Source organism: Pseudorhodoferax soli (assembly GCF_003337555.1).
Classification (GTDB): Bacteria; Pseudomonadota; Gammaproteobacteria; order Burkholderiales; family Burkholderiaceae_C; genus Pseudorhodoferax; species Pseudorhodoferax soli.
Map to the genome: position 1 here is coordinate 1 of NZ_QPJK01000009.1, position 115,343 is coordinate 115,343.

Genomic DNA, 115,343 nt, shown 5'->3' on the forward strand with positions numbered 1-115,343 from the left:
GTCATGCCTGGCGACAACGTGTCGATCACCGTCAAGCTGATCAACCCGATCGCCATGGAAGAAGGCCTGCGCTTCGCCATCCGCGAAGGCGGCAAGACCGTCGGCGCTGGCGTGGTCGCCAAGATCATCGAGTGATGTGATTCGGAGGGGTATAGCTCAATTGGCAGAGCGTCGGTCTCCAAAACCGAAGGTTGTAGGTTCGATTCCTACTGCCCCTGCCACCTGATCCAGGTGGCCCCCCGAAAAAGCCCGTCACTTGCCTGACGGGCTTTAGCGTCTGAACGACGCACGTGTTTGATTGCAGCATTAGGGCCGAAATGGCGACTTCGCAAGTTGAAACTGTCAGTACCGGCGCGGACAAGGCCAAGTTGGCCGTGTCTGCGGCGCTCGTCATTGCGGCGCTGGCTGGTTTTTATCTGCTGGGCAAGCAGGGCCAGGTGGCCCAATGGGGCGCATTGATTGTCGGGCTGGCCGCTGCCGTGGCTCTGTTCTTCAACAGCGAGCCTGGCCGCCAGCTGATCGCCTTCGGCCGCGACGCCTGGCGTGAGGTCAAGAAGGTCGTTTGGCCAACGCGCAAGGAATCCATGCAGATGACGGCGTACGTGTTCGCCTTCGTCGTCGTCATGGCCTTGTTCCTGTGGTTCACGGACAAGACCTTGGAATGGGTGCTGTACGACCTCATCTTGGGCTGGAAGCGATAAATGACTGACGCAGTGGAATCTCCCGCGACGGACGCAATGCCGGGCCCGACCAACCCGGATTTCCGGTGGTACATCGTCCATGCCTATTCGGGCATGGAGAAGGCCGTCGAGCGCAACATCGTCGAGCGCATCACGCGCGCCGGCATGCAGGCCAAGTTCGGCCGCATCCTGGTGCCGACCGAAGAGGTGGTCGAGGTCAAGAACGGCCAGCGCCGCACGACCGAGCGCCGCCTGTTCCCGGGTTATGTGTTCGTCGAGATGCTGATGGACGACGAGTCCTGGCACCTGGTCAAGCACACCAACAAGGTGACTGGCTTTGTCGGTGGCGCCAAGAACCGCCCGGCCCCGATCTCCGAAGAAGAGGTCGTCAAGATCGTCAGCCAGATGCAGGAAGGCGTGGAGAAGCCGCGCCACAAAGTCGAATTCCTGGTCGGCGAGTACGTGCGCGTCAAGGAAGGCCCCTTCACCGACTTCAATGGGTCGGTCGAGGAAGTCAACTACGACAAGAACAAGGTCCGCGTGTCGGTCACGATCTTCGGTCGCGCGACCCCTGTCGAGCTGGAATTCAGCCAGATCGAAAAGACCTGACTCAGGGTGCCGGGCGCGAGCCCGGCCTCGACGGCAACGCGCTTTCTCGACTCGGCGCGTTGGCCGCGGTTAGCAAGAGTCTTCACCCCCGGGGAGCCGAGGCGGCCTGCACAGGCTGACCGGAGCGCTTGTACCCGCAAGGAGTTCATTCATGGCGAAGAAAATCGTCGGCTTCATCAAGCTGCAAGTGCCAGCTGGTAAGGCCAACCCGTCCCCCCCGATCGGCCCGGCGCTCGGTCAGCGCGGCCTCAACATCATGGAGTTCTGCAAGGCGTTCAACGCCCAGACCCAAGGCGTCGAGCCGGGCCTGCCGCTGCCCGTGGTGATCACGGCCTTCGCGGACAAGAGCTTCACCTTCATCATCAAGACCCCGCCCGCGACGGTCCTGATCAAGAAGGCCGTCAAGCTGGACAAGGGTTCGGCCACGCCGCACACCGTCAAGGTCGGCAAGATCACGCGCGCACAGCTCGAAGAGATCGCCAAGACCAAGCTGAAGGACATGAACGCCGCGAACGTGGATGCCGCCATCCGCACGCTGGCCGGTTCCGCCCGTTCCATGGGCATCACGGTGGAGGGTCTCTAAATGACCAAGCTGACCAAGAAGCAAAAGTCGCAGCAGGGCAAGGTCGACAGCAACAAGCTGTACGCCCTGACTGACGCCCTGAGCATCGTCAAGGAAGCCGCCACCGCCAAGTTCGATGAATCCATCGACGTGGCCGTGCAGCTGGGCATCGACGCCAAGAAGTCCGATCAGGTCGTGCGTGGCGCCGTCGTGCTGCCCAACGGCACCGGCAAGACCAAGCGCGTCGCCGTGTTCGCCCAAGGCGCCAAGGCCGAGGAAGCCAAGGCCGCCGGCGCCGACATCGTCGGCATGGACGACCTGGCCGCCATGGTCAAGGCTGGCGACATGCCCTTCGACGTGGTCATCGCTGCACCCGACGCCATGCGCGTTGTCGGTACGCTGGGCCAGATCCTGGGCCCGCGCGGCCTGATGCCGAACCCGAAGGTCGGCACCGTGACGCCCGACGTCGCCACGGCCGTGAAGAACGCCAAGGCTGGCCAGGTCCAGTTCCGCGTCGACAAGGCCGGCATCATCCACGGCACCATCGGCCGCCGCTCGTTCGATTCGGACAAGCTGCAAGGCAACCTGGTGGCCCTGATCGATGCGCTGACCAAGGCCAAGCCGGCTTCGAGCAAGGGCTTGTACCTGCGCAAGGTGGCGGTCTCGTCGACCATGGGTGTGGGCGTCCGCGTGGACACCCAGTCCATCTCGGCGTAATCGCAAGAAATTTGGGCCGCCCGCGAGGGTGGCCCAAGGTGGTGGGCCGGGTGGTTGCAAGACCGCCCGGGCCATCCAAGACCGTTGGTGTCCTTCACAAGGACTTAATCGCGCAAGCAACCAACGCAGATGGCGATCCCGCTGCAGATGGATTTTTTCCTGAACAGTTGGTCGCTGCAAGAAGGCGTGTTGAAGGGCTCCGGCCCGAAGACACAAACAAAGGAGTAGACCTTGAGTCTTAATCGCAGTGAGAAAGAAGCGGTCATCACCGAAGTGACCGGGCTCGCCGCTCAAGCTCAAACGCTCGTGATGGCGGAATACCGTGGCATCACGGTCGCTGACATGACCCGCCTGCGCTCCAACGCGCGCAGCGCTGGCGTGAGCCTGTCCGTGTTGAAGAACACGCTGGCCCGCCGCGCTGTCGCTGGAAGCGCATTCGAAGTCGCGTCCGACCAGATGACCGGCCCGCTGATCTATGGCTTCTCTACCGATGCCGTGGCCGCCGCGAAAGTGGTGTCCGAGTTCGCGAAGACCAACGACAAGTTGGTGATCCGCGGCGGTGCATTCGGTGGCAAGGCCCTGGACGTCGACGGCGTCAAGCAACTGGCGAACATCCCTTCGAAGGAAGTCCTGCTGGCCCAGATCTGTGGCCTCTTGATGTCCCCGATCTCGCGCACGGCCGTTGTGCTGGGCGCGCTGGCCGCCAAGAAGGGCGAAGGCGCAGAACCCGCAGCCGAGGCTCCCGCAGCCGAAGCCGCCGCAGCCTGATCGAACGATCGCGCGGCACAACCAACTTATTTAGGAAATCAAAATGGCATTCGATAAAGACGCATTCCTGACCGCTCTCGACAGCATGACGGTCCTCGAACTCAACGACCTGGTCAAGGCCATCGAAGAGAAGTTCGGCGTGAGCGCAGCCGCCATGGCCGCTCCCGCAGCCGGTGGCGGCGGTGCTGCCGCTGCAGCCGTCGAAGAGAAGACCGAATTCAACGTCGTGCTGCTCGAAGCCGGCGCGAACAAGGTCTCCGTCATCAAGGCCGTGCGTGAAATCACGGGCCTGGGTCTGAAGGAAGCCAAGGACCTGGTCGACGGCGCTCCGAAGAACGTCAAGGAAGGCATTGCCAAGGCCGACGCCGACGCTGCCAAGAAGAAGCTGGAAGACGCTGGCGCCAAGGTCGAACTCAAGTAATTTTGGGTTTTGCCAAGGCTGGAGTGTCCGATACGGGCCTCCAGCCTTTGGTGCTTGTGGAGCGTTGCAAAGTGCCCCGCTGCAGAAGGCAGCCGAAAGCGGTCCAATCCCCTTTCGAGTGTCTTTTGACTCGACTGCAAAAGATGACTTGGTACGGGCGATGTGCAATGCATCGCCGTCCGCCATAGGTTGGTAGTGGCCAGCCGCCAAGTTCACCGCACAGGAGCATGTGCCGGTGCCTCAGTCGCAGGATTTGTATCCTCGCCCGGAGAATTCATGGCCTATACCTACACCGAACGAAAGCGCATTCGCAAGAACTTTGGCACCCGCGACAGCGTGTTGGACGTTCCCTACCTGCTGCAGATGCAAAAGGACGCGTACACCGCGTTCCTGCAGGCGGACATCGTCCCCGCGAAGCGCGCCACCGAGGGCTTGCAGGCGGCGTTCGACGCGGCCTTCCCGATCGTCTCGCACAACGGCTATGTCGAGATGAAGTACGTCGAGTACAACCTCGCCAAGCCGGCCTTCGACGTGCGCGAGTGCCAGACCCGCGGCCTGACGTTCGCCTCGGCCGTGCGCGCCAAGGTGCAACTGATCATCTACGACCGTGAGTCGTCGACGCCGCAGTCCAAGGTGGTCAAGGAGGTCAAGGAGCAAGAGGTCTACATGGGCGAAGTGCCCCTGATGACCGAGAAGGGCTCCTTCATCGTCAACGGCACGGAACGCGTGATCGTCTCCCAGCTGCACCGCTCGCCGGGCGTGTTCTTCGAGCACGACAAGGGCAAGACGCACAGCTCGGGCAAGCTGCTGTTCTCCGCACGCATCATTCCCTACCGCGGCTCCTGGCTGGACTTCGAATTCGACCCGAAGGACATCCTGTACTTCCGCGTCGACCGCCGTCGCAAGATGCCGGTCACGATCCTGCTCAAGGCCATCGGCCTGAACCCGGAATCGATCCTGGCGAACTTCTTCGTCAACGACAACTTCCGCCTGATGGACAGTGGCGCGCAGATGGAATTCGTCGCCGAGCGCCTGCGCGGTGAAGTGGCGCGCTTCGACATCACCGACAAGACCGGCAAGGTCATCGTGGCCAAGGACAAGCGCGTCACGGCCCGCCACACCCGTGACATGGAGCAGTCGGGCACCACGCACATCAGCGTGCCGGAAGACTTCCTGATCGGCCGTGTGGTCGCGCGCAACATCGTCGACGCCGACACCGGCGAGATCATCGCCAAGGCCAACGACGAGCTGACCGAAGCGCTGCTGAAGAAGCTGCGCTCGGCCGGCGTGCAGGACCTGCCCGCGATCTACACCAACGAACTCGACCAGGGCGCCTACATCAGCCAGACCCTGCGTTCGGACGAAACCGCCGACGAGTTCGCCGCGCGCGTGGCCATCTACCGCATGATGCGCCCCGGCGAGCCGCCGACCGAAGACGCGGTGCAGGCCCTGTTCCAGCGTCTGTTCTACAACCCGGACACGTACGACCTGTCGCGCGTGGGCCGCATGAAGTTCAACGCCAAGGTCGGCCGCGACGAATCCACCGGCCCGATGGTGCTGACCAACGAGGACATCCTCGCCGTGGTCAAGATCCTGGTGGACCTGCGCAACGGCCGCGGTGAAGTCGATGACATCGACCACCTCGGCAACCGCCGCGTGCGTTGCGTCGGCGAACTGGCCGAGAACCAGTACCGCGCCGGCCTCGCCCGCATCGAGAAGGCCGTCAAGGAGCGTCTGGGCCAGGCCGAGCAAGAGCCGCTGATGCCCCACGACCTGATCAACTCCAAGCCGATTTCCGCGGCGCTCAAGGAGTTCTTCGGTGCATCGCAGCTGTCGCAGTTCATGGACCAGACCAACCCGCTGTCCGAGATCACGCACAAGCGCCGCGTCTCGGCCCTGGGCCCGGGCGGTCTGACGCGCGAACGTGCCGGCTTCGAAGTGCGCGACGTGCACGTGACCCACTACGGCCGCGTCTGCCCGATCGAAACGCCGGAAGGCCCGAACATCGGCCTGATCAACTCGCTGGCCCTGTACGCCCGCCTGAACGAGTACGGCTTCATCGAGACGCCGTACCGCCGCGTGGTCGACAGCACGGTGACGATGCAGATCGACTACCTGTCCGCCATCGAGGAAGGCAAGTACGTCATCGCCCAGGCCAATGCCGAGCTGAACGCCGAAGGCCGCCTGACCGGCGAGCTGGTGTCCGCGCGCGAGAAGGGCGAATCCATCCTGGTCAGCGCCGAGCGCGTTCAGTACATGGACGTGTCGCCCGCGCAGATCGTCTCCGTGGCTGCTTCGCTCGTGCCGTTCCTCGAGCACGACGATGCGAACCGCGCGCTGATGGGCGCCAACATGCAGCGCCAGGCCGTGCCCGTGCTGCGCCCCGAGAAGCCGTTCGTCGGCACCGGCATCGAGCGCGTGTCCGCGGTCGACTCCGGCACCGTGGTCACGGCCCGCCGCGGCGGCATCGTCGACTACGTGGACGCCACCCGCATCGTGGTGCGCGTGAACGACGCCGAAGCCGTCGCCGGCGAAGTCGGTGTGGACATCTACAACCTGATCAAGTACCAGCGTTCCAACCAGAACACCAACATCCACCAGCGTCCCATCGTCAAGCGTGGCGACCTGCTGGCCAAGGGCGACGTGGTGGCCGACGGCGCCTCCACCGACCTGGGTGAACTGGCTCTGGGCCAGAACATGCTGATTGGCTTCATGCCCTGGAACGGCTACAACTTCGAAGACTCGATCCTGATCTCCGAACGCGTGGTCGCCGACGACCGCTACACCTCGATCCACATCGAGGAACTGGTGGTGATGGCCCGCGACACCAAGCTGGGTGCCGAGGAAATCACGCGCGACATCCCGAACCTGGCAGAGCAGCAGCTCAACCGCCTGGACGAGTCCGGCATCATCTACGTCGGGGCCGAAGTCATGCCTGGCGACACGCTGGTCGGCAAGGTCACGCCCAAGGGCGAGACCACGCTGACGCCGGAAGAGAAGCTGCTGCGCGCCATCTTCGGCGAGAAGGCTTCCGACGTGAAGGACACCTCGCTGCGCGTGGACCAGGGCTCGCAAGGCACGGTCATCGACGTGCAGGTGTTCACCCGCGAAGGCATCCAGCGCGACAAGCGCGCCCAGCAGATCATCGACGACGAACTCAAGCGCTTCCGCCTGGACCTGAACGACCAGCTGCGCATCGTCGAGGCCGACGCGTTCGACCGGATCGAGAAGCTGCTGAATGGCCGCGTCGCCAATGGTGGCCCGCAGCGTCTGGCCAAGGGCACGAAGATCGACAAGGCCTACATGGCCTCGGTCGAGAAGTTCCACTGGTTCGATATCCGCCCGGCCGAAGACGAAGTGGCTTCGCAACTCGAATCGATCAAGAACTCGATCGAGCAGCAGCGCCACAGCTTCGACCTGGCCTTCGAAGAGAAGCGCAAGAAGCTCACGCAGGGCGACGAGCTGCCCGCGGGCGTGCTCAAGATGGTCAAGGTCTACCTGGCCGTCAAGCGCCGCCTGCAACCTGGCGACAAGATGGCCGGCCGCCACGGCAACAAGGGTGTGGTGTCCAAGATCGTTCCGGTCGAAGACATGCCCCACATGGCCGACGGCACGCCGTGCGACATCTGCCTGAACCCGCTGGGCGTGCCTTCGCGCATGAACGTGGGCCAGGTGCTGGAAGTGCACCTGGGCTGGGCTGCCAAGGGCATCGGCCAGCGCATCGGCGACATGCTGCAGCGTGAAGCGCGTGCCAACGAGCTGCGCGGCTACCTGGAGTCGGTCTACAACAGCGCCGGCCGCAAGGAAGACCTGTCCGAGCTGGACGACACCCAGGTGCTCGAGATGGCGCAGAACCTGTCGCAGGGCGTGCCCTTTGCGACGCCGGTGTTCGACGGCGCTGCCGAAGAAGACATCCGCGCCATGCTCAAGCTGGGCTACCCGGAAGAAGTCGCCGCGGCCAAGGGCCTGACGGAGACGCGCACCCAGGCCTACCTGTTCGACGGCCGTACCGGCGAGCGCTTCGAGCGCCCGACCACGGTGGGCTACATGCACTTCTTGAAGCTGCACCACTTGGTGGACGACAAGATGCACGCGCGTTCGACCGGCCCGTACTCGCTGGTCACGCAGCAACCGCTGGGCGGCAAGGCCCAGTTCGGCGGCCAGCGTTTCGGGGAAATGGAAGTGTGGGCGCTGGAAGCCTACGGCGCCTCCTACACCCTGCAGGAAATGCTGACCGTGAAGTCCGACGACGTGGTCGGCCGTACCAAGGTGTACGAGTCCATCGTCAAGGGCGAACACGCCATCGAGGCCGGCATGCCGGAATCGTTCAATGTGCTGGTCAAGGAAATCCGTTCCCTGGGCCTGGACATCGAGCTGGAACGCAGCTAATCAGGGCAAGGCAAAGGAAACAACGCTATGAAGTCACTACTCGACCTGTTCAAGCAGTTCACGCCGGATCAGCATTTCGATGCGATCAAGATCGGCATGGCCTCGCCCGAGAAGATCCGTTCCTGGTCCTTCGGTGAGGTGAAGAAGCCCGAGACCATCAACTACCGCACGTTCAAGCCCGAGCGCGACGGCCTGTTCTGCGCCAAGATCTTCGGCCCCATCAAGGACTACGAGTGCCTGTGCGGCAAGTACAAGCGCCTGAAGCACCGCGGCGTGATCTGCGAGAAGTGCGGCGTCGAAGTCACGCAGACCAAGGTGCGCCGCGAGCGCATGGGCCACATCGACCTGGCCGCGCCCTGCGCGCACATCTGGTTCCTGAAGTCGCTGCCGTCGCGTCTGGGCCTGGTGCTCGACATGACGCTGCGCGACATCGAACGCGTGCTGTACTTCGAAGCGTACGTCGTGACCGATCCCGGCATGACCCCGCTGAAGAAGTACGCGATCATGACCGAGGACGACCATGACGCGAAGCGCAAGGAATACGGCGACGAATTCCAGGCCAAGATGGGTGCCGAGGGCATCAAGGATCTGCTCGAGAGCATCGACATCGACGATGCCATCGAGAAGCTGCGCAACGACCTGACCGGCTCGGAAGTCAAGATCAAGAAGAACGCCAAGCGCTTGAAGCTCTTGGAAGCGTTCAAGAAGTCTGGCATCAAGCCCGAGTGGATGGTGCTGGACGTGCTGCCCGTGCTGCCGCCGGATCTGCGTCCGCTGGTGCCGCTGGACGGCGGCCGCTTCGCCACGTCGGACCTGAACGACCTGTACCGCCGCGTCATCAACCGCAACAGCCGTCTGCGCCGTCTGCTGGAGCTGAAGGCCCCGGAGATCATCGCGCGCAACGAAAAGCGCATGCTGCAGGAGGCTGTGGACAGCCTGCTGGACAACGGCCGCCGTGGCAAGGCCATGACGGGCGCGAACAAGCGCGCCCTGAAGTCGCTGGCCGACATGATCAAGGGCAAGAGCGGCCGCTTCCGCCAGAACCTGCTGGGCAAGCGCGTCGACTACTCGGGCCGTTCGGTCATCGTGGTGGGCCCGACGCTCAAGCTGCACCAGTGCGGCCTGCCCAAGCTGATGGCGCTCGAGCTGTTCAAGCCCTTCATCTTCTCGCGCCTGGAAGCCATGGGCATCGCGACGACGATCAAGGCCGCCAAGAAGGAAGTCGAATCCGGCACGCCGGTGGTCTGGGACATCCTGGAAGAGGTCATCAAGGAGCACCCGGTCATGCTGAACCGGGCTCCGACGCTGCACCGCCTGGGCATCCAGGCCTTCGAGCCGATCCTGATCGAAGGCAAGGCCATCCAGCTGCACCCGCTGGTCTGCGCCGCCTTCAACGCCGACTTCGACGGTGACCAGATGGCCGTGCACGTGCCGCTGTCCGTGGAAGCGCAGATGGAAGCCCGCACGCTGATGCTGGCCTCCAACAACATCCTGTTCCCCGCCTCCGGCGAGCCGTCCATCGTGCCGTCGCAGGACGTGGTGCTGGGCCTGTACTACACGACGCGCGAGCGCATCAACGGCAAGGGCGAGGGCCTGATCTTCGCCGACACCGGTGAAGTGCGCCGTGCCTTCGACGCGGGGGAACTCGACCTGAACGCCAGGATCAACGTGCGCCTGACCGAGTACACCAAGGACAAGACCACGGGTGAGTTCGTGCCGTCGACCAGCCTCGTGGAAACCACGGGTGGCCGCGCTCTGCTGTCGGAGATCCTGCCCAAGGGGCTGCCGTTCTCCAACATGAACAAGGCGCTCAAGAAGAAGGAAATCTCCAAGCTGATCAACGTCAGCTTCCGCAAGTGCGGCCTGAAGGAGACGGTGGTCTTCGCCGACAAGCTGCTGCAGTCCGGCTTCCGCCTGGCGACCAAGGCCGGCATCTCCATCTGCATCGACGACATGCTGGTGCCCAAGGAGAAGACCGGCATCATCGCGCGCGCCCAGAAGGAAGTGAAGGAGATCGAGCAGCAGTACGTCTCCGGTCTCGTGACCGCCGGCGAGCGCTACAACAAGGTCGTGGACATCTGGGGCAAGTCGGGCGACGAAGTCTCCAAGGTGATGATGGCCCAGCTGTCCAAGCAGAAGGTCATCGACCGCCACGGCAAGGAAGTGGACCAGGAGTCCTTCAACTCCATCTACATGATGGCCGACTCGGGCGCCCGCGGTTCCGCCGCGCAGATCCGCCAGGTGGCCGGCATGCGGGGCCTGATGGCCAAGCCGGACGGCTCCATCATCGAGACGCCCATCACGGCGAACTTCCGTGAAGGCCTGAACGTGCTGGAGTACTTCATCTCCACCCACGGTGCGCGCAAGGGTCTGGCCGACACGGCGCTGAAGACGGCGAACTCGGGTTACCTGACGCGCCGCCTGGTCGACGTGACGCAGGATCTGGTCGTGACCGAAGACGATTGCGGCACGCACGACGGCACCGTCATGCGCGCCATCGTCGAGGGCGGTGAAGTCATCGAATCGCTGCGCGACCGCGTGCTGGGCCGCACCACGGCCGACGAGGTGCTGCACCCCGAGAACCGCTCGGTGCTGCTGGCTGCCGGCGAGATGCTGGAAGAAGACACCATCGACGGGCTGGAAGCGGCCGGCGTCGACGAGGTCAAGGTCCGCACTGCGCTGACCTGCGCCACGCGCTTCGGCATCTGCGCCAAGTGCTACGGCCGCGACCTGGGCCGCGGTGGCCTGATCAACATGGGCGAGGCCGTCGGTGTGATCGCCGCCCAGTCCATTGGCGAACCCGGCACGCAGCTGACCATGCGGACCTTCCACATCGGTGGTGCGGCGTCGCGTGCGGCGATCGCATCCAGCGTGGAAGCGAAGTCCAGCGGCACCGTGGGCTTCAACGCCACGATGCGCTACGTGACCAACAGCAAGGGCGAGTTGGTGGTGATCGCGCGTTCGGGCGAGATCATCATCTCCGAGCACGGCCGTGAGCGCGAGCGCCACAAGGTGCCCTACGGTGCGACGCTGGCCGTCAAGGCCGACCAGAGCATCAAGGCCGGCACCGTGCTGGCCAACTGGGACCCGCTGACGCGCCCCATCATCACCGAGTTCGCTGGCCGCTCGAAGTTCGAGAACGTGGAGGAAGGCCTCACGGTCGCCCGCCAGGTCGACGAAGTGACGGGCCTGTCCACGCTGGTGGTCATCGACCCCAAGCGCCGCGGCGCCGTGAAGGTCGTGCGTCCCCAGATCAAGCTCGTCGATGCCAACGGCAACGAGGTGAAGATCCCTGGCACCGACCACTCGGTGACGATCGGCTTCCCGATCGGCTCGCTGATCCAGGTGCGCGACGGTGAAGAGGTCGGCCCTGGCGAAGTGCTGGCCCGCATCCCGGTCGAAGGCCAGAAGACGCGCGACATCACCGGCGGTCTGCCGCGGGTGGCCGAGCTGTTCGAAGCACGTACGCCCAAGGACAAGGGCCTGCTCGCCGAGCAGACCGGTACCGTGTCGTTCGGCAAGGAGACCAAGGGCAAGATCCGCCTGCAGATCACCGACCCGGAAGGCAAGGTCTGGGAGGACCTTGTGCCCAAGGAAAAGAACATCGTGGTGCACGAAGGCCAGGTGGTCAACAAGGGCGAATCCGTCGTCGACGGCCCGGCCGATCCGCAGGACATCCTGCGCCTGCTGGGTGTCGAGGAACTGGCGCGCTACATCGTCGACGAAGTGCAGGACGTCTACCGCCTGCAGGGCGTGAAGATCAACGACAAGCACATCGAGGTGATCGTTCGCCAGATGCTGCGCCGTGTCGTGGTCGACAACGTCGGCGAGTCCGGCTACATCGCTGGTGAGCAGGTCGAGCGCTCGGAGATCCTGAACACCTCCGAGGCACTGCAGGCCGACGGCAAGATCCCGCCGACCTACAGCAACCTGCTGCTGGGCATCACCAAGGCCTCGCTGTCGACCGACTCGTTCATCTCCGCGGCTTCTTTCCAGGAAACCACGCGCGTGCTGACCGAAGCGGCCATCATGGGCAAACGCGACGAGCTGCGCGGCCTGAAGGAGAACGTCATCGTCGGCCGCCTGATCCCCGCAGGCACCGGCATGGCCTACCACCAGGCACGCAAGGCCAAGGACCTGATGGACGACGCCGAGCGCCGTGCCATCGCCGAAGCCGAAGCCGCCGAACTGGCTGGACAGGAAGCCACGGCCGACGCCGCCGGCGAGGGCCCGGCCGGCGAGTAAGCCGTACCGCGCTGCCGGCGTCACGCCGGCCCGACCCCGGGGTCCCTATCATGGCCCCGGGGTTTTTTTATGGGTGATCGATCGATGGAGATGCGGACGTGATGCAAGCGGCATGGAGTACCTGGCTGGTCTGGGGTGGAGTGGCCGCCGTGCTGCTGTTCTGGGGCGTCGGCGCCTACAACCGCCTGGTGCGCCTGCGCACCAAGGTCTGGTCCATCTTCGCCAGCCTGGTTGCGCAACTGGAGCGCTATGCTGCTTGGATGGCCGAACATGCGCCCGAGCCGCCGCCAGGCAATGCACCCCCGCGGGCCGGCGATGCCTGGAGCAACCTGCGGGCGGCCAGTGCGCAGTTCTCGGCGTCGCTCGCCGCTGTGCGTGGCAAGCCTTCCGATACGGCCGCCATGGCCGGCCTGGTGGCCGCGCGCGCCGTGCTGGCCATGGCCTGGCAGTACCTGGACGACGAGACTCTGGCGCGCGCGCGCAGCGGCCAGCCAGTGGCGACGCTGCGCTCGGAATGGGACGCCGTGGGCACCCAGGTGCAGGGCGCCGAGCGTGCGTACGCGGCCGCTGTCGAGGTCTACAACCGTGCGGTGCGGCAGTTTCCTGCGGTGTTGCTGGCCTGGCTGTTCAGTTTCAAGCGGGCGCGCACGCTGTAGCCCGATCGCCCGGGCTTGCACCTGTGCAGACAATGTCGGTGGTGGCTGCACGCCGTCATGGATACTGGCGGCCCCCAAAACCAGGCACCACCAGGAGATCTGCCCATGCGATGGAAGATGATGCTGGCCTTCGCGGCCGGGCTGGCCGGGGTCGCTGCGCCGGCCGCTGCCCAGGACAAGGACGCGCTGTACATGCGCAGCCTGGCCGCCACCTGCGCCAATTGCCACGGCACGCAGGGCAAGGCCCAGCCCGGCTCCAGCGTGGTGTCCCTGGCCGGCATGCCGGCCGAGCAACTGACCGCGCAGATGGCCGCGTTCAAGGCCGGCACGCGCAGCGCGACCATCATGCACCAGCTGGCCAAGGGCTACAGCGATGCGCAGATCGGGCAGATCGCCGCCTACTTCGCGGCCCAGAACAAGTAAGGAGCGCCCCACCATGCAACGACGTTCCTTCCTGCATTCCTCCGCCGGCCTGGCCCTGCTGGGCCTGGCTGGCTGCGCCAGCACGGGGGCCATTCCCTCCAAAGCCAAGGTCGTGGTCATCGGCGGCGGCTACGGCGGCGCCACCGCGGCCAAGTACGTGCGCATGCTGTCGGACGACAAGATCGATGTGGTGCTCGTCGAGCCGAACGAGGCCTTCGTGTCCTGCCCGCTCTCCAACCTCGTGATCGGCGGCAGCCGCCAGATCGCCGAGGTGACATCGCCCTACACCGAACTCTCGCGCCGCCACGGCGTGACGCGCGTGCGCGACAGCGCCGTTGCCATCGACACCACGGCGCGCACGGTCAAGCTGGCTGGCGGCGGGACCATCGCCTACGACAAGCTCGTGGTCTCGCCCGGCGTGGAACTGCAGTTCGGCAGCATCGAGGGCCTGCAGGCCGCGCATGCGGCAGGCCAGGTCCTGCAGGCCTGGAAGGCAGGCCCTGAGACCGTGGCGCTGCGGCGCCAACTCGAAGCCATGCCCGACGGCGGCGTCTACGCCATCACCATTCCCGAGGCGCCGTACCGCTGCCCGCCGGGGCCCTACGAGCGTGCCAGCCAGGTCGCCTGGTACTTCAAGCACTTCAAGCCGCGCAGCAAGGTTTTGATCCTGGACGCGAACCCGGACGTCACCTCCAAGGGTCCGTTGTTCAAGAAGGTCTGGGCCGAGCAATACAAAGGCATCGTCGACTACCTGCCGCAGCACAAGACCATGGCGGTCGACGCCAAGGCCGGCCTGGTCAAGTTCGAGGTGCACGAGGACGTCAAGGCGCAAGTCATCAACGCGCTGCCGGCCATGCGCGCGGGCGCCATCGCGGTGCAGGCCGGCCTCAACAACATGGCCAACAACCGCTGGTGCGGCGTGAACTACCAGAGCTTCGAATCGACGGCTGCACGCGACGTCTTCGTGATCGGCGACTCCATCCAGATCGCACCCGCCATGCCCAAGAGCGGCCACATGGCCAACGGCCATGGCAAGGTGGCCGCCGCGGCCATCGTGGCGCAGCTGTCCGGCTGGGACGTGAACCCCGCCCCCATGCTCAACAACACCTGCTACAGCTTCGTCGACGACCGCAACGTGGTCCACGTGGCCAGCGTGCACGCCTACGACGCGGCAGAGAAGACCTTCAAGGCCGTGGCCGGCTCCGGCGGCGTGAGCACGGGCCCGACCGAACTCGAAGGTGTCTACGCCATGAACTGGGCGCAGAACATCTGGGCGGACACGCTGGGATGAGCGTTTGAACACCACCCAGGCCCCGCCGCTGTGGCAGCAACTGCAGGCCGCGGCGACAGCGCTGCAGGCCGTGCGTGCCGGCCAGAGCGCGACCACGGCGCTGGCCGCCGTCGCGCCGGCCTTCCGGCCGGCCGCCCAGTCCCTGCTGTTCCATGCCCTGCGCCAGCTGGGCCGGGCCGAGGCCTTGCGCAGCCTGCTGGCCAAGCGCGCGCCAGCGCCGCCCGTGGATGCGCTGCTGTGCCTGGCGCTGGCGCTGGTCTGGGACGAAGCGAACGCGCCGTACACGCCGTTCACGCTGGTCGACCAGACCGTCGAGGCGGCCCGGCGCGGCGGTGCGCGCGCGCAGTCCGGCTTCTTGAATGCCTGCCTGCGGCGCTTCCTGCGCGAGCGCGATGCGCTGGTCGCGGTCAGTGCGCGCGACCCGGTCGCGCAATGGAACCACCCGCGCTGGTGGATCGCGCGCATGCAGCGCGATTGGCCCGAAGACTGGCAGGCCGTGCTGCAGGCTTCCGACCATGCGGCGCCGCTAACGCTGCGCGTGAACCGTCGCCGCAGCACCGTGGCGGCCATGCAGGCGCGGCTGGAGGCTGAGGGCATCGCGGCCCAACCCATCGGCGAAGACGGCCTGCTGCTGCCGCGCCCGCGTCCGGTGCCCGAGCTGCCCGGCTACGCCGAGGGCGCCTGGTCGGTGCAGGACGCCGCGGCCCAGCTGGCCGCACCCCTGCTGCTCGACGGCCTGGCCCGTCCGGCGGGCCGACCGTTGCGCCTGCTGGACGCCTGCGCTGCGCCCGGTGGCAAGACGGCCCACCTGCTGGAGTGCGCGGACGCCGAACTGACTGCGCTGGACGTGGACCCGGCCCGCTGCGCCCGCATCCACGAGAACCTCGCGCGCCTGGGCCTGGCGGCGCACGTGCGGGCCGCCGACGCGGCCGATGTCGCCCACTGGTGGGATGGGCGGCCCTTCGACGCCATCCTGCTGGACGCGCCCTGCAGCGCATCGGGCATCGTGCGGCGCCACCCCGATGTGCGTTGGCTGCGCCGCGAGAGCGACATCGCCCAGCTGGTGGTCCAGCAGGACCGGCTGCTGCGGGCGCTGTGGCCGCTCGTCGCCCCGGGCGGCCGGCTGCTGTTCGCCACCTGTTCCGTGTTTCCGGCCGAAGGGCGCGAGCGCGTCGAAACGTTTCTTGCGCACCACAGTGAGGCGCGATTGCTGCCATCGCCCGGCCATTTAATCCCCTGCAGCGCCGCGGCTGCGCCGGCCGTCCCGGACAATCGTCCGCGTGACAACGATGGTTTTTTTTACAGCTTGCTGGAGAAAGGCCCGCGCTAGCGTCTGGCTCGTGCTGCTGCTGGCGTGCGCCTGGGCGCAGGCCGAAGGCCCGGCATCCGGGTCGGCGGCGATCACCCAGCTGCTGGTCCAGCGCGTGGACGGTGAGCTGGAGCTCAGTGCCGAGGTGCAATTCGAGCTCAGCGCGCAGGTCGAGGACGCGCTGCACAAGGGCATCCCCATGTTCTTCGTCGCCGAGGCGGACATCGTGCGCGAGCGCTGGTACTGGACCGACAAGACCGTGGCGAGCGCCACGCGCCACATGCGGCTGGCCTACCAGCCCCTCACGCGGCGCTGGCGGCTCAACGTCGGGGCCCGGCCGATCGAGACCTCGGGCCTGGGCGTGACGCTGGCGCAGACCTTCGAGTCGCTGCCCGAGGCGCTGGCCAGCGTGCAGCGTTTTGGCCGCTGGCCCATCGCGCGTGCCGCCGACATTCCCACGGACACCCCGCACCTGCTGCGCTTTCGCTTCGGGCTGGATGTGTCCCAGCTGCCGAGACCGTTCCAGATCGGCGCGGTCGGCCAGTCCGAGTGGAGCATCGCAGCCAGCGCCAGCGTGAAGCTGCCGGCGGAAGGCGCCAAGTGAGCGCCAGCCTGCCGCAGGCCGCTGGCGGCGTGGATCCGCGCCGCGCCCGCGCCCTGCGCTGGGCCGTGGGCATCGGTGCCGCCGTGATCCTGGGCCTGGGCCTGGTGCTGCTGTTCCTGCTGACCCAGGCCACGAACAACCGTGAACTCTACGAGCGCAACTACGCGCGGCTCTTCGTGCTGAACGTGGTGGTTGCCAGCGTGTTGGCGGCCGTGATCCTGTGGGCCATGGTGCGGCTCGCCGTGCGTGTGCGGCGCGGGCGCTTCGGCAGCCGGCTGCTGGTCAAGCTGGCGGCCATCTTCGCGCTGGTCGGGCTGGTGCCGGGGCTGGTCATCTACGTCGTGTCCTACCAGTTTGTCTCGCGCTCCATCGAGAGCTGGTTCGACGTCAAGGTCGAGGGCGCGCTCGATGCCGGCGTGAACCTGGGCCGCACCACGCTGGAGGTGCTGGCCAACGACCTGGGCAACAAGACGCGCATCGCCAGCGGCCAGCTGGCCGAGGTGCCGGACGCCGCGGCCGGCCTGACACTGGAGCGGATCCGCGACCAGTTGGCCGCCAGCGAGGTGGTGCTGTGGAGCGCCTCCGGCCAGCTGATCGCCAGTGCTGGCCAGTCCAGCGTGCTGCTCACGCCCGAGCGCGTCACGGCCCAGCAGCTGCGCAATGCACGCAACCAGCGCGTGGTCGCCATGGTCGAAGGCCTGGACGATCCCATCCCCGGTGCGGCTGCCCAAGGCCGCGTCAAGGCCTTGGCGCTGGTGCCCAGCGCCAGCGTGGGGCTGCTGGCAGAACCGCGCTTCCTGCAGGCCAGCCAGCGCCTGCCCCAGGTGCTGGTCGACAACGCGCTGGCGGTCCAGGAGGCCAACCGCGAATACCAGGAGCGCGCGCTGGCCCGCACCGGCCTGCAGCGCATGTACATCGGCACGCTCACGCTGAGCCTGTTCCTCGCGGTGTTCGGCGCCGTGCTGCTCGCCGTGCTGCTGGGCAACCAACTGGCCCGCCCGCTGCTGCTGCTGGCCCACGGCGTGCGCCAGGTGGCCGCGGGCGACCTCACGCCCAAGGCCGTGCTGCAAAGCCGCGACGAGCTGGCCGGCCTCACGCGCTCGTTCGCCGACATGACGCAGCAGCTGTCCGACGCGCGCCAGGCCGCCGACCACAGCATGGAGCAGCTCGACCACGCCCGCGCCAACCTGCAGACCATCCTGGACAACCTGACCTCCGGGGTCATCGTGCTCGATGCGAATGGCCGCGTGCTCTCGTCCAATCCCGGCGCCACGCGCATCCTGCGCGCGCCGCTGGCCGCTTTCGAAGGCCAGCCGCTGGCCGCGGTCGCCGGCCTGGATATCCTGGCGCAAAGCGTGCAGACCCAGTTCGAGCGGCTGGACGAAGGCCGCGACCACCATGGGCTGGACCATTGGCAGCAGTCCTTCGAGCTGCATGCTGCGCAGTCGGCGTTCTCGCAGGACGCGGTGGTGCTGCTGGCGCGCGGCGCGCAGCTGCCCGACCAGACGCGGCTGCTCGTGTTCGACGACATCTCCGAGATCGTCTCGGCCCAGCGCGCACAGGCCTGGGGCGAGGTGGCGCGCCGGCTCGCGCACGAGATCAAGAACCCGCTCACGCCGATCCAGCTGTCGGCCGAGCGGCTGCAGATGAAGCTCGAGCCCAAGCTCGATGGCGAGGCCGAACGCGCGCTCCTGGGCAAGTCCGTGCGCACCATCGTCGAACAGGTCGATGCCCTCAAGCGGCTGGTCAACGAGTTCCGCGACTACGCGCGCCTGCCTGCGGCCGAACTCAAGCCCCTGGATCTCAATGCGCTGGTGCACAACGTGATGCAGCTCTATCCGCAGGAAGGCGCGGCCGTGCCCGTGCTGCTCGACCTGGACGCGCGGTGCCCGCCCATCCGCGGCGATGCAGAGCAACTGCGCCAGGTCATCCACAACCTGCTGCAGAACGCGCAGGATGCCACCGAGGCCGGTGGCCGCCAGGCCGGTGCCGAAGACGGTGGCGCCGTGCGCTTGCGCACGCAATGGCTGGAGCAGACGCAGCGCGTGCGCCTGTCGGTGCGCGACCAGGGCACCGGCTTTCCCGAAGCGCTGCTCAAGCGCGCCTTCGAACCCTATGTCACGACCAAGCCGCGCGGCACCGGACTGGGCCTCGCGGTCGTCAAGAAGATCGCCGACGAACACCGTGCGCGCATCGACCTTGCGAATCGCGTGGTCGATGGCGTCGTGATCGGTGCGCAAGTGTCGTTATCATTCGCCGTTGATGGCGCGGCCTAGCTGCCCGCTCGATGGCAAACGGCAACTGCGCTTCTTCTGAACAATGGCAAACATACTCGTGGTCGACGACGAACTGGGGATTCGGGATCTGCTCTCCGAAATCCTCAACGACGAAGGCCACAACATCGAGCTGGCCGAGAACGCGGCCCAGGCCCGTGCAGCCCGCGCACGTGCCCGTCCTGACCTGGTGCTGCTGGACATCTGGATGCCCGACACCGACGGCGTCTCGCTGCTCAAGGAATGGTCGAGCGCCGGCACGCTGACGATGCCGGTGATCATGATGAGTGGCCACGCCACCATCGATACCGCCGTCGAGGCGACCAAGATCGGCGCGCACTCCTTCCTCGAAAAGCCGATCACGCTGCAAAAGCTGCTCAAGGCCGTGGAACAGGCGTTGGCGCGCAATGCGCTGCGCAAGCCCGGGCTGCCGGGTGCGCCCATCTCCGGTGTGGCCGAGGCCAAGGCCGAGCCGGCCGATGCGGTGGCCATGCCGGGCACGCTGGGCAGCGCCCCTGCAGTGGTCGTGGCCGACAGCGGCCCGCAGGCGCGCCAGACCTTCGAACTCGACAAGCCCCTGCGCGAAGCGCGCGACGGCTTCGAGAAGGCCTACTTCGAATTCCATCTCGCCCAGGAAGGCGGCTCCATGACGCGCGTCGCCGAAAAGACCGGTCTGGAGCGCACGCACCTCTACCGCAAGCTGAAGCAATTGGGTGTCGATCTCTCCCGCGGCAAACGTGCCGCAATTTGATATATACTCATAGGCTCCCCGGCCCGGTAGCTCAGTTGGTAGAGCAGCGGATTGAAAATCCGCGTGTCGTTGGTTCGATTCCGACCCAGGCCACCAAATCCAAGCAAGGCGCTGCAACCATCAGGTTGCAGCGCCTTTGTCTTTGGTGCTGCGCAAAGGCTCAATGCAGCCGTCTTGGCGCCGTCCCTGCCTTCAGCGCCAAGGGCCGCTGCATGGCCATGGTGTGCACGAGCGACGCGGCCGGCACCGGCCGAGCGAAGTAGTAGCCCTGGAACAGCTGGCAACCGCGCTCCGCCAGTTCTCGCACTTCCAGCTCGGTCTCCGCGCCTTCGGCCACCACCTGCAGGTCCAGGCCCTTGGCCAGCGCGATCAGTGCGCTGCAGATGGCCTGGCTCTGGCGCAGGCCCTGCACGCCGCTGACGAATTCGCGGTCGATCTTGAGCTTGTCGAAAGGCAGGGTGCGCAGCGCGCTCATGCTGGCGTAGCCGGTGCCGAAGTCGTCGATGGCGATCCGGATGCCGGCCTCGCGCAGGCGTGTGAACACGCGCCGCGTGTGGGCGTGGTCGGCGGTGGCGGCGGTCTCGGTCAGTTCGATCTCGAGCTGGTCCGGGGCGATCCCGTAGTGGGCGATGGTGTCGATGACGAGCTGGTGCAGCGCCGGGTTCTGGAACTGCCGGGCCGACACGTTGATGGCCAGGCGAAAGCCGGGCAGTTCGCCGGCGTTCCATTCCTTCAGCTGCGCGCAGGCCTGGCGCAGCACCCACAGGCCGAGCGGCTCCATGAGGCCCGAGGCTTCGGCCGCGCCGATGAAGGCCTGCGGCAGCACCATGCCGCGCTCGGGGTGGTTCCAGCGCAGCAGGGCCTCGGCGCCGACGGTGCGGCCGGCCTGCAGGTCCACCACGGGCTGGAAGTGCAGCACGAACTCGTCGTGCTGCAGCGCACGGCGCAGCTCGTGCTCCAGCCGCAGGCGCTGCTGCGCGGTTTCGCGGGCTTGCGGCGAATGCAGCGCCACCGGCGTCAACGCGCTGGCCCGGCTGGCGGCGGAGACGGCCGCATCGACCAGGGCGGCCGGGCTGGCTGCGTCCACCGGGTACGCGGCCAGGCCGGCGTGCAGCACCGGATGCACCACGATGGCCCCAACGGGGCATTCCTGCGCGCAGCTGGCCAGGCCGGCGCGCACGCCTTCCGCCACGCCATCGCCGGCACCGACCAGGCAGCCGAAGGCCCGCGCGCCGATGCGCGAGAGCTGGTCGTCGAAGGCGGCGTGTCCGCGCAGCCGCGCGCCGATCTGGCGCATGGCCTCTTCGGCATGGCGCACGTCCAGCGTGTGGGTGATGCGCGGCAGGTTGTCGAACTGCAGCGCCGCGACGACCACCGGCCGGCCGCTGGCGATGCGTTGGGCCACCTGTTGCTCGAAATGCCGGCGGTTGGGCAGGTCGGATGCCTCGTCGATGTACGACAGGCGGTGCAGCGCCGCGCCCAGCTCCTGCAAGGTTTGCTGGGCGTCGGCCATCAGCGTGCCGGCCTCGTCCGTGTAGCCCCCGGGCAGCGCAGCGTGCTGTCGGCCCTCGCGGAAGGCGCGCAGCGCGCGCGAGGTCAGCGTCACGGGCCGCAGCAGGTGGCCCAGCGCCAGCAGCGTCGCCGCCGTGCCCAGCAGCGTGGCGGCGAGCGTGACGAGCAAGGTCTCGACCAGCATGCGCCAGTCGCCCGAACTGCGGAACACAGACCAAAGCGCCAGCACGATCAGCGGCACGTGGATGCCGAGAAAAGCCAGCAACAGGATCTTGGCGCGGTAGTTCAGGCGCCGCAGGGCGGCGAGCTTGCGGTAGAGCCAGAGACTGCCATCGGAAGTTTCCATGCGTGAACCCGGTGGATGCGGTATTGGCGACCGCGCGCACGGATTCTCTGGCCTGCGCCGCCTGGCGGAAAGCGCAGTCTTGTGGATGAGTGCGTCAGCCGGGTACCGGCAGCGGCACCGCGCGGGGCGCCGGCAGCTGGCCCAGCACGCGCGCGGCCTCGGCCTGCTCGGCCGGTGCAAGCGCCACCAGGGCCTCCATGCGGCCGGCCGTCCAGCTGGCGATGGCCAGGCCGTCGCGGTACAGCACGCGCGCGCCGGCCTGCCGCGGCACGCGGCTGCCGGGCAGGATGCTGCCGAGCAGGTTGGCCGGGTCGCTGGCGGCCAGGCAGACCAGTTGCCCGTCGTGGGCCTGGCGGCGTGTCTGGCGCAGTGCGGCGATGGCCTCGGGCAGCGCGAACTGCTCGCCCGCCACGCCTGCGATGAAGCGGCCGCCGCGCAGTTCGCCGCGTGCCTCCAGCCGCCGGTAGACGCGCACCAGGTCGCGCCAGCGCGGCAGCCAGGGTGCCTCGCGCTCCAGCAGGTTCCAGCACACCACGCCGTAGCGGCGCAGCAGGGCGTGCGCCACATGCTCCAGCGCCTCGGCCTGGGCGGCGGCCGTGGGCTCGGCCGCGGCGCGCCGCACCAGGGTCCAGCGGCCAGCGTCCTGCACGCCGAACAGCGCCACGCCGCGGCGCCGGCGGGCATGGGCGCTGCGCTTGGCCGCCGGCAGCATCAGCGCGCGCAGGCCGGCCGTGCTGTCGCAATGCACCTGGCCATGGGCGACGAGCTCGGCCAGCGCGTCCTCGAGCTCGGCCGGCAGCAAGCGGGCGCCGGCCTCGATCTCGTCGAAGAACGAGGCGCCGTGCGCGGCGAGCCAGTCCAGCACGCGGCGCGCGCGGCCGCTGGCCTGGGCCTCGTCGGCAGGTGTCGGGGCGAGCTGCGTCCAGGTGCCGGCATGGCGGCGCGGCAGCAGCACGATGGGCGCGGCGCGCAAGGCCACGGCGCCGCCGCCGCGCCCGCCCGGGTCGGCCGGCCGCAGCCGGGCCCAGAGGCTGCGGCCCGCGGTCGTGAGCTCGTCCAGCCAGCTGCTGCTGTAGTCGGCCAGCCGCGCGGGCAGCAGGTCGGACTCCCAGGCCGCGGCGGGCGCCTCGTAGGCTTCCAGCTGGGCCAGCAGGCCGCCGAGCGCCTCCGGGCCGCGCATGCGGCTGGTCGCGCCCACATGCTGCCAATCGAACAGAAAGCGCATGAAATCGCGCGGCTCCACGGGCTCGATCTCGCGCCGCAGCTGGTGCAGCGTGTAGCGGTGGATGCGCGCGAGCAGGTGGCGTTCGCACCACTCGGCGTCTGGCGCGCCGGGCGTGAAGATGCCCTGCATGGCCGAGCCCTCGCGCTGCAATGCGGCCAGGGCGGCGTCCACCGTCGCCGGCAGCAGTTGCAGGTCGGCCGCCAGCCGGGCCGGCGTGACCGGGCCCAGGCCGGACAGGCGCATGCGCAGCAGTGCGGTGGCGGCTTCCTCGGGCGCCGCAGCTTCGCTGGCCGGCGCCCACGCCAGTGGCGGCTGGGCCTGGCCCTGCGGGTGCAGCTGCTGCAGCAGCGCCAGCCGCTCGGCCGCGACCCACAGGCCTGCGCCATCGCCCGGCACGAGCCGCGTGGCGCGTCCGGCCGCCACCAAGTGCTCCAGCAAGCCTGGCCAGTGCGCAGCGCCGGCGGCTTCGGCTTCGGTCAGCACGCCCAGGCCGCAGAGCGCCTCGTGCAGCTCGTCGGCTGTGCGCGCCTGCGGCCAGGCCTGCTCGCGCACGCTGGCGATGGCGCCAGGGTCGAGCTGGCCCAGCGCGTCGCTGTTCCCGGGGTCGGTGTAGCGCCGGTTCAGCACGGCCTGGGTGCGGCGCTCTTCCAGCGGCGCATCGTCCAGGAAGGCATAGGGCTTCGCGTTCAAGGCCTCGGCCGCCAGCGGCGAGGGCGCGGGCAGGTCGCGCGCGACCACCGCCACGCTGCCGTCGGCCAGGCCCTGCAGCACGCGCAGCCAGCCGGCGCTGTCCATGGCGTCGTGCAGGCAGTCGCGCAGCGTCTGCGCCACGAGCGGGTGCTCGGGCACCTCGCGCGGGCCCTGCAGGTTCTCGGCACAGGCCACCTGGTCGGGAAACACGGCGGCCAGCAGATCCTCGGACTTCATGCGCTGCAGCTGCGGCGCCACGCGGCGCCCGCCCGCGAAGCGCGGCAGCGCCAGCGCCGTGGTGGCGTTCCAGCGCCAGCGCACGCCGAACAGCGGTGCGTCCAGCACGGCCTGCACCAGCACGTCGAGCGCCGTGGCCGGATGCAGGTAGCGTGCCACTTCCTCGAGCGGAAAGCTGTGGCTGGTCGACAGCGAGAGCACGATGGCGTCGTCCGTGGCCGCGGCCTGCAGCTCGAAGTTGAAGCTGCGGCAAAAGCGCTTGCGCAGCGCCAGGCCCCAGGCGCGGTTGAGCCGGCTGCCGAAGGGCGCGTGCAGCACCAGCTGCATGCCGCCGGAGGCGTCGAAGAAGCGCTCCAGCACCACGCACTGCTGGGTGGGCAGCGCGCCGAGACTGGCCAGCGTGCGGTCCAGCTGGTCGACGAGCTGCTGTGCGGCGTCCGCGTCCAGCGCGAGCTCCTGCTGCAGCCAGTCGCGCGCCGCGGCCGGCTCGGGCCGCAGCCGCTGCGCGAGCTCGGCGCGCAGCCGCGAGACGCCCAGCGACAGCGCATCGCTGCGGCCCGGTGCCTCGCCGAGCCAGAACGGGATGTTGGGCGCAGCGCCCTGGGCATCCTCCACGCGCACACGGCCCGGCTCGATCTTGAGGATGCGGTAGCTCGTGTTGCCGAGCTGGAACACGTCGCCGGCCAGGCTCTCGACGGCGAAGTCCTCGTTGACGTTGCCGATGGTCTGGGCCTGCGGCTCCAGCAGCACGGCGTAGTCGCCTGCGTCGGGGATGGTGCCGCCCGAGGTCAACGCGGTCATGCGCGCGCCCTTGCGCTCGCGCAGCAACTGGTGCACGGCATCGCGGTGCACGTAGCTGCCGCGCTGGCCCTGGCGCGTGCTGGTGCCCTCGGCCAGCATGCGCACCACGGCATCGAAGTCGGCGCGCGCCAGGCCAGCATAGGGCCAGGCGCGGCGCACCAGCGCGTAGAGCGCGTCCTCGTGCCACTCTCGGCAGGCGGTCTCGGCCACGATCTGCTGGGCCAGCACGTCCAGCGGCTGCGGCACGATGGACAGCGTGTCGAGTTCGCCGCGGCGCACGCAATCGAGCAGCGCCGCGCATTCCAGCAGCTCGCCCTGCGACTGCGGGAACAGCCGCGCCTTGGGCACGCCGCCGACCGCATGGCCGGAGCGGCCGGCGCGCTGCAGGAAGGTGGAGATCGCGCGCGGCGAGCCGAGCTGGCAGACCAAGTCGACCTCGCCGATGTCCAGGCCCAGCTCCAGCGACGCGGTGGCCACCAGCAGTTTGAGTTCGCCGCGCTTCAAGCGCTGTTCGGCGTCGAGCCGCAGCTCGCGCGACAGGCTGCCGTGGTGGGCGGCCACGGCCTCCTTGCCGAGCCGCTCGGCCAGGTGCCGCGCGGCGCGCTCGGCCATGCGCCGCGTGTTGACGAACACCAGCGTGGTGCGGTGCGCCAGCGCGAGTTCCGCCACGCGGCCGTAGACCTGCTCCCACTGCGCGTTCGACATCACGGCGGCCAGCGGCGTGGGCGGCAGCTCCAGCGCAAGGTCGCGGCGCTTGGCATAGCCGATGTCGACGATGGCGCAGTCGGCGCGGCCCTCGGCATCGACGGCCGCGGCACCGACCAGGAAGCGCGCCACCTCCTCGATGGGCTTTTGCGTGGCCGACAGGCCGATGCGCGTGAGGGGTGCGCCCGTCAGGTCCTGCAGCCGCTCCAGCGAGAGCGCCAGGTGGCTGCCGCGCTTGTTGGCCGCCAGTGCATGGATCTCGTCGACGATGACGGTGCGCACGCCGCCCAGCATGCGCCGGCCCGAGGCCGAGCCCAGCAGCACGTAGAGCGATTCGGGTGTGGTGACCAGGATGTGGGGCGGCTTGCGGATGCTCAGCGCGCGTTCGCGCGCCGGCGTGTCGCCCGTGCGCACAGCCACACGGATGGCCGGCTCGGCCAGGCCGCGTGCGGCCAGTTCGGCGCGGATGCCGTCCAGCGGCGCCATCAGGTTCAGCGCGATGTCGTTGGAAAGCGCCTTGAGCGGCGAGACATACACCACCTGCGTGCCGTCCGCCAGGCCCGAAGCCGACAGGCCCTGGCGCACCAGGTCGTCCAGCGCCGCGAGGAAGGCCGTCAGTGTCTTGCCCGAACCCGTGGGCGCGGCCACCAGCGTGTGGCGGCCCGCGCGGATGCTGGGCCAGGCCGCGCGCTGGGCCGGCGTGGCGCGGCGGAACGCCTGGCGGAACCAGGCCGCGACGGCGGGGTGGAAGGCGCGCAGGGACATGGGCCGGCGATTGTGGCCCGCGCGCCGCGCGGCGTCAGGCGTCCAGCTGGATCGCCCCTTCGGACAGATAGCGTTTGAAGTCGGCGATCGGCATGGCCGTGCTGCTGCGCACCTCGCCGCCATCGTCGTGCCAGCTGAGCGTGGCGTCCTGCGCCGTGGTCGTGACCTCGACCGGGCCCTTGCGGATCGGGATCAGTGGGCCGTCGCCCTCGCGGTACTCCACCTTGCCCGTGATCTGTGCTTTTTGTGCCATGCGCAACTCCTGGACACCGTGTCCGTTCCTCCGAGCATCCCGCGGTGCCTGCCCGCGCGCCAGCGGACGGCAGGCGTTCGGCCCGTGGGTGTTCTCCTACGGTGCGCTGGCGGCCGCGTGTGCAGAATGCGCCGACCTCGCAGCCAGGACCACCGATGTTCATCACTCTCGCCAGCGGCGCCACCATCGTCCTTTCCAGCTTCCTGCTGTTCCTCGTGCAGCCCATCCTGGCCAAGCAGATCCTGCCCTGGTTCGGCGGCAGTTCGGCGGTGTGGACGGTCAGCATGGTGTTCTTCCAGTGCGCGCTGCTGGCCGGGTACGTGTATGCCCACTGGCTGCAGGCACGCCCACCGCGCGTGCAGCGCGTGGTGCATCTGGCGTTGCTGGCGGCCGCGCTGCTGACGCTGCCCATCGTGCCGGACGCCGTGTTCAAGCCGGCCGGCGAGGCCGATGCCGCGCGCGGCATCCTGGCGCTGCTGGTGGTCACCGTGGGCCTGCCCTACATGTCGCTGGCCGCCACCTCGCCGCTGCTGCAGCGCTGGCTCAGCCAAGCCGTGGTGCCGGCGCAGCAGCGCCAGGTCTACCGGCTGTTCGCCTGGTCCAACGCGGGCTCGCTGGCGGCGCTGCTGGCCTATCCCTTCCTGGTGGAGCCCTGGTTCGACAGCGGCATCCAGTCGCGCGCCTGGAGCGTGGCCTACGGGGTCTTCGCACTGGCCTGCGCCGGCGTGGCCTGGCGCGCCACCGGGGCCGCGGGGGCGGCCACACAGGCGCATGCCGCGCCGGCCACAGAGCCCGTGCCTGGCCTGGGCCTGCACGCGGTGTGGACGCTGCTGGCCATGCTGCCCTCGGCCTTGCTGCTCGCGGTCACCACGCACATGACGCAGAACGTGGCCTCCATCCCCTTCCTGTGGATCGTGCCGCTGGCGCTGTACCTGCTGTCCTTCATGCTGGTGTTCGAGGGCCGGGGCGGGCGCGGCTGGTATCTGGGGCCGGTGGCGCGCCGGCTTTGGCTGCTGCCCACGCTGGCCGTGACCGTGGCCATGGCCTGGGCGCTGTCGGCGAGCAACGGCGTGCTGCACATCCGGGTCGCGATCCCGCTGTTCGCCAGTGGGCTGTTCCTGGTGTGCATGGTCTGCCACGGCGAGATGGCGGCGTTGCGGCCGCCGCCGCAGCACCTCACGCGGTTTTACCTGTGCATGGCGCTGGGCGGGGCCATCGGCGGGCTGGGCGTGGGCCTGGTCGCGCCGCGCGTGTTGACGGCCTACTGGGAGCTGCCGGGCCTGCTGCTGGCCGTCACGCTGGTCGGCCTGCTGGCCGGCTGGCGCGCGGGGTTGGGGCGCTGGTCGCTGCGCGCGCTGCCGCTCGCGGCGGCGCTGGCGGGGGTGGGCGGGGTGTCCTGGTACGGCCTCGAGTACGTGCGCGCCCAGCATGCCGGCAGCATCGCCAGCGCGCGCAACACCTACGGCATGCTGCGCGTGACCCAGGCCGGCAGCGGCGACGACGAGGTGCGCCGCCTGCTGCACGGCACCATCATGCACGGCGAGCAATACACGGCCGAAGACCGGCGCCGCAAGCCCACCAGTTACTACGGCGAGACCAGCGGCATCGGCCGTGTGCTGGCCACCAAGGGCGAGGCGGGGCCGCTGCGCGTGGGCTCTGTGGGCCTGGGCACCGGCACGCTGCTGAGCTACGCGCGGGCGGGTGACGACTACATCGTCTACGAGCTCGACGCCCAGGTGGTCGAGGCCGCGCGGCGCTGGTTCCGCTACATCGCCGATGCGCCCACCGCGCCGCAGATGCGGCTGGGCGATGCGCGCCTGTCGATGGAACGCGAGCTGGCCGAAGGCCGGCCGGGCGGCTACGACGTGATCGCGGTCGATGCGTTCTCCAGCGACTCGATCCCCGTGCACCTGCTCACGCGCGAGGCGCTGGGCGTGTACCTGGCGCACCTGAAGCCCGATGGGCTGGTGGCCTTCCACATCTCCAACCGCTACCTGGACCTTGCGCCAGTGGTGGCACAGCTGGCCCAGGCCCACGGCCTCGTGGCCTGGCAGGTCGACGACAGCCCCGTCGAGGACCATCTGAGCTTCACCAGCTGGGTGCTGGTCGGCCGCAGCATCCCCGACCCCATGCAGGAAGCCGGCTGGCTGCTGGCGCCCCCGCCCGGCGCGCCGCTGTGGACGGACCAGTACAACAACCTGTTCAAGACGCTCAAGTTCTGAAAACAGGCCGGCCCGGCTCCCCTGGAGGAGAGCCGGGCCGGCAGTGGGGGCCTGCGTTGTCAGCCTTCCTCGACGAAGGCTTCCTCGCGCTTGCTGCGCACCGCAGGCAGCAGCACGATGGCCAGCAGCAGCACGGCACCGACCAGCAGAGAGGCCGAGATCGGCCGCGTGACGAACACGCTCCAGTCGCCGCGCGACAGCAGCAGCGCGCGGCGCAGGTTCTCTTCCATCATCGGCCCCAGGATCAGGCCCAGCAGCAGCGGTGCCGGCTCGCATTCGAGCTTGTGGAAGATGTAGCCCAGGATGCCGAACCAGCCCAGCATCCAGACGTCGAAGGTGTTGTTGTTGGTCGAGTACACACCGATGGCGCAGAACAGCACGATGGCCGGGAACAGCCAGTGGTAGGGCACCGACAGCAGCTTGATCCAGATGCCGATCAGCGGCAGGTTCAGGATGATCAGCATGGCGTTGCCGATCCACATCGAGGCGATCAGGCCCCAGAACAGCTCGGGGTTGCTGGTCATCACCTGCGGGCCCGGCTGGATGTTGTGGATGGTCATCGCGCCCACCATCAGCGCCATCACGGCATTGCCGGGAATGCCCAGCGTCAGCAGCGGGATGAAGGAGGTCTGCGCGCCGGCGTTGTTGGCCGACTCTGGGCCGGCCACGCCGCGGATGTTGCCTTCGCCGAACGGCACCTCGCCGGGGCGCAGCTTGAGCTTCTTCTCCAATGCATACGAGGCAAAGGCCGACAGCAGCGAGCCGCCGCCGGGCAGGATGCCCATGGAGCTGCCCAGGGCCGTGCCGCGCAGGATTGCCGGCACCATGTGCTTCCAGTCCTCCTTGGTCGGGAACAGGCCCTTCACGTCGGCCGTGAAGACCTGGCGCTCCTCCTCTGGCTGACCCAGGTTGGCGATGATCTCGCCGTAGCCGAACACGCCCATGGCGATGGCGATGAAGCTGATGCCGTCGGTCAGTTCGGGGATGTCGAAGCTGTAGCGCGCCACGCCCGAGTTCACGTCGGTGCCGACCAGGCCGAACAGCAAGCCCAGCACGATCATGCTGATGGCCTTGAGCAGCGAGCCCGAGGCCAGCACCACGGCGCCGATCAGCCCCAGCACCATCAGCGAGAAGTACTCGGCCGGGCCGAACTTGAAGGCGATCTCGGTCAGCGGCGGCGCGAAGGCGGCCAGCACCAGCGTGGCCACGCTGCCCGCGAAGAACGAGCCGATGCCAGCTGCCGCCAGTGCGGCACCACCACGCCCTTTCTTGGCCATCTGGTGGCCGTCGATCACGGTCACCACCGACGAGGATTCACCGGGCAGGTTGACCAGGATGGCGGTGGTCGAGCCACCGTACTGCGAGCCGTAGTAGATGCCGGCCAGCATGATCAGCGCCGCCACCGGGGGCAGTGCGTAAGTGGCAGGCAGCAGCATGGCGATGGTGGCCACCGGGCCGACGCCGGGCAGCACGCCGATCAGCGTGCCCAGCAGGCAGCCGATGAAGGCGTACAGCAGGTTCTGCAGCGTGAAGGCGGCGCTGAAGCCGAGCGCAAGATGGTCGAGCAATTCCATGGGTCAGCCTCCTCAGCCGGTGATGAACGTAGGCCAGACCTGGAACTGCAGGCTCAGCCCCATCACGAAGGTCAGGTAGCTGCCGATGGCCAGGATCACGGCCAGGATCAGGGAGCCGCGGAAGACATAGCGGCTGCCCGCCATGCTGGAGATGATGACTGCCGCGAAGATCGCCGCGATCAGCCCCATGGCCGGGATGCCCAGCGAAGGCACGCCGCCCAGCAGCACGCCGAAAGCCAGGTTGGCGCCGACGATGTAGAGCAGCGGCTTCCAGGCGATGGCACCGATCCGGCCGCCGTCCGCGCGCTGCGAACGAAACGAGCCCAGCAGCACGAATGCGCCCATGCCGGCCAGCAGCGCGCCCAGCAGCATCGGGAAGTAGCCGGGGCCCATGCGCGCGGCGTTGCCGACGGTGTAGTTGAAGGCGCCGAGCGAGAAGGCGGCGCCGAAGCCCATGAACATCAAACCGGACACGAAGTCCTTGCGACTCTTGATCTGCATGCGTGAGAAGAGTGGGGATGGGGTGGAAGGACGGGCGCAGCCGGCGCGGGCTGCGGCACCACGGCAGGGAACCGGGCGACCCGTGGGGTCAGGTTCCAGTCAGATACATCATGTTATGAGATGAAATGGATCATGACATGAGTAATTCCACGTACGCTGGCGTTGGGGGTTCCCCCCATTTCCATACGACTTGGACTGCTAATATTTCCGGACAAAAAACAGGAAGAGAACCGCCATGCCCGACCGAAAGGGAGCGACCGACAAGCAGCGCTACGAGGCCCTGTCCGATTTCCGCTACCAGCTGCGCCGCTTCCTGCGCTTCAGCGAGGACGCCGCGCGCGCCGAGGGCATCACGGCGCTGCAGTACCAGCTGCTGCTGCACACGCAGGGTTTTTCCGGCCGCGCATGGGCCACCATCGGCGAGCTGGCGGACTGCCTGCAGGCCCAGCCGCACGGCGTGGTGGCGCTGGTCACGCGCTGCGAGGAGGCCGGCCTCGTCGAGCGCCACGCCAGCGCCACGGACCGGCGCCAGGTGGAGGTGCATCTGCTGGCGGCCGGCCGCCAGAAGCTGGCCCGGCTCGCCGCGCTGCATGCCGAGCAGCTGACCACGCTCGACGAGGCCGTGCGCATCGCCGCCAGCATCCGCGGTTGACGCTCCGATAATCCGGCCCGTCACCATCCTTCCTGCAGGAGACGGGCCCATGGCCTCCACGCTCAAGATCATTTCCTCGATGGCCACCAAGCAGGTGCTGGCCGAACTCGTCGCGCTTTACCAGAAGGACCACGCGGTGGACATCGCGCTCGAATCGGTGGGTGGCGTCGATGCCGCCAAGCGCGTGCAGGCCGGCGAGCCCTTCGACCTCGTGATGCTGGCGCAGGACGCCATCGACAAACTCATCGCCGGCGGCTCGGTGGTGGCCGGCAGCCGCGTGGACATCGTGCGTTCGGGCGTGGCCGTGGCCGTGCGTGCCGGTGCGCCCAGGCCCGACATCGCCAGCGAGGAGGCCTTGAAAGCCGCCGTGCTGGCCGCGCCCAGCATCAGCTATTCCACCGGCCCCAGCGGCGTGCAACTCGTCAAGCTGTTCGAGCGCTGGGGCCTGGCCGAGCAGCTGCAAAGCCGCACCGTGCAGGCGCCGCCCGGCGTGCCCGTGGGCTCGCTGGTGGCCAAGGGCGAGGCCGCGCTGGGCTTCCAGCAGCTGGCCGAGCTGATCCACCTGCAGGGCATCGCGCTGCTCGGCCCGCTGCCGCCGGCGGTGCAGATCACCACCGTGTTCTCGGGTGGCGTCGCACGCACGGCCAGCCAGCCGGAGGCCGCGCGTGCGCTGCTGGCCTTCTTCGCCGCGCCGGCCGCAAGCGAGGCCAAGCAGCGCCAGGGCATGGAGCCGGCTTGAGCTGGCGGGCCTGGTGGCTCGCGCTGTGCGCCGGCACGGCGCTGGCGCAACCGCTGCCGCAGCTGCCTGATCCAGCCCGGCTGGCCGGGCAATTGCTGGGGGGTGAGCGCGGCGCGGCCGTCGTCGCGATCGCCCGCGGCACGCAGATCCTGCGCGGCAGCGCCAGCCAGCCCGAGCGCGCCGTCGACGCCGACACGGCACTGTTCGAGATCGGCTCGGTGAGCAAGGTCTTCACGGGGCTCCTGCTGGCACAGGCCGTGGAGCGTGGCGAGCTGTCGCTGGACGACACGCTGGGCCAGCACCTGCCGCGCCAGACCCGCAACACGCCTGCGGCGGCGCTCACGCTGCGCCAGCTCGTCACGCACAGCGCATGCCTGCCGCGCACCCTGGCGGCCGACGGCCCGGACGCCGCCGCCGAGATCCGCACGCTGACGCCCACCCAACTGTGGGATGCGCTGCCGCAACTGGTGCTGGCCGGCCAGCCGCCCTGCGCGCCGCGCTACAGCAACCTCGGCATGGCGCTGCTCGGCAACCTGCTGGCCCAGCACCACGGCCAGCCCTGGGAGACGCTGGTGCGCGAGCGCATTGCCGCGCCGCTCGGCCTCACCGACACGGTGCAGACGCTGGATGCCGCGCGGCGCGCGCGCATGCTGCCGGCTTTCCAGGGGGAAACCGCGGCGCCGCTGTGGGACATGGATGCCTATGCGGGCGCCGGTGCCTTGCGCTCGAGCACGGCCGACCTGCTGCGCTTCGGCCAGGCCATCCTGGCCGGCCGCGAGGGTCCGCTCGGCCCTGCCGCCGAGCGCCTGCTGGCGCCGCTGGGCCGCTACGCGGGCGGCGAGATCGGCTACGGCATCCTCATCCTCGGCCCACCGGAGCGCCGCGTCTACCTGCACGACGGGCTGACCGGCGGCTACCGCACGCTCTGGATGCTGATGCCCGAAGGCCGGCAGGTGCTGGTGGCCAGTGCGAGCAATGCGCGTGCGGCCCTGCCCACGTTGCGCGCCCGCGTGCTGGCCGCGCTGTTTCCGGTGCCCTCGGAACCCATCGCCGTGGCGCCGGCCCAGCTGGCGCCGTTGACCGGCGAGTACCGCAGCGAAGACGGCACGCTGTACCGCGTGCTGCTGCACGAGGGCCAGCTCTATGCACGCGGCGGGCCGCTGGGCTTCGCGCCGCTGGTGGCCGTGGGGCCAGGCCGTTTTGCGCGACCCGAGCGCGGCCTGCTGTTCCAGTTCGACACCGCGGCCGAGTCGGCGCGGCTCACGGTACAGCAGGGCGGTGCCGCGCAGCAGGCCCGCCGCAGCGCGCATGGGGTCGCCATGGCCATCCCGGCCCAGGGCGATGTGGCCGATGCCGTGGGCCGCTACCGCCTGGGCAATGGCGCGGTGTTCAGCATCCGCGCCGAGCAAGGGCAGCTCATCGCGCGGCTGGCGCAGCAGCCGGCGTTCCCGGTGTTCGCGCGGCCCGGCCAGCGCGACCGCTACTTCTACGAGGTGGTGCCGGCCGAACTGCAGTTCGTGCGCGACGCCGATGGCCGCATCGACGCGCTGGTGCTGCACCAGAACGGCGAGCACCGCGCCGAGCGCATCGACGCGCAGCCTTGACGCAAAACGCGGGCTTAGTGCCTGCGCCGCCGTGCTGCCGCGATGCCGGCGAGACCGACGCCAAGGCCCAAGAGTCCGAGGGTGCCGGGCTCAGGCACGGCGAAAGGCGTCGCACCGGAGTCGACCTGGATGATCTCGAACGGGAGGTTCACGTACACCAAGGTGTAGCAGGCGCAGATCCACCACACGTCGCCTGGCAGCCCACCAGCAGTCGTAACGCTGGGCTGCGGGTCTTGTGGCTGTTCGAGAGCCGTCAGCAACGAGGCCTCCGGCACCATGTCGTGGGCCACGGGAACCGCGAGGCTCGCCGTGCTGTGGAGTCCGAGCGTCAGGCTCAAGGTCGTTGCAGCCAAGGCCCGTGCCCATGCCGCGCGTGTTCGGTTTCTTGTCATCGCGCCATTCCTTTAGAAGCCGCCGAGTCTATCGGTGAGCACGGAATTCAATCTGCCTTGATTGTGGACAGCTGTAACGAGGTGTTGTGGCGCGTCACGCTCAACGTTGCTGCAGCAGCGCCCGGTGCACCACCGCCTCCTGTGCAATGCGCTGCGCAAAGCCGCGCGGGCTGTCCAGCATCGGCAGGTTGTTCACGGCCACCAGCCGCTGCTGCAGATCCGGCTCGGACAGCACGGCGTTGACCTCGGTGTTGATCTGCTCGCGCAGGTCGGTCGGCGTGTCGCCCGGTGCGAACACGCCGAACAGCGACCACAGGTTGGCGGCAGGAAAGCCGGCCTCGGCCAGGGTCTGCACGTCGGGCAGCACGGGCACGCGCGCCGGCGCGCCGACCGCCAGCGCCTGCAGCCGCCCCTTGCGCACATGGCCCAGCTGCACCGAGCCCACGTTGGTGGACAGCAGTTCGAACTGCCCGCCCAGCGCGTCGCTGATCTGCTGGCTGCCGCCCTTGTACGGCACATGCGTGATCGCCACGCCGCTGGCGCGGCGCACCTGCTCCATGACCAGATGGCCGGTGGTGCCCAGGCCCGAACTGGCCCAGCGCAGGCCGGCCGTGCCGGCCCGTCCCAGGGCTTCGGGCAGGTCGCGCGCGGCCAGGGCCGGCGTGGCGACCACCAGCACCGGGGTGGACATGACGCCGGCCACGGGCGCGATGTCGCGCTGGGGGTCGTAGCGCACCGGGCCCAGCAGCGGCGCCACCGTCAGCGGGGTGATGGCCGAGAAGCACAGCGTGTGGCCATCGGCCGGCGCCCGCGCCAGCGCGGCCATGGCCAGGGCGCCGCCGGCGCCGCCGCGGTTTTCCACCAACACCGGCACACCGATGCGCTGGGCCAGGCGCTCGGCCAGCAGCCGCGTGATGTCGTCGCTGACGCCGCCGGTGGCGTAGGCCACGAGCAGGCGCAGCGGGCGGTTGGGCCAGGGCGTGCTGGCGATGGCCGGCGCGCACAACGCAGCGGCGGTGCCCAGCAACAGCGTGCGGCGCGCCGTCATGCCGGCGCTCCCGGCCCTGGGCGCTGCGCCTTGCGGCGGTGCGCGGCGGCCAGCCGCTGCACCAGCGCGACGAACGTGGCCGTGGGCCCGTTGCGATCGGCTTCGCGCCAGGCCAGGGTGAGCGGTGCATCGAGCGCTGCGGCCGGCTCCAGCGCGCGGTAGACGACGGCGTGCGGGTGCACGCCACGCATGGACGCCGGCACCACCGAGATGCCGGCACCGGCCGCGACCAGGTTCAGGTTGGTCATCATGCGCTCGACCTCGGCGGCGATGCGCACGCGCACGCCTTGTTGGGCGCACAGTGCCAGCAGGTTGGCGTACAGCCCCGGCGCGCCGGGGCGCCGCACCAGCACCAGCGGCTGGTCCTGCAGGTCGCGCAGCGCCGCGCAGGTGGCGGGGCGGGCCAGCGCGTGGCCGCGCGGCACGGCCAGCACGGCCGGCTCGCTCAGCAACTGCTGCAGCACGACACCGGGCGGCGCCGACACCGGCACGCGCAGAAAGCCGCAGTGCAGCCGCGCGGCGGCCACGGCTTCGGTGATCTCGGCGGCGTTGTTCTCGCGCACGGTCAGCGCGATGCCGGGGTAGCGGCTGCGGCAGGCGCGCAAGGTCTCGGGTGTGAAGGCATGGGCGGCGGCTGAACTCGTGAAGCCGACCGACAGCGGGCCGTGCCGCCCGTCGCTGAGCGAGAGCATGCGCGCGCGCATGGCGTCGAAGTCGGCCAGCAGGAGGCCGGCTTCGTCCTGCAGGCGCTGGCCGGCGTCGGTCAGGCGCACGCCACGCGGATGGCGCTGGAACAGCGGCATGCCGAGCTCGGTCTCCAATGCCTTGATCTGCTGGCTGAGCGGCGGCTGCTGCATGCCCAGCTCCTCTGCCGCGCGGGTGATGTGGCCGGCCCGGGCCACGGCCAGGAAGTAGCGGAGCTGGCGCAGGTCCATATCTTCATCATATCGAGAGGAGACGGATCGGGTCTTTGCCATCTGCGCCGGCGCTGCCTAGGATCGCGCCGGCTTTCGACAACATATTGGAGACACCATGCCATTGCCCGCCTTGACCCTTCCCCCGATCGGCCGCCTGGGCGTCCTGCTGGCCAGTGCCCTGCTGCTGGGCGCGTGCGGCGGCGACGACGCGCCGCAGGAGGCGGCTCCGCAGGCCGCCACCTGCCCTTCCGCCGTGCCGGCCACGGCGCGCTGCCTGCAGGGCCAGGACTCGGCCGGCGCCCACTACCTGATCGCCATGCCGCAGGACTGGAACGGCCACCTCGTGCTGCACGCGCACGGCGGCCCCAGCCTGGATGCGCCCACCATGGAGCGCGCCACCGAAGACCTCACGCGCTGGGCCATCATGGTCAAGGCCGGCTATGCCTGGGCCGGCTCGACCTTCCGGCGGGGCGGGGTCGAGGTGCGCGCCGCGGCCGAGGACACGGAACGCCTGCGCCGCATCTTCCGTGCGCATGTGGCGCGGCCGCAGCGCACCATCCTGCACGGCCAGTCCTGGGGGGCAGGCGTGGCGGCCAAGGCGGCCGAGATGTTCACGGCCGAGACCGTGGGCAGCCAGCCCTACGACGCGGTGCTGCTGACCAGCGGTGTGCTGGCTGGCGGCACGCGCTCCTACGACTTTCGCACCGACCTGCGCGTGGTCTACCAGTACCTGTGCAACAACCACCCGCGGCCCGGCGAGACGCCCTACCCGCTCAACATCGGGCTGCCGGCCGGCGTGACGATGGCGCAGTCCGACCTCAACGCGCGCACGGCCGAATGCCTGGGCCTGAACCTGCCGGCCGCGCAGCGCACGCCCGAGCAGCAGGCCAAGGTGGACACCATCACGCGGGTGGTCCGCATCCCGGCCAGCGCGATCCAGGCGCACCTGAACTGGGGCACCTTCCACTTCCAGGATGTGGTGTCCAGGCGCACCGGCGGCGCCAGCCCGTTCGGCAACACGGGCGCGGTCTACAGCGGCTCGGCCGACGATGCCGCGCTCAACGCCGGCGTGTTGCGCTACCGCGCCGATCCGCAGGCCGTGCAGCGCTTCGCGGCCGATACCGACCCCACCGGCCGCATCCCGGTGCCGGTGCTGAGCACCAAGTGGATCAGCGATCCGACCGCCTTCGTCGAGCTCGACGCCTACTTCAAGGGCGTCATGGACAGCGGCGGGAGCGGCGGGCGCCTGGTGCAGACCTTCACGCGCGAGGGCACGCACAGCTACATCAGCGACCCGACCTACCCGACGCTGCTGGCGGCGCTGCTGCGCTGGGTGGACACCGGCAGCAAGCCGACCGCGGTGGAGATCGCGCAGCAGTGTCCTGGCATGGAGGCGCAGTTCGGCGCGGGTTGCACCTTCGTGCCGGACTACGTGCCGGCCGCGCTGGACACCCGCGTGGTGCCGCGGGACCGGCCCTGATCACTCGCCATCGGGCACGTACATGTAGCCCACACTGCGCACGGTCTTGAGCACGCGGGGCTTGTCCGGGTTCGGCTCGATCTTGCGGCGCAGCCGCATCACGCGCAGGTCGATCGAGCGGTCGAGCGCGTCCCAGCTGCGGTTGTGGCCGTGGCTCATGATCTGGTCGCGGTTGAGCGGCCGGTTCGGATGCCGTGCGAACAGGGCCAGCAGGTCGAACTCGGTGGCCGACACCGCCACCTCGCTGCCATCGTCGCAGCGCAGCAGCCGGCGCGCATCGAGGTCGAGTTCGCACAGGCCGAAGCGCGCGCGCCGCGGGTGAGGTGCCGGTGCCGCCGCGGGGCCGGGCGCAAGCCGGCGCAGCAGGTTGCGCAGCCGCGCCAGCAACTCGCGCGTCTCGAAGGGTTTGGTCACGTAGTCGTCGGCACCGACTTCCAGGCCGACGATGCGGTCCACCGCATCGGCCGCGCCGGTCAGCATGACCAGGCCCACGCGCGGATGGGTCTCGCGCAGCCAGCGCGCCAGGGACAGGCCGCTTTCGCCGGGCATGTTCACGTCCACCAGCACCAGGTCAGGCACCGCTGCGGCGACCAAGGCGCGCGCCTGGCCCGCATCGGCCGCCGTGCGCACGTCGAAGTTGTTGTGGACGAAGTACCGCGCGAGCACGTCGCGCAGCGCGGCTTCGTCGTCGACCACCAGCAGCCGCGGCCGGTTGGCGCTGTCCAGCGGCTCCATGTGCGGCTCTCCTTGACGGGGATGGGACCGGGCGGATTGTAGGCGCGGCATGCGCTATGCTGGCCCGCCCCAGAACGGCTTTGTGCCCACCATGCGCGCCGATTCCGCCGCCCCATCCGCCGCCACCGGCTTCGCAGCGCAGCTCATCGCGCATGCGCGCGATGGCGTGCTCGCCAGCGATGCGGCAGGCCGCGTGGTCGAGTGCAATCCCGCCGCCGAGCGCCTGCTCGGCTGGCCGCGCAGCGAGGCCCTGGGCCAGCCATTGGCCGCACTGCTGGTGCCCCTGCATGCCGACGAGCTGCATGCCAGCGGCCTGCAGGCCTACCTGCGCTCGGGTGAAATGCGCGGCCTGGATGGGCTGCTCGAACTCGACGTGCTGCGCCGCGACGGCTGGGCCATCACGCTGGAGCTGTCGGTGTTCGCGCTGCCAGGCGAGGGCATGGCGGGGCTCTTCCTGCGCGATGTGTCCGAGCGCCAGTCCACCCAGCGCGCGCTGCGCCAGTCCGAGACGCGCTACCGCGCGCTGGTGGAGCACCTGGGGCAGGGCATGGCCGTGATCCAGCATGGCCGCGTGGCGTTCTGGAATGCGCGCGCCCTGGCCGTCATGCGGTTGCAGGCCGCCGATGTGGAGGGCGCCGACTACCTGCAGTGGCTGCACCCGGACGACCGCGGCCTGGCTGCCGTGCGCCAGCAGGCGCGCCAGCGCGGCGACAAGGCGGCGCACCGCTACGAGCTGCGCCGCCTGCTGCCGGGCGGCGAGCTGCGCTGGCTGGACGTGCATGCCACCGTCGTGCCCTGGGGCGGCGAGCCCGCAACCATGGTGTTCTTCTCCGACATCACCGAGGCCAAGGCCACGCGCGCGGCACTGCTGGCCTCGGAGGAGCGCTTTCGCGCCGTGCTCGAGCACCTCAGCGAGGGCATGGTCGTGGTCCAGGACGAGAAGGTGGTCTACGCCAACCCGCGCGCTGCGCAGATCGTCGACATGCCGCTGGCGCAGATGCAGCAGATCGGCTTTCTCACCCGCGTGCACCCGGACGACCAGGCCCTGGTGCTGGAGCGCCAGCGCCAGCGCCTGGCCGGCGGCAGCCCGCCCGACCACTACGAGCTGCGCCTGCTGCTGCCCGGTGGCGTGGTGCGCTGGATCGCCATCGGCGTGGCGGTGGTGCCCTGGGGCGGCGCGCCGGCGGCGCTGATCTTCTTCACCGACATCACCGAGCACAAGGCCATGACGGAGGAGATCCGCGTGTCCGAGCAGCGCATGCGGGCCGTGGTCGAGCATGCGGGCGAGGGCACGATGGTCGTGATCGAGACCGACAAGCCGGTGTTCGTGAACCTGCGCGCGCTGGAGATCCTGCGCATGACGCACGCCGAGCTCGACCAGCGCGGCTACCTGCAGCTGCTGCACCCCGACGACCGCGCCATGGTGGTGGACCGGCGCCGGCGCCGGCTGGCCGGCGAACCGGTGGAAAGCCGCTACGAGGTGCGGCTGCTGGACAGCGACGGCGTGCAGCGCTGGATCGAGATGGGCACCACCATCGTGCCGTGGTCGGGCCAGCGCGCCACGCTGACCTTCTTCACCGACATCACCGACCGCAAGATGATGCTGGAGGCGCTGCACCGCTCCGAGGAGCGCTACCGCGCCGTCGTCGAGCATGTGGGCGAGGGCATGGTCGTGGTGCAGGACGACCGCTTCGTCTTCCTCAACGAACGCGCGCTGCAGATCGCGCGCAGGACGCGCCGCGAATTGCTGGGCCAGAGCATCGTCAACGCCGTGCACCCGGAAGACCGCGCGATGGTCGCCGAACGCCAGCGCCAGCGCGTGTCCGGCGAGCCCGTGCCCGACCGCTACGAGCTGCGCCTGCGGCATGCGGACGGCAGCACCACATGGATCGAGATCGGCGTGACCCAGGTGCCCTGGGAGGGCAAGAGCGCCTCGCTCGGATTTTTCTCCGACGTGAGCCGGCGCAAGGCGCTGGAGGCGCGGCTGCGCGAGACGCTGGCCGAGCGCGAGACCATCCTGGAGAACTCGCGCGTGGGCATCGCCTTTCTGACGCAGGACCGCCAGCTGCGCTGGGCCAACCGGGCCATGGGCCGCATCTTCCGCACCGACCGGGCGCTGCGCAGCGCGCCCAACTGGGGCGAGGTGGCGTTCGAGTCCCTGTTTCCCACGCCCGACGACCATGTCCGCTCCAGCGCCGCGATCGACGCCCGCATGGCCGCACAACAGCCCTACGAGGCCGAGCTGCAGTTGCGCCGGCGCGATGGCGCGCTGTTCTGGGCCTCCGTCACGGGCACGGCCGTCAGCTCCAGCGATGCCACGCGCGGCACGGTCTGGACCGTCATGGACGTGACCGAGCGCAAGGAGCTCGAGGTGGCGCTGCAGCGCACCCTGTCCGAGCGCGAGGCCATCTTCGCCAGCGTGCTGGTGGGCATCGCCTTCAACGTGAACCGGCACATCCGCTGGGTCAACGACAAGTTCCTCGAGATCATGGGCTACAGCCGCGAGGAGCTGAGCGGCCAGCCATCGCGCATGCTGTACCCGGACGAGGAGAGCTACCAGCGCGAGGGCGCGTTGACGGCCGAGCACCTGCGCCGCGACGGCCACTACACCAGCGAGCGCCAGATGGTGCGCAAGAACGGCGAGCGCATCTGGGTGCAACTGGCCGGGCGCTGCGTCTTCGGCAAGAACCCGGAGGCTGGCGCCATCTGGACCTTCCTGGACATCACCGACCGCAAGCGCGCCGAGGACGACATCCGCGCCGCGCTCGTGCGCCAGCAGGAACTCAATGTGCTGCGCTCGCGCTTCGTGGCCATGACCAGCCATGAGTTCCGCACCCCGCTGGCCACCATCCTGTCCTCGGCCGAGCTCATCGCGCACTACGGCGAACGCATGGAAGTCGGCGAGCAGCAGGAGGTGCTGCAGGGCATCGTCTCCGGCGTGCAGCGCATGACCGGCATGCTCGACCGCATGCTGCTGATCGGCCGGGCCGACGCCCAGATGCTGGATTGCCGGCCGCAGCCACTGGACCTGGCCGCGCTGTGCCGCCACTGCGCCGAGGAAGTGCGCAGCCAGTACCCCGAGCGCGCGGCCGACATCGTCGTCGAGTACCGCTGCGCGAGCCCCGAGGGCCAGTTCGACGAACGGCTGCTGCGCCACGTGCTGGGCAACCTGCTGTCCAACGCCGTCAAGTACTCGCCGCAGGGCGGCCAGGTGCGCCTGCGGGTGCACGACCAGGCGGCGCGGCGCGTGTTCGAGGTCAGCGACCACGGCATCGGCATCCCGCTGGGCGAGCAGGCGCACCTGTTCGAGACCTTCCACCGCGCCAGCAACGTGGGCGCGATTCCGGGCACCGGCCTCGGCCTGGCGATCGCGAAGAAGGCGGTGGAGGCCCACGGCGGCAGCATCGAGGTGCTGAGCGAGGCCGGGCAGGGCTGTTGTTTCCGGGTGCTGCTGTGAGTGGGGCGGCAACGGCCGGCGCCAGCGTCCTGGTGGCCGAGGACGAACCGGAGATCCGCGCCAACCTGCAGCGCCTGCTGCGGCTGGAGGGCTACCGCGTACGGGTCGTCGCGGACGGGCGCGCAGCGCTGGCCGCGCTGCAGGAGCACACGCCCGACCTGCTGCTGACCGACGCGATGATGCCCGAGCTCGACGGCGAGGCGCTGCTGCGCATGCTGCGCGCCGATGCCCGCTACGGGAAGCTGCCGGTGCTGCTGCTGACCGCGCGCGCGGACGCCGAGGACCACGCGCGCGCGCTGCAGGCCGGCGCCAGCGCGGTCGTGACCAAGCCGTTCCAGCGCGCCGTGCTGCTGGACTGCATCCGCGGCCTGCTGGCAGGCGCCAGCGCATGAACCGTCGCTGGCGGGTGGTCGGCCAGCTGTCCGTGCTGGGTGCGACGCTGGCCCTGGCCCTGGCCGTGGTGCTGGCCGATCCGGCCTGGCTGCGCGCCATGCGCCATGCGGTCTTCGACCAGTACCAGCGCTGGCAGCCGCGCGTCGGGCAGGACATGGGCGTGCGCATCATCGACGTGGACGAGGAGAGCCTGGCGCGCTTGGGGCAGTGGCCCTGGCCCCGCACGCGCATGGCCGAGCTGCTCGACCGCGCCCGCGCAGGCGGGGCCGCCGTGGTCGGTTTCGACGCCGTGTTCGCCGAGCCCGACCGCAGCGCGCCGCGGGCCCTGCCGCAGCTGGCCGCGTTGCCGGCCGCCGCGCGTGCCGCGGTGCTGGCGCTGCCCGATCCGGATGCACGCTTCGCTGCCAGCCTGGCCGGTGCGCCGGCGGTGCTGGGCTTTTCCATGCGGCCCGATGGCGCCGCGGCCGACCTGCCCGAGCGCGCACGCTACGTGCAGCTGGGCGCACCGGCCCTGGCCTACGTGCCGCGGGGCGGCAGCGTGGTGGCGCCGCTGCCGCTGCTGGCGCAGGCGGCGGCCGGGCTCGGTGCGCTGTCGTTCCTGCCCGATGGCGACGGCGTGCTGCGCCGCGTGCCGCTGGTGCTGCGCACGGGCGAGCGGCTGCTGCCCTCGCTGTCGGTGGAGATGCTGCGCGTCGCTGAGGGCCAGCACAACATCCTGCTGCGCGCCGACGGGGGCCCGACCGGCGGCCTGCGCGAGCTGCGGGTGGGCCGCCGGGCACTGCCCGTCACGGCCGACGGCGAACTCTGGCTGCACTTCCGCCAGGGCGACCCGGCGCGCCGCATCCCGGCCTGGCAGCTGCTGCAGGGCCAGGTCGATGGGCAGGCCCTGCGTGGCCGCCTGCTGCTGGTAGGCAGCTCGGCCCAGGGCCTGCAGGACCTGCGTTTCACGCCGTTGGGCGGCGTGGTGCCCGGCGTGGAGGTGCATGCGCAGGCGCTGGAGCAGATGCTGTCCGGCACGCCGCTGCAGCGGCCGGCCGAGATGGAGGCCCTGGAGGCGCTGGCGCTGCTGCTGGGGGGGCTGCTGGTCGGCGCGCTGGCGTTGCGGCATGGGCCGCTGCCGTCGGCGGCGGCGCTGCTGGCCGTGCTCGGCCTGTTTGCCGGCCTGGGCTGGTGGGCCTTTTCGGCCCAGCGCCTCCTGGTCGACCCGCTGACACCGGCGCTCGGTGTGCTGGCCGCCTTCCTCGTGCCCAGCCTGGTGCGCTACCACGCCAGCGAGCAGCGCAGGCGCTGGCTGGCACGTGCGTTCTCGCGCTATGTCTCGCCCAATCTCGTCTCGCACATCGTGCGGCACCCCGAGCAGCTCGCCCTGTCGGGCGAGCGGCGCGAATGCAGCTTCATCTTCACCGACCTGGCTGGCTTCACGGGGCTCATGGAACGCATCGACCCCGCCGATGCCGTGGGCCTGCTCAACGGCTACCTGGACGGCATGATCGCCATCGTGTTCCACCACCAGGGCACGCTGGACCGCATCATCGGCGACGCGCTGGCCATCATGTTCTCGGCCCCGCTGGACCAGAGCGACCACCGCCAGCGTGCCTACGATTGCGCGCTGGAAATGCAGCGCTTCGCCCATGTCTATGCGAAGGGGCGGCCGCTGGGGCATACGCGCATCGGCGTGCACAGCGGCGAAGTGATCATCGGCAACTTCGGCGGCCGCACCATGTTCGATTACCGCGCCCTGGGCGATGCGGTGAACACCGCCTCACGGCTCGAAGGCGCCAACAAGTACCTGGGCACCCGCGTGTGCGTGTCCGAGGCCACGCTGGCGGGCTGCACCGGGGCGCAGGTGCGCCCGGTGGCGCGGCTGCTGCCCAAGGGCAAGAGCCAGCCGCTGCGGGTGTTCCAGCCGCTGCACGATGGCCTGGCGGGCCCGGTGGACCCAGCCGCGCTGGCGGCCTATGCGCAAGCCTATGCGGCGTTGGAGGATGGCGCGCCAGAGGTGCTGGCGCTGTTCGAGGCGCTGGCCCTGCAGCAGCCGGACGATGCACTGGTGCGCATGCACCTGGAGCGCCTGCGCAGCGGCGGGCGCGGCGACCTCATCGTGCTCGACGGCAAGTGATCAGCGGACCGTGACCTCGACGCGCCGGTTGCGCGGCTCGGCGGTCTCGTCCGGCGTGGACACCAGCAGGTTGGTCTCGCCGTGCGAGGTGATGTCCACATGCTGGGCCGCGGCGATGGCTTCCTTGAGCAGCTGGCCGACCTGCTCGGCGCGGCGCAGCGCGAGCGCTGCGTTCTGCTCGGCGCTGCCCACGGTGTCGGTGTGGCCGATGATGGACAGGTCGGCGGTCGGGCGGCTCTTCACGTCGGCAAGGATGTCGGCCAGCAGCGCCTGGGAGGCCGCTGTGATCTGTGCATTGCCCACGTCGAAATACAGCACGAACACGCGTGGTGGGCGTGGCTGGGCCGCCATGGCGGCGCCCGCGTCGCGCTGCAGCTGCTCGGGGCTCACGGTGAACACCGTGGCCGGGCCATCCAGCGCCACGGCCTGGCGCGGCGCCTTCAGTTCGGCGGCGCCGGCGGGGCTGCTGTAGACCACGCGGCCGGTGCTGCCGTCGGCGTTCTCCAGCAGCGCGACATAGGCCCGCGGAGGTGCCGGCGGCGTGGCGCAGCCGGCCAGCAGCAGGGCGGCGAGCAGGGCAGAGACGCGCCGCCTCATGGCTGCACCACCGCCACGAAGCGCGTGCCGCGTACGCCGATGATGCCGGTCGGCGTCTTGATCCTGACGGCCTCTGGCTTGAGCCTGGCGATGGCGCCCGACACGTATTGCAGGCTGCCGGCCCCGATGCTGCCACCCAGCTGCAGGCCGCCCTCGGCCGGCGCAAAGAGGAAGTCCTCCAGCGTGAAGGTGGTCGAGGGGCCGAAGGACAGCATGGTGTTGTCCTTGAGCGTGATGCCCAGGCTGCCGTCCGCGCCGGTGCGCACCACATCGCCCACCGCGAGCGCCATGCCCGCCCGGGCTGGCATGGTCTTGCCGGACGAGACGATGCTGGCCTGGCCGCTGGCGGTCTTCACGTAGCCGGCCGCCTGCGCCATCGCATTGCCGGCGGCCAGCGCCAGGGCGGCGCCGAGGATCAGAAGAAGCTGTTTCATGGGGGGCCCGTGCGAGGCGCAGAGTGGTTCGGAGACCACATAACGATACACCTGCGGTTTCAGGTGACAGCGGCGCTTCCGGGCACCTCGGTGCGCAGGCGCTCCAGGTCCAGAACGCGCAGGCCGCCATATTCGGTGCGGATCAGCCCATCCTTCTGCAATGTGGCCAGGGCCTCGTTCACGCGCTGGCGTGACAGGCCGACGAGGTAGGCCAGTTCCTGCTGGGTGATGCGCAGCACCTGGCCCACGCCGGGGTAGAGCACGGGGTTGAACAGCGCGGCCAGGTTGCGTGCCACGCGCACATCCGGGTCGGCCAGGCGGTCGATCTCGCGCGCTGCGATGAACTGGCCCAACCGCTCGTTGAGCTGGTTCATGACGAAGCGGTTGAAGCCGATCGAGTGGTCCAGCAGCCAGTGGAAGCTGTCCACCGGGATGCCGGCCACCACGCTGGCGCGCAGCGCCTGCACGTTGTAGCGGTAGGGCTCGCGCTTCAAGGCCGTGCCCTCGCCGAACCAGCCGCCGGAGGGCAGGCCGGCGAAGGTCATGGTCTGGCCCAGCGCGGTCTCCGAACTCATCTTGAGCAGGCCTTCGATCACGCCGAACCAGTAGGTCACGGGCCGGCCGATGCGGCAGACATGGTCGCCAGGCCGTGCATTGACGGCCGTGATCTCGGGCAGCACGCCGGCACGCTCGGGTGGCGTGAGTTCGGCCAGCCACGGAATGGCATCGAGTTCGCGTACCGTGGGTGGGCGCCGGCGCAGGTGCAGCGGCGAGGCTTCGGGTAAGTCCTGGGGAGGGGTCACCCTTAAATTGTCGTTGAGCCGACATCGTGGCGTCAAAGTCCCGCCTACGATGCGGCCACTTCTGCATGGCTGCGCCTGCCGGAGCCGAACTTAGGAGCGTCATGGACACCACCTTTCCCCAACTGCTGCTCAAGCATGCCGCCGAACGGCCGGGCGCTCCTGCCATGCGCGAGAAGGAGTTCGGCATCTGGCAGACGCTGACCTGGCGCGACCTCGCCACCATGGTCGAGCACGCCGCCTGTGGGCTGCATCTGGCCGGCCTGCAGCGTGGCGAGCACCTTGCGGTGGTGGGCGCCAACCGGCCGCGGCTGTACGCCTGCATGCTGGCCGCGCAGGCGCTGGGGGCGATCCCGGTGCCGCTGTACCAGGACGCCGTGGCCGCCGAGTGCGTGTTCCCCATGTCGAATGCCGAAGTGCGCATGTGCGTGGTGGAAGACCAGGAGCAGGTCGACAAGATGCTGGAGGTGCGCAGCCAGTACCCGGCGCTCACGCAGATCTGGTACGACGACCCGCGCGGCCTGCGCAACTACAGCGACAGCGGCCTGGCAGGCCTGGCGGAACTGCTGGAGCTGGGCAAGGCCCGCGCCGCGCAGGACAGCGGCTTCTTCAAGGCCCGGGTGGCCGAGGGCCGGCCCGACGACGTGGGTGCCATGTTCTTCACCTCGGGCACCACGGGCAACCCCAAGGGCGTGGTCCACACCCACCGCAGCCTGCTCAACCGCGCCAAGGCCGGCGCCGATTTCGACAAGCTCACGGCCGACGAGGACGTGCTGGCCTACCTGCCGCCGGCCTGGATCGGCCAGAACATCTTCAGCTACTCGCAGTGGCTGGCCTGCGGCTACGTGGTGAACTGCCCCGAGTCGGCGGCCACGGTCACGATCGACCTCAAAGAAATCGGCCCGACCTACTACTTCGCGCCGCCGCGCGTGTTCGAGGGCTTGCTCACCAGCGTGATGATCCGCATGGAGGACGCCGGCCGCATCAAGCGCACGATGTTCCACCGCTTCATGGACGTGGCCCGCCGCGTCGGTCCGGCGCGCATGGACGGCAAGCCGCTCTCGCTCTCCGACCGCCTGCTCTACGCGCTTGGCAACCTGTGCGTCTACGGCCCGCTGCGCAACACGCTGGGCTTTTCGCGCGTGCGGGTGGCCTACACCGCCGGCGAAGCCATCGGCCCGGACCTGTTCACCTTCTACCGTGCCATCGGCATCAACCTGAAGCAGCTCTACGGCTCGACCGAGACCGCTGTGTTCGTCTGCCTGCAGCCCGACCACGCGGTGCGGGCCGACACCGTGGGCGTGCCGATCGAGGGCGTGGAGATCAAGGTGGCCGAGAACGGCGAGATCCTGGTGCGCTCGGCCGGCCTGCTCAAGGGCTACTACAAGAACCAGAAGGCCACGGACGAAGTGCTGACGGCCGACGGCTGGTACCACACCAGCGACGCCGGCTTCCTCGACGCGAGCGGCCAGCTCAAGATCATCGACCGCGTGAAGGACGTGGGCCGCATCGCCGGCGGCGCCAACGACGGCGCGATGTTCGCGCCCAAGTACGTGGAGAACAAGCTCAAGTTCTTCCCCTACATCAAGGAGGCCGTGGCCTATGGCGACGGCCGCGCCAGCGTCGCCGTGATGCTCAACATCGACTTCGAGGCCGTGGGCAACTGGGCAGAGCGCCGCAACCTGCCCTATGCCGGGTACACCGACCTGGCGCAAAAGCCCGAGGTCTACGAACTCATGCGCGAGTGCGTGGAGAAGGTCAACGCCGATCTCGCGCAGGACGCCATGCTGGCCGGCAGCCAGGCCAGCCGCTTCCTCGTGCTGCACAAGGAACTCGATGCCGACGACAACGAACTCACGCGCACCAACAAGGTCCGCCGCGGCTTCATCGCCGAGAAGTACGCCGTGCTGATCGCCGCACTCTACGGCGGCAAGACCGAGCAATACATCGAGACGCAGGTCAAGTTCGAGGACGGCCGCACCGGCAGCATCAGCGCCACACTGCGCATCGGCGACGCGAAGACCTTTGCGCCCGTGCAGAAGGCCGCGTGATGAACGCCTCCACCATGACAGAAACCACTGCCCTGACCTCGCCCACCCCCACCGGTCGCAAGATCGGCGAGGTGATCCTGGAGGTGCGCAACATCAGCCTGCGCTTCGGCGGCGTGAAGGCGCTGACCGACATCAGCTTCGATGTGCGCGAGCACGAGATCCGCGCCATCATCGGCCCCAACGGCGCCGGCAAGAGCTCCATGCTCAACTGCATCAACGGCGTCTACGCGCCGCAGGAAGGCGCGATCACCTTCCGCGGCGAGACCTTCAAGCACATGAACTCGCGCCAGGTGGCCGAGATGGGCGTGGCCCGCACCTTCCAGAACCTGGCCCTGTTCAAGGGCATGAGCGTGCTGGACAACATCATGACCGGCCGCAACCTGCGCATGAAGACCAACATCTTCCTGCAGGCGCTGCGCTGGGGCCCGGCCGAGCGCGAGGAGATCGCGCACCGCGAGAAGGTCGAACGCATCATCGACTTCCTGGAAATCCAGCCCTTCCGCAAGACGCCCGTGGGCCGCCTGCCCTACGGCCTGCAAAAGCGCGTGGACCTGGGCCGGGCGCTGGCCATGGAGCCGCAGGTGCTGCTGCTCGACGAGCCCATGGCCGGCATGAACGTCGAGGAGAAGCAGGACATGTGCCGCTTCATCCTCGACGTGAACGACGAGTTCGGCACCACCGTCGTGCTGATCGAGCACGACATGGGCGTGGTGATGGACATCTCCGACCGCGTGGTCGTGCTCGACTACGGCAAGAAGATCGGCGATGGCACGCCGGACGCCGTGCGTGGCAACGAAGACGTGATCCGCGCCTACCTCGGCACCACGCACTAGAGACAAGCCATGGGATTCTTCCTCGAAACACTGTTCGGCGGCCTCATGGCCGGCATGCTCTACGCGCTCGTGGCGCTGGGCTTCGTGCTCATCTTCAAGGCCTCGGGTGTCTTCAACTTCGCGCAGGGCGCGATGGTGCTGTTCGCGGCGCTGGCCATGGCGCGCTTCTCCGAGTGGCTGCCCAAGCTGCTGGGGTTCGAAAGCCTGCTGCTGGCCAACGTGCTGGCGCTCATCGCGGCGATCGCCGTGATGGCCGTGCTGGCCTGGCTCATCGAGCGGCTGGCGCTGCGCCAACTGGTCGGCCAGGAGCCGATCGCGCTCTTGATGGCCACGCTGGGCATCGCCTACTTCATCGATGGCGCCGGCCAGCTGCTGTTCGGCAGCGCGACCTACAAGATCGACGTGGGCATGCCCAAGGACCCGATGATGGTGCTGGAAGGCACCTTCGAGGGTGGCCTGCTGCTCAGCAAGGAAGACCTGTACGCGGCGCTGATTTCTGCCTTGCTCGTGATCTGCCTCACGCTGTTCTTCCAGAAGACGCCGACCGGCCGGGCGCTGCGCGCCGTGGCCGACGACCACCAGGCGGCGCAGTCCATCGGCATCCCGCTGTCGCGCATCTGGGTGATCGTCTGGACCATCGGCGGCATCGTGGCGCTGGTGGCCGGCATCATCTGGGGCTCCAAGCTCGGCGTGCAGTTCTCGATCTCGCTGGTGGCGCTGAAGGCGCTGCCGGTGGTGATCCTGGGCGGGCTCACCTCGGTGCCGGGCGCCATCGTCGGCGGGCTCATCATCGGCGCGGGCGAAAAGCTCTCGGAGATCTACATCGGCCCCATGCTGGGCGGTGGCATCGAGAACTGGTTCGCCTACGTGCTGGCCCTGGGTTTCCTGCTGGTGCGGCCGCAAGGGCTGTTCGGCGACAAGATCATCGACCGGGTCTAAGACATGCTCTACAGAGAAAACGGCCAGTTCAAGCAGACCTACCGCAGCGACCTGCAGATCTTCCCGGTCCTGCAGGACCGCATCGCCCTCTATGTGCTGCTGGCGGTGGCCTTCGTCGCCGTGCCCATGCTGGCCAGCGACTACTTCTTCCGCGCCGTGCTGATCCCGTTCCTGATCCTGGCGTTGGCCGCGCTGGGCCTGAACATCCTGGTCGGCTACTGCGGCCAGATCTCGCTGGGCACGGGTGCCTTCATGGCCATCGGCGCCTATGCGGCGTTCAACCTGCAGGTGCGCTTCGACCTGCCTCTGCTGCTCTCGCTGATCGGCGGCGGGCTCGCGGCCACGGTGTTCGGCGTGCTGTTCGGCATCCCGAGCCTGCGCATCCGCGGGCTGTACCTGGCGGTGGCGACACTGGCGGCGCAGTTCTTCACCGACTGGTTCACCAACCGCGTGAAGTGGGTCACCAACGACTCGCCCTCGGGCTCGGTCAGCGTGGGCGGGCTGTCGTTCTTCGGCGTGGCGGTCGAGACGCCGGCGCAGAAGTACCTGCTGTGCCTGGCCATCGTCTGCGTGTTCGCGCTGCTGGCCAAGAACCTGGTGCGCGGCGCCATCGGCCGGCAGTGGATGGCGATCCGCGACATGGACGTGGCCGCCGCCGTGATCGGCATCCGCCCGGTCTACGCCAAGCTGTCGGCCTTCGCCGTGAGTTCCTTCATCGTCGGCGTCGCCGGGGCGCTGTGGGCCTTCGTGCACCTGGGCTCCTGGGAGCCGGCGGCGTTCAGCATCGACCGCTCGTTCCAGCTCTTGTTCATGGTCATCATCGGCGGCCTGGGCTCCATCTCGGGCGCCTTCTTCGGCGCCGCCTTCATGGTGCTGCTGCCGCTGTTGCTCAACTACGTGCCGCACTGGCTGGGCCTGCCGCTGTCCACGGCCACGGCCTCGCACCTGGAGCACATGATCTTCGGCGCGCTGATCGTGTTCTTCCTGATCGTCGAGCCGCACGGCCTGGCGCGCCTGTGGCTCACGGCGCGCGAGAAGCTGCGCCTGTGGCCCTTTCCTCACTGACCTCTGTCCAAGCTTTCCCACCCACCCCAGGAGACAACCATGAAACTGAAATCCCTCGCTGCCGTTGCCGCGGCCTGCCTGTCCATGCTGGCCGCGCCGGGTGCCCACGCCCAGGCCGATCAGTTCGTGCCGTTGCTGGTCTACCGCACCGGCCAGTTCGCGCCGCTGGGCATCCCGTGGGCCGATGGCAAGCAGGACTACCTGAAGCTCATCAACGCGCGCGATGGCGGCGTGAACGGCGTCAAGCTCACGTTCGAGGAGTGCGAGACGGCCTACGACGCCGCCAAGGGCGTGGAGTGCTACGAGCGCCTGAAGGACCGCGGCGCGGCCGGCTTCGACACGCAATCGACCGGCATCACCTTCGCCGTGACCGACAAGGCCTTCGCCGACAAGAAGGTCGTCGTGACGATGGGCTATGGCCTGTCGCAATCGGCCGACGGCACGGTGTTCGAATGGAACTTCCCGCTGCTGGGCTCCTACTGGACGGCTGCCGACTCCATCGTGCAGGACATCCTCAAGAAGGAAAAGGGCAGCCTCAAGGGCAAGAAGATCGCGCTGGTCTACCACGACTCGCCCTACGGCAAGGAACCCATCCTGCTGCTGCAAAAGCGCGCCGCCAAGGAAGGCTTCGAACTCTCGCTGTTCCCGGTCACGCCCCCCGGCGTGGAGCAAAAGAGCACCTGGCTGCAGATCCGCCAGCAAAAGCCCGACTACGTGCTGCTGTGGTCGGCCGGCGTGATGACGCCCGCCGCCGTGCGCGAGGCCCAGGCCACCGGCTATGCTCGCGAGAAGATCTACGCGATCTGGTGGGCCGGCTCCGACCACGACGTGAAGGACATCGGCGCCGGCGCCAAGGGCTACAACGCCATCACCATCCACAACAGCGCGGCCAAGGACAAGGTCCACGACGACCTGAAGAAGTTCGTCTACGACAAGAACCAGGGCACGGCCGGCGGCGGCGAGGTGGGCTCGCTGGCGCACACGCGCGGCATGATGATCTCGATGCTGCAGGTCGAGGCCATCCGCGCCGCGCAGGAGAAGTTCGGCAAGGGCAAGGTGATGACGGCCGAGCAGGTCAAGTGGGGCATGGAGAACCTGGACCTCACGGCCGACAAGCTCAAGGCGCTGGGCTTCGGCGAGATCATGCGGCCGGTCAAGACCTCGTGCAGCAACCACATGGGCAGCGACTGGGCGCGCATCGTGCAGTGGGACGGCGCCAAGTGGAACATCACCTCCGACTGGTACCAGGCCGACAAGAGCCTGATCGATCCGCTGGTCAAGGAGCTGTCGGCCAAGTACGCCGCCGACAAGAAGATCACCCCGCGCAGCTGCTCGTAACGCCATGACCGTCCAGCCCTCGGCCGAGCGCCGCGAGTTCCTCGATGTCAACGGCATCGAGGTCATCTACAACCACGTGATCCTGGTGTTGAAGGGCGTCTCGCTGCGCGTGGACGAGGGCAGCATCGTGGCCCTGCTGGGTGCCAACGGGGCCGGCAAGACCACCACCTTGCGGGCGGTCTCCAACCTGCTGCACGCCGAGCGCGGCGCGGTGACCAAGGGGTCGATCGCGCTGCGCGGCGAGCGCATCGAGAACCTGACACCGGCCGAGCTCGTGGACCGCGGGGTGATCCAGGTCATGGAGGGCCGGCACTGCTTCGCCCACCTGACCATCGAGGAGAACCTCATGACCGGGGCCTACACGCGCAAGGACGGCCGCGCCGCGGTGGAGCAGACGCTGGAGAAGGTCTACGCCTACTTCCCGCGCCTGAAGACCCGGCGCACCAGCCAGGCGGCCTACACCTCGGGCGGCGAGCAGCAGATGTGCGCCATCGGCCGCGCGTTGATGGCCAACCCGAAGATGGTGCTGCTCGACGAGCCCTCCATGGGCCTGGCGCCGCAGATCGTCGAGGAGGTGTTCGAGATCGTGAAGGACCTCAACACCAAGGAAGGCGTGACCTTCCTGCTCGCCGAGCAGAACACCAACATGGCGCTGCGCTACGCGGACTTCGGCTACATCCTGGAGAGCGGCCGCGTGGTCATGGACGGCGCGGCCAGTGCGCTGCGCGAGAACGAGGACGTCAAGGAGTTCTACCTCGGCACCGGTGGCGAAGGCCGCAAGAGCTTCCGTGACGTCAAGAGCTACAAGCGACGCAAGCGCTGGCTCGCCTGAACCCATCCGAGATCGACCGCAGCATGAATGCCGCCACCCTCGATGCGCGCGAGACGCGCGACCCCGCCGAGCGCGAAGCCGCGCTGATGGCAGCCCTGCCCGGCCTCCTGGCCCATGCCAAGGCGCACAGCCCGGCGCAGGCCGAACGGCTGGCGCAGGTGGACGCCGCCGCCGTCGACAGCCGTGCTGCGCTGGCCGGCCTGCCTGTGCTGCGCAAGCACGACCTGCTGGCGCGCCAGCAGGCGGCGCGCGCGGCCGGCGGCGACCCGTTCGGCGGCTTCGCCGCCAGCGGCTGGAGCGGCCTGCACCTGGCGCGGCGCGCCAAGCGCGTGTTCCAGTCGCCCGGCCCGCTCTACGAGCCGCAGGGCGCGGACGAAGACAGCTGGCGCATGTCGCGCGCCATGTACGCAGCGGGCTTTCGCGAGGGCGAACTCGTGCACAACAGCTTCAGCTACCACCTCACGCCGGCCGGCGCGATGATGGAAGCAGGCGCGCTGGCACTGGGCTGCACGGTGTTCCCGGGCGGCGTGGGCAACACCGAGATGCAACTGCAGGCCATGGCCGACCTGCGCCCGCACGGCTACTGCGGCACGCCGAGCTTCCTGAAGATCGCGCTGGAGAAGGCCGCGGGCCGGCCGCTTTCCATCTCCAAGGCCCTGGTCAGCGGCGAAGCGTGCCCTCCCTCGCTGCGCGACTGGTTCCAGGCCCAGGGCATCGCGGCCTACCAGTGCTACGCCACGGCCGACATCGGCCTGATCGCCTACGAGACGCCGGCACGCGAGGGCCTCGTGCTGGACGAGCAGGTCATCGTGGAGATCGTCGGGCCCGATGGCATGCCGCTGGCCGAAGGCGAGGTCGGCGAGGTGGTGGTGACCAGCTTCGACGCCGACTACCCGCTGATCCGCTTCGGCACGGGCGACCTCTCTGCCGTGCTGCCGGGCCCGTGCCCGACGGGCCGCACCAACACGCGCATCAGGGGCTGGATGGGCCGTGCCGACCAGACCACCAAGGTGCGCGGCATGTTCGTGCACCCCAGCCAGGTGCAGGAAATCGTGCGGCGCTTTCCAGCGCTGGGCCGCGTGCGGCTGGTGGTCAGCGGCGAGATGGCCAGCGATGCGATGGCGCTGCGCGCGGAGTGCGCCGCCCCCGACGAGGACTTGCGCGCGCGCGTGGCCGAGGCCATCCGCGAACTGACCAAGCTGCGCGGCGAGGTGCAGTGGTGCGCGGCCGGCAGCCTGCCCGACGACGGCAAGCTCATCGACGACCAGCGCAGCTACCGCTAGCGCGAGCGGCCCACACTGGGGCTTGTCTGAATTTCCCTACAGCTTCTGGGGGGCTACCATCCGCGCCGTATTTCACTTCGGTTGTAGAGGAGTCAAGATGAACAAGCTGTTGACGGCTGCTGCGCTGGCGGTTGCCGCGATGGGTGCACAGGCCCAGGATTTCCCGGGCGGCAAGCCCATCACCATCGTGGTGCCCTTCGCTGCTGGCGGCCCCACCGACCGTGTGGCGCGCGATCTGGCCGAGGCGATGCAGCGGCAGATGAACAGCAACCCCATCGTGATCGAGAACCTGGGCGGCGCCGGCAGCACCATCGGCACCACGAAGGTCGCGCGCGCCAAGAACGATGGCTACACCTTGCTGCTGACCCACGTGGGCATGGCCACCACGCCGGTGCTGTACCGCAAGCTGTCCTACAACTACGAGACCGACTTCGAGTACCTGGGCATCGTCAACGACGTGCCCATGACGCTGATCGGCAAGCCGGGCCTTGCAGCCAACAACTTCGCCGAGCTGCGCACCTGGATCGGCCAGAACGCCGGCAAGGTGAACCTGGGCAACGCCGGCATCGGCTCGGCCTCGCACCTGTGCGGCCTGATGTTCCAGAGCGAACTCAAGGCCGAGATGACCACCGTGCCGTACAAGGGCACGGCACCGGCCATCGCCGACCTGCTCGGTGGCCAGATCGACCTGCTGTGCGACCAGACCACCAACACCACCTCGCAGATCGAGGCCAAGAAGGTCAAGGCCTACGCCGTGACGACGGCCAAGCGCCTGTCCACACCCGCGCTGAAGGACCTGCCGACGCTGGACGAGTCCGGCATGAAGAACTTCCAGGTCACGATCTGGCACGGCCTGTACGCGCCCAAGGGCACGCCGGCCGCGGTGCTGACCAAGCTCAACACGGCGATGAAGGCGGCACTCAAGGATGCCGACTTCATCAAGAAGCAGGAAGGCCTGGGCGCGGTGGTGACAAGCGACAAGCGCGTCGAGCCGGCCGAGCACAAGAAGTTCGTGCAGGCCGAGGTGGCGCGCTTCGGCCCGGTCATCAAGGCGGCCGGCGTGTACGCCGACTGATCCGCGCGCGAGACTGCAGACAAGCCACCGGGTGCGAGCCCGGTGGCTTTTTCATTGCCGGGCCGCCCCAAGATGAAAAGCGCCCCCTCGGGGGGGACAGCGACCACGCATAGCGGGGAGCGTGGGGGCCATTGTTCATGGGCGCATGCGGCGTGTGGCGAGCCCGCCGGCCAGCAGGGCGAGAGCGGCGACGGTGGCCAGTGCCAGCAGCGGCACCGCCGTGCCGTGCGTGACGGCCGGAGCGGCCTGGAAGCGGGGCATGTGCGCGATGGCCTCGGCCGTGAACGCTTGGTCCTCGAACAGGTGGGGGTAGAAGAAGCCACGCAGCTGCGCGTGGAAATCCGTCACGGCGTCCTGGTAGTCCAGCTGCGCAGCGAGATCGGTGGCGGCCTGCCGGTGCAAAGCGGTCTGCACGCCCACGCCGGGCAGCAGCCAGCCCAGCCGCTCGGTCCAGCCCTGGCGCGCCTGCAGTGCCGCGCGCCAGGCTCGCACGTCCTGCGCCACGTCTTCGTCGCCGAGTTGCTGGAAGGCGAAGTACCACTTCCAGTGGAAGCCCGCGGGCAGCGGCGCCGTGCCCTGCCACTGCGGATGGCTGGCGAAGAAGCGCGCCATGGTGTCTTCGCGCGGCTGGTCCCAGGCGCCGTGCACCAGTTCGCGCTGCGCCAGGGCCAGCTCCACGCCCTGGGCGGCGGGCAGCGCGCGCTGCAGCGCCGTGTGGGCCAGCGTGGGCATCACCAGGGTCAGCAGCGCCCAGCAGCCCATGAGGGCCGTGGCATGGGCAGCGGGGCTGCGCCCGCGGCTGCCCACGGCCAGCGCCAGGCCGCTCCAGAACGCGAGGTAGGCCAGCGTGGCCAGCACGGCTGTGGCCAGCGCCGCAGCCGGCGTGCCCAGCAGCAGGGCCGCCACCAGCACCGGCAGCAGCAAGGCCAGGGCGACCAGCGCTGCGCGCAGGACTGTTCGGCGCAGCCACAGGCCAGTGCCGGCCTGTGGCAGGGCCAGCAGCGTGGCGAGCCGCCCGGCGCGGCGCTCGCCCGAGACCAGGTCGTACAGCAGCGCGATCAGGAACAGCGGCGCCAGGTAGACCAGCACGAAGGCCCAGTCGAAGCGGCCCGCCAGCGCGAGTTCGGGGTTGAAGCTCTCGCCCTCGTGCAGCTGCGACTGCAGCGCGAGCGCGCGCACCCGCAGCACCAGCGGCGCGCTGTCGCGCAGGCCCAGCGCGAGGAAGGCCGTGGGCGCAGGCGGGTTGGCGGTGGCGTGCTGGCCGTAGTAGGCGGCCGCGCCGGCGTCGCCTTGCGCGAGTGGCTTGCGCAGCTGGGCGGCCAGGTCCTGCTGCTGCAGCGGCGCCAGGCGTTCCAACGTGGCTTGCTGGCGCGCGATTTCGCGCGCACCGGACCAGACCGCCAGGCTGGACAGCAGCAGCAACAACGCGAGGGCCGCGAGCGCCAGCGGTGCGCGCGTGAGCAAGCGCCATTCGTGGACGAGCGCGTTCATGCCGCCACCCGTCCGATCCGGCGCGTGGCCCATGCCAGCACGGCACCCAGACCGGCCAGCCACAGCAGCAGCACGGTGGCTGCCGGAGTCGCCGCGCGCAGCGCCTGTGCCGGTGGCGCCGGCGTGAAATGGAACACCGCCAGGTCGTGCCAGTGCTCGGCGCCGATGCGGTTGTCGCGGCTGGAGCGGTCGCCGGCCAGCGTGAGCTTCTCGGCCTGCAGCCGGTTGAGCGACTGCACCAGCGCGTAGCGGTGGCGCTCGCCCTGTTCGAGGAAGCTGCGGTAGGCCGCGAGGTCGGTGCCGGCCGCGGCCATGGACAGGCGCCGCAGCGCCAGCACCGGGCTCAGCGGCGCCAGGCGGTCGACGTGGTCCAACTGGGCCTGCTGCAGCGCGAAGCCGGCGTCGGCATGGCGCACGAATAACTCCGAAGTCAGGCGCTCGCCCTCCATGGCCACCAGGCCTTTGTAGTTCTGCGGCAGGTCCTGCACACGCGCCACGCCGTGCTGCGCGAGCAGGCGCGCGCGGAAGGCCGCGAAGTACGGGTCGTCGGCGTTGTGGCTGTCGCCCAGCGCGGCGAGTTCGCGCGCGATGGCGATGTCGGTCTCCATGCGCGTGGGCAGGGGCAGCTGGGCCGTGGCGAGCTCGGCCGCCAGGCGCGGCAGCAGCACCACGCCGACGGCCCAGACCGCCAGCAGCGCCACGAGCGCGCTGCGGGCTTGGCGCAGCCAGGCCGAGACGCAGACCGTGGCCAGCACCCACAGCGCGAGCCACAGCGCATAGCCGGTTGCCAGCGTGGCCACCAGCACGGCCGGTGCCGGCGTGGCCGCGGCCATCCAGCCCAGCGCGAGCAGGGCTGGCAGAAGCGCCATGGCCGCCAGGCCCCCGAGCGCGAGCAGCTTGCCGGCAACGATCTGGTGCGGCCGCACGCCCTGCGCCAGCAGCTGGCGCAGCGTGCCGGCCTCGCGCTCGCGTGCCAGCGTGGCGTGACCGGCAAAGACAAGCAGCAGCGGCGCCAGCACCTGCAACACGAAGGCGGGCGTGGGCTGGCCGAAGCGCAGCAGCAGCGAGGACTGGCGCATCTCGCTGAAGTTGGCGCTGTTCTGGCGGTGGCCTTCGAGGAACAGCGTGTGGCCGGTCTGTGCGTCGACGCCGGGGTCGAACGCGGCCAGCGGGTTCAGCGGCCGGAACACGAAGTGGCCGTAGTGCACCATGCGGTGCGGGTGCCGGTCGGGTGCGTTTTCGAAGGCGTGGTCGACCTGGCTCTGGCGGCGTGCGCGTTCTGCGGTGAGCGCGTCGCGTTGCTCGGCCGCGTGGACGATGGCCACGGCGGTCAGCAGCAGCAACAGGGCGAGTCCGAGCACGGCCACGCGGTCGCGCTGCAGCCAGCGCCATTCTTCGCGCGTGATGCGCCACACGGGGCTCATGCTGCGGCTCCCGCCGCCGCGTAGCGCCGGTGCAGCGCGCGCACGTCGAAGCGCTCGGCGCCGCTGGCCGCCACCTCTTCGCGCAGCCGGCCCTGGTCGAGGAAGCCGATGCGGTCGGCCACGTCGGCCGCGCCCAGCAGGTCGTGCGTGACCATCAGGATGGCCACGCCCTCGCCGCGCAGCCAGCCGAGCAGCCGGCTGAATTCGGCCGAGGCCTGCGGATCGAGCCCGGAGGTCGGCTCGTCCAGCAGCAGCACGGGCACACGGCGCGCCAGCGCCAGGCCGATGGCCACCTTTTGCCGCATGCCCTTGGAGAAGCCGGCCACGCGACGGTCGTGGGCCGCTGCGTCCAGGCCGGCGCGTGCAAGCGCGGCGCCGATGGCGTCGGCCGCGGCGCGTTGGCCTGCGAGGTCCAGGAAGTAGGCCAGGTTCTCGCGCGCACTCAGATGCTCGTACAGGGCCACGTTCTCGGGGATGTAGGCCAGCTGGCGCCGCGCCGCGGCGGCGTCGCGCGCGGGGTCGGCGCCCAGCACACGCACCTGGCCGCGCGTGGGCTGCACGAAGCCCAGGAACAGGCCCAACGTGGTGGTCTTGCCGGCGCCGTTGGCGCCGAGCAGGGCGTAGGTTTCGCCAGCGGCGACCGTGAGGTCCAGGCCGCGCAGGATGCTGCGGTGGGCGTAGCCGGCCTCGACGGCCTGCGCGCGCAATGCGGGATGTGCCATGTCAGAACTTGGCCTGCAGGCCGACGGTGATGGCGCGTTCCATCCCGGGCGTGACCCACAGGCGGTTGAACGAGCTGGTGTAGTAGGTGGCATCGAAGAGGTTGTCGACATCCAGCGTGAGGCGCACCGTGGGCGTGATGCGCCAGTAGCCGACCAGCTTGGCCGTGGTGTAGCTGGGCAGCGCGAAGACCGCCGTGCCGGCGTTGGCCTCGGCCTGCGTGCGGGCCTGGCCCAGGCGCTGGCCCATGTGCGTGACGCCGCCGCCGATGCCGTAGCGTTGGCCGTTGGGCAGGGCGTCCTCGTACATCGCCAGCAGGCTGCCGTTGACGCGCGGCACGTTGAGCAGCTGGCCGCCCACTTCGAGGCTGTTGTCGCGCGTGATCTCCACATCGTTGAACACCAGGCTGGCGTTGACGCGCCAATGGGTGTTGACCTGGCCCGCCAGGTCCAGCTCCAGGCCGCGCGAACGGACCTCGCCGGCAGCGACGGAGTAGCCGGCGTTGGCCGGGTCGGCGGTCAGCACGTTGCGCTTGCGGATCTCGAACAGCGCGGCCGTGGCGCCGATGCGCTGGTCCGCGCTCTGCCACTTGGTGCCGAGCTCCAGCGCGCGGCCGGTCTCCGCAGAGAAGGCGCCGCCCGTGGCATCGCTGCCCGTGTTGGGCCGGAACGAGCGACCCGCGTTGGCATAGACCGTCCATTGCGGCGAGGGCAGCCAGCTCAGCCCCAGGCGCGGCGAGGTCGCCGAAGGCTGCTGCGGTGTCGTGACACCTGTGCGGCGGTTCAGCAGCGACTGGTCGTAGCGGTCCACGCGCGCGCCGGCCAGCAAGCGCCAGGCCGGCGCCAGCGTGAGGGCGTCCTGCACATAGAAGGCAGTGTTGCGCTGGCGCTCGAAGGTGTCGGTGTTGGCGAGCGGCGTGGGCTGGGCCTGGCCATACACGGGCCGGTAGATGTCGATGGCATAGGGCTGGCTGGCGCTCGGGTTCGCGCGCAGCATGCGCGTGTCCATGTCGAAGCGGTAACGCTCCAGGCCGAACAGCAGTTCGTGCTGGACGCCGCCGGTCTCCAGCTTGCCCTGCAGTTCGGCTTGCGCCGCAAGGTCGTCCGAGTCGTAGTCGCGCAGGCGGCGCTGGCGCGTCAGCAGGCCGTCGGCTTGCAGCGCGCTGGCCTCGGTCGACGTGCCATGGATGCCCGTGGAGCGCTGCGACAGGCCGACCCGGCCGGTCCAGCCGCTGGCCCAGAGGTGCGAGAGGATGAGCTGGTGCGTGCGGTTGTCCACGCGCACGTCGCCATCGGCTGGCTCGCCCAGGAAGCGCGTGCGGGGGATGGCGCCGAGCCGGTTGCCCAGGGCCACCACGCCACGGTCCAGCGGTGTCTCGTGGCGCAGGATCTCGCCGGTGTAGTCGAGCACCGTGTCGTTCGTGAGCTTCCAGGTGAAGGCCGGTGCCAGCACCTGGCGCTGCGCGCCCACGTGGTCGCGCCAGCCGCCGCGGTCTTCCACGGCCACGTTGAGCCGGTAGGCGAACTTCTCGCCGATGGGGCCGGTGCTGTCGAGCGCGCCGCGCTTCAGGCCATGGCTGCCGCCATAGGCCTCCACCGCGTGCGCAGGCTTCCACAACGGGCGCTTGGACACCACGTTGAGCGTGCCGCCCGGCTCGCTGCTGCCGTACAGCGCGGCGGCCGGGCCCTTCAGGAACTCGATGCGCTCCACGCCGGCCAGGTCGCGCGGCGCGTTGAAGCCGCGGCCCGAAGCGAAGCCATTGAACAGCGTGGCCATGCCCACGTTCTGGTCACCCGGCAGGCCGCGGATGGCGATGTTGTCCCACAGGCCGCCGAAGTTGTTCTGGCGTGAGACGCCGCCCACGTAGTCGAGCACGTCGTCGAGCTTGGTGGCGCCCAGGTCGTCGATGGCCTGGCGCGTGACGATGCGCACCGACTGCGGCAGCTCGCGCAACGGCAGCTCGGTCTTGGCGCCGGCCGCTTCTTCTGCGTGGTACGCGCCGGAGGCGGTGCGGCCGACCACCTCGACGGTGGAAAGCTGGGCGTCCTGGGCGAGGGCGGGCAGCGCGGCGCACAGGGCGGCGCTGGAGAGGGCGAACGGCAGCGGCCGCCGCCGCGTGAACGGAGGATGGGTCATGGAAGAAGTGCAGCAAGGCGCCGCCCGGCCGGATGCCAGGCAGGCTGAGACGGTGGCCGGCCAAGGCCGGACGGATCGAGGCGCCGCGGTGGCGCCGGGCCTCAGGCCTGCGGTGGGTCGCGCGCGCGGAACGGCCAGCGTTCCGCGCCCGGCGGGATGGTCGCGGCGGGCTGCGTGGCGCGCCGGTGCGCCATCGGTGCGCAGTGCCATGGCGGCGCCGCATCCAGCGCATGCGCCAGGCCCGCGTAGCTGATGCACCAGGCGCAGGCGGCGTGTGCTTCGGGCGGCTCGTCCTGCGCTTCGGCCAGGCGCTCGCCGGAACTGGCCTCGCGCAGGTGCTCCAGCGCATGCAGCGGCACGCCGATGGCCGTGTTGAACAACACGGCCACCAGCAGCAGGCGCAGCAGCAGGAGGCGGATCGGGTGGGCCAAGAGAACGGGCCGCAGAAGTGCGGCCCGTGATTCTACTGAGAATGCAATCTCAGTTACGCGAAGGCAGCGTTACTTCGGTCGCACGGCATCCACCGTGCCCTGGATGAAGGCCTTGATCGCATCCACATCGGTCATGGACAGCTTGCCCGTGAAGTCCGGCATGCCGCGCGCCATGGCTGGGCCCTTGAACACGAACTTGTCCAGGTTCTCGATGAAGGCCGCATCCATGTAGCCCAGGTTGGGGATGTTGCCGCCGCGGTCCACGCCCGGCACGCCATGGCACAGCACGCAGTTGCTGACATACAGGCCGGTGCCGGCCTCGACCTTGGCGGTGTCGTACTTCACGCCCTGCAGCAGCTTGCCGGCGCGGTACTCCACGAAGGCCGGCATCTTGGCCGTGCCACCCACCGCGAAGGTATAGAGCGTGCCCGGACCCTGGCGTTCGGTGGCGCGCGTGGCCTGGCCGTACACGCCGCCCCAGCCGACCGCGATCGACACGTACTGCTTGCCGTCCACGAGGTAGGTGGCCGGCGCGGCCACCACGCCGGTGCCGGTGGGCGTTTCCCAGAGCTTGGCGCCGGTCTTGGCGTCGTAGGCCACCATGCGGCCGTCGGCCGTGCCCTGGAACACCAGGTTGCCGGCCGTGGTCAGCGTGCCGCCGTTCCAGGGCGATGCATGTTCCACGCCCCAGGCTTCCTTCTGCGCCACCGGGTCCCAGGCCACCAGCCGGCCCATGGGCTTGCTGGTGGGCGGCGCGGCGTTCATGAACATCGCGGTGTTCCAGCCCTGGTTGGAGTGCGGGCGCAGCGGCACGTCCTTGTTGAACTGCCAGTCCTTGTCGTCCATGAGGTTCACCGGCACGTGCTGGGCCGGCAGGTAGACCAGGCCGGTGGCCGGGTTGAACGACATCGGGTGCCAGTTGTGCGCGCCGTACGGGCCGGGGATGCTGTCGCCCGGCTTGTCGTTCTGGCGCGCGGCGGCGATCTCGATCGGCCGGCCCTTGGCGTCGTAGCCCGTGGCCCAGTTCACGTCGACGAAGTTCTTGGCCGAGATGAACTGGCCGTTGCTGCGGTCGATGACGAAGAAGAAGCCGTTCTTGGGCGCGTGCAGGATCACCTTGCGCGGCTTGCCGTCCACCGTCAGGTCGGCCAGGATCATCGGCTGCGTGGCGGTGTAGTCCCAGTTGTCGCCGGGCGTCTCCTGGTAGTGCCACTTGTAGGCGCCGGTGTCGGGGTCGAGCGCGACGATGGACGAGAGGTACAGGTTGTCGCCGCCCTTGGGGCTGCGCTTGCTGTGCGCCCACGGCGAGCCGTTGCCGGTGCCGATGTACATCAGGTTGAGCGCGGGGTCGAAGGCCATGGTGTCCCAGACCGTGCCGCCGCCGCCGGCTTCCCAGTACTTGCCGGCCGGATCCCAGGTCTTGGCGGCGCGCTCCATGGCGGCGTCCTCGAAGGGCTTGGCCGGGTCGCCCGGCACCGTGAACCAGCGCCATTTCTGGTCGCCGGTTTCGGCGTCGTAGGCCGTGACGTAGCCGCGCACGCCGTATTCGGCGCCACCGTTGCCGATGATGACCTTGCCCTTGAACACGCGCGGCGCGCCGGTGATGGTGTAGCTGCGCGCATGGTCGATCAGCGTGTCCTTTTGCCACAGCACGCGGCCGCTGGCGGCGTCCAGCGCGATCAGCCGGCCGTCGTAGGCGCCCACGTAGACCTTGCCCTGCCACAGCGCCACGCCGCGGTTGACCACATCGCAGCAGCCGCGAAAGCCCTTGGACTTGTCGACCTGCGGGTCGTAGCTCCAGATGCGCTGGCCGGTGCGCGCGTCGATGGCGTGCACCACGCTCCACGAGGCCGTCACATACATCACGCCATCGACCACCAGCGGCGTGGCCTCCACCCCGCGCGTGCTCTCCAGGTTGTAGGACCACACCAGGCCGAGCTGCTTCACATTGCCGGCGTTGATCTGGTCGAGCTTGCTGTGGCGGGTCTCGGCGTAGTCCAGGCCGTAGCTCGGCCAGTCGGCTGTCTTGGCCGCGTTGGACTGGATGAATGCGCCATCGACCTTCTTCACGGCGCTGGCAGCGCGCTCGGCCGGTGTCTGCGCCTGCGCGGAAACCGACGACGCCAGCGCGACCAGGGCCAGCGCGGCAAGAGAACGTACGAGCATCGGGATGTCTCCGTTTTTGTTGTGGTGGCGCCGAGCATCCGCGCGCTTTCCAGTCGGATGCTCCGTATTTTCCCTAGGGCCTGTCGCCGGGAAATCACTGGCGCAGTGCAGCATGGCGCTCGCCTAGCATGGCGGTCACGCGCGATCGGACCGCGCTGGAGACAAGATGCCTGCTTCGCCTTCCCTTTCCACGCTCGAAGAGCTGCTGCGCGGCATGCTGCGCATCCGCGCCTTCGAGGATGTCGCCGAGACGAGCCGCCCGGACGCTGCCGCGGCGCCGCCCATCGCGGGCCAGGAGGCCGTGCCGGTGGGCGTGTGCGCCCACCTGCGGCCCGGCGATCACCTGACCGCCACGCACCGCGGCCATGGCCAGACGCTGGCCGGCCTGCTGGGCCAGGCAGCGGGCGCGCACGGCGCCATGCACACCGCGGTGGGCGCTGCGCACGGTGCCAAGCTGCAGGGCAAGGACGGTGTCACGGTCTGCTTTTTCGGCGATGCCGCACTGCACCCCGGGCCGTTCCTGGAGTCCCTGAACTGGGCCAGGGTCTATGCGCTGCCCGTGCTGTTCGTCTGCGAGGACGGCCCCTGGAGCCTGGATGCGGCGAGCGAGGGCGCCTCCGTGCGCGCCGTGGCCATGGGCGTGCCGGCCGAGCAGGTCGACGCCAGCGATGTGCTGGCCGTCCATGCGCTGGCCGGGCGGCTCGTGGCGCAGTTGCGCGGCGGCGCCGGCCCCTGCCTGCTGCATGCGCGCAACTACCGCGGCGCGGCCTGCGCGCCCGCCGGCCGCGAGACCGATGCCATCGCCCGGGCCTGTGCGCGCTACCTGGCCTTGGGCGGCAGCGCCCAGGCGCTGCAGCGGATCGAGCGCCAGGCGCTGCAGCAGGCCCGGCGCGCGCTGGCCGATGCGCTGCCCGCACCGCAGGCCGCGCTGCACCGAGTTGCCGAACTGGCCGCCGCCGTGCGGCCCCTGTGGAACTGAACGAGGAACTTCCCATGCGCTCTCTTCTGTCGATCCGCCGCCTGGTGCTGGGCGCTGCCGCCCTGGCCGCCTGCGCCCACGCGCTGCCCGTGCTGGCCCAGTCGGGCTGGCCCAGCAAGCCCATCCGCATGGTGGTGCCGTTCGCGCCCGGCGGCACCACCGACATCCTCGCCCGCGCGGTGGCGGTGGAGCTGACCAAGTCGCTGGGCCAGCCCGTGGTGGTGGACAACAAGGCCGGTGCCGGCGGCAACATCGGCGCCGACATCGTGGCCAAGGCGGCCCCGGACGGCTACACCATCCTGATGGGCACGGTGGGCACGCACGCCATCAACAAGTGGCTATACGACAAGATGCCCTACGACCCGGTCAAGGACTTCGCGCCGATCAGCCTGGTGGCCGGCGTGCCGAATGTGATGGTGGTCAACGCCGAGAAGGCGCGCGCCTTGAAGATCCACAACGTCAAGGACTTCATCGCCTACGCCAAGGCCAACCCCGGCAAGCTGAACATGGCTTCCAGCGGCAACGGCACCTCCATCCACATGGCTGGCGAGCTGTTCAAGACCATGACGGGTGCGTACATGGTGCACTTCCCGTACAGGGGCTCGGGCCCCGCGCTCATGGACATGGTCGCCGGCAGCATGGACGTGATGTTCGACAACCTGCCCTCGGCCATGCAGCAGATCAAGGCCGGCAAGCTGACCGCGCTGGCCGTGACCAGCGCCCAGCGCTCGGCCGCTCTGCCCGACGTGCCCACTGTGGAGCAGGCCGGCGGCCCCGAGCTCAAGGGCTTCGAGGCCAGTTCCTGGTTCGGCCTGCTGGCGCCCGCCGGCACGCCGCCCGAGATCGTGGCCCGCATCCAGCAGGACGTGGCCAAGGCCATCAAGACCCAGGAGGTCAACGAGCGGCTGCTGGCCCAGGGCGCGATCCCGAGCGGCAACACGCCGCAGCAGTTTGCGGCGCTGATCGGTGCGGAGCTGAAGAAGTGGCAGCCCGTGGTCAAGGCCTCGGGCGCGAAGGTGGACTGAAAGGTCGGCGGGGCTACACGCCCCAGACCACTTCCTTGCCCGCGGCCTGGGCGCGCCGCAGCATCTCGATGAAGGGCACGGCGCGCTGGCGCAGCGACACCACCTCGGGCTTGCTCCTGGGCTGTTCGCCCTTGGCATGCGCCTCGTCCTCGGCGGCCTTCTGGGCCGCTTCTTCCTCGGCGATGGCCTTCTCCAGCGCGGCGACCGCGCCCGTCATCTGGTCGGGCAGGATGATGCCGCTGGGTCCTGGCTCCTTGCCGATCAACTGCAGCACGCGGCGCCCGTTGGGCTCCAGCATGATGAGGTCGCCGGTGGCTTTGGACTTGAACTTGAACAGCATGGGGGTCAGCGGTACATGTAACCGCGGTTGAACGGATAGGCCGATTGTGCGCCCGTCATCGGGCCGCTGCGGGTGCTGCCGCCGGGCCTGGTGGCCAGCATCTGGTGCAGCGAAATCCAGTCGTGTTCGAAGCTCATAGCGCTGCCGGCCAGGTACAGCCGGTAGGCGCGCAGGACGCGCTCGGCGCTGTCCGATTCCCTGGCGGTGGCCGCCAGTACCTGCCGGGCTTCGTCCAGCCGGGCCTCCAGCGCATCGGACCAGGCCCACAGCGTGCGCGCGTAGTGCGGGCGCAGGTTCTCGGTGTCCACCATCTCCAGGCCGGCGCCGGCCATCTCGCGCAGAACGTGCGAGACATGCAGCAATTCGCCGCCCGGGAAGATGTACTTCTCGATGAAATCGCCCATGCCCGCGCCGAGCTGGTCGTGGTGCACCGACGAGCCCGTGATGCCGTGGTTGAGCACCAGGCCGCCCGGCTTGAGCATTTCGTGGATGCGGGCGAAGTAGGTCGGCATGTTGGCCCGGCCCACGTGCTCGAACATGCCGACCGAGGCGATCTTGTCGAATGGCTCGGCTGCCAGGTCGCGGTAGTCGCACAGCAGCATGCGCACGCGGCCTGACAGGCCACGCCGCTCGATCTCGCGGCTCACATGCGCATGCTGGTTGCGCGAGAGCGTGATGCCGGTGGCGTCCACGCCGTAGTGCTCGGCCGCCCACAGCAGCAGGCCGCCCCAGCCCGCACCCACGTCCAGGAAGCGCTCGCCGTTGCGCAGCATGAGCTTCTTGCAGATGTGGTCGAGCTTGGCCTCCTGGGCCTGGGCGAGGCTCATGTCGGCCTCGCGGAAGTAGGCGCAGGAGTACACGCGCTTGTCGTCCAGCCACAGCGCGTAGAAGTCGTCGGAGACGTCGTAGTGGAACTGGATCTGCTCGGCGTCCTTGGCATGCGAATGCGCCGCCAGCGATCTGGCGCGGCGCAGCACGTTGCCCCACCAGCCCGAGGACGACTGCTCGCCCGGATGCCCTGGCAGCAGCCGCGCGGCCACCTCCATGAGGTCGCGCATGCGGCCCTGCAATTGCACGCGGCTCTCGACGAAGTCCTCGGCCAGCCGGCCGATCTGCCCTGCGGCCATGGTGGCCAGGCTGGACCAGTCCTGGAACGACAGCGTGACCTTGGCGCCGCTGGCGCCCACGCGTTCACCGGCCGGCAGCTGCAGCGCGACGGGAACCGGCAGTCCCTGCAGCTGGGCCTCGATCTTGGGGATGAGGGGGTTGCGCATGCAACAAATTCTTGCCAATAGCAAAGGCCCTGGTCAAGGCATGGGTCTGTAGGACGGCACCGCATACCGGCATCGTCAAACCCCATTGACATGCAATAGTTCATATCTAAACTATTTCGACATGAACATCCTGTGCCTCGGCGGAGGGCCCGCCGGCCTGTACTTCGCCCTGCTGATGCAGCGCCAGAACCCGGCGCACCGCGTCACGCTGCTGGAGCGCAACCGCGCCGGCGACACCTTCGGATGGGGCGTGGTGCTGTCCGACCAGACCCTGGAGAACCTGCAGGCGGCGGATCCGGCCTCGGCTGCGCGCATCGGCGAGCAGTTCCACCACTGGGACGACATCGAGGTGTTCTTCAAGGGCCGTAGCCTGCGTTCTGGCGGCCACGGCTTTTGCGGCATCGGCCGCAAGCGGCTGCTCGACATCCTGCAGGCCCGCTGCGCCGAAGTGGGCGTGCGGATGGTGTTCGAAGCCGAGGTACACGACGACGAGGCGGTGGCGCGGCAATACGCGGCAGACCTCGTCATCGCCTGCGACGGCTTGAACAGCCGCGTGCGCCAGCGCCATGCCGAGACCTTCCGGCCCGACGTGGACGTGCGCGCCTGCCGCTTCGTCTGGCTGGGCACGCGCAAGCGCTTCGACGCGTTCACCTTCGCCTTCGAGCAGACCGAACACGGCTGGTTCCAGGCCCATGCGTACCAGTTCGATGGCGACACCTCGACCTTCATCGTCGAGACGCCCGAGGCCGTCTGGCAGGCCCATGGCCTGGACCGCATGGCACAGGAGGATGCGATCGCGTTCTGCGAGCGGCTGTTCGCGCGCTACCTGGACGGCGAGAGGCTCATCAGCAATGCGGCGCACCTGCGTGGCTCGGCGATCTGGATCCGCTTTCCGCGCGTGGTTTGCGCGCAGTGGGTGCACCGGCTGGCGCTCGATGGACGCAGCGTGCCGGTGGTGCTGATGGGCGATGCCGCGCACACGGCGCATTTCTCGATCGGCAGCGGTACCAAGCTGGCGCTCGAGGACGCGATCGACCTGGCCGGCGCCATCGCCACCGAGCCCACGCTGGACCAGGCGCTGGCCGCCTTCGAGGCGCGCCGCAGCGTGGAGGTGCTGAAGATCCAGAACGCCGCACGCAACTCCACCGAGTGGTTCGAGAACGTGGCGCGTTACAGCGGCCTGCCGATGGAGCAGTTCATGTACTCGCTGCTCACGCGGTCACAGCGCATCGGCCACGAGAACCTGCGCCTGCGCGACGCGCGCTGGCTCGGCGACCATGAGCGCTGGCTGGCCGGCGGCACCGCGGCGCGGCTGCCCATGCTGCTGCCCCTCCAGGTGCGCGGGCTCACGCTGAAGAACCGCATTCTGGTCTCGCCGATGGCCACCTACAGCGCTGTCGACGGCGTGCCGCAAGACTTCCACCTCGTGCACCTGGGCGCGCGTGCGCTGGGCGGCGCAGCCATGGTGTGCGTGGAGATGACCAGCCCCACGCCCGAGGGCCGCATCACGCCGGGCTGCACGGGCCTGTGGAACATGGCGCAGCAAGAGGCGTTTGCGCGCATCGTCGACTTCGTCCACGCGAGCAGCAGCGCCGCCATCGGCCTGCAGCTGGGCCACAGCGGCCCCAAGGGCTCCACCCAGCGCGGCTGGGAGGAGGCGGACGCGCCGCTGCCCGAGGGCAATTGGCCCCTGCTGGCCGCCAGCGCCGTGGCCTATGGGCCGGACAACCAGGTGCCGCAGGCCATGACGCGCGCCGACATGGATGCGCTGCGCGACGCCTTCGTGGCTGCCACCGAGCGCGCCGCTGCGGCCGGCTTCGACTGGCTGGAATTGCACTGTGCGCACGGCTACCTGCTGTCGAGCTTCATCACGCCGCTGACCAACCTGCGCAGCGACGCCTACGGCGGCCCGCTGGAGAACCGGCTGCGCTACCCGCTCGAAGTGTTCGCCGCCATGCGCGCCGCCTGGCCTGCGGAGCGGCCCATGAGCGTGCGCATCTCCGCGCACGACTGGGCGCCCGGTGGCCACACCGCCGACGATGCCGTGGCGATCGCGCGCGCATTCCAGGCGGCCGGCTGCGACGTGATCGACGTGTCCTCGGGGCAGACCACGCGTGCGGCCCGGCCGGTCTACGGCCGCATGTACCAGACCCCGTTCTCCGACCGCATCCGCCAGGAGGTGGGCATCCGCACCATCGCGGTCGGCGCCATCACCGAGGGCGACCAGGCCAACAGCATGATCGCCGCGGGCCGCGCCGACCTGTGTGCCGTGGCGCGTCCGCACCTGGCCGACCCGGCCTGGACGCTGCACGAAGCCGCGCGCCTGCAGGCAGCGCAGCAGACCGACTGGCCGCTGCCCTACCTGGCCGGGCGCGACCAACTGCTGCGCGAGCTGGCGCGCCAGCGTGCCAGCGCACCTGAAACCACGCATTGACATGGACCTCGAAGCCCGCGCCCACAGTGAACACCCCGAGGAGCTGCGCCTATGGCTGCGCATGCTGACCTGCTCCCAGCAAGTCGAACGCCAGGTCCGCGCACGCCTGCGCACCCAGTTCGGCACCACCTTGCCGCGCTTCGACCTGATGGCCCAGCTCGAGCGCGTGCCCGCGGGACTCAAGATGCGCGAGCTGTCGGCACGCCTCATGGTGACGGGCGGCAATGTCACCGGCATCACCGACCAGCTGGTGGCCGAAGGCCTGGTGGAGCGTGTGGACGTGGAGGGCGACCGGCGTGCCTACCGCGTCCGCCTGACCACGCGCGGGCGCGCCCAGTTCCGCGCCATGGCGCAGCAGCACGAGCAGTGGATCGTCGAGGCCTTCGCCGGGCTTGCGGCACGCGACATCGCCACGCTGCACCGGCTGCTGGGCAAGGTGAAGCAGCACACGCAGCACAACTTCCTGGAGACACCATGACCTACCCGATCGGCGCGGACAACCCCATGCGCGCCCAGTTTTCCGCGCGCGCCGGCTACCAGGGCCTGCATGTCGGCTGGCAGCTGCAAGCCGGCGTGGGCACCATCACCCTGCGCCGGCCCGAGCGCAAGAACCCGCTGAGCTTCGACTCCTATGCCGAGCTGCGCGACCTGTTCCATGGCCTGCGCTTCGCCACCGACGTCAAGGTCGTCGTGCTGGCCGGCGCCGGCGGCAACTTCTGCTCGGGCGGCGACGTGCACGAGATCATCGGTCCGCTGACCCGCATGGCCATGCCGGAACTGCTGGCCTTCACGCGCATGACGGGCGAGCTGGTCAAGTGCATGCGCGCCTGCCCGCAGCCCATCGTGGGGGCGATCGACGGCGTCTGCGCCGGCGCGGGCGCGATGCTGGCCCTGGCCTGCGACCTGCGCTACGGCACCGAGGCGGCCCGCACGGCCTTCCTGTTCACGCGCGTGGGGCTGGCCGGTGCCGACATGGGGGCCTGTGCACTGCTGCCGCGCGTGATCGGCCAGGGCCGCGCTTCCGAGCTGCTGTACACGGGCCGTGCCATGACGGCCGCAGAAGGCCTGGCCTGGGGGTTCTTCAACGCCCTGCATGCGCCGGATGCGCTGCTGTCCGAGGCCCAGGCCATGGCGCGCGAGCTGGCCGCCGGCCCCAGCTTCGCCCACGGCATGACCAAGACCATGCTGGCACAGGAATGGTCCATGGGCATCGACCAGGCCATCGAGGCCGAAGCCCAGGCCCAGGCCATCTGCATGCAGACGGAGGACTTTCGCCGCGCCTACGAAGCCTTCGCGGCCAAGCGCAAGCCGGTCTTCCAGGGGGACTGAGCATGTTCCGCGGCACCAGCGCGCAGACCGACCGCTTCGTGCACGATCGCCTGCCGCCACCGGCGCAATGCGCGCAGCTGCGCTACGACCTGCCCGAGTTGCAACTGCCCGACCAGCTCAACCTGGTCGAGGAGCTGTTGGACAAGGCGGCCGGCCGGCCCTGGGCTGAGCGCCCGCTGCTGCGCTCGGCCGCGCGCACGCTGAGCTACAGCGGTGCGCGGGCCGAGGTCGACCGCATGGCCCGGGTGCTGACGGAGGACCTGGGCCTGGTGCCCGGCAACCGGGTGCTGCTGCGCGGCGGCAACTCGGTCACGCTGGCGCTGGCCTGGCTGGCCGTGGTCAAGGCCGGCCTGATCGCGGTGGCCACCATGCCCTTGCTGCGCGCGCGCGAGCTCGGCCAGATCATCGCCAAGGCACAACCCGCGGCAGCGCTGTGCGAGGCACGGCTGCTGGACGAACTGCGCCAGGCGCCCGGTGCGCAGGCGCTGCCGGCCGGATCGCTGGCCTTCCATGCACCCGACGACGGCGGTAGCCTGGAGGCGCGCGCCGCACGCAAGCCAGGCGGCTTCAGCGCGTGCCCGACCGCGGCAGACGACATCGCGCTGATCGCCTTCACCTCGGGCACCACGGGGCAACCCAAGGCGCCCGTCATCAGCCACCGCGAGGTGCTGGCCATGTGCAACTGCTGGCCACGCCATGTGCTGCGCGCGCGCAGCGATGACACCGTGGTCGGCTCGCCGCCGCTGGCCTTCACCTTCGGCCTGGGTGGCTTGCTGCTGTTCCCGATGTGGGCGGGTGCCTCTGTCTACTTCCCCGAGGCGCCCTACACGCCCGAGAGCCTGGTGCGCCAGGCCCGCGAGGTCGGCGCGACCATCTGCTACACCGCGCCGACCTTCTACCGCCAGATGGCGCCGCATGCCAGGGCGCTGGGCGGGCTGGCGCAGCTGCGCATCTGCGTCAGCGCCGGTGAGGCGCTGCCGGACGCAACACGCCAGCTCTGGAAGGAGACCACAGGCATCGAGATGCTCGACGGCATCGGCGGCACCGAGCTGTTCCACATCTACATCTCCTCGCCGCCCGAGCGCACGCGGCGCGGCGCCGTGGGCCAGGTGGTGCCGGGCTTCACGGCCCGGATCGTCGACGATGAAGGTCGCGAGCTGCCGCGCGGCAGCGTCGGCCGCCTGGCGCTGGTCGGCCCGGTCGGCTGCCGCTACCTTGATGATGCGCGCCAGACGCAGTACGTGCAGCGGGGCTGGAACTATCCCGGCGATGCTTTTGTCCAGGACGCCGATGGCTACTTCTTCTACCAGGCCCGCACCGACGACATGATCGTCACGGCGGGCTACAACGTCGGCGGCCCCGAGGTCGAGGACGTGCTGCTGCAGCATCCCGCCGTGGCCGAATGCGCGGTGGTCGGCAAGCCCGATGCCGAGCGCGGCATGCTGGTCAAGGCCTTCTGTGTGCTGCGCCCTGGCCACAGCGGCGACGCCGCGCTGGCGCGCGCGCTGCAAGAGCATGTGAAGGCCCGGCTGGCGCCCTACAAGTACCCGCGCGAGGTGGCCTTCCTGCCGGCGTTGCCGCGCACCGAGACCGGCAAGCTGCAGCGCTACAAATTGAGAGAGCCATGAAGTTCCTGCAACCCCCCGATTGGGCCCCTGCGAAGGGCTATGCGAACGGCGTGGCCGCACGCGGCACGCTGGTGTGCGTGGGCGGCCAGATCGGCTGGAACGCCGCGCAGCAGTTCGAGAGCGACGATTTCATCGACCAGACGGCCCAGGCCCTGGCCAATGTGGTGGCCGTGCTGCGCGAAGCCGGGGCCGGCCCCGCGCACATCGTGCGCATGACCTGGTATGTGACCGACCGCGCGGAGTATCTGCGCCGCCAGCGTGAACTGGGAGAGGCCTACCGCGCGCATATCGGCCGGCATTTTCCGGCCATGAGCTGCGTGGAGGTGAGCGCCTTGATGGAAGCGCGGGCCAAGGTGGAGATCGAGGCGACGGCGGTGCTGCCCGACTGACAAAAATGCAGGGCGGCCGCGGCCAGGCGCCCTACCAGGCCACGGCGTGCGCCTGCCGGCGCAGATCGGCCACGGCTTCCAGGCCGCCGTGCGGGTGGGCGCGCACCGCCTTGACGGAGCCGAAGTGCAGCTGCTGGCCCGCGTCCTCCTGCACGGTGAGCCCGTGCGCGCGCAAGGTCGGCGCCACGGCGGCGTCCATGCCGGCCTCCAGCAGCACCTCGCCCGCATCGTTGAAGCTCCAGCGCGGCCGGCCCGCGAGTTCACCCAGCGTGGCCTCGCTCTCCAGCGCGCCACTGGCCAGTTGCAGGCCTCCCGTGGTCTGGCCGATGCCGCCGGGCGAGATGGCAGCCAGTTCGGCCCGGTTGCCGTGCACCACGATCCAGGGCGACAGCGTGTGCGCCGGACGGGCATTGGGCTGCACGCTGTTGGGCAAGCCGGGCTCGGCCCGGAACTCGGCCATGCGGTTGTTCAGCAGCACGCCCGTGCCGGGGTCGACGGCGCCGCTGCCCAGTGGCTGGAACACGCTTTGCAGCAGGGCGACGGCGTTGCCGTCCACATCCATGGCAACGAAGCCGGTGGCATCGGCGGGTGTCAGCCGCGTCGCGCTGGTGTCGATCGGGCCACTGCCGATGTGGCGCTCGCCGAGTTCGAAGTCGCCCGGCATCAGGCGGCGGCGCGCCGGATCGCCCAGCCGGGCACGGTAGCGCTGCAGCACTGCCACGGCGCGCAGCACATCGTGCGCCGGATCGTTCTGCGCCGCGCCGGCGGCGGCGCGCAGGTTGAGTTGGCGCAACATCAACACGCCGGCCGAGTTGGGCGGCGCCACATGCACCTGGCGGCCGGCGTAGTGCGTGCTCCAGCTTTCCCACCAGTCGGCCTGGGCCTGGGACAGGTCGTCCTGGCCCAGCCAGCCGCCGTGCTCGGCGCAGAAGGCAGCCAGGCTGCGCGCGACCCAGCCTGTGTAGAAACCGGCCTCACCCTGGCGCGCGATGGCCTGCAGCACCTCGGCCAGCTGTGGCTGGCGCATGGGCTGGCCCGCTGCGAGCGGCTGGCCGTTGCGGTGGAACGCGTCGGTGAATCCCGGTTGCTCCGCCAGCTTGGGATCGGCCTGCATCAGATTGCGCGCCAGCTCCTCGGACGTGCCGATGCCGGCCGATGCCGCTGCGATCGCGGGCGCCAGCAGCTGCGCCCAGGGCAGCCGGCCGAAACGTTCGTGCGCGCGGGCCCACAAGCGCGCCAGCGTGGGCGTGACCGCGGCCCGCACACCGTACCGCGGCAGGCCGGCGCTGGCCAGTTCCGCCACCGGCGTGGCGGCGGGGGCCCGGCCGGTGCCGTTCAGCACCTGCACCTGGTGCGAGGCCGCGTCGTAGACCAGCAGCACGCCACAGCCGCCCAGCGATCCGGCGTGCGGCAAGGTGACTGTCAACATTGCCGACGTGGCCACCATGGCGTCCACCAACGAGCCACCTTGCTCGATCACCCGTTGGCCGGTCAGGGTGGCGAGGTGGTGGCCGCTGGCAAGCGCGGTGAGGCGACCGTATTGGCTCTTGGGGCGGGGTGGCTTTGGCATGTCAGCTGTTCGACGCTGGCGGGGCGTCTTGGTTCACGGCCGTTGCACAGAACACGAAGGGCGTGCCGAACCGCCAGCAACCTGCGTGCCAGGGTGCGGATGGTCTGCCCGTAAACTGCCCGATGTGTGGAATCGTGCATTGTTCAAGCGCGTCGGCGCGGCGCTGACGCTGGTGGTCCTGGCGGGGTGCGCCGACATGTCCTACTACCTGCAGTCGGCACGCGGGCACCTGGCGCTGATGCATGCCGCCCGGCCGATCCAGGATTGGCTGGACGACCCCGCCACGCCGGCCGAGTTGCGCCAGCGCTTGGAACTGGCGCAGCGCATGCGCCGGTTTGCGGTGGAGCGTCTGCATCTTCCCGACAACGCGAGTTACCACCGTTACGCTGACCTGCACCGGCAAGCAGCCGTGTGGAATGCCGTGGCGGCGCCGCCGTACTCGCTGACGCTGAAGACCTGGTGCTTTCCGTTCACAGGCTGCATCGGCTACCGCGGCTACTTCGACGAGGCCGAGGCGCGGGCGCTGGCCGAGCAGCTGCATGCCGAGGGCATGGAAACCAATGTCTACGGCGTGCCGGCCTATTCCACGCTGGGCTGGATGAACTGGCTGGGGGGCGACCCGCTGCTCAACACCTTCATCCGCTCCAACGAAGGCGAACTGGCCCGCCTGTTGTTCCACGAGCTCGCGCACCAGGTTGTCTACGTGCAGGACGACACCACCTTCAACGAGTCCTACGCCACGGCGGTCGAGCGGTTGGGCGGCGCCGAATGGCTGGCAAGCCAGGCCGGCGAGGGCGCGCGCGAGGCCTACCTGCGCTTTGACGGGCGCCGCCGCGAATTGCGTGCACTGATGCTCAAGACGCGCCAGGCACTCGCTGCTGTGTACGCCGATGGGGCCGACCCGGAACCCATGGAGCAACGCAAGGCCCGCGTGATGGCGCAATTCCACGAAGCCTATGCACGGCTCAAGCGCGAGCACTGGGCGGGCTTTGCCGGCTACGACGCCTACATCGCGCGGGCCAACAATGCGGTGTTCGGTGTACAGGCCGCCTACGACGGGTTGGTGCCGGCCTTCGAAGCCTTGTTCGCACGCGAAGGCGGCGACTGGGCGCGCTTTCATGCCGCCGTGGCGGCGCTGGCGGCGCGGCCCAAGGCCGAGCGCGATGCCGCGTTGGCCGCGCTCGTGGCGCGCTGAGGCTTTACTCGTCGAGCGTGGCGATGGCGTCGATGTACTGCTGCATCGCGTCTTCGGCGGACATGCCTTGCAACTTGTTCCAGGCGTCCCACTTGGCGCGGCCGACCATGTCAGAGAAGCCGGGCTTGGGGACCTTGTTGTCTCCGGTGCTGGCTTGCTTGTACAAGCCGTAAAGACGGAGCAGCGTGGCGTTGTCGGGGCGCTGGCTACGCTGCTGTGATGCGACAACGGCGGCCTGGAAGGCGGTCTGCAGTTCGGACATGGCGGGCTCCTCTTGTTGGACGTCAGCGGGCACACGGCACTACGGCCCCGACGGCATCAAGCCTGTACGCGCTGTGTGGTGAATTCTGCCTCGTACTCCTTGGCCAGCGCCGTCTTCTGCGCCGCGCTGAGCACCTTGCCGGCCAGCTGGAAGAACTTCTGCTCTTCCTCGTCCAGGTGGTGGTGCAGCTTGTGGTGCAGCGCACGCGCCTTGACGAGCCAGGTGGGCGACGACATCTCCAAATCCATCAGCTCCTCGACCATCTCGTCCATCTCGTGGTGCTCCGCGATGCCGTGGCGGGAGGTGTCGACGGCGGCATCGTGCTCCATCAGCGGGACGTAGAAGCAGCGTTCCTCCGCAGTCTCGTGCGCGGCCAGTTCGCGGCGCAGGTCACGGAACAGCCGCTGGCGCTCAGGGCTGTCGCCGCTGGTGGCGACCAATTGGTCGGCCAGCGCGCGCTGCAGCGTGTGGCTGATACGCAGGGCTTCGAAGATATTCATCATGGCAAGGGGCTCCGGGTGGGTGCCCTGCATGCTCGCCGCCCATGGCAGGCAGCGCCAGAGCTCCGGGCCGGGTTGCGCTGTAGGACGGGCGCGCGTGCGCCGTCAATCGGCCAGTGCGGCCTGGGCCAGGTCGACGTCCAGCCGCTCTGTCGCGTCCTGCGGTTCGGCGGCCGCCGCGCGTTCGTAGAGCCGGTTGGCCTCGTCCATGCGGCTGTCGCCTTCCAGCATCAGCAGCGCGTGCGCGTACTCCACCATGCCGATGACCGATCCGGGGTGCAGTTCCAGGCCCTGGCGGAACATGCGCAGGCCCACGTCCTTCTTGGCGCCGTAGGTCATGGAGCCGATCAGTGCGCCGACCTTGTCGATCACCTCGGCATGGAAGATGCCCAGGGCGAGGTGGGCATCGGCATGCTGCGGCGACAGCGCGATGACCTTCTCCAGCGTTTCCTTGACCTTGTTGCCCAGGCCCTGGGCCAGGGCCTTGGCGATGCTGATGCCCTGGCTGTAGCGGCCCAGCGCATAGGCGTGCCAGTACCAGGCGTTCGGATCGGCGGGCGTGGCCTGGGCCTGTTGTTCGGCCCGTGTGGCGACCAGGCGGAACAGGTCCAGCCGCTTCTTCTCGCTGGGCTCCAGGTAATTGGCGTAGATGGCGGTGGCCTTGTTGGCCACGGTGATGCCGCTGCCGCCGGCCGCCAGGCCCGCCGCGCAGGCCTGCGCGAAGTCGCCGTTGTGGAACAGCACCCAGGCCTGCAGCACGGCCGGGTCGGCGGGCGGCGGTTCGGCATCGCCGGCGTGCAACCTGGCCCAACGTTGGAGCACGCCGGCTGCATCGAGATGGAATGCGCCCGCATGCGGGAATGCGCTCCAGTCGCCCATCGTGGTCTCCTCTTTGTGGCGGGTGTCGCGCCAAGTCTAGGTGGTTTGCGTGACAGGCGCTTCGCGGGCGTAGGCCGCGACCAGCGCGAGCAAGTGTTCACGTTGCGCCATCACCAGGTAGGGCGCCAGCAGCATCAGGACATGGTGGGCGCCGCGTAGCAGCACGGCCTGGGCCGCGGCCGGTTCCAGCGCGTCGCGCGGTGCGCGGGCGTATTCGAAGCTGAGCCACCAGCTCAGCACCACCACCATGCTGGTGGCCGTGGGCTCGGCCGTGCGCGGGTCGATCTGCAGCGCGCCGCTGGCCGAGAGGCTCGCCAGCATGTCGCGCAACGCACGCGTCTTGCCCTGCAGCACCTGCTGGACCTGCTGTTCGAGCCGGCGGTGGTTGCTGAGCAGGTCGTTGAGGTCGCGGTAAAGGAAGCGGTATTCCCAGATGCGCTCGAACAGGCTGTGCAGGAAGAACCAGGCGTCTTCGACGTCGCGGACCTCGGCACCTGCATCCAGCAACTCGTGCATGTGCAGGGTGTAGCGGTCGAAGAGGGCGCCCAGCAGCTCGTCCTTGGCGGGATAGTGGTAGTAGAGATTGCCGGGGCTGATGCCCAATTCGGCGGCGATCAGCGTGGTCGACACATTGGGCGCGCCGAAGCGGTTGAACAGCGCCAGCGTCACTTCCAGAATGCGTTCGGCCGTCCTGCGCGGGGCTTTCTTCGGCATCGTTCCTCCCTGGGGAGGCAGCATGCCGCAGTCGTGGGCCGCCGCCCGCTAGGTGTTTCCCGGTGGCGGGGCAGTGCTGTCGACCATTGCCGGCACGACGCGGCGGATGCGCTCCTCCTCGAAGTAGCCGCCATGCTCGGCATAGCGCAGGAACACCGTGGCGCACGCCCGGCAGCGCCAGACGCCGCAGCGGTTGTAAGGGAACCAGGCCGGTGCGATGGGCGCCTCGGCTGACCAGTAGCGCGTGCCCTGGGGGTGGTATTCCTCCAGCGTCGACTCGAGTGGGTTGCCGGCCTGCAGGTCGTACAGCGTGCCCAGCGGCTCCAGCCGCGGGCGGTCGAGCGAGACGGGCACGGTTTCCCAGCCAGTGGCGGGCATCGTGGCGCAGGAAGCGCAGGGCGCGGCATGGGCCTGTGCGGCGAGATCCCGCAGCGCCTGGGCATCCCAGATCTTTTCTCCGGACATGGCCGGCGCGTCAATCGCCGCGCGGAGCCGCGCGCTTGCGGGCAGCCCGCTTGGTGGGCACGGATGGCGGCGGTGTGGCCGCTGCATGGCGGGGGCGGGTGGCGGTCTTGCGACTTGCTGCCGGGCGTTGGGCTGCGCGTTCGAGCGCGTCGACCCGCGCCGCCAATTGCTCCAGTTCCTCCAGCCGCGGCACACCCAGCTTGCGCAGGGCCTTGGCCACCCTCTCCTCGAAGATGCCTTCCAGCTTGTCCCATTGGCCAGCGGCCCGCGCGCCGATGTCGTTGGCCATGCTGCCGAAGCGTGCCCCGGCTTCGTGCAGGCCTTCCCGGGCGCTTGCCTGGGTCTTGCTCTGCATGTCCGAGCCCTCCTTGACCAGGCCTTCGAAGACCTTGCTGCCTTCGGCCTGGGCCTTGGCGAAGGCGCCCAGGCCTGCCAGCCAGATCTGCTGCGCCGAGGCGCGGACCGAATCGGCGAACTGGGCGGCCGAGGCGTCGTCGCCGAACGGATTGAAGGGGTTGGGCTTTTTGGCCATGGTGGGATCCTCGAACGGGTGGATGCCTCCAACTGTAAGCGGCGACTGGCCCGATTCCTGCCTGCGATAATCGCCGGTTCGTTTTGCGGATACTCCCCATGATTCTTGTCACCGGCGGCGCCGGCTTCATCGGCACCAACTTCGTGCTGGACTGGATTGCCAGCGTTGGCGAACCCGTCCTGAACCTGGACAAGCTCACCTACGCGGGCAATCTGGAGAACCTGGCCAGCCTGGCCGGTGACGCACGGCACCGGTTCGTGCAGGGTGACATCGGAGACACGGCGCTGGTTGGCCGCCTGCTGGCCGAGAACGAGGTCCGCGCTGTCGTGAACTTCGCGGCCGAATCGCATGTGGACCGTTCCATCCATGGCCCGGCCGCCTTCGTCGAGACCAATGTGGTCGGTACCTTCGGCCTGCTGGAGGCCGTGCGCGCCTATTGGGGGGCACTGCCGGCCGAGCGCAAGTCGGCTTTCCGTTTTCTGCATGTGTCCACCGATGAGGTCTACGGCTCCCTGGATGCACAAGCGCCAGCCTTCACCGAGCAGCACCGGTACGAGCCGAACAGCCCGTATTCGGCCAGCAAGGCTGCCAGCGATCACTTGGTACGTGCCTACCACCACACCTATGGTCTCCCGGTGGTCACCACCAACTGCAGCAACAATTACGGTCCGTTTCATTTCCCCGAGAAGCTGATCCCGCTGATGATCGTCAATGCACTCGCTGGCAAACCGCTGCCGGTGTATGGGGACGGGCAGCAGGTGCGGGACTGGCTCTACGTCGGTGACCACTGCAGCGCCATCCGCCGCGTGCTGGAGGCCGGCCAGCTCGGCGAGACCTACAACGTGGGCGGTTGGAACGAGAAGCCCAATCTGGAGATCGTGCGCACGGTCTGTGCATTGCTGGACGAGAAGCGGCCGCGTGTTGACGGCAAGTCGTATGCCGAGCAGATCGCCTATGTGACCGACCGGCCCGGGCACGACCGACGCTACGCCATCGACGCCCGGAAGATCGAGCGCGAACTCGGCTGGAAGCCGGCCGAGACCTTCGATACCGGCATCCGCAAAACGGTGGAGTGGTACCTGGACCACGCCGATTGGGTGGCGCGCGTGCAGAGCGGCGCGTACCGCGAATGGTTGTCCACCAACTACGGCGAACGAGAGAGCGCATGAAGATCCTGCTGCTGGGCAAGGGTGGCCAGGTTGGCTGGGAGTTGCAGCGCAGCCTTGCGCCGCTGGGCGAACTGGTGGCGGTGGATTTCGACAGCACCGATCTGTGCGGCGACCTCAGCAAACCCGAAGAGTTGGCCGCGACGGTGCGCCGTGTTGCGCCGACCGTCATCGTCAACGCCGCCGCCCACACGGCAGTGGACAAGGCCGAGAGCGAGCCTGAGTTCGCCCGCACGTTGAACGCGACGGCCGTGGGCGTGCTGGCGCGCGAGGCGCAGGCACTCGGTGCCTGGATGGTCCATTACTCGACCGACTACGTCTTCAACGGCAGCGGCAGCGCACCCTGGAGCGAAGACAGCCCGACCGGCCCTCTGTCGGTCTACGGCCGTACCAAGCTGGAAGGTGAACAACTGCTGCAGCAGCATTGCGCCCGGCATCTGATCTTTCGCACCAGTTGGGTCTACGCCGCGCGCGGCCAGAACTTCGCCAAGACCATGTTGCGGCTGGCGGCAGAGCGTGATCGGCTGACCGTGGTGGATGACCAGTTCGGGGCGCCGACCGGAGCGGAACTGCTGGCCGACGTGACGGCCCTGGCCTTGCGCCGTGTCTTGTCTCCTGGTGGCGACCCGCTGGCTGGCCTGTACCACTTGGTGGCCGGCGGCGAGACATCCTGGCACGGCTATGCGCGCTTCGTGATCGACTTCGCCGAGCAGCGCGGGCTCGCGCTCAAGGCAGTCGGCGAGGCGGTGCAAGCCGTTCCATCGAGCGCGTTCAAGGTTGCGGCGCCGCGCCCCGGCAACAGCCGCTTGAACACGCAAAAGCTGCGAGACACCTTTGGTCTGATGCTGCCGCACTGGCAGGCCGGCGTGGGCCGCATGCTCACCGAAACCCTGGAACGCTCCGCATGACGACAAATCGCAAGGGCATCATCCTGGCTGGCGGATCTGGTACGCGGCTGCACCCGGCAACGCTGGCGATCAGCAAGCAACTGCTGCCGGTATATGACAAGCCAATGATCTACTACCCGCTGAGCACCCTGATGCTGGCGGGGATTCGAGAGATTCTGGTGATCAGCACGCCGCAGGACACTCCGCGGTTCCAGCAGTTGCTTGGGGATGGAAGCCAATGGGGGCTGAACCTGCAGTATGCGGTGCAGCCGAGTCCGGATGGACTCGCGCAGGCGTTTCTGGTCGGCGAGGCATTCCTGAGTGGGGCCCCGAGCACGTTGGTGTTGGGCGACAACATCTTCCATGGCCACGACTTTCAGGATCTGCTGGAAAGCGCGAGCCGGCGTACGGACGGGGCGAGTGTTTTCGCCTACCACGTGCACGATCCGGAGCGCTATGGCGTGGCTCAGTTCAATGGCGAAGGCAAAGTCCTCTCGCTGGAAGAAAAGCCGCGGGAGCCGAAGTCGAACTATGCGGTGACGGGGTTGTATTTCTATGACGGGCGCGCGCCGGAACTGGCCCGGCAACTCAAACCCTCGGCGCGCGGGGAACTGGAGATCACCGACCTGAACCGGCTCTACCTCGATGAAGGCAAGCTCGATGTCGAGATCATGGGCAGAGGCTATGCCTGGCTAGACACCGGCACGCACGAAAGCCTGCTGGAAGCCAGCCAGTTCATCGCCACCATCGAGCACCGGCAGGGCCTGAAGGTGGCGTGTCCCGAAGAGATTGCTTTTCGCCAGGGGTGGGTCGACGCCGCGCAGTTGGAGCGGCTGGCGGCTCCTCTGCTCAAGGGAGGCTACGGGCAGTACCTGCTGCGTCTATTGAAGGAACAGGTGTTTTGATGAAGGTGACGCGACTGGCGATTCCCGATGTCGTGCTGATCGAGCCCAAGGTGTTCGGCGATGCGCGTGGCTTCTTCTACGAAAGCTTCAACGCCGAAGCCTTCCGCGCAGCGACCGGAATCGATCTGGAATTCGTCCAGGACAACCATAGCCGTAGCACGAAGGGCGTGCTGCGCGGGCTCCACTATCAGCTGCCGCCGCATGCCCAGGGCAAGCTGGTGCGCGTGGTGCGCGGTGCGGTGTTCGATGTCGCGGTCGACATCCGTGCGTCGTCTCCGAGCTTCGGGAAATGGGTGGGCGCGGAGTTGACAGAGGAGAACCGCCACCAACTCTGGGTGCCACCCGGTTTTGCGCATGGGTTCCTGGTGCTGAGCGACACCGCCGACTTTCTCTACAAGACGACTGAGTACTACGCGGCAACGCACGAGCGTTGCATTGCGTGGAACGACCCGACGCTCGCGGTCCATTGGCCGCAGTCTGACGGGACACCGCAACTGTCGGGCAAGGACCAGCAGGGGCTGCCGTTCGTCCGGGCCGAGGTCTTTTCTTGATGCTGGCAGCGAGTGCCCCGACCGCCGCCATCCAATCCTTGTGGGTACATCGGTCACTGATCAGCCAGTTGGTTCGGCGTGAAGTCATCGGCCGCTACGCCGGCTCCTTCCTTGGCATCGTTTGGTCTTTCATCAATCCGCTCTTGATGCTGACGATCTACACCTTCGTGTTCGGTGTGGTCTTCAAATCCCGATGGCGCGCGGCTTCCACTGATCCGCTGGAGTTCGCCGTCGTGATGTTCGGCGGGCTCATCATCCACTCGATGGTGGCGGAGTGCCTGCAGCGCGCGCCGACGCTGATCGTTGGCAATGCCAACCTCGTCAAGAAGATCGTCTTCCCGCTGGAAACCTTGGCCTGGGTGTCCGTAGGCACGGCGCTGTTCCATTTCCTCATCGCGCTACTGATCTTCGCAGGTGCTCTGTTGGTATGGCAGGGCAGCATCCCCTGGTCCTTTTTGCTTGTTCCGGTCCTCATATCTCCGCTGGCCCTGATGACTGTTGGCCTGGTCTGGATCGTGTCCTCTCTGGGCGTCTACCTGCGCGACATAGGTCAGTTGATGGGCATCGTGACTGCGCTGTTGATGTTTCTTGCGCCTGTCTTCTATCCGCTCCATTCTGTGCCTGAAGGTTTGGCGCAGTACCTGTACTTCAACCCCATCACGTTCATCCTGGAGCAGGTGCGCAATGCTGCAATCTGGGGTGAGCCGGTGAACTGGCTCGGCTGGGCGGCCTACTGGCTGGTGGCCTACGCAGTGGCTTGGCTGGGATGGCTCTGGTTCGCACGTGTGCGCAAGGGGTTCGCGGATGTCCTCTGACGATGTTGCGGTCCGTGTCGAGCGCCTGAGCAAGTGCTACCAGATTTATGAGCGCCCCAGCGATCGACTGAAGTCGTTTCTGATGCCGCGCGTGCGGCGCTGGGCTGGGCAGCCGCAGAAGGCGTATTGCCGCGAATTCTGGGCATTGCGCGATGTGTCCTTCGACGTCGCGCGTGGCGAGACAGTGGGCATCCTAGGCCGCAATGGCGCAGGCAAGTCCACTTTGCTGCAGCTCGTCTGCGGCACGCTGTCGCCAACCGGCGGTACCGTCGAGACCCGCGGGCGGGTTGCTGCACTGCTGGAGCTCGGGTCCGGATTCAACCCCGATTTCACCGGGCGCGACAACGTCTACATGAACGCCGCCCTGCTCGGGTTGACCAAGCAGGAAACGGACGCTCGCTACGACGCGATCGTCGGGTTCGCCGACATTGGCGATTTCGTCGACCAGCCCGTCAAGACCTACTCCAGCGGCATGATGGTGCGGCTGGCATTCGCCGTGCAGGCTCAGGTCGAGCCCGACATCCTCATCGTCGACGAAGCCCTCGCCGTTGGCGATGCGAAGTTCCAGGCGCGCTGCTTTGAACGCTTGCGCCAGCTCAAGGAGAACGGCACCAGCATCCTGCTCGTGACGCACTCCACGGAGCAGATCGTGACCCATTGCTCGCGTGCCATCCTGCTGAGCGATGGCGGGGTGCTGGATGCCGGCGAGCCGCGCCGTGTGGCCAACCGCTACCTGGACCTGCTGTTCGGCAGGGAGCGCACGGTGAAGCCGTCCGCCGCGCCTTTGCCCCCCGCGGATGCGCCTGCGGCTACAGCGCGCGCGGCGTTTCCGCTGAGCTTCCATGAGGATGTGTTCGCGCAGCACGCCGGCTACAACCCGCACGAGTACCGGTGGGGCGATGGTTCAGCGGCCATTCTGGACTTCTATCTTGCGGCCGATGACACGCTCTACCCCGCCGTGTTGTCCAGCGGGCAATCGATCCGCCTGGGTGTTTCGATCCGCTTTCAGCGCGATCTGATTCGCCCCATTCTGGGCGTGACCATCAAGACTAAGGAAGGCGTCACCGTCTATGGCGCCAATTCGGAAACACTGGACGCGCAGGCGCTGAAGGTGCTCGGCCAGTCCGACTCCCTTGTGGCGGTCGAGATGGCCTTCACTTGCCGGCTGGCGCAGGGCGACTATTTCATCTCCCTCGGCGTTGCGACCCGCGCTGGCGAAGACATCGTGCCGCATGACCGCCGCTACGACTCCATCCATCTTCAGGTCGGCCCAGACGCACGGTTCTTCGGACTGGCGAATCTGGACTTGAGCTTCAGGGAAATTTCGGCTTCTTCATGAACGATCAGCTTCTCAGCGCGGGCTATGCGCACGATCCGGCCGCCCAGGTGTGGGCGCGTCCGGGATATGGCGGCATCGCCTACAGCGATGGCGACGAGGTCGAGCAGCGCATCGGTTCGATTGTCAGGAACGCGGGCGACCTCACCGTGCTGTCGCCGGAACTGCGTGCGTACTGTACGGATTGGCCGTCGCTGTACCACCTGACCAGCGCGCGCGCCAACATTCTTCGACCATTTCACGCGACGCTGCACGGCGCGCAGGTGCTGGAGATCGGCGCCGGTTGCGGCGCCATTACGCGCTACCTCGGCGAGTCCGGCGCGCACGTGTTGGCTCTCGAAGGCTCGCCGCGTCGTGCCGCGATTGCACGCGCCCGTTCACGCGACCTGCCGAATGTCGATGTGGTGGCCGACAGTTTCGAGCAGTTCTCCACTTCGCAGCGTTTCGACGTCGTGACGCTTATCGGCGTGCTGGAGTACGCCAACCGTTTCGTCGCAGGGGAGTCCCCTGCGCAGGTGATGCTGCAGCGCGCGCGCGCGCTGCTCAAGCCTCAGGGGCGGCTCATCATCGCGATCGAGAACCAGCTGGGCCTCAAGTACTTTGCGGCGGCGCCGGAAGACCATTTCGGCGTGCCCATGTACGGGCTGGAAGACCGCTATCGGGCCGATGAGGCCCAGACGTTCGGCCGCGCTGCACTGCAAGCCATGCTGCATGGTGCAGGCTTCACGCAGGTCCAGTGCATGGCGCCCTTTCCGGACTACAAGCTGCCGATGTCCATCGTCACGGAAGAAGGCTTTCGCGCCGGGGACTTCGATGCCACCGCATTCGCTTGGCAGAGCGCGCGCCGCGATCCGCAACTGCCGGAGGTGCTGGCCTTTTCGCCGGAGCTTGTCTGGCCGGTACTGGGCCGCAATGGGCTGGCGCTGGATTTGGCAAACTCATTCCTGTTCGTGGCGGCGCAAGCACCCACTGCGCCCGATACGGCGAACGTACTGGCCTACCACTACAGCACCGATCGCGCCAAGCTGTATTGCAAGGAGACGCGGTTCGTGCGTACGGACGGCAACGCGATCAAGTTGGAGTACCAGCGCCTGAGTCCAGGCGAGCACCCAGCGTCGACACATGTGCAACATACGCTGGCGGCTTCCGCAGCCTATGTCCATGGCGAACCTCTGTCGCTGGCCTTGCTCCGGACCGTGTCGACCGATGGTTGGGCGCTTCAGCAAGTTGGCGCCTTTCTGCGTGATTACCTGCGCATCGTGGCCGATCTGGCGGCGGGCGTGGAAGTGCCCGAAGACCCCTGGGCCGCCGACACGCAACTGCCAGGGGTCTTCTTCGATCTTGTACCGCAGAACATCATCGTCGAGCCGCGAGGTCAGGGCTTCGCAGTGATCGACCGCGAATGGGTCTTGCGGGACGGCATCTCCGTGGGCTGGCTGCTGTTCCGGACATTGCTGCTGCTCATCAATTCCGTTTCCCGTTTCGGGCGCTGTACCGACGCCGATGAGTGGACGCGCAAGAACTTCATCCTGGCGGCCTTGCAGTCCGCAGGCCTGCATGTGGACGCGCATGACGTCGACAATTACGCGCGCGAGGAGATCCGCCTACAGGCGGAGCTGACGGGGCGCGCGGTCGCGGATCTCCAGGATTGGGGCGCCATCGCAAAATTGCCGATGGAGAACCTGTCACTGGCCGTGCAGCGGCGCAGCGCCCAGGTGGGTCAACTCGCCGCAGTGCATGAAGGACTTCAGAAGGAGTTCGACGAGCGCACGAACTGGGCCTTGCAACTGGACGCGGCCTTGGCGAAGGCACAGCAGGACTACCAGGCGCTGGACCAAGCGACGGTTCAAGAGCGCCATGAGCGCGAGCAAGGGCAGAACGAACTCAACTTGCTTCGGGCCACTTTGGCGGAGTTGCAGTTGCAGTCCGCTCAGATGCAGCGTGAGCGCGATGATGTCCAGACCGAATGCACATCCCTGCAGGAGCGGCTGGTACATGCCGACCAGGAACGAGGCCAGCTGCACGAGGGCCTGGCTTCCCTGCGCGCAGTTGTTGAAGACGTGCAGTCACAGCTGGAGCAGACGCAGCGCGAGCGCGATGAAGCACACACGCAGGTGCGCTCCATCTCCTCGACGCGGGATGACATCCTCGTGGCGAAAGGGGAGGCGGAGCGGCGCTATGCGGAAGTCGAGGCCAAGCGTGCCGCGCTGGCCGGATCCTTGTCGTGGCGCGTGACCAAGCCTTTGCGCATGCTGGGGCGGATAGCGCGAGGGGAATGGTCGACGATCCGCACGCTCGTGGCACCGGAGATCGTGCGGCTGGCGCGGGTCGGGTACAAGCGCGCACCGATTCCCACGCATATGAAGGACAAGGCCGCCGCGCTAGCCTACCGCGTGGCCGGCCCGATGTTCACGGGCGTGGTTCACTATGAGATCTGGCGTCGGCAGCGCGACAACGCTCCGCTCGCTCCGGTAGGCGCCGGCCCGGTCGCCGCAGCCGACTTTGCCGAGGTGTTGTCGTCGCTGCGTTTTCCTGTCGTCGCCAAGCCGGATGTCTGCATCGTCATTCCGACCTACGGCAATCTGGAGCACACACTGGCCTGCTTGCGTTCCATTGCCATTCATATGCCGCGCGCGTCCGTTGAGGTCTTGGTTGCCGAAGATGCATCCGGCGACCCGCAGATTGATTTGATTCGCCGCATCCCTGGCCTGCGCTACATCAGGCACCCGGAGAATCTGGGGTTCCTGCGGTCGTGCAACGCTGCCGTCAAGCAAGCCAAAGGTCGCTACATCTACTTGCTCAACAACGACACGGAAGTGACTGCGGGCTGGCTCGACAGCATGCTGGCCCTGTTCGACAAGCATCCGGATTGTGGGATGGTCGGCTCCAAGCTCGTCTATCCCGACGGGCGTCTGCAGGAGGCTGGGGGCATTCTGTGGCGCGACGGCTCAGCCTGGAACTGGGGGCGGCTCGACGATCCTTCCCGTCCTGTCTACAACTATGTGAAAGAGGCCGACTATTGCTCGGGCGCTTCCCTCATGATTCCAACCGCGCTTTGGCAACAGTTGGGGGGCTTCGACGAGCACTATCTTCCGGCCTACTACGAGGACACGGATCTGGCATTTCGGGTCCGTGCGGCAGGCAGGACGGTGATGTACCAGCCCCAGTCGGTCGTCATCCACTACGAAGGAATTTCCCACGGCACGGACACTGGTAGCGGCATCAAAGCGCACCAGGTTGAGAACCAGAAGAAGTTCTATGTGCGCTGGAAGGAAACCCTGGAGCGCGAGCACTTAGACAACGGCGTCAACCCATTCCGGGCGCATGACCGCTCCATCGGCCAACGCACGATTCTTGTTGTCGACCACTACGTACCGCAGCCCGACCGCGATGCCGGTTCGCGCAGCATCTGGTGCTTCCTGCGCGAGTTCAAGGCGATGGGTTTGAACGTGAAGTTCTGGCCCGCGAACCATTGGCACGATACGCAGTACGCCCCTTTGCTAGAGCAGGAAGGCATCGAGGTGCTGTACGGCAATGAATTTGTCGGACGGTATGAGGAGTGGATTGCCAACCATGGGTCCGCTTTGGACTACGTCTTGTTGAATCGCCCTCACATTGCGATAGAGCATTGGGAAGCTGTGAGAAAGCATACCCACGCGAAGCTGTTTTACTACGGGCACGATCTGCACTATGCGCGTTTGAAGTTGCAGTATGAGAAAACAGGCGACAAGAACGTTCTACGAGAATCGGAACTCATTCGATCCGTAGAGGAGACCTTGTGGCGGAACTCGGATGTTATTTACTATCCATCCCCAACTGAGACCGATGCCGTCCTGAAGTATTTGCCCAATGCAATTGCTAGAACAGTGCCTCTTTATTACTTTGATAAAGAGGATCTATCGATCATTGCGCCGAGACGTGAAAAGACCGATTTGCTTTTTGTCGCGGGATTTGGGCATCCGCCGAACGTGGATGCGGCCAAATGGCTGGTGAAGGAGATATTCCCGCTTCTGCAAGCAAACGTAGCAGGCGCCCGACTTTTTCTGGTCGGCTCCAACCCGACGGACGAGGTGAAGGCCTTGGCAAGCGATAGTATTACCGTGACTGGTCACGTGACGGACTCCGAGTTGAGCGGTTTCTATCGAACGGCTGGAGTTGCTGTGGTGCCTCTGCGATTTGGCGCGGGAGTGAAGGGCAAGGTTCTTGAAGCCCTTCACCACGGCATTCCACTGGTGACAACGACTGTCGGCGTTCAAGGCCTACCAGGTCTCGCCGATGCCATCAGCGTACACGACGACGCCGCAGGTGTCGCGACAGCCATTCGGCATTTGATGCAAAACGAAGAGGCTTGGAGTGAGGCGTCTGCTGGTGGGCGCGAATATGTCGCGCTGGGATTCTCCAGGTCGGCCTTGCGATCGGTGTTCAATCTGGACATGAAATAAAATGCCCTGGAACTCAAATTGCCGATTGACAGGGGGCGGTGGTTTTCTGTTTTTCGGACTGACCTTGATCGTGGCCGTGCTGACGTATGCGTTGGCGCTGATATTTATATTTCCCGGCAAGTTTCAGCCTATTGCTATCCCCCATAGCGATATTTATATGCCGTTGGCAATAGCAAACAGCCCGTTCAATTGGGGCATGCCTCGCCCGACGGGGAGTATTATTGATGCATTTCGCGGCCGCTTCGGCCTCGAATTTTCGGTGCTGTTCCCGGTCTGTGTGGCTTTCGCCAACTGTGTGGGGACCGTGCTTTTGGTGAGGAAAATATTCTTTTCGGATTTTGATATCCGCAAAAATATACTATCTGTTTTTCTTGGCCTTGTCGTTTATTTTTGGCTGATCTTCACGCATCGCTACTTTTATATTTTTGCGGGATGGGATGCCTACGCGCAGTATTCTTATTTCTTTTTGCTTCTGTCCGTTGCTTGGTTGAGGCTGTTCTGGAAGAGATTTTTCGTTGGTGTTCTTGGCTTCTTTTTGAGTGCGTGCGTGGCGTTCTTGAGTAAAGAGACCTATGCATTGAGCTTCTTTGTGGTCCTTCCTTTCGTTGTGCGGGGAATTTTTGTATCTGGTTCCGCGCACGTCTCAGGCCACACGATCCGAGACAGGCTCGTCCCGCGAGTCGTGGTTGTTTCGGTCACGTCGCTCTTCGCGTTCCTGGTTGCACTGGGGGTCAATCGCTATCTGAATTCCCCCTTTACTGGCCACAACCTCGCCGTCAACGGAGCGTACCAGATCTCTCTGTCCCCCATGTCCATCATGGGGGAGTGGGTGCGGTACGCTAAAGACGGGTTTAATGTGGCTCTCGGTACGGCACTTTTTGTTGTTGCGGGGTTTTTTCTTCTGCGCGCCGGAAATCGACGAAATGCACTTCCACTGATTGTCCCTGTTATTGCGGGAGGTCTGTCGTGGTTGCCGAACTCGTTGCTCCCGAATCATCACTTCGCGCAATATAGTTTCACCGGTAGCTATCTTTATTATTTGCCTTTTCTCTTTATCGTTGCAGGATGGCCGCAGTACCTCCGATCAATGCGCAATTTGCGTATGGGCGTCGCAATTTTTCTTGTTGCCTTGCCGTTCTTGAATCTGAAACTGTTCAGAAGCGACATTGTCCAGTTTTATACTGTTCAGATGGACCGACAGATCGAATACAACGACGCTGTCAAGAGTATCGCTCGAAATCCAGCGGCTACTGAGGGGTCGGCGCGCAATCTGCTGGTTGGGATTGCACCGCCTTTCAATCCGTTCATTTATCCTTCGGCATTTCTGAAGGGGTATTTCCCGAATGGGATTTCCCTTGATGTTGTAGGCTACTCTTTGCCGCCTGGCGAGATAGTTCGAGCCGCTGCAGCTAATGTGTCAGTGCGACTCCTGGATGCGTCAGAAGTCGATCTCGATATGTACAAGACAATCTGGAGCGTTGGGTTGGATGGCGGCGGGTTTAAAAAGTCCACGCCACAAGACTACATCCACGCCGCTCAGGTGTCTGGTATTTCGATAAAGGATCTGGTTTTATATCCTGAGGTTGGGCGGATCTTTCTCGGTCGCCCTTCTCTTTCGGAAAAAGAATTTCTCGATTGTGGCTTGGCTTTCAAGGCGTACGGTGCCAATGAAAAGTCGTTGGTTTGCTTTGATAGAAGTATTCAAATGGCTCCAAATAATCCTTACCCTTATTTTTTCTATGCATTGGCGTTGGAGCCGAGTGGTGACATAAAGGCCGCGGTGATATACATGGAGAAAGCAAACTCGCTGGAACCGGAGAGCGCGAGGAATCCGATGTTTCAAGCGGAGTTGCGCCGCTTGAAAAAAGGCCTGACTAATTGAAGAGTAGGCGGTTATGACGCTCAATGAATTTCTGCGCAGGGATGGGAACAACCTGGATATCTTGAGGCTGATTGCTGCAGTGGGGGTGATTGTCGGCCACGCATACGCAGTGTCGCCTCAGCCGCCTCTCCAGGATGGGGTCATGACGCTACTGCACTTTGACTATTCGGGAGGAATGGCGGTAAAGTTCTTCTTTCTGCTAAGCGGGATTCTTGTTGCCAATAGTCTTATTGAGAAGCCATTTTTTTTCCAGTATTTGACTCTTCGTGTGTTCAGGTTGTTTCCTGCATTGGTCGTTTGTTTGTTCGTTACGACCTTTGTAGTCGGTCCCGTTTTATCTACAAGCACTGTAGCCACGTATTTTGGCGATCCTGCTGTTTATGTATACGCCTTGAGGAATTTGGCGTTGTCACCGCAGTGGGAACTGCCAGGTGTGTTCAAGCAAAATCCCTCGAATGTCGTCAATGGGTCGCTGTGGACCTTGCCAGTAGAGTTTTTTTGCTATTTGATGCTCGGAGTAGTGGGGGGTCTGGGTCTCCTGCGAAATAAGTTCTTCGCAGGGTTTGTTTTTTTTGCATTGGCCGCTTTTTTGACGTACAGGCCAACTGCAATGCAGTGGTTTTCATTGCCTACCGAAGCCTGGATGTTCCCTCTGTTCTTTTGTATGGGTGGATTGCTGGCTGTTTTGAAGGAGTACGTCTGGATCAATTTTCAGACGGTTTTTTGTCTATTCCTGGCTGCGGCGCTGATGCACGCCACTCCGCTTTATCCGGCTTTGATGAGTCTGGCAATATTCATTTGCGCCTTATATTTTGTTTCATTCAAAGTGGTTCGAGAAATTAAGCTGCCGGGCGACTTTTCGTACGGGATTTACCTGTACGGTTTTGTGTGCCAGCAGGTTTTCAAGAGCATTTGGCCGGAGCAGGGTGTTCATTGGAATCAATTTGGTGGTGTGGTGTTTGCCACTATATTGGCTGTTTTTTCGTGGTATTGCATTGAAGCACCCTCGATGAGGGCAGGTCGGAGGTTCGCTGCGAATTTGGGCGGCGGACGGGCCGTGGACCAGGTGCGCTCTTTGTATCTATTTGTGAGTTTGCCAAAGACGCGGCTTAACAAAGTGCAATATCTCCAGCGGATTGTCGTTGTCATTGTTATTGGCGCGCTCGTATTGTTGGCATGGGTTTTCTACATGCAGATTCTTCGCCCCAACATTGCATTCATGGACTCGCTGAGGTTTCTGACGTACTTTGACGAGTCCGAAAGAGGGATCAGCTCGGTCTGGGCAAGCTGGAATCAAGGCCAGCATCGAGGTCTGCTTCCCCAATTCGTCGTCTATCTCAATGCCAAATACTTCAACTACCAGATCTATGGCTTTGCCTTGCTTTCGGGGGCGGTGTTGGCGGTGTCTTATCTAGTGGTTCTGTTTGAGTTCCGGCGCGAGCTTGGCGCTGGGCGGTTGGAGTATGTCGGGGTGTTCGGCTGCCTGGCGATTGCCCTGTTCAGTTTTTCCAATTGGGAGCTATATTCTCTGGATCTCGGGCCCGCACTCTTCTTGAAGAATCTGGCGTTCGTGGTCTATTGGATCTGCATGGCCAAGGTGATTGCTGGCAATCAAAGCCGCTTTTGCAATCTGGTGACCATCATGGGTGGCCCGTTGGTGGTGTTGCTCGTCGCCTACGGGTGGGCATTGCCGTTCGTTGTTGCGTGCTTCCTCGCGGCCGGTGCCGTCGGTGGCTGGCATGGTATTAGGCGCAATCGCCAGGTCTGGATCCCGCTGGCGTTGTTGGTCGCCAGTCTGGTTCTTTATGTTATAGGCGGGTCCATCTTTCCACCTGCGCCGCGGAGCCTTCCACAGGGTGATGCAAGTGTGGCCAACTTCCTCTGGTCTATCCCTCTTGCCTTGAGCTCGATATTCGTTGGGCATGAAAGCTCGGCGATAAATGGGTTTATTGGCCTGATTCGTTGGGGTGGTGTGGCTTGTTGCGTGGTTTGTATCTTTTTCATCGTGCGGGACCTGCGTGCGCCCGAGGGTTTGCATGCGCGATTTTTCTTTCCGTTGGCACTTCTGTTCTATGCGCTGGTGGATCTGTTGCTAATGGCGGTCACGAGAGGGCGATTCGAACCTGCGGCCACAATGGTCTCCCGTTATTTTTCTGATTTTTGCTACGTGCTTGTTGGGATTATTTTTTATGAATATCTGAAGGGTTCTTCACGAGTATGCGGGGGGGCGTCGTTGCCCGCAAGGCGCCCCATGTTGCGGGTGGCCCCCGTTTGGGGAATGGCGATTTTTTTCATCATCGGTCAGGTATGGACGGGTGTGGATGAGTGGCGCAAGGCCCCTTATCGACACGCAGCATTCGACGCGATGGGCCAGGCAACAATTCGCGCTGCTGAAGGAGCGCGAGACATCAAGGTGCTTCAGGCGCCGATCGATGTGGCGATCGCCGGTGCGCGCGTGCAGCGAGACTACGGATTCGGTGTGTTCGCAGATGCGGCGTGCACATACAAGCCAGATTCGGATGGCTGGATCGGAAGTTCGTATCAGTTCCTGCTCAAGAACTGCGGCGAGGCTCCAAGGTTTCAGTTCTATTTGCCACAGAACTTTCCGGATCGACGAATCGTGATTGCGATTGACGGCAGGGCGCGGGATTATGTGTTGCGCGCCGGTGAGGTGACGACACTGTCCGTTTTGGCGGATGTCGAAGGAACACATGCAGTCCAGATCAAAATTCCTATCACATCGCGGGCGGCGGATATCGATCCGTCTGCATCCGACGTGCGGGAGTTGGGCGCAATTTTTTCATTTGCTTCCACACAGTAGAGGCGAGGAGTTTGTAATGAAGGCGGTTATTTTGGCCGGTGGTTTGGGGACCCGTATATCGGAGGAGACGCATCTGCGTCCCAAGCCCATGATCGAGATCGGCGGCAAGCCGATCCTGTGGCACATCATGAAGATTTATTCCTCCTATGGAATCCATGACTTCGTGATCTGCTGCGGATACAAGGGCTACGTCATCAAGGAGTACTTCGCCAATTACTTCCTGCACATGTCGGATGTCACGTTCGACATGCAGCACAACAAGATGGAGGTGCACCAGCGGTACGCCGAGCCCTGGCGTGTGACGCTGGTGGATACCGGAGACGAAACCATGACGGGCGGCCGTCTGCGGCGCGTGGCCGAGCACGTTCGCGGCGAAGAGGCGTTCTGCTTCACATATGGCGACGGCGTGAGCGACATCAACATCCGAGATTTGATCGAGTTCCACCGTGCGAGCCAGCTCAAGGCGACATTGGCCGCGACCCTGCCACCGGGCCGCTTCGGCGCGCTCGATCTGCAGGACAAGAAGGTCATGGCGTTCAAGGAGAAGCCAAAGGGTGACGGCGGGCTCATCAACGGGGGCTTCTTCGTGCTGTCGCCCGAGGTGTTGGACTACATCACGGCCGACGACACTGTCTGGGAGCGTGAGCCTTTGGAGCGGCTGGCGCGGGAAGGGCAGTTGGGCGCGTACGAGCACACTGGTTTCTGGCAGCCGATGGACACGCTGCGCGACAAGACCCATCTGGAAGAGCTGTGGCAGAGCGGCGCTGCGCCCTGGAAGGTCTGGTAATGGCGGACTCCAATTTCTGGGCCGGCAAGCGGGTGTTCCTGACGGGACACACGGGCTTCAAGGGCGGCTGGCTTGCGTTGTGGCTCGAGCGCCTGGGCGCCGAGGTGACGGGTTATGCGCTGGCCCCGTCAACCGAGCCGAGTCTGCACGGGCTCTCTGCGGGATGGAGCCGAGTGCGTTCCGTCATCGCCGACATCCGCGATCTGGAGCGCTTGAAGGCGGCCATCGGGGCTTGCCGGCCCGAGATCGTCCTGCACCTGGCCGCGCAGCCGTTGGTGCGTCGCTCTTATGTGGACCCGGTGGAGACCTACTCGACGAACGTCATGGGGACCGTGAACCTGCTCGAGGCGGTCCGTTGCGTCGGAGGCGTACGCGCCGTCGTGGTGGTGACCAGCGACAAGTGCTACGAGAACCAGGAATGGCAATGGGGCTACCGCGAAAACGAACCCATGGGGGGGTACGACCCTTACAGCAACAGCAAGGGGTGTGCGGAGTTGGTGACGGCGTCCTTCCGGTCGTCGTTCTTCAACCCGGCGACCCATGCCGAACATGGCGTGGCCGTGGCCACCGGCCGGGCTGGCAACGTCATCGGCGGTGGCGACTGGTCGGACGACCGGCTGGTGCCGGACCTGCTGCGCGCTTTCTCCTCAGGTGGCACGGCAGACATCCGCAATCCGCATTCCGTGCGGCCATGGCAGCACGTTCTCGAACCGCTGAGGGGCTATATGATGCTCGCCCAAAAACTGCACACCAACGGGCCGGACTGGGGTGGTGCCTGGAACTTCGGTCCCAACGATGCCGATACCAAGCCGGTGTCCTGGATCGCGGATGAACTGGTGTCGCGGTGGGGGCCCGGCGCGGCGTGGAGCACCGCTGCACAGGCTGGGCAGCCGCACGAAGCGCGCTGGCTCAAGCTGGACTGCTCCAAGGCACGCCAGACGCTGGGCTGGATCCCACGCTGGAACCTGAAGCAAAGCCTCGGTGCCATCGTCGAATGGCAGCAGGCCTGGCTGGGCGGGGCCGACATGGCGGCCTTCACCATCGGCCAGATCGAACATTACGAAAGCACAACCCAAGATGACTGAAATTTCCTTCAAGCAGAACGAGCTGCGCAAAAAGATCCAGGCCCTGGTGGCCGAATACGGCGAACTGGCCAGCGCGCCCAAGCCCTTCCTGCCGGGCGAGACCCTCATCCCGCCTTCGGGCAAGGTGGTCGGCGCGCCCGAGATGCAGTTGATGGTCGATGCGTCGCTCGATGCGTGGCTCACGACCGGCCGGTTCAACACCATCTTCGAAAGCCGGCTGGCCCAGTACCTCGGCGTCAAGCACCTGATGACGGTCAACTCGGGTTCGTCGGCGAATCTCGTCGCTTTTTCGACCCTGACGTCGCCCAAGCTCGGGGACCGCGCCATCCTGCCGGGCGACGAGGTGATCGGCGTGGCCGCCGGCTTCCCGACGACCGTCAATCCGATCATCCAGTGCGGCGCCGTGCCGGTGTTCGTGGACGTGCACATCCCCACGTACAACATCGACGTCGAGCAACTGGAGGCGGCCATCGGTCCCCGCACGAAGGCCATCATGCTGGCGCATACGCTGGGCAATCCGTTCAACCTCAAGGCCATCAAGGCGGCTTGCGAAAAGCACAACCTGTGGCTGGTGGAAGACTGCTGCGATGCGCTCGGTTCGCGCTACGACGGCAAGCTGGTCGGCACCTTCGGCGACATCGGCACCTTGAGCTTCTACCCCGCACACCACATCACGATGGGCGAGGGCGGTGCAGTGTTCACCAACAACGACGATCTGCGCCTGATCGCCGAATCGATCCGCGATTGGGGCCGCGACTGCTATTGCCCGCCCGGCAAGGACAACACCTGCGGCAAGCGCTTCTGCTGGAAGCTGGGCAACCTGCCGGAAGGCTACGACCACAAGTACACGTACTCGCACCTCGGCTACAACCTGAAGATCACCGACATGCAGGCCGCTTGCGCCCTGGCGCAGCTCGACCGGCTCGACGGCTTCGTGCAGGCGCGCAAGGACAACTTCGCCTACCTGACGGAACGTCTGCGCAGCTGCGAGGAGTTCCTGATCCTGCCCGAGGCCACGCCAGGCTCGGAGCCTTCGTGGTTCGGATTCCCCATCACCATCCGTGAAGAGGCCAACACGCGCCGCGTGGACCTCCTGCAGTACCTGGACCAGCACAAGGTCGGCACCCGTCTTCTGTTCGCCGGCAACCTGCTGCGCCAGCCCTACATGATCGGACGCAACTACCGGGTGGTCGGCGAACTCAAGAATGCCGACCGCATCATGAACGACACGTTCTGGCTGGGCGTCTACCCGGGACTGTCGGAGTCGATGCTCGACTACATGGTCGAATGCGTCGAAACCTATCTTGGCTTGAGGTTTGACTGAGCAACTGCCCCCGGTCTCGTCCGATGACCTCGACGAGATCCTGCGCCATACGTCAGCCGATGTATGGGCAGGGCTGCGGCATGCATCCATCTTCCTGACGGGAGGGACGGGCTTCGTCGGCAAATGGCTGCTCGAAAGCCTGGTGCGTGCAAACCGCGAACGGGACCTGGGGCTCGTCGTCACGGTTCTGACACGCGATCCCGCTGCCTTTCAGCAGGCCTGCCCGCATCTGGCCCAGGCGGCCATCGTCAAGTTGGTGCGTGGCGATGTCGAAACCTTTGCGTTTCCTTCCGGGCAATTCAGCCATGTGGTGCATGCGGCCTTGCCGGTGGCGCCGCCGCACGCGGACAGCGCAGCGTTGGAGGCCGTCGCGGTCGCCGGAGCCCAACGGGTCTGCGCGTTCGCCCATGCCGCGGGCGCGCGTCGACTCCTGCATGTGAGTTCCGGCGCGGTCTACGGACCGCAGGATGCTGGCCATCCGCTGGTGGAAGACGCGGTCTGGTCGGGTGGCGATGCGGTCAACGCCTACACCCGAGCCAAGCGCCAGGCCGAGCGGGTCGTTCGAACCGAAGGCCCGGCCGAAACGGTGATCGCGCGGTGCTTCGCCTTCGTCGGGCCCTGGCTGCAGCCGTCCAGTGGCTCGGCTGCCGCCGATTTCATTGCGCGCGCCGCGCATGGCCGCGAGATCGTGGTCAGCGGCACCGGCACGGCCGTGCGCAGCTACCAGTACGCCGGCGACATGGCGCGCTGGCTGTTGACCTGTCTGGTGTCGGGGCGGGCCGGTGAGGCCTACAACGTCGGCAGCGACGTGGCGACCAGCATTGCGGAACTGGCACATGCGGTCGCCGGCCAAGCGGGCAGCGCCATGCCGGTCCGTGTGCTCGGCGGCGCGGCGCCAGGCTTGGCCGGTGCCCGCTATGTGCCGGACACCGGTCGTGCCCGGCGCGAACTGGGCCTGACCAACGTGGTCGGTCTGCAGGACGGCATCCGCAGAACTTTGGCATGGCATGCCTGTGCGGAACTTATCCGAGATTGAGCAATGAAACCTTTGTTCCAGCCTTCCGCTTTGCGTCGGACCGTGGTCGAGATGGCCTACGCCGGCAACGCTGTCCATCTCGGATGCGCGTTCTCCATTGTTGAACTCGTGTCGGCGCTCTATGCGCGCCAGATGCGCTACGACCTGTCCGATCCGGATGATCCGGGGCGCGACTACCTGGTCCTGAGCAAAGGCCATGGCGTGATGGCGCAATATGCCTGTCTCCACCAGCTCGGCTGGATCGAGCGCCAGGACATCGACGGCTATTTCCACGATGGCTCCCGGCTCAAGGGGTTGTCGGATGCGCACGTGCCCGGCTGCGAAGTCACGTCCGGCTCGCTGGGGCACGGCCTGTCGGTGGGGGTGGGCCTGGCACTCGGCGCCAGCCGCCGCAAGGCCGGCCAGAACTGCTATGTCATCGTCGGCGATGGCGAGATGAACGAAGGCCCTGTCTGGGAAGGCATGCTGTTCGCTGCCCACGCCAAGCTGGACAACCTGATGGTGATCGTCGACGCCAATGGCTTCCAGGCGATGGGCACGACGGACGAGGTCATGGCGCTGGGCAGCCTCCGCGCGAAGTTCTCCGCGTTCGATTTCGATGTTCTGGAGGTGGATGGCCACGACCTGGCCGCCATTTCCGCTGCCATGGACCAATTGATGACGACGAAGAACGGCAAGCCCAAGGCACTCGTGGCCAAAACGGTGAAGGGCAAAGGCGTTTCTTACATGGAAAACATCAACGCGTGGCACTACTCACGCTTGAATGCGGTGCAGTACGAACAGGCGCTGCGTGAACTGGGAGGGGCTTGACCATGCGATCGGCATTTTCGAAAGCACTGGTGGAGGCCGCGCAGAACGACAAGCGGGTGCTGCTGCTGACAGGCGACCATGGCTATGCGTTGTTCGACGAATTCCGCAGGAGCTGTCCCGACCAGTACATCAACGCCGGCATCGCCGAGCAGAACATGGTCGGTGTCGCTGCCGGGCTGGCCAAGGCCGGTTTTCGTCCCGTGGTGTACGGACTCAGTGCTTTCGTCCCCGTGCGCGTGCTGGAACAGATCAAGATCGACGTTTGCTACGAGAAGCTGCCGGTGATCTTCACGGGCGATGGCGCGGGACTCGTGTACAGCACGCTGGGCACCAGCCACCAGAGTTTCGAGGACATTGCCTGCCTTCGTGCCGTGCCGCACATCGACATCCTGTCGCCGTGCGATGCCCACGAGCTGACCGCGTGTATGCGGTCCGCCTTTGCGCAGGCCGGGCCGGTCTACATGCGCATGGGCAAAGCCGACCTTGGCGCAGTCCACGAGGCGCTTCCTGATCTGGAATGTGGCAAGCTGCTGCGCGTGCTGGACGGCGATCACCCGGTGACGCTCGTGGCCACCGGCTCCATGGTGAAGGCGGCACAGACGCTGGGCCGTGAACTGGGCGCATCCGTCTGGAGTGCCCCGTGGATCAAGCCTCTCGACACGACGCAACTCTCGTCCATTGCGGCGGGAACCCGGGCCATCATCACGCTCGAAGAGCACTCCGTCGTAGGCGGGCTGGGCGGCGCCGTTCTGGAGGCGTTGGCGGAAGCCGGCCCGCGGCCGGTGCTGCGCGTGGGCATCGGCGAGCAGTTCTCGCTGACCTGCGGCAGCCATGCCCACGCCATGCGTGAGCACCGCATCGACCTGGAGTCCGTGCGGCAGCGCATCGCGCCCTTCGTTGCGAAATGGCAAGCTGCGTGACGTGCTGAGCCCACAGCTGTTTCGCTTCCTGCTGGTCGGCGTGCTCAACACCGCCGTCGGCTACGGTTTGTTCGCAGGATTTACCTGGCTGGGCCTGCCTTATCCTGTGGCCATTGGCTTGGCCACGCTGCTGGGCATCGCCTTCAATTTCCAGAGTACCGGCCGGATCGTTTTCGGTGGCGCGCAGGCATCCCGGCTGTGGCGCTTCGTTGCAGTCTACGGGGTTGTTTATCTGATCAACGTCGCGGCGCTGTCGGTATTGCTGCGCACCGGCATGGACATCTACCTGGCCAACGGCCTGCTGGTTTTGCCACTTGCGTTGATCGCCTTCGTACTCCAAAAAAAGATCGTCTTCGCTTCGTCATGAAAAACATCACTGTCGTCACGCCCTGCTACAACGAAGAGGACAACGTCGAAGAGGTCTACCGGCAGGCCAAGGCCGTCTTCGCTGGGATCAGCGATGTGCAGTACGAACATCTCTTCATCGACAACTGCTCCACCGATCGGACGGTGGAGCTTTTGCGCGGCATTGCTGCCGCCGATCCGGCGGTCAAGGTCATCCTGAACGCGCGCAATTTTGGCCACATCCGTTCTCCGTACTACGGTTTGCTGGAGGCCCGTGGCGATGCGGTCATTTTGCTGGTGGCGGATTTGCAGGACCCGCCTGAGCTCATGGTGGAATTCGTTCGCCAATGGCAGCAGGGCCACAAACTCGTCGTCGCCGTTAAGCCCAGTGCGGATGAGTCGGGCGCCATGTTCGCCATTCGACGGCTCTACTACCGCATGGTGACCCGGATCGCAGACGTGAAGTTGATCCAGAATTTCACCGGCTTTGGCCTGTACGACCGCGCGGTGCTGGAGCAGTTGCGGCGCATCGACGATCCGTATCCCTATCTGCGTGGCCTGGTGTCCGAAGTGGGCTATGAGGCGGTGCAGATTCCCTACAACCAGCCACGCCGCAAGCGCGGCATCACCAAGAACAATTTCTACACGCTTTACGATATTGCGATGCTTGGCATCACGTCGCATTCGCGCATTCCGTTGCGCATCGCAACGATGGTAGGGTTTGCGTTGTCTGGGCTGAGCCTTCTTGTGTCGCTCGTTTACTTGGTGCTGAAGCTGTTCTTCTGGGCACAGTTTTCGGCCGGCACTGCGCCGATTCTCATCGGCATGTTTTTCTTTGCATCGGTCCAGCTCTTTTTTATCGGGCTGCTGGGCGAATATGTGGGTTCGATCCTCACTCATGTGATGAAGCGACCGCTCGTTGTTGAGCGCGAACGAATCAATTGGGAGTGATGTCCGCCGCCAGTGGGGGCATCGCGATGGCAACAAAACTACGTCTTGAGGTATTTCCAGAATGCTCGCGACGTCCATACCTTTACTAGGCTGCGAATGTGCCAGTAGAGGTGCTGCCAGTTGCGATGGCTTGCCCGCTGGGCATCATGTATGGCTGTATGTTCCTCGAAGACGGTAAGACTCCATCCGTGCAGCTTCAGTCGCGCGCATATATCGAAATCTTCACCATACATGTAGAAGCGCTCATCGAAGCCGTAGACGCTTTCGTAGGCTTCAGAGCGAAAAAGCATGAACATTCCAGGAATCCAGGCGGGGTATGGCGGGGGGTTATAGCCAGGCCTGTGCCGGAGCAAAATTTCTCGGGGGGTCAGGATTTCTCGGTAGGGTTCGGGGCAACTCTTTCCCGGCTCCAAGATTCTTGGCGCAAGTACGCCGCTGGCGAGTTCTGCCTCTGCCAGCATCGGCGACAGCACATCGGTGTCAAGACGCATGTCTGGGTTGAGTACGAGAAACCACGGAGTGCCGCACCGCGCGAAAGCGGCGTTGTGATTCGCGCCGAACCCACGAGGGCAGGTGTTCGTGATCCTTTCGACCGCGAAACTCCATGGCCTATCGGCCACTAGCTCTAGCTCCGGCCGGTTGACCGTAAGGACCACCTTGGCGATCAGTTCGGCGCAATGGGTCTCCAACTGTTCCAGAAGCGGCAGCAGTAGCACTTGCTGTCCATGGCTGACGATTGAAACGGTGATCGGTCGGGAGGAGAGAGCTGGCATGGTCTAATTTCGCGCAGGGAATTCTAGGTTCCCTTCTCCCATGGTCTTCCTCGTCGTCTTCAGCTTCTTCATCTCCGCCATCGCGGCATTCGTGGTCATCCGGCTCGCGCGCCGCCACGCCCGCCAGTACGCGCACGACCTGCCGCAGCGCTTCCACCTCGGCCACATTCCCCGCATCGGCGGCCTTGGCATCTTCTTCGGCCTCGTCATCGCCTGGGCCTACGCCGGCACTCCTCAAGCCGCGTCCCTCAACGTCGACTGGCGCGCCAACTCCACCTTCCTTTGGCTCATGGCCATGTGCATGGCCCCCGCTGTCTTCGCCGGCATCGCCGAGGACATGACCCAGCGCCTGCGTGCCCGCCTGCGCCTGGGCCTGACCGCGCTCTCCGCCATCCTGCTGTGCTGGCTGCTGAACCTGGGCGTGCGCCGCATCGGCTTCGCCCCGCTCGACGACTGGCTCCAGGCCGCCCCGCTTGCTGCCGCCATCTTCGCCATGGTCGCCATCGCCGGCCTGCCGCACGCCTTCAACCTCATCGACGGCTACAACGGCCTCGCGGGCATGGTCGCGATCCTCATCAGCCTGGCGCTGATCCATGTGGCCCTGCAGGTCGGCGACCGGCAGCTCGCCGCCATGCTGGCCTGCCTGGTGGGCGCCACGGGCGGCTTCCTGCTCTGGAACTATCCCTACGGCAAGATCTTTGCGGGCGATGGCGGGGCCTATGTCTGGGGACTGGTGATCGCCGTGGCCTGTGTGCTGCTGGTGCAGCGCCACCCCACCGTGTCGCCCTGGTTCCCGATGCTGCTGCTGATGTATCCGGTCGGTGAGACGCTGTTCTCCATCTACCGCAAGCTCGCACGCGGCCAGTCGCCCAGCACGGCCGATGCCCTTCACCTGCACCAACTGATCTTTCGCCGCATCGTGCGCGTGGTGTTCGAGGACGACGAGGCCAGCGACCTGCTGGCGCGCAACAACCGCACCTCGCCCTACCTCTGGATCTTCTCGCTGCTGACCGTGGTGCCGGCCGTCATGTTCTGGAGCAACACCCCCGTGCTGGCCGCGTTCTGCGTGCTGTTCGTGGTCACTTATGTCGGCGCCTACCTCATGATCATCCGCTTCAAGGTCCCGCGCTGGCTGGGGAAGTGAAGCTGGGGAAGTGACACACAGCGACCCCTACAATCCGCGCCAGTTTTCAGCAGCCTCCGGAGTGCCCGCCATGACCAGCCCCACCGAGCCCGACCTGTCTGCCATCGCCCCGCGCGACAAGGCCGAGATCCTGGCCCAGGCCCTGCCGTACATCCGCAAGTTCCACGGCAAGACCATCGTCATCAAGTACGGCGGCAACGCCATGACCGATCCGGCCCTGCAGGCCGATTTCGCCGAAGACGTGGTGCTGCTCAAGCTGGTCGGCATGAATCCCGTGGTGGTGCATGGCGGCGGCCCGCAGATCGAGACCGCGCTCAAGCGCCTGGGCAAGACCGGCCACTTCATCCAGGGCATGCGCGTGACCGACGCCGAGACCATGGAAGTCGTCGAATGGGTGTTGGCGGGCGAGGTGCAACAGGACATCGTGGGCCTCATCAACCAGGCCGGCGGCAAGGCCGTGGGCCTGACGGGGCGCGACGGCGGCCTGATCCGCGCCCAGCAGCTCAAGCTGGCCGACCAGGCCGACCCGACCAAGCTGCACGATGTTGGGCAGGTCGGCGACATCGTGGCCATCGACCCCAGCGTGGTCAAGGCGCTGCAGGACGACCAGTTCATCCCCGTCATCAGCCCCATCGGCTTCGGCGAGAGCAACGAGAGCTACAACATCAACGCCGACGTGGTGGCCAGCAAGCTGGCCACGGTGCTGCAGGCCGAGAAGCTCATGATGCTGACCAACATCCCGGGCGTGCTGAACAAGGCTGGCGAACTGCTGACCGAACTCACCTCGCGCGAGATCGACGAGCTGATCGCCGATGGCACCATCTCCGGCGGCATGCTGCCCAAGCTGGCCGGCGCGATCGACGCGGCCAAGAGCGGCGTCAACGCCGTGCACATCGTCGACGGCCGCGTGCCGCACGCGATGCTGCTCGAGATCCTGACCGACCAGGCCTACGGCACCATGATCCGCGCGCGCTGAGCGCAGGCCGCCACCGCATGCCCGAAGACGCCGCCCTGCCGACCACAACGTCCGAAGGCGCGGAGGACGCCGCCGCTGCCGCCGCGCCGCGCAAGCGGCCCAAGCCAGGCGAACGCCGGCTGCAGATCCTGCAGACCCTGGCCGCCATGCTCGAGCAGCCCGGCGCCGAGCGCGTGACCACGGCGGCCCTGGCCGGCCGCCTGCAGGTCAGCGAGGCCGCGCTGTACCGCCACTTCGCCAGCAAGGCCCAGATGTTCGAGGGCCTGATCGAGTTCATCGAGCAGAGCGTGTTCCAGCTGGTCGGCGCCATCGCCGCTGACGAGGCCGCCAGCGGCACGCAGCAGGCGCGCAGCATCCTGTCGGTGCTGCTGCAGTTCGGCGAGAAGAACCCCGGCATGGTGCGCGTGATGGTCGGCGACGCACTGGTGCTCGAGCACGAGCGTCTGCAGGGCCGCATGAACCAGTTCTTCGACCGCATCGAGTCCAGCCTGCGCCAGTGCCTGCGGCCGGCGTTGGCCGGGGAGGGCGCGGCCACGCCCACGGTGGACGCCCATGTGCAGGCCTCGGTGCTGACGGCCTTTGCCATCGGCCGCCTGCAGCGCTTCGCGCGTTCGGGCTTTCGCCGGCTGCCGACCGAGCAGCTGGACGCCAGCCTGCAGCGCCTGCTGTAGCCAGGGTTTACCCGCGGCTTTGCCGCTTTGTCACTTTGCGCCAATGGCCCCAGCCATTCGGCCATTGATGGCGTGCGGGGCGCTCCAGATACTGCGCCGCATGCCACATCCCCTCTTCCAACACCTGCGCCTGCCCGTCATCGCCTCGCCGCTGTTCATCATCAGCGTGCCGCAGTTGGTGATCGCGCAGTGCAAGGCCGGCATCGTCGGCTCCATGCCCGCCCTCAACGCCCGCCCGGCCGAGCTGCTGGACGACTGGCTGGCCGAGATCACCGAGACGCTGGCCGCGCACGACCGCGCCCATCCCGAGGCACCGGCCGCGCCGTTCGCGATCAACCAGATCGTCCACAAGAGCAACGACCGGCTCGACCACGACATGGCCGTCTGCGCCAAGTACAAGGTGCCGCTGACCATCACGTCGCTCGGCGCGCGCACCGAGATCAACGACGCCGTGCACGCCTGGGGCGGCATCGTCATGCACGACGTGATCAACGACCGCTTCGCGCACAAGGCGGTGGAAAAAGGCGCCGACGGCCTGATCGCCGTGGCCAGCGGCGCCGGGGGCCATGCCGGCACCACCAGCCCGTTCGCGCTGATCCAGGAGATCCGCCGCTGGTTCACGGGCCCGCTGGCGCTGTCGGGCTCCATCGCCAGCGGCGATGCGATCCTGGCCGCACAAGCGCTGGGCGCCGACTTCGCCTACATCGGCTCGGCCTTCATCGCGACCGAAGAGGCCCGCGCCGCCGAGGCCTACAAGCAGATGATCGTCGACAGCAGCAGCGAGGACATCGTCTACTCCAACCTGTTCACGGGCGTGCACGGCAACTACCTCAAGCCTTCGATCCGCAACGCCGGCCTGTACCCGGACCGGCTTGAGACCAGCGATCCCTCGGCCATGAACTTCGGCAGCAACCGCGTCAAGCCCTGGAAGGATGTCTGGGGCTGCGGCCAGGGCATCGGCGCCATCTCGGCGGTGCAGCCGGCCGGCCAGGTCGTGGCCCGCATGGCGCGCGAGTACGCCGCTGCGCGTGCGCGCATCGCCGTGCCGCTGCGCCAGCCTGAAGCCGTCGCCGCGTGAGCACGGCCGCCACCGCCGTCTGCGTCGCGCCGCAGGCGGCCGCTGCCAGCCACCGCAGCCAGGCCATCGCGCTGCTCGACGCTGCACTGGTCGCCGCCGCGCTGGCCCGCAACCCCGATGCGCAGGCGGTCGACGTGATCGATCTGCACCTGGGCTTCGTGCAGCCCGGGGGCGCCGGCCTGCATGCCGAGGGCCAGGTCACGGGCGGCGGCCGCTCCGTCTGCTTCTGCGAAGCCGAGCTGCGCAACGCTGCCGGCCAGCTCGTGGCACGCGCCATGGGCACGCTGCGCTACCGCCATCCGCCCTCTCCTGGAGCCTGAAGATGTACCTGACCCAAGGCCTGCACCGTTCGCTGCAGCGCCACCCCGACAAGACCGCGCTGCGCCACCTCGCGCCCGACGCTGAGCGTGCCTACACCTTCACCCAGCTGCTCGACCAGGTCGCGCGCCGGGCCGCCGTGCTGCGCGCGCGCGGCATCGCCCCCGGCGAGCGCGTGGCGCTGCTGGCGCCCAACGACGACGCCATGGTCATGGGCCTCCTGGCCTGCTGGTGGCTGGGCGCCGTGGCCTGCCCGCTCAACACGCGCTGGAGCGTGCCCGAGCTGCGTTACGCCCTGGCCGACTGCGGCGCGCCGCTGCTGCTGGCCGATGCCAGCTTCTCCGGCCCCTGCGCGGAACTGGCCGATCTGGCGCAGGTGCTGCCCATGGCCGAATTCGCCGCGCAGGCGGCCGCCACAGCCCCGGTGGACGACGCGCGCGTGGGCGGCGAGGCCCTGGCCGCCATCCTCTACACGGGCGGCACCACGGGCCGCTCCAAGGGCGTGATGCTCACGCACCTGAACTTCTGGTCGGCATCGATGACGCGCGGGGCTGAACTCAACAACGCGCCCGACAGCGTCTCGCTGCTGGTGGCGCCGCTGTTCCATGTGGCGGGCCTCGGCAGGCTGATCGGCCAGAGCATCGTGGGCGGCAGCTGGGTCACCATGCCGCAGTTCCGCGCCGAGATCGTGCTCGATGCGATCTTCACGCACGGCATCACCGACACCATCGTCGTGCCCACCATGCTGCAGGCGCTGCTGGAGGCGCCCAACTTCGACGCCGCCAAGGTGCAGAGCCTGAACCGCATCGCCTTCGGTGCCGCACCCATGCCGCCCGACCTGCTCGACCGCGCGCTGGCCACCTGGCCGAACGCCGAGTTCTTCCAGGCCTACGGCCTGACCGAGACCTCGGGCGCGGCCTGCATCAACCTGCCGGCCAACCACCGGCCCGGCGCGCCGGCAGAGCGCCTGCGCTCCGTGGGCCGCGCCGGCCTGGGCGCGGAGATCCGCATCGTCGACCCCGAGGGGCGCGAGTGCGCGCGCGGCGAGGTGGGCGAGATCGTCATCCGCGGCCCCATGGTCACCAGTGGCTACTGGAAGCTGCCCGAGGTCTCGGCCCAGGCCCTGCGCAACGGCTGGCTGCACACCGGCGACGGCGGCCGCATGGACGAGAACGGCTTCATCTTCATCGCCGACCGCCTGAAGGACATGATCATCAGCGGCGGCGAGAACGTCTACTCCGGCGAGGTCGAGGCCGCGCTGCGCAGCCACGGCGATGTGGTCGACGCCGCCGTCATCGGCGTGCCCGACGCGCGCTGGGGCGAGGCCGTGCACGCGGTGGTGGTGCTGCGCCCCGGCGTGGCCGAGAGCGCCGAGCTCGCGGATGCCATCAAGGCCCATTGCCGCACGCGGCTGGCGGGCTACAAGTGCCCGCGCAGCCTGGCCTTTGCGGCCGCGCTGCCGCTGTCGGCTGCCGGCAAGGTGCTCAAGACCCAGCTGCGTGCCGAGCACGCGAAGAAGCCCTGATGGACGCCGCCGAGAGCATGCGGCTGTACAACGCCGTGCCCTTCATGCAGCTGCTGGGCATCCGGCGCGAGTTCTCCGAGGGTGGCCGCGCGCGCCTGGTGGTCGATGGGCGGCAGGAGCTCGAGAACCCGATCCGCGCCATGCACGGCGGCGTGGTCGCCACGCTGCTGGACGTGGTCATGGCCAGCGCGGCGGTGTCGAAGATCGGCTTCGCGCGCACCGCCGTCACGCTGGACATGAACATCAGCTATCTGCAGCCCGGCCGCGGCCGCCTCACCGCCGACGGCGAGGCACTGGCCATCGATGTGGACGGCGACACCGTGCAGTGCCGCGCCGAGGTGCGCGACGACGCCGGCCGCTGCGTGGCCCGCAGCATGGGCTCGTTCCGCTACCTGCCGCTGCCCGGCGCGTAGGCCTTTGATCGATACGGCCATCGTCGCTTGACGAAACGGCCATGTCCCGGCGGGCCGGCCGCCTCTAGTCTTGCCGGCAAGTTTTTTCAGTAGCACCCGGCCCGTACGCGGCCGCAAGGAGACAAGCATGCCCATCGCCTTCCCATCCCCTGCCACGCCCGTTGCACGCCGCACGGTGCTGCGCGCCGGCCTGGGCGCACTGGCCGCCAGCACACTCGGCGCACCGGCTTTCGCCAGCACCGCCTTCCCCAACAAGCCCATCCAGCTGCAGCTGCCCTTCCCGGCCGGCGGCATGTTCGATGCCGTGCTGCGCGCGCTGGCCGAGGCCGCCGCCAAGGACCTGGGCCAACCCATCGTGCTCATGCACCGCGCGGGCGCTGGCGGCGTGACGGGCGTGTCCAGCCTGACCAGCATGGGCGACGCCGATGGCTACCTGCTCGGCGTGATGCACAACTCGGTGATCCGCTGGCCGCACATGAACAAGGTGGCCTGGGACCCCCGCACCGACTTCACCTACCTGATGGGCCTGAACAACCTGACCACCGGCATCGCGGTGGCGGCCGACGCGCCGTGGAAGACGCTGGCCGAGCTGCTGGCCGATGCCAAGGCCAGGCCCGGCCAGCTGAGCTGGGGCAACGTGGGCGCCATCAGCGCCAACCGCATCTACGCCGAACGGCTGGCGCGCGCCGCGGGCGCCAAGTTCAACTTCATCCCGTTCAAGGGCGGGAACGAGCAGCTGACGGCCGTGGTCGGCCGCCACCTCGATGTCTATGGCGACCCCGGCTTCGGCGCCATGGCGCGCAGCGGCAAGCTGCGCGTGCTGGCCACTTTCACCGAGCAGCGCCTGAGCCAGTGGCCCAACGTGCCCACGGTGCGCGAGCTGGGCCACGACCTCGTGGTGCAGTCGCCGTTCGGCCTGGTCGCACCCAAGAACATGGACCCGGCCGTGCGCGCGCGGCTCGAGTCGGCGTTCCAGAAGGCGGCGCACGACCCGGCCTACCGCCGCATCGTCGACGACTTCGACCTGGCGCCCTGGAACATCGGCGGCGAGGCCTACCGCCAGTACGCGGTGGCGCAGTACGACCGCGAGAAACAGATGCTCGACGAGATCGGCTTCAAGCCGGAATAGCCGACCGGCATCCATCCACCACAAAGAGAGAAGAGGAGACACATGAAGAAGACAACACCCCCAACCCTGCTGCGCCTGTCGGTGCTGGCGCTGGTCGCTGCCGTGGGCACGGCCTGCGGCGGCTCCAGCGACGACACCAGCGACGTCGCCGTCGCGTTCTCCAGCAGCAAGCCCGACGCCGCGCCGTTCCCGAGCGACCGCTACACGGTGGCCGACACGCGCCAGCTGTCGCAGCTGCGTGTCGCGCTGCCCAAGCCCGACTGCGCCGTGCGCGTCAGCGACTGCTACGACATCGACGAGCTCAACACGCTGGACGGCTTCTCGCTGGTCCCGCGCTTCACGGTGCCCTTCACGGGCGACATCGATCCCGCCACGGTGACCAGCGACAGCGTCTACCTGCTCGAACTGGCCAGCGGCCGCAAGATCGGCATCAACCAGACCGCCTGGGACGCGCCCGCGCGGCTGCTGTCCTTCAAGAGCGACGAGCTGCTGCGCGAGCAGCAGCGCTACCTGATGGTGGTGACCGACCGCGTGCGCGACACCGCCGGCAAGCGCCTGGGCGGCGGTGAATGGCTGGACGCCTCCAGCGGCCTGGCCATCGGCCGCGCCAGCGAGAGCGGTGGCTACCGCGAGGCGCTGCGCCAAGCCCTGGCACAGGCGCCTGCCAACGCCGGCAAGCCCGTCGCCGCGACCCTGTTCACCACGCAGAACGCCACCGCCACGCTGGCGGCCATGGCCGCTGCCGCCAAGGCGCGCACCGCCACAGGCATCGACTTCATGGTGGCCACGCAGGGTGGCACGCCGGCGCGTGCGCTGTTCGGCATCGACCAGATCGCCTCCGGCGTGGTCCACCGCCAAAGCGGCACGGCGCCGCAGTTCGCCGACACGGCGCTGCGCCTGTCCGCATTGCAGGTGGTGCCGGGCAGCGTGGCGCAGGTCGGCTTCGGCCGCTTTGCCTCGCCCACCTTTTTGGACGCCAAGGTGCGCATCGCGCCCACCGGCACGGCCGCGTTGCCGCAGCTGCTGGGCGAGACGCAGGTGGCGGTGCAGGTCTTCGTGCCCGCAGGCACCAAGCCGGCCGGCGGCTGGCCGGTGGTGCTGTTCGGCCATGGGCTGGGCAACAACATGCACGATTCGCCGTGGGCCATCGCCTCGGTGCTGGCGTCCTACGGCCTGGCCACGGCCTCGATCCACGTGGTGGGCCACGGCGGCGGCGCCCAGAGCACGCTGGAGCTGGCCCTGTCCGGCGGCGGCCAAGCCAGCGTGGCCGTGCCGGGCCGCGGCATCGACCAGAACGGCGACGGCCAGATCACCCCGTTCGAAGGCGCCACGGCGCCCGCACCCTACGGCGTGATCGGCTCGCGCGACGCGCTGCGCCAGACCGTCACCGACCTGGTGGAGCTGGCGCGCCGCTTCCAAGCCGGCGTGGACATCGATGGCGACGGCCAGAGCGACTTCGACGGCAGGCGCGTGACCTACAGCGGCCAGTCCTTCGGCGGCGTCTACGGCACCATGCTGCTGGCGGTCGACAAGGACCTCGTGGCCGGCGTGCCCAACGTGGGCGGCGGCAGCCTGATCGAGGCCACACGACTGGGCGGGCTGCGCTCGCTGCGCGTGGCCTCGCTGGCGGGCCGCACGCCCTCGCTGATCAACCTGCCGCCCACGGCGACCGGCGCCGCGCAGTTCGACGAGAACCTGCCGTTCCGCGGCCAGCCGGTGTTGAGCAAGCATGTGGACGGCGCGCAGGCCATTGCCAAGCTGTTCGACCACAGCGAATGGGCGCAGCAGTCCGGCGAGGCCACGGCCTATGCGCCGCTGATCCGCTTGCGGCCGCTGGCGGGCCATGCCCCCAAGCCCATCGTCTACCAGTTGGCCAAGGGCGACACGGTGATGACCAACACCAGCTCCGGCATGGTGGTGCGCGGCGGCGCGCTGGGCGACCGCGTGAGCTGGTTCCGGCACGACCTGGCGTTCAACAACAACAACGCCGTGGCGCGCAACCCGCACGGCTACATGCTGGACATCACGAACCCGGCGGCCTTGCCCTATGCCTTGCAGGCGCAGCGGCAGATCGGCGCCTTCCTGGCGAGTGGCGGCACGGACTTCAGCGATGCGGACGGCACCGGGCCGTACTACGAGAACGTCGTCGATCCGGCCGTGCTGGATGCGCTGAACTTCCTGCCCTGATGCGGCATACGCGGCCCGGCGCGCGCCGGCTGCGCAAGTGACAGTGGGCAGGGGGCGCGGCCTCTAGAATTTGCCGCGTTCCATGCCACCACTCTCCGCCGGCAACACGCGGCAAACCATCGCCATCGGCCAGGTCCAGCAGATCGTGCTGGGCGCGCGCCGTGCCGGCCGCGATGTCGACGCCCTGCTGCAGCGCGCCGGCATCCCGCCCGAACTGCTGGGCTCGCCGCTCTCGCGCGTGAGCCAGGCGCAGTACGCGGCCCTCATCTTCGAACTGCGCCACAGCCTGCGCGACGAGCTGTGGGGCCTGTGCAGCAGGCCGCTGCCGCTGGGCAGCTTCGAGGCGGCCTGCCGCCAGGCCGTGGGTTGCCGCACGCTGGGCGAGGCGCTGCGCGCCGGCCTGCGCCACTACCGGCTGCTGCTGGCCGACTTCACACCGCGCCTGCACGTGCACGACGGCGTGGCCAGCATGGCGCTGGCGCCGCGCCTGCCGGTCGACGAGCGCCTGAGCTACGCGATGCGCTGCTTCGCGTTCCTGGGCTACGGCCTGGTCTGCTGGCTCGTGGCACGGCGCCTGCCGCTGCTGGCGGTGGATCTGCCCCGCACCGAGGCCGACCGCACCGGTGACGCACCACAGCTGTTCCAGGCCCCGCCGCACTACGGCCTGCGCGCCGGCTGGCGCTTCGAGGCGCGCTGGCTGGCGCTGCCCATCGTGCAGACGCCCGAGAGCCTGGCCGGCTTCCTGGCCCAGGCGCCGGCCAGCCTGCTGCTGAAGTACCGCGACGACAGCAGCCTGGCCGAGCGCATCCGCCGCCTGCTGCGCCGCCACCTGGGCGGGCCCATGCCCTCGCTCGAAGACGTGGGCGCCCAGCTCGCGATGACGCCGCAGACCCTGCGCCGGCGCCTGCGCGAGGAAGGCGCAGGCTTCCGCGCGATCCGCGACGACCTGCTGCGCGACGCCGCCATCGACTACCTCACGCACCCCGGCCTCACGCTGCCCGAGATCGCGGGGCAACTGGGCTTCTCCGAGGCCAGCACCTTCCACCGCGCGTTCAAGAGCTGGACGGGCCTGGCGCCCGGCGCCTACCGGCAGGAACGCCTGGGCTGAAACGCCCGGGTTAACCCTGGGTGGGCGTGCCGCGCGCGGCACTTTGAGCGTTCGGGCCAATCTCTTCCATCGCTTCGGCCATGGGCTGCGCCACGGCCGCTGCCTAGACTTGTTTGCAGCCACAGGAGACACGTTTGACCCGCATGCCCGACGCCGCGCACCTTCGCCGCACCGTCCGTCTGGCCGCCGCTTCAGCGGCGGCGCTGGCCATCCCGCTCCAGCGAGCCCCATTCTTTTTCCCAGCCAAGGAACACCCATGAAACGCAATGTCTACGTCGCCGGCGTCGGAATGATCCCCTTCACCAAGCCCGGCAAGAGCGAGCCCTACACCGTGATGGGCGCCCGCGCCGCCGAGCTCGCGCTCAAGGACGCCGGCGTGCCCTACGACGCCGTGCAGCAGGCCTACGTGAGCTACGTCTACGGCGACTCCACCGCCGGCCAGGCCGCCATCTACGGCGTGGGCCTGACGGGCATCCCGGTGTTCAACCTCAACAACAACTGCTCCAGCGGCTCGTCGGCGCTGTACCTGGCGCGCCAGGCGGTCGAGAGCGGCGTGGCCGAATGCGCCATCGCGCTGGGCTTCGAGCAGATGGTGCCGGGTGCGCTCAAGGGGGCCTACGAAGACCGTCCCTCGCCGATGGCGCGTTTCGCCGAGACCATGGACCAGCTGCAAGGCACGCTGCCCACCGCACCGCGCGCGGCCCAGTTCTTCGGCGGCGCGGGCCGCGACTACATCAAGCAGTACGGCATCCGCCCCGACACCTTCGGCCGCATCTCGGTCAAGGCGCGCCAGCACGCCGCGCGCAACCCGCTCGCCGTGTTCCGCGACACCGTGACGCTGGAAGAGGTGATGGCCTCGCCCGCCGTGTTCGACCCGCTCACGCGCCTGCAGTGCTGCCCGCCCACCTGCGGCGCGGCCGCCACCATCGTGTGCTCGGAAGCGTTCGCCAAGAAGCACGGCATCGCGCTCAAGGTGCGCATCGCGGCCCAGTCGATGACCACCGACACGCCCAGCACCTTCGACAGCGGCGACATGCGCCGCGTGGTCGGCTACGACATGACGGCCGCCGCCGCCAAGCAGGTCTACGAGGCCGCGGGTGTGGGCCCGGAAGATGTGGACGTGGTCGAGCTGCACGACTGCTTCACCGCCAACGAACTCATCACCTACGAAGGCCTGGGCCTGACGCCCGAGGGCACGGCCGAGAAGTTCATCCTGGACGGCGACAACACCTACGGCGGCAAGGTCGTCACCAACCCCTCGGGCGGCCTCTTGTCCAAGGGCCACCCGCTGGGCGCCACGGGCCTGGCGCAGTGCTACGAGCTCACGCACCAGCTGCGCGGCACAGCCGACCAACGCCAGGTGGAAGGCGCGCGGCTTGCGCTGCAACACAACCTGGGCCTGGGCGGCGCCTGCGTCGTCACGCTGTACGAGCGGGTGTGAGCAAGGAGCACGCATGATCGACAAGAAATACATCGGCCACACCCAGCCGGCCTTCACGGTGCCGGTGGAGGCCTCGCGCCTGCGCTTCTTCGCCAAGGCCACGGGCCAACTCGATTCGGTCTACAGCGACGAGTCGGCTGCACGCGATGCCGGCCACCCCGCGCTGCCCGTGCCGCCCACGTTCCTGTTCTGCCTGGAGATGGAATCGCCCGACCCAGCCGCGCTGCGCAACCTGCTGGGCCTGGACTACCGCCGCCTGCTGCACGGCGAGCAACGCTTCGTCTACCACCGCATGGTGTACGCGGGCGACCAGCTGACCTTCGAGCAGCGCATCGACGACATCTACGACAAGAAGGGCGGCGCGCTGGAGTTCGTCGTGCGCACCACGCGCGTGACCAACCAGCGCGGCGAGCACGTGGCCGACCTCAAGGGCGTCACCGTGATGCGCAACGGCTGAAGGAGACACGAACATGACCACCATCACCTACGACCAGATCAATGTCGGCGACGCACTGCCCGCCTTCGAGACCGAGGCGATCTCGCGCCTCACGCTGGCGCTGTACTGCGGCGCCTCCGGCGACCACAACCCCATCCACGTGGACACAGACTTCGCCAAGGCCGCCGGCCAGAGCGACGTGTTCGCGCACGGCATGCTGTCCATGGCCTACCTGGGCCGCCTGCTGACCAACTGGGTGCCGCAGACCGCGCTGCGCGAGTACGGCGTGCGCTTCGTCGCGATCACGCAGGTGGGCGCCAAGGTCCGCTGCGAAGGCCGCGTGACCGAGAAGTTCGAGCAGGACGGCGAGCGCCGCGTGCGCGTCGAACTCTCCACCACCGACCAGAACGGCCAGGCCAAGCTGGCCGGCGACGCCGTGTTGGCCCTTTCCTGAATCCAACGAGACAAGACATGACGCTCAAGCTCCTAGACAAAGTTGCCCTGGTCTCCGGCTCCGGCCGCGGCATCGGCAATGCCATCGCGATGAAGCTCGCCTCCGAAGGCGCGCGCCTGGTCATCAACGACCTCGACGAAGCACCGGCCATGGAAACCGTGGCCGCCATCCGCGCGGCCGGCGGCCAGGCCGTGGCCTGCGTCGGCAGCGTGACCGATGCCGACTTCGGCACACGCTTCGTCGGCGCCGCGCTCAAGGAATTCGGCGGCGTGGACATCATCGTCAACAACGCCGGCTACACCTGGGACAACGTGATCCAGAAGATGAGCGACCAGCAGTGGGAAGACATCCTGGCCGTGCACCTGACGGCGCCGTTCCGCATCTTGCGCGCCGCCGCCGAGTTCATCCGCGAGGCCGCCAAGAAGGAGGCCG

The 115,343-nt window shown here is 67.8% G+C and carries 99 protein-coding genes and 2 tRNA genes (1 of these 101 running past the window's edge); 73 read left to right on the top strand and 28 right to left on the bottom strand.

Translation table 11 applies throughout. The features are described 5' to 3' along the window. The 18 genes from DES41_RS27435 to DES41_RS27520 all read left to right on the top strand — a co-directional run. Positions 1–135, top strand: a 135-nt coding sequence (locus tag DES41_RS27435) for an EF-Tu C-terminal domain-related protein (RefSeq protein WP_484279570.1), incomplete at its 5' end; no start/stop codon positions are given. Between the two features lie 10 nt (positions 136–145). Continuing rightward, positions 146–221: transfer RNA gene (locus DES41_RS27440), tRNA-Trp, on the top strand. A gap of 96 nt (positions 222–317) precedes the next feature. Further along, on the top strand, positions 318–701 hold the full coding sequence (secE, locus tag DES41_RS27445; protein ID WP_114470806.1) for a preprotein translocase subunit SecE: 384 nt from the start codon (positions 318–320) through the stop codon (positions 699–701). Continuing rightward, entirely contained in the window at positions 702–1,289 is a 588-nt protein-coding gene (nusG, locus tag DES41_RS27450) for a transcription termination/antitermination protein NusG (RefSeq protein ID WP_114470807.1), read from the top strand. Positions 1,290–1,440: 151 nt separating this feature from the next. Beyond that, positions 1,441–1,872 carry a 50S ribosomal protein L11 gene (gene rplK / locus DES41_RS27455; RefSeq protein ID WP_114470808.1) on the top strand — a complete coding sequence of 144 codons (432 nt, stop codon included), beginning with the start codon at positions 1,441–1,443 and terminating at the stop codon, positions 1,870–1,872. Next, positions 1,873–2,568 carry a 50S ribosomal protein L1 gene (rplA, locus tag DES41_RS27460; protein WP_114470809.1) on the top strand — a complete coding sequence of 232 codons (696 nt, stop codon included), beginning with the start codon at positions 1,873–1,875 and terminating at the stop codon, positions 2,566–2,568. Between the two features lie 231 nt (positions 2,569–2,799). Further along, positions 2,800–3,336, top strand: coding sequence for a 50S ribosomal protein L10 (gene rplJ, locus DES41_RS27465; RefSeq protein ID WP_114470810.1), 537 nt, complete (start codon positions 2,800–2,802; stop codon positions 3,334–3,336). A 43-nt stretch (positions 3,337–3,379) separates the two neighbouring features. Then, on the top strand, positions 3,380–3,757 hold the full coding sequence (gene rplL / locus DES41_RS27470) for a 50S ribosomal protein L7/L12 (protein ID WP_114470811.1): 378 nt from the start codon (positions 3,380–3,382) through the stop codon (positions 3,755–3,757). 276 nt (positions 3,758–4,033) lie between these two features. Further along, positions 4,034–8,146, top strand: a complete 4,113-nt coding sequence (rpoB, locus tag DES41_RS27475; protein ID WP_114470812.1) for a DNA-directed RNA polymerase subunit beta — start codon at positions 4,034–4,036, stop codon at positions 8,144–8,146. A 27-nt stretch (positions 8,147–8,173) separates the two neighbouring features. Continuing rightward, positions 8,174–12,391 (top strand): DNA-directed RNA polymerase subunit beta', encoded by a 4,218-nt coding sequence (gene rpoC / locus DES41_RS27480; protein ID WP_114470813.1) that lies wholly within the window; start codon positions 8,174–8,176, stop codon positions 12,389–12,391. Positions 12,392–12,492: 101 nt separating this feature from the next. Then, the gene (locus tag DES41_RS27485; RefSeq protein WP_114470814.1) at positions 12,493–13,047 is read left to right on the top strand and encodes a LemA family protein; all 555 of its coding nucleotides are present in this window, start codon (positions 12,493–12,495) and stop codon (positions 13,045–13,047) included. A gap of 105 nt (positions 13,048–13,152) precedes the next feature. Then, on the top strand, positions 13,153–13,470 hold the full coding sequence (locus DES41_RS27490) for a c-type cytochrome (protein ID WP_114470815.1): 318 nt from the start codon (positions 13,153–13,155) through the stop codon (positions 13,468–13,470). 13 nt (positions 13,471–13,483) lie between these two features. Next, on the top strand, positions 13,484–14,761 hold the full coding sequence (locus tag DES41_RS27495; protein ID WP_114470816.1) for an NAD(P)/FAD-dependent oxidoreductase: 1,278 nt from the start codon (positions 13,484–13,486) through the stop codon (positions 14,759–14,761). A gap of 4 nt (positions 14,762–14,765) precedes the next feature. Then, positions 14,766–16,091 (top strand): 16S rRNA (cytosine(967)-C(5))-methyltransferase RsmB, encoded by a 1,326-nt coding sequence (rsmB, locus tag DES41_RS27500; RefSeq protein WP_114470817.1) that lies wholly within the window; start codon positions 14,766–14,768, stop codon positions 16,089–16,091. Between the two features lie 10 nt (positions 16,092–16,101). Beyond that, positions 16,102–16,674: a DUF4390 domain-containing protein gene (locus DES41_RS27505; RefSeq protein ID WP_245965891.1), complete on the top strand. Its 573-nt coding sequence runs from the start codon at positions 16,102–16,104 to the stop codon at positions 16,672–16,674. Then, entirely contained in the window at positions 16,671–18,950 is a 2,280-nt protein-coding gene (locus DES41_RS27510) for a sensor histidine kinase (RefSeq protein ID WP_211333099.1), read from the top strand. The genes DES41_RS27505 and DES41_RS27510 overlap by 4 nt, the downstream gene beginning before the upstream one ends. 43 nt (positions 18,951–18,993) lie before the next feature. Next, positions 18,994–19,698, top strand: a complete 705-nt coding sequence (locus DES41_RS27515) for a response regulator (RefSeq protein WP_114470819.1) — start codon at positions 18,994–18,996, stop codon at positions 19,696–19,698. 20 nt (positions 19,699–19,718) lie between these two features. Then, positions 19,719–19,794, top strand: a tRNA-Phe gene (locus DES41_RS27520). Positions 19,795–19,858: 64 nt separating this feature from the next. Here the strand turns inward: DES41_RS27520 and DES41_RS27525 are convergent. From DES41_RS27525 to DES41_RS27535, 3 genes are all read right to left on the bottom strand, one after another. Further along, on the bottom strand, positions 19,859–21,556 hold the full coding sequence (locus DES41_RS27525) for a putative bifunctional diguanylate cyclase/phosphodiesterase (protein ID WP_114470820.1): 1,698 nt from the start codon (positions 21,554–21,556) through the stop codon (positions 19,859–19,861). Between the two features lie 94 nt (positions 21,557–21,650). Beyond that, on the bottom strand, positions 21,651–25,979 hold the full coding sequence (locus tag DES41_RS27530; protein WP_114470821.1) for a DEAD/DEAH box helicase: 4,329 nt from the start codon (positions 25,977–25,979) through the stop codon (positions 21,651–21,653). Between the two features lie 34 nt (positions 25,980–26,013). After that, a complete protein-coding gene (locus DES41_RS27535) occupies positions 26,014–26,232 on the bottom strand; it encodes a hypothetical protein (RefSeq protein ID WP_114470822.1) in 219 nt (72 codons plus the stop codon). 155 nt (positions 26,233–26,387) lie between these two features. On the opposite strand from DES41_RS27535, the gene DES41_RS27540 reads away from it, so the two are divergent. Further along, positions 26,388–28,454 (top strand): spermidine synthase, encoded by a 2,067-nt coding sequence (locus tag DES41_RS27540; RefSeq protein WP_114470823.1) that lies wholly within the window; start codon positions 26,388–26,390, stop codon positions 28,452–28,454. 59 nt (positions 28,455–28,513) lie between these two features. On the opposite strand, the gene DES41_RS27545 is transcribed toward DES41_RS27540, so the two are convergent. Both DES41_RS27545 and DES41_RS27550 read right to left on the bottom strand, forming a co-directional pair. Continuing rightward, positions 28,514–30,028 (bottom strand): tripartite tricarboxylate transporter permease, encoded by a 1,515-nt coding sequence (locus tag DES41_RS27545; RefSeq protein ID WP_114470824.1) that lies wholly within the window; start codon positions 30,026–30,028, stop codon positions 28,514–28,516. Positions 30,029–30,040: 12 nt separating this feature from the next. Continuing rightward, a complete protein-coding gene (locus DES41_RS27550; RefSeq protein WP_114470825.1) occupies positions 30,041–30,529 on the bottom strand; it encodes a tripartite tricarboxylate transporter TctB family protein in 489 nt (162 codons plus the stop codon). 235 nt (positions 30,530–30,764) lie between these two features. Here DES41_RS27550 and DES41_RS27555 point away from each other — a divergent pair, with 235 nt between their 5' ends. From DES41_RS27555 to DES41_RS27565, 3 genes are read left to right on the top strand one after another with little or no spacing between them, the layout of a single operon-like run. Beyond that, complete coding sequence (locus DES41_RS27555; protein ID WP_114470826.1) at positions 30,765–31,181, top strand: MarR family winged helix-turn-helix transcriptional regulator; 417 nt, start codon at positions 30,765–30,767, stop codon at positions 31,179–31,181. A gap of 49 nt (positions 31,182–31,230) precedes the next feature. Further along, on the top strand, positions 31,231–31,920 hold the full coding sequence (locus DES41_RS27560) for a substrate-binding domain-containing protein (RefSeq protein WP_114470827.1): 690 nt from the start codon (positions 31,231–31,233) through the stop codon (positions 31,918–31,920). Beyond that, on the top strand, positions 31,917–33,524 hold the full coding sequence (locus tag DES41_RS27565; RefSeq protein WP_114470828.1) for a serine hydrolase: 1,608 nt from the start codon (positions 31,917–31,919) through the stop codon (positions 33,522–33,524). The genes DES41_RS27560 and DES41_RS27565 overlap by 4 nt, the downstream gene beginning before the upstream one ends. A gap of 14 nt (positions 33,525–33,538) precedes the next feature. Here the strand turns inward: DES41_RS27565 and DES41_RS38900 are convergent, their stop codons facing one another. The 3 genes from DES41_RS38900 to DES41_RS27580 form a co-directional block, all read right to left on the bottom strand. Then, positions 33,539–33,862 carry a PEP-CTERM sorting domain-containing protein gene (locus tag DES41_RS38900; protein WP_211333101.1) on the bottom strand — a complete coding sequence of 108 codons (324 nt, stop codon included), beginning with the start codon at positions 33,860–33,862 and terminating at the stop codon, positions 33,539–33,541. 154 nt (positions 33,863–34,016) lie between these two features. Next, complete coding sequence (locus DES41_RS27575) at positions 34,017–34,964, bottom strand: Bug family tripartite tricarboxylate transporter substrate binding protein (RefSeq protein WP_114470829.1); 948 nt, start codon at positions 34,962–34,964, stop codon at positions 34,017–34,019. Next, positions 34,961–35,899 (bottom strand): LysR family transcriptional regulator, encoded by a 939-nt coding sequence (locus DES41_RS27580; protein ID WP_114470830.1) that lies wholly within the window; start codon positions 35,897–35,899, stop codon positions 34,961–34,963. Before DES41_RS27580 ends, DES41_RS27575 begins: the two co-directional genes overlap by 4 nt. A 97-nt stretch (positions 35,900–35,996) precedes the next feature. Here DES41_RS27580 and DES41_RS27585 point away from each other — a divergent pair, with 97 nt between their 5' ends. Further along, complete coding sequence (locus tag DES41_RS27585) at positions 35,997–37,361, top strand: hypothetical protein (RefSeq protein ID WP_114470831.1); 1,365 nt, start codon at positions 35,997–35,999, stop codon at positions 37,359–37,361. On the opposite strand, the gene DES41_RS27590 is transcribed toward DES41_RS27585, so the two are convergent. After that, positions 37,362–38,096, bottom strand: a complete 735-nt coding sequence (locus DES41_RS27590) for a response regulator (RefSeq protein WP_114470832.1) — start codon at positions 38,094–38,096, stop codon at positions 37,362–37,364. A gap of 91 nt (positions 38,097–38,187) precedes the next feature. On the opposite strand from DES41_RS27590, the gene DES41_RS27595 reads away from it, so the two are divergent. From DES41_RS27595 to DES41_RS27605, 3 genes are read left to right on the top strand one after another with little or no spacing between them, the layout of a single operon-like run. Next, positions 38,188–41,553, top strand: coding sequence for a PAS domain S-box protein (locus DES41_RS27595; protein WP_170168304.1), 3,366 nt, complete (start codon positions 38,188–38,190; stop codon positions 41,551–41,553). Beyond that, a complete protein-coding gene (locus DES41_RS27600; RefSeq protein WP_170168305.1) occupies positions 41,550–41,945 on the top strand; it encodes a response regulator in 396 nt (131 codons plus the stop codon). The genes DES41_RS27595 and DES41_RS27600 overlap by 4 nt, the downstream gene beginning before the upstream one ends. Further along, positions 41,942–44,065, top strand: coding sequence for a CHASE2 domain-containing protein (locus tag DES41_RS27605; RefSeq protein WP_114470834.1), 2,124 nt, complete (start codon positions 41,942–41,944; stop codon positions 44,063–44,065). The genes DES41_RS27600 and DES41_RS27605 overlap by 4 nt, the downstream gene beginning before the upstream one ends. Here DES41_RS27605 and DES41_RS27610 read toward each other — a convergent pair whose 3' ends face one another. The 3 genes from DES41_RS27610 to DES41_RS27620 are packed head-to-tail and all read right to left on the bottom strand — an operon-like array spanning position 44,066 to position 45,899. Further along, positions 44,066–44,662 (bottom strand): OmpA family protein, encoded by a 597-nt coding sequence (locus DES41_RS27610; RefSeq protein ID WP_114470835.1) that lies wholly within the window; start codon positions 44,660–44,662, stop codon positions 44,066–44,068. Beyond that, complete coding sequence (locus DES41_RS27615) at positions 44,659–45,096, bottom strand: FecR family protein (RefSeq protein WP_114470836.1); 438 nt, start codon at positions 45,094–45,096, stop codon at positions 44,659–44,661. The genes DES41_RS27610 and DES41_RS27615 overlap by 4 nt, the downstream gene beginning before the upstream one ends. Positions 45,097–45,155: 59 nt before the next feature. Further along, positions 45,156–45,899, bottom strand: a complete 744-nt coding sequence (locus tag DES41_RS27620) for a Crp/Fnr family transcriptional regulator (protein WP_114470837.1) — start codon at positions 45,897–45,899, stop codon at positions 45,156–45,158. Between the two features lie 101 nt (positions 45,900–46,000). Here DES41_RS27620 and DES41_RS27625 point away from each other — a divergent pair, with 101 nt between their 5' ends. The 8 genes from DES41_RS27625 to DES41_RS27660 all read left to right on the top strand — a co-directional run bounded on the left by DES41_RS27625 (position 46,001) and on the right by DES41_RS27660 (position 55,312). Continuing rightward, positions 46,001–47,947, top strand: coding sequence for an AMP-binding protein (locus DES41_RS27625; protein WP_114470838.1), 1,947 nt, complete (start codon positions 46,001–46,003; stop codon positions 47,945–47,947). Continuing rightward, positions 47,947–48,780 carry an ABC transporter ATP-binding protein gene (locus DES41_RS27630; RefSeq protein WP_114470839.1) on the top strand — a complete coding sequence of 278 codons (834 nt, stop codon included), beginning with the start codon at positions 47,947–47,949 and terminating at the stop codon, positions 48,778–48,780. Before DES41_RS27625 ends, DES41_RS27630 begins: the two co-directional genes overlap by 1 nt. A 9-nt stretch (positions 48,781–48,789) precedes the next feature. Beyond that, positions 48,790–49,719, top strand: a complete 930-nt coding sequence (locus DES41_RS27635; RefSeq protein ID WP_114470840.1) for a branched-chain amino acid ABC transporter permease — start codon at positions 48,790–48,792, stop codon at positions 49,717–49,719. A gap of 3 nt (positions 49,720–49,722) precedes the next feature. Beyond that, positions 49,723–50,784, top strand: a complete 1,062-nt coding sequence (locus DES41_RS27640) for a branched-chain amino acid ABC transporter permease (protein ID WP_114470841.1) — start codon at positions 49,723–49,725, stop codon at positions 50,782–50,784. 39 nt (positions 50,785–50,823) lie between these two features. Then, positions 50,824–52,122 (top strand): ABC transporter substrate-binding protein, encoded by a 1,299-nt coding sequence (locus DES41_RS27645; protein WP_114470842.1) that lies wholly within the window; start codon positions 50,824–50,826, stop codon positions 52,120–52,122. 4 nt (positions 52,123–52,126) lie between these two features. Next, positions 52,127–52,954: an ABC transporter ATP-binding protein gene (locus tag DES41_RS27650; protein ID WP_114470843.1), complete on the top strand. Its 828-nt coding sequence runs from the start codon at positions 52,127–52,129 to the stop codon at positions 52,952–52,954. A gap of 23 nt (positions 52,955–52,977) precedes the next feature. Continuing rightward, complete coding sequence (locus DES41_RS27655; RefSeq protein WP_114470844.1) at positions 52,978–54,237, top strand: phenylacetate--CoA ligase family protein; 1,260 nt, start codon at positions 52,978–52,980, stop codon at positions 54,235–54,237. Positions 54,238–54,334: 97 nt separating this feature from the next. Next, positions 54,335–55,312: a tripartite tricarboxylate transporter substrate-binding protein gene (locus tag DES41_RS27660; protein WP_114470845.1), complete on the top strand. Its 978-nt coding sequence runs from the start codon at positions 54,335–54,337 to the stop codon at positions 55,310–55,312. Between the two features lie 135 nt (positions 55,313–55,447). Here DES41_RS27660 and DES41_RS27665 read toward each other — a convergent pair whose 3' ends face one another. The 6 genes from DES41_RS27665 to DES41_RS27690 all read right to left on the bottom strand — a co-directional run bounded on the left by DES41_RS27665 (position 55,448) and on the right by DES41_RS27690 (position 63,680). Continuing rightward, complete coding sequence (locus DES41_RS27665; RefSeq protein ID WP_114471135.1) at positions 55,448–56,803, bottom strand: DUF3526 domain-containing protein; 1,356 nt, start codon at positions 56,801–56,803, stop codon at positions 55,448–55,450. After that, a complete protein-coding gene (locus DES41_RS27670; RefSeq protein ID WP_114470846.1) occupies positions 56,800–58,227 on the bottom strand; it encodes an ABC transporter permease in 1,428 nt (475 codons plus the stop codon). The genes DES41_RS27665 and DES41_RS27670 overlap by 4 nt, the downstream gene beginning before the upstream one ends. Next, positions 58,224–58,949, bottom strand: a complete 726-nt coding sequence (locus tag DES41_RS27675; RefSeq protein ID WP_114470847.1) for an ABC transporter ATP-binding protein — start codon at positions 58,947–58,949, stop codon at positions 58,224–58,226. Before DES41_RS27675 ends, DES41_RS27670 begins: the two co-directional genes overlap by 4 nt. A 1-nt stretch (position 58,950) precedes the next feature. Continuing rightward, entirely contained in the window at positions 58,951–61,083 is a 2,133-nt protein-coding gene (locus tag DES41_RS27680; protein WP_114470848.1) for a TonB-dependent siderophore receptor, read from the bottom strand. Positions 61,084–61,184: 101 nt separating this feature from the next. Continuing rightward, the gene (locus DES41_RS27685; protein WP_114470849.1) at positions 61,185–61,514 is read right to left on the bottom strand and encodes a hypothetical protein; all 330 of its coding nucleotides are present in this window, start codon (positions 61,512–61,514) and stop codon (positions 61,185–61,187) included. A 69-nt stretch (positions 61,515–61,583) separates the two neighbouring features. Then, positions 61,584–63,680 (bottom strand): PQQ-dependent dehydrogenase, methanol/ethanol family, encoded by a 2,097-nt coding sequence (locus DES41_RS27690; protein WP_114470850.1) that lies wholly within the window; start codon positions 63,678–63,680, stop codon positions 61,584–61,586. Between the two features lie 166 nt (positions 63,681–63,846). Between DES41_RS27690 and DES41_RS27695 the strand changes: the two genes are divergently transcribed. After that, positions 63,847–64,659, top strand: a complete 813-nt coding sequence (locus DES41_RS27695; protein WP_245965892.1) for a thiamine pyrophosphate-dependent enzyme — start codon at positions 63,847–63,849, stop codon at positions 64,657–64,659. A gap of 14 nt (positions 64,660–64,673) precedes the next feature. Next, complete coding sequence (locus tag DES41_RS27700) at positions 64,674–65,684, top strand: Bug family tripartite tricarboxylate transporter substrate binding protein (protein ID WP_114470851.1); 1,011 nt, start codon at positions 64,674–64,676, stop codon at positions 65,682–65,684. Between the two features lie 13 nt (positions 65,685–65,697). Here the strand turns inward: DES41_RS27700 and DES41_RS27705 are convergent, their stop codons facing one another. Beyond that, complete coding sequence (locus DES41_RS27705; protein WP_114470852.1) at positions 65,698–66,024, bottom strand: DUF1840 domain-containing protein; 327 nt, start codon at positions 66,022–66,024, stop codon at positions 65,698–65,700. Positions 66,025–66,029: 5 nt separating this feature from the next. Further along, complete coding sequence (locus DES41_RS27710; RefSeq protein ID WP_114470853.1) at positions 66,030–67,298, bottom strand: SAM-dependent methyltransferase; 1,269 nt, start codon at positions 67,296–67,298, stop codon at positions 66,030–66,032. Between the two features lie 121 nt (positions 67,299–67,419). Between DES41_RS27710 and DES41_RS27715 the strand changes: the two genes are divergently transcribed. From DES41_RS27715 to DES41_RS27735, 5 genes are read left to right on the top strand one after another with little or no spacing between them, the layout of a single operon-like run. Next, entirely contained in the window at positions 67,420–69,732 is a 2,313-nt protein-coding gene (locus DES41_RS27715; protein ID WP_114470854.1) for a bifunctional salicylyl-CoA 5-hydroxylase/oxidoreductase, read from the top strand. A 1-nt stretch (position 69,733) separates the two neighbouring features. Further along, on the top strand, positions 69,734–70,210 hold the full coding sequence (locus DES41_RS27720) for a MarR family winged helix-turn-helix transcriptional regulator (protein WP_114470855.1): 477 nt from the start codon (positions 69,734–69,736) through the stop codon (positions 70,208–70,210). Continuing rightward, positions 70,207–71,061, top strand: coding sequence for an enoyl-CoA hydratase family protein (locus DES41_RS27725; RefSeq protein WP_114470856.1), 855 nt, complete (start codon positions 70,207–70,209; stop codon positions 71,059–71,061). The genes DES41_RS27720 and DES41_RS27725 overlap by 4 nt, the downstream gene beginning before the upstream one ends. Before the next feature lie 2 nt (positions 71,062–71,063). Then, positions 71,064–72,689 carry an AMP-binding protein gene (locus tag DES41_RS27730; protein WP_114470857.1) on the top strand — a complete coding sequence of 542 codons (1,626 nt, stop codon included), beginning with the start codon at positions 71,064–71,066 and terminating at the stop codon, positions 72,687–72,689. Further along, positions 72,686–73,078, top strand: a complete 393-nt coding sequence (locus DES41_RS27735) for a RidA family protein (RefSeq protein ID WP_114470858.1) — start codon at positions 72,686–72,688, stop codon at positions 73,076–73,078. Before DES41_RS27730 ends, DES41_RS27735 begins: the two co-directional genes overlap by 4 nt. 31 nt (positions 73,079–73,109) lie before the next feature. Here DES41_RS27735 and DES41_RS27740 read toward each other — a convergent pair whose 3' ends face one another. Next, entirely contained in the window at positions 73,110–74,648 is a 1,539-nt protein-coding gene (locus tag DES41_RS27740) for a gamma-glutamyltransferase family protein (RefSeq protein WP_114470859.1), read from the bottom strand. A 196-nt stretch (positions 74,649–74,844) separates the two neighbouring features. On the opposite strand from DES41_RS27740, the gene DES41_RS27745 reads away from it, so the two are divergent. Next, entirely contained in the window at positions 74,845–75,843 is a 999-nt protein-coding gene (locus DES41_RS27745) for an aminopeptidase (protein WP_114471137.1), read from the top strand. A gap of 4 nt (positions 75,844–75,847) precedes the next feature. Here the strand turns inward: DES41_RS27745 and DES41_RS27750 are convergent, their stop codons facing one another. The 6 genes from DES41_RS27750 to DES41_RS27775 all read right to left on the bottom strand — a co-directional run bounded on the left by DES41_RS27750 (position 75,848) and on the right by DES41_RS27775 (position 79,195). After that, entirely contained in the window at positions 75,848–76,105 is a 258-nt protein-coding gene (locus tag DES41_RS27750; RefSeq protein WP_114470860.1) for an acyl-CoA-binding protein, read from the bottom strand. 56 nt (positions 76,106–76,161) lie between these two features. Continuing rightward, a complete protein-coding gene (locus DES41_RS27755) occupies positions 76,162–76,608 on the bottom strand; it encodes a hemerythrin domain-containing protein (protein ID WP_342769693.1) in 447 nt (148 codons plus the stop codon). Positions 76,609–76,710: 102 nt separating this feature from the next. Further along, positions 76,711–77,484, bottom strand: a complete 774-nt coding sequence (locus tag DES41_RS27760) for a tetratricopeptide repeat protein (RefSeq protein ID WP_114470861.1) — start codon at positions 77,482–77,484, stop codon at positions 76,711–76,713. A 36-nt stretch (positions 77,485–77,520) separates the two neighbouring features. Continuing rightward, positions 77,521–78,198: a TetR/AcrR family transcriptional regulator gene (locus DES41_RS27765; protein ID WP_114470862.1), complete on the bottom strand. Its 678-nt coding sequence runs from the start codon at positions 78,196–78,198 to the stop codon at positions 77,521–77,523. A gap of 48 nt (positions 78,199–78,246) precedes the next feature. Next, positions 78,247–78,663: a hypothetical protein gene (locus DES41_RS27770; protein ID WP_114470863.1), complete on the bottom strand. Its 417-nt coding sequence runs from the start codon at positions 78,661–78,663 to the stop codon at positions 78,247–78,249. A gap of 10 nt (positions 78,664–78,673) precedes the next feature. Then, positions 78,674–79,195, bottom strand: a complete 522-nt coding sequence (locus DES41_RS27775) for a phasin family protein (protein WP_114470864.1) — start codon at positions 79,193–79,195, stop codon at positions 78,674–78,676. 98 nt (positions 79,196–79,293) lie between these two features. Between DES41_RS27775 and rfbB the strand changes: the two genes are divergently transcribed. Genes rfbB through DES41_RS27855 form a run of 17 tightly spaced genes read left to right on the top strand, consistent with a single transcriptional unit; the run spans position 79,294 to position 101,258 of the window. Continuing rightward, the gene (gene rfbB, locus DES41_RS27780; RefSeq protein ID WP_114470865.1) at positions 79,294–80,364 is read left to right on the top strand and encodes a dTDP-glucose 4,6-dehydratase; all 1,071 of its coding nucleotides are present in this window, start codon (positions 79,294–79,296) and stop codon (positions 80,362–80,364) included. Next, positions 80,361–81,269, top strand: coding sequence for a dTDP-4-dehydrorhamnose reductase (gene rfbD / locus DES41_RS27785; protein WP_245965893.1), 909 nt, complete (start codon positions 80,361–80,363; stop codon positions 81,267–81,269). The genes rfbB and rfbD overlap by 4 nt, the downstream gene beginning before the upstream one ends. After that, entirely contained in the window at positions 81,266–82,153 is an 888-nt protein-coding gene (gene rfbA, locus DES41_RS27790; protein WP_114470867.1) for a glucose-1-phosphate thymidylyltransferase RfbA, read from the top strand. Before rfbD ends, rfbA begins: the two co-directional genes overlap by 4 nt. Further along, entirely contained in the window at positions 82,153–82,704 is a 552-nt protein-coding gene (gene rfbC, locus DES41_RS27795; RefSeq protein WP_114470868.1) for a dTDP-4-dehydrorhamnose 3,5-epimerase, read from the top strand. The genes rfbA and rfbC overlap by 1 nt, the downstream gene beginning before the upstream one ends. Then, positions 82,704–83,519 (top strand): ABC transporter permease, encoded by an 816-nt coding sequence (locus DES41_RS27800; protein ID WP_114470869.1) that lies wholly within the window; start codon positions 82,704–82,706, stop codon positions 83,517–83,519. The genes rfbC and DES41_RS27800 overlap by 1 nt, the downstream gene beginning before the upstream one ends. After that, positions 83,509–84,858: an ABC transporter ATP-binding protein gene (locus tag DES41_RS27805; protein WP_114470870.1), complete on the top strand. Its 1,350-nt coding sequence runs from the start codon at positions 83,509–83,511 to the stop codon at positions 84,856–84,858. The genes DES41_RS27800 and DES41_RS27805 overlap by 11 nt, the downstream gene beginning before the upstream one ends. After that, entirely contained in the window at positions 84,855–89,297 is a 4,443-nt protein-coding gene (locus DES41_RS27810; RefSeq protein ID WP_114470871.1) for a glycosyltransferase, read from the top strand. The genes DES41_RS27805 and DES41_RS27810 overlap by 4 nt, the downstream gene beginning before the upstream one ends. Position 89,298: 1 nt before the next feature. Beyond that, positions 89,299–91,179 carry a tetratricopeptide repeat protein gene (locus DES41_RS38030; RefSeq protein ID WP_147282975.1) on the top strand — a complete coding sequence of 627 codons (1,881 nt, stop codon included), beginning with the start codon at positions 89,299–89,301 and terminating at the stop codon, positions 91,177–91,179. A gap of 13 nt (positions 91,180–91,192) precedes the next feature. Then, positions 91,193–94,000, top strand: a complete 2,808-nt coding sequence (locus DES41_RS27815) for an acyltransferase family protein (RefSeq protein ID WP_114470872.1) — start codon at positions 91,193–91,195, stop codon at positions 93,998–94,000. A 16-nt stretch (positions 94,001–94,016) separates the two neighbouring features. Further along, the gene (gene rfbF, locus DES41_RS27820) at positions 94,017–94,787 is read left to right on the top strand and encodes a glucose-1-phosphate cytidylyltransferase (RefSeq protein WP_114470873.1); all 771 of its coding nucleotides are present in this window, start codon (positions 94,017–94,019) and stop codon (positions 94,785–94,787) included. Beyond that, complete coding sequence (gene rfbG / locus DES41_RS27825) at positions 94,787–95,872, top strand: CDP-glucose 4,6-dehydratase (protein ID WP_114470874.1); 1,086 nt, start codon at positions 94,787–94,789, stop codon at positions 95,870–95,872. The genes rfbF and rfbG overlap by 1 nt, the downstream gene beginning before the upstream one ends. Next, positions 95,865–97,196, top strand: a complete 1,332-nt coding sequence (gene rfbH, locus DES41_RS27830; RefSeq protein ID WP_114470875.1) for a lipopolysaccharide biosynthesis protein RfbH — start codon at positions 95,865–95,867, stop codon at positions 97,194–97,196. The genes rfbG and rfbH overlap by 8 nt, the downstream gene beginning before the upstream one ends. Continuing rightward, positions 97,189–98,232, top strand: a complete 1,044-nt coding sequence (locus tag DES41_RS27835) for an NAD-dependent epimerase/dehydratase family protein (RefSeq protein WP_114470876.1) — start codon at positions 97,189–97,191, stop codon at positions 98,230–98,232. Before rfbH ends, DES41_RS27835 begins: the two co-directional genes overlap by 8 nt. 3 nt (positions 98,233–98,235) lie before the next feature. Further along, positions 98,236–99,042, top strand: coding sequence for a transketolase (locus tag DES41_RS27840; protein ID WP_114470877.1), 807 nt, complete (start codon positions 98,236–98,238; stop codon positions 99,040–99,042). 29 nt (positions 99,043–99,071) lie between these two features. Continuing rightward, the gene (locus tag DES41_RS27845; protein ID WP_245965894.1) at positions 99,072–99,962 is read left to right on the top strand and encodes a transketolase family protein; all 891 of its coding nucleotides are present in this window, start codon (positions 99,072–99,074) and stop codon (positions 99,960–99,962) included. Between the two features lies 1 nt (position 99,963). Further along, positions 99,964–100,329: a GtrA family protein gene (locus tag DES41_RS27850; RefSeq protein WP_245965895.1), complete on the top strand. Its 366-nt coding sequence runs from the start codon at positions 99,964–99,966 to the stop codon at positions 100,327–100,329. Continuing rightward, a complete protein-coding gene (locus tag DES41_RS27855; RefSeq protein ID WP_114470879.1) occupies positions 100,326–101,258 on the top strand; it encodes a glycosyltransferase family 2 protein in 933 nt (310 codons plus the stop codon). Before DES41_RS27850 ends, DES41_RS27855 begins: the two co-directional genes overlap by 4 nt. A gap of 38 nt (positions 101,259–101,296) precedes the next feature. On the opposite strand, the gene DES41_RS27860 is transcribed toward DES41_RS27855, so the two are convergent. After that, entirely contained in the window at positions 101,297–102,031 is a 735-nt protein-coding gene (locus DES41_RS27860; protein WP_114470880.1) for a glycosyltransferase family 2 protein, read from the bottom strand. Between the two features lie 40 nt (positions 102,032–102,071). Between DES41_RS27860 and DES41_RS27865 the strand changes: the two genes are divergently transcribed. The 14 genes from DES41_RS27865 to DES41_RS27930 all read left to right on the top strand — a co-directional run. Continuing rightward, positions 102,072–103,175, top strand: coding sequence for an MraY family glycosyltransferase (locus DES41_RS27865; protein WP_114470881.1), 1,104 nt, complete (start codon positions 102,072–102,074; stop codon positions 103,173–103,175). A gap of 70 nt (positions 103,176–103,245) precedes the next feature. Continuing rightward, entirely contained in the window at positions 103,246–104,151 is a 906-nt protein-coding gene (gene argB, locus DES41_RS27870) for an acetylglutamate kinase (protein ID WP_114470882.1), read from the top strand. A gap of 17 nt (positions 104,152–104,168) precedes the next feature. Continuing rightward, complete coding sequence (gene slmA / locus DES41_RS27875) at positions 104,169–104,822, top strand: nucleoid occlusion factor SlmA (RefSeq protein ID WP_114470883.1); 654 nt, start codon at positions 104,169–104,171, stop codon at positions 104,820–104,822. 100 nt (positions 104,823–104,922) lie between these two features. Further along, positions 104,923–105,900 carry an NAD(P)H-dependent flavin oxidoreductase gene (locus DES41_RS27880; protein WP_114470884.1) on the top strand — a complete coding sequence of 326 codons (978 nt, stop codon included), beginning with the start codon at positions 104,923–104,925 and terminating at the stop codon, positions 105,898–105,900. After that, positions 105,897–106,220, top strand: coding sequence for a PaaI family thioesterase (locus DES41_RS27885; RefSeq protein WP_114470885.1), 324 nt, complete (start codon positions 105,897–105,899; stop codon positions 106,218–106,220). Before DES41_RS27880 ends, DES41_RS27885 begins: the two co-directional genes overlap by 4 nt. Before the next feature lie 2 nt (positions 106,221–106,222). Further along, positions 106,223–107,743, top strand: a complete 1,521-nt coding sequence (locus DES41_RS27890; RefSeq protein WP_114470886.1) for an AMP-binding protein — start codon at positions 106,223–106,225, stop codon at positions 107,741–107,743. Continuing rightward, positions 107,743–108,156: a PaaI family thioesterase gene (locus DES41_RS27895; protein ID WP_114470887.1), complete on the top strand. Its 414-nt coding sequence runs from the start codon at positions 107,743–107,745 to the stop codon at positions 108,154–108,156. The genes DES41_RS27890 and DES41_RS27895 overlap by 1 nt, the downstream gene beginning before the upstream one ends. Before the next feature lie 127 nt (positions 108,157–108,283). Beyond that, entirely contained in the window at positions 108,284–109,285 is a 1,002-nt protein-coding gene (locus tag DES41_RS27900) for a tripartite tricarboxylate transporter substrate binding protein (protein WP_114470888.1), read from the top strand. A gap of 42 nt (positions 109,286–109,327) precedes the next feature. Beyond that, the gene (locus tag DES41_RS27905; protein WP_114470889.1) at positions 109,328–111,472 is read left to right on the top strand and encodes a hypothetical protein; all 2,145 of its coding nucleotides are present in this window, start codon (positions 109,328–109,330) and stop codon (positions 111,470–111,472) included. Between the two features lie 82 nt (positions 111,473–111,554). Continuing rightward, positions 111,555–112,580, top strand: coding sequence for an AraC family transcriptional regulator (locus DES41_RS27910; RefSeq protein WP_114470890.1), 1,026 nt, complete (start codon positions 111,555–111,557; stop codon positions 112,578–112,580). 256 nt (positions 112,581–112,836) lie between these two features. After that, on the top strand, positions 112,837–114,021 hold the full coding sequence (locus DES41_RS27915; protein WP_114470891.1) for a lipid-transfer protein: 1,185 nt from the start codon (positions 112,837–112,839) through the stop codon (positions 114,019–114,021). 13 nt (positions 114,022–114,034) lie between these two features. Further along, on the top strand, positions 114,035–114,478 hold the full coding sequence (locus DES41_RS27920) for a MaoC family dehydratase N-terminal domain-containing protein (protein WP_114470892.1): 444 nt from the start codon (positions 114,035–114,037) through the stop codon (positions 114,476–114,478). A 13-nt stretch (positions 114,479–114,491) separates the two neighbouring features. Continuing rightward, a complete protein-coding gene (locus DES41_RS27925; RefSeq protein ID WP_114470893.1) occupies positions 114,492–114,911 on the top strand; it encodes a MaoC family dehydratase in 420 nt (139 codons plus the stop codon). 17 nt (positions 114,912–114,928) lie between these two features. Further along, positions 114,929–115,343, top strand: the 5' portion of a protein-coding gene (locus tag DES41_RS27930; RefSeq protein WP_114470894.1) for an SDR family NAD(P)-dependent oxidoreductase. Its footprint extends 407 nt past the window's final position; only the first 415 of its 822 coding nucleotides appear in the window; its start codon is at positions 114,929–114,931; the stop codon falls past the right edge of the window.

Coding starts and splice junctions, on each gene's coding strand:
- DES41_RS27525 (WP_114470820.1), bottom strand. CDS start 21,556: ATGGAAACTTCCGATGGCAGTCTCTGGCTCTACCGCAAGCTCGCCGCC.
- DES41_RS27715 (WP_114470854.1), top strand. CDS start 67,420: ATGAACATCCTGTGCCTCGGCGGAGGGCCCGCCGGCCTGTACTTCGCC.
- DES41_RS27560 (WP_114470827.1), top strand. CDS start 31,231: ATGGCCTCCACGCTCAAGATCATTTCCTCGATGGCCACCAAGCAGGTG.
- rfbA (WP_114470867.1), top strand. CDS start 81,266: ATGACGACAAATCGCAAGGGCATCATCCTGGCTGGCGGATCTGGTACG.
- DES41_RS27515 (WP_114470819.1), top strand. CDS start 18,994: ATGGCAAACATACTCGTGGTCGACGACGAACTGGGGATTCGGGATCTG.
- DES41_RS27495 (WP_114470816.1), top strand. CDS start 13,484: ATGCAACGACGTTCCTTCCTGCATTCCTCCGCCGGCCTGGCCCTGCTG.
- DES41_RS27800 (WP_114470869.1), top strand. CDS start 82,704: ATGCTGGCAGCGAGTGCCCCGACCGCCGCCATCCAATCCTTGTGGGTA.
- DES41_RS27490 (WP_114470815.1), top strand. CDS start 13,153: ATGCGATGGAAGATGATGCTGGCCTTCGCGGCCGGGCTGGCCGGGGTC.
- DES41_RS27485 (WP_114470814.1), top strand. CDS start 12,493: ATGCAAGCGGCATGGAGTACCTGGCTGGTCTGGGGTGGAGTGGCCGCC.
- DES41_RS27700 (WP_114470851.1), top strand. CDS start 64,674: ATGCGCTCTCTTCTGTCGATCCGCCGCCTGGTGCTGGGCGCTGCCGCC.
- DES41_RS27730 (WP_114470857.1), top strand. CDS start 71,064: ATGTTCCGCGGCACCAGCGCGCAGACCGACCGCTTCGTGCACGATCGC.
- DES41_RS27775 (WP_114470864.1), bottom strand. CDS start 79,195: ATGGCCAAAAAGCCCAACCCCTTCAATCCGTTCGGCGACGACGCCTCG.
- DES41_RS27755 (WP_342769693.1), bottom strand. CDS start 76,608: ATGATGAATATCTTCGAAGCCCTGCGTATCAGCCACACGCTGCAGCGC.
- DES41_RS27695 (WP_245965892.1), top strand. CDS start 63,847: ATGCCTGCTTCGCCTTCCCTTTCCACGCTCGAAGAGCTGCTGCGCGGC.
- rfbH (WP_114470875.1), top strand. CDS start 95,865: ATGACTGAAATTTCCTTCAAGCAGAACGAGCTGCGCAAAAAGATCCAG.
- DES41_RS27770 (WP_114470863.1), bottom strand. CDS start 78,663: ATGTCCGGAGAAAAGATCTGGGATGCCCAGGCGCTGCGGGATCTCGCC.
- rfbB (WP_114470865.1), top strand. CDS start 79,294: ATGATTCTTGTCACCGGCGGCGCCGGCTTCATCGGCACCAACTTCGTG.
- DES41_RS27890 (WP_114470886.1), top strand. CDS start 106,223: ATGTACCTGACCCAAGGCCTGCACCGTTCGCTGCAGCGCCACCCCGAC.
- DES41_RS27645 (WP_114470842.1), top strand. CDS start 50,824: ATGAAACTGAAATCCCTCGCTGCCGTTGCCGCGGCCTGCCTGTCCATG.
- DES41_RS27625 (WP_114470838.1), top strand. CDS start 46,001: ATGGACACCACCTTTCCCCAACTGCTGCTCAAGCATGCCGCCGAACGG.
- DES41_RS27670 (WP_114470846.1), bottom strand. CDS start 58,227: ATGAGCCCCGTGTGGCGCATCACGCGCGAAGAATGGCGCTGGCTGCAG.
- DES41_RS27720 (WP_114470855.1), top strand. CDS start 69,734: ATGGACCTCGAAGCCCGCGCCCACAGTGAACACCCCGAGGAGCTGCGC.
- DES41_RS27910 (WP_114470890.1), top strand. CDS start 111,555: ATGCCACCACTCTCCGCCGGCAACACGCGGCAAACCATCGCCATCGGC.
- DES41_RS27750 (WP_114470860.1), bottom strand. CDS start 76,105: ATGTCCGAACTGCAGACCGCCTTCCAGGCCGCCGTTGTCGCATCACAG.
- DES41_RS38030 (WP_147282975.1), top strand. CDS start 89,299: ATGCCCTGGAACTCAAATTGCCGATTGACAGGGGGCGGTGGTTTTCTG.
- DES41_RS27535 (WP_114470822.1), bottom strand. CDS start 26,232: ATGGCACAAAAAGCACAGATCACGGGCAAGGTGGAGTACCGCGAGGGC.
- DES41_RS27530 (WP_114470821.1), bottom strand. CDS start 25,979: ATGTCCCTGCGCGCCTTCCACCCCGCCGTCGCGGCCTGGTTCCGCCAG.
- DES41_RS27595 (WP_170168304.1), top strand. CDS start 38,188: ATGCGCGCCGATTCCGCCGCCCCATCCGCCGCCACCGGCTTCGCAGCG.
- DES41_RS27660 (WP_114470845.1), top strand. CDS start 54,335: ATGAACAAGCTGTTGACGGCTGCTGCGCTGGCGGTTGCCGCGATGGGT.
- argB (WP_114470882.1), top strand. CDS start 103,246: ATGACCAGCCCCACCGAGCCCGACCTGTCTGCCATCGCCCCGCGCGAC.
- DES41_RS27680 (WP_114470848.1), bottom strand. CDS start 61,083: ATGACCCATCCTCCGTTCACGCGGCGGCGGCCGCTGCCGTTCGCCCTC.
- DES41_RS27555 (WP_114470826.1), top strand. CDS start 30,765: ATGCCCGACCGAAAGGGAGCGACCGACAAGCAGCGCTACGAGGCCCTG.
- DES41_RS27865 (WP_114470881.1), top strand. CDS start 102,072: ATGGTCTTCCTCGTCGTCTTCAGCTTCTTCATCTCCGCCATCGCGGCA.
- DES41_RS27585 (WP_114470831.1), top strand. CDS start 35,997: ATGCCATTGCCCGCCTTGACCCTTCCCCCGATCGGCCGCCTGGGCGTC.
- DES41_RS27640 (WP_114470841.1), top strand. CDS start 49,723: ATGCTCTACAGAGAAAACGGCCAGTTCAAGCAGACCTACCGCAGCGAC.
- DES41_RS27765 (WP_114470862.1), bottom strand. CDS start 78,198: ATGCCGAAGAAAGCCCCGCGCAGGACGGCCGAACGCATTCTGGAAGTG.
- DES41_RS27900 (WP_114470888.1), top strand. CDS start 108,284: ATGCCCATCGCCTTCCCATCCCCTGCCACGCCCGTTGCACGCCGCACG.
- rfbC (WP_114470868.1), top strand. CDS start 82,153: ATGAAGGTGACGCGACTGGCGATTCCCGATGTCGTGCTGATCGAGCCC.
- DES41_RS27550 (WP_114470825.1), bottom strand. CDS start 30,529: ATGCAGATCAAGAGTCGCAAGGACTTCGTGTCCGGTTTGATGTTCATG.
- DES41_RS27880 (WP_114470884.1), top strand. CDS start 104,923: ATGCCACATCCCCTCTTCCAACACCTGCGCCTGCCCGTCATCGCCTCG.
- rfbD (WP_245965893.1), top strand. CDS start 80,361: ATGAAGATCCTGCTGCTGGGCAAGGGTGGCCAGGTTGGCTGGGAGTTG.
- rplA (WP_114470809.1), top strand. CDS start 1,873: ATGACCAAGCTGACCAAGAAGCAAAAGTCGCAGCAGGGCAAGGTCGAC.
- DES41_RS27710 (WP_114470853.1), bottom strand. CDS start 67,298: ATGCGCAACCCCCTCATCCCCAAGATCGAGGCCCAGCTGCAGGGACTG.
- DES41_RS27860 (WP_114470880.1), bottom strand. CDS start 102,031: ATGCCAGCTCTCTCCTCCCGACCGATCACCGTTTCAATCGTCAGCCAT.
- rplL (WP_114470811.1), top strand. CDS start 3,380: ATGGCATTCGATAAAGACGCATTCCTGACCGCTCTCGACAGCATGACG.
- DES41_RS27665 (WP_114471135.1), bottom strand. CDS start 56,803: ATGAACGCGCTCGTCCACGAATGGCGCTTGCTCACGCGCGCACCGCTG.
- DES41_RS27690 (WP_114470850.1), bottom strand. CDS start 63,680: ATGCTCGTACGTTCTCTTGCCGCGCTGGCCCTGGTCGCGCTGGCGTCG.
- DES41_RS27920 (WP_114470892.1), top strand. CDS start 114,035: ATGATCGACAAGAAATACATCGGCCACACCCAGCCGGCCTTCACGGTG.
- DES41_RS27635 (WP_114470840.1), top strand. CDS start 48,790: ATGGGATTCTTCCTCGAAACACTGTTCGGCGGCCTCATGGCCGGCATG.
- DES41_RS27915 (WP_114470891.1), top strand. CDS start 112,837: ATGAAACGCAATGTCTACGTCGCCGGCGTCGGAATGATCCCCTTCACC.
- DES41_RS27895 (WP_114470887.1), top strand. CDS start 107,743: ATGGACGCCGCCGAGAGCATGCGGCTGTACAACGCCGTGCCCTTCATG.
- DES41_RS27540 (WP_114470823.1), top strand. CDS start 26,388: ATGTTCATCACTCTCGCCAGCGGCGCCACCATCGTCCTTTCCAGCTTC.
- DES41_RS27840 (WP_114470877.1), top strand. CDS start 98,236: ATGAAACCTTTGTTCCAGCCTTCCGCTTTGCGTCGGACCGTGGTCGAG.
- DES41_RS27590 (WP_114470832.1), bottom strand. CDS start 38,096: ATGGAGCCGCTGGACAGCGCCAACCGGCCGCGGCTGCTGGTGGTCGAC.
- DES41_RS27760 (WP_114470861.1), bottom strand. CDS start 77,484: ATGGGCGACTGGAGCGCATTCCCGCATGCGGGCGCATTCCATCTCGAT.
- DES41_RS27815 (WP_114470872.1), top strand. CDS start 91,193: ATGACGCTCAATGAATTTCTGCGCAGGGATGGGAACAACCTGGATATC.
- DES41_RS27805 (WP_114470870.1), top strand. CDS start 83,509: ATGTCCTCTGACGATGTTGCGGTCCGTGTCGAGCGCCTGAGCAAGTGC.
- DES41_RS27650 (WP_114470843.1), top strand. CDS start 52,127: ATGACCGTCCAGCCCTCGGCCGAGCGCCGCGAGTTCCTCGATGTCAAC.
- DES41_RS27675 (WP_114470847.1), bottom strand. CDS start 58,949: ATGGCACATCCCGCATTGCGCGCGCAGGCCGTCGAGGCCGGCTACGCC.
- DES41_RS27580 (WP_114470830.1), bottom strand. CDS start 35,899: ATGGACCTGCGCCAGCTCCGCTACTTCCTGGCCGTGGCCCGGGCCGGC.
- rpoB (WP_114470812.1), top strand. CDS start 4,034: ATGGCCTATACCTACACCGAACGAAAGCGCATTCGCAAGAACTTTGGC.
- DES41_RS27545 (WP_114470824.1), bottom strand. CDS start 30,028: ATGGAATTGCTCGACCATCTTGCGCTCGGCTTCAGCGCCGCCTTCACG.
- DES41_RS27810 (WP_114470871.1), top strand. CDS start 84,855: ATGAACGATCAGCTTCTCAGCGCGGGCTATGCGCACGATCCGGCCGCC.
- DES41_RS27725 (WP_114470856.1), top strand. CDS start 70,207: ATGACCTACCCGATCGGCGCGGACAACCCCATGCGCGCCCAGTTTTCC.
- DES41_RS27925 (WP_114470893.1), top strand. CDS start 114,492: ATGACCACCATCACCTACGACCAGATCAATGTCGGCGACGCACTGCCC.
- DES41_RS27630 (WP_114470839.1), top strand. CDS start 47,947: ATGAACGCCTCCACCATGACAGAAACCACTGCCCTGACCTCGCCCACC.
- nusG (WP_114470807.1), top strand. CDS start 702: ATGACTGACGCAGTGGAATCTCCCGCGACGGACGCAATGCCGGGCCCG.
- rfbG (WP_114470874.1), top strand. CDS start 94,787: ATGGCGGACTCCAATTTCTGGGCCGGCAAGCGGGTGTTCCTGACGGGA.
- rpoC (WP_114470813.1), top strand. CDS start 8,174: ATGAAGTCACTACTCGACCTGTTCAAGCAGTTCACGCCGGATCAGCAT.
- DES41_RS27705 (WP_114470852.1), bottom strand. CDS start 66,024: ATGCTGTTCAAGTTCAAGTCCAAAGCCACCGGCGACCTCATCATGCTG.
- slmA (WP_114470883.1), top strand. CDS start 104,169: ATGCCCGAAGACGCCGCCCTGCCGACCACAACGTCCGAAGGCGCGGAG.
- DES41_RS27610 (WP_114470835.1), bottom strand. CDS start 44,662: ATGAGGCGGCGCGTCTCTGCCCTGCTCGCCGCCCTGCTGCTGGCCGGC.
- DES41_RS27605 (WP_114470834.1), top strand. CDS start 41,942: ATGAACCGTCGCTGGCGGGTGGTCGGCCAGCTGTCCGTGCTGGGTGCG.
- DES41_RS27735 (WP_114470858.1), top strand. CDS start 72,686: ATGAAGTTCCTGCAACCCCCCGATTGGGCCCCTGCGAAGGGCTATGCG.
- secE (WP_114470806.1), top strand. CDS start 318: ATGGCGACTTCGCAAGTTGAAACTGTCAGTACCGGCGCGGACAAGGCC.
- DES41_RS27740 (WP_114470859.1), bottom strand. CDS start 74,648: ATGCCAAAGCCACCCCGCCCCAAGAGCCAATACGGTCGCCTCACCGCG.
- DES41_RS27905 (WP_114470889.1), top strand. CDS start 109,328: ATGAAGAAGACAACACCCCCAACCCTGCTGCGCCTGTCGGTGCTGGCG.
- DES41_RS27615 (WP_114470836.1), bottom strand. CDS start 45,096: ATGAAACAGCTTCTTCTGATCCTCGGCGCCGCCCTGGCGCTGGCCGCC.
- DES41_RS27745 (WP_114471137.1), top strand. CDS start 74,845: ATGTCCTACTACCTGCAGTCGGCACGCGGGCACCTGGCGCTGATGCAT.
- DES41_RS27855 (WP_114470879.1), top strand. CDS start 100,326: ATGAAAAACATCACTGTCGTCACGCCCTGCTACAACGAAGAGGACAAC.
- DES41_RS27655 (WP_114470844.1), top strand. CDS start 52,978: ATGAATGCCGCCACCCTCGATGCGCGCGAGACGCGCGACCCCGCCGAG.
- rplK (WP_114470808.1), top strand. CDS start 1,441: ATGGCGAAGAAAATCGTCGGCTTCATCAAGCTGCAAGTGCCAGCTGGT.
- DES41_RS27575 (WP_114470829.1), bottom strand. CDS start 34,964: ATGACGGCGCGCCGCACGCTGTTGCTGGGCACCGCCGCTGCGTTGTGC.
- rfbF (WP_114470873.1), top strand. CDS start 94,017: ATGAAGGCGGTTATTTTGGCCGGTGGTTTGGGGACCCGTATATCGGAG.